Source organism: Parapedobacter flavus, assembly GCF_035818675.1.
GTDB lineage: Bacteria > Bacteroidota > Bacteroidia > Sphingobacteriales > Sphingobacteriaceae > Parapedobacter > Parapedobacter flavus.
The window spans coordinates 1-100,180 of the sequence record NZ_JAYKZZ010000025.1; the positions used below are offsets into that span (position 1 = coordinate 1).

Here is a 100,180-nt window from a genome sequence, read left to right on the forward strand (position 1 = left end):
CTTCGCTCCTTTTCACTGGCAAACGCGCTTGCTCGCAAGGACGATTAATCGTTCATATTTTTAAAAGCAATTTCCCTGAAGATATTCCACTTTAATTTGCCAAAAAAGAATAAAGTAGTACTTTTATGGATTGGTGAAATAAATTGGCTTTTTTGTATGAAGCAAGCATTCTTGATTGTTTTTGGTTATTTGTTTGTGTCTACGATAGCATTTGCCCAGGATTTTTCGGCGTTCGAAGCCAAGCAGTTCGTCCACCGTGGTGATACCTTGCCTTACCGGGTTTTGTACCCCGAGAACTACGACCCCGAGGGGAGCTATCCGGTGCTTTTCTTCCTGCACGGTGCCGGCGAGCGGGGCAACGACAACGAAAAGCAGCTCACCCATGGGGCGAAATTGTTTTTGGATGATAGCATCCGAAACGCCTTCCCGGCAATTGTGGTCTTCCCGCAATGCCCTAAGGATTCCTATTGGAGCAATGTGGATATCCAATCGCCCACCGAAGGCAGGCGTGAGTTTTATTTCCGGACCAAAGGCAAACCGTCTGTAGCCATGTCGTTATTCATCCGGCTGGCAAAACACATCCGTAAGCATGAGGCAGTAGATAAACAACGCCTCTACATCGGGGGCCTTTCTATGGGGGGCATGGGAACGTTCGAGGCACTGCGCCGCAAGCCCAAGTATTTTGCTGCTGCATTCGCCATTTGTGGTGGCGACAATACGGCCAACGTAAAGAAATATGCCCACGTACCGCTATGGATATTCCACGGCGAACAGGATAAGGTTGTACCGCCCACCCATTCGCACGCTATCGTGACCGAACTGAGGCGATTGGGAGCCAGCCCAAAGTCGACATTTTACCCTATGGCCAACCACAACAGTTGGGACAATGCCTTTGCCGAACCGGAACTACTGCCTTGGTTGTTTAGCCACGTCAATAATAAATAACCCGCTGTAACACTTGGCTGCCTGCACGGTCTAACCTTAAAACACGGTGTGAGATGTCGGTAAAAATGTCCAATCGGGAAAATGTCAAGCTATCGCTGCAATCGATAAGCAGCAATAAGCTACGTACATTCCTCACTGCCCTGATCATAGCAATTGGCATCACCGCGCTGGTGGGCATCCTCACCTCTATCGATGCCATCAAAAACTCGCTCACCGATTCGTTTTCGGCGATGGGCTCCAACTCGTTCAATATCCGCAACCGCGGGCTGAATATACGGATTGGCGGCAGCGGTACCCGCCCTAAGCAGTTCCCGCAAATCACGTATTACGAAGCCAAAGCTTTCAAGGATGAGTTCAGTTACCCTGCCGTGGTATCGTTGAGCACCTACGCGTCGTATGGCGGAACCGTGAAATACAAAAGTGAAAAAACAAACCCCAACATCAATGTACTGGGGGCCGACGAGAATTACCTGCAAACCGCGGGGTATAACCTGTCTTCCGGCCGCAACTTTTCCTTGCGCGAGGTCGAGTATGGCAGCAATGTGGTTATCGTCGGTTCGGAAATTGTAAAGCGGCTCTTCCAAAACGGCGAGGATCCACTCGACAAGATGATCCGCATCGGCAGTTCGCGGTACAAGATCATTGGTATATTGGAAGACAAAGGGTCGAGCGCCGGGTTCGGTGGCGACAAGGCCTGTATCATTCCGCTGGTTAAAGCCCGTGCCGTGATGGCCTTGGGTCGCCCCTCTTATACCATTACGGTGATGGCCGGAAACCCACAGCAAATCGAAATGGCTATCGGCGAGGCAACGGCATTGTTCCGAAACGTCCGCGGGGTAAGGGTAGGCCAGGAAACCAATTTCGAGATTACCAAAAGCGATGCGGTAGCGCAGATGCTTATCGAGAGCCTTACCTACGTTACCATCGGTGCGGTCGTCATCGCCTTGATCACACTGATCGGCGCTTCCATCGGCCTGATGAACATCATGTTGGTGTCTGTTACCGAGCGTACCCGTGAAATCGGTATCCGAAAAGCGATCGGCGCTACGCCGACTGTCATCCGCAAGCAATTCCTTACCGAAGCGGTGGTTATCTGCCTGATGGGCGGATTCGCCGGCATCTTCCTGGGCATACTTATCGGCAATATCCTCGCGGTCGTCATGGGTGCCAGCTTCATTATTCCCTGGAACTGGATGATCCTTGGCGTTGCCGTGTGTGTAGGCGTGGGGATGATTTCGGGGTACTATCCAGCTTCCAAGGCATCTCGGCTCGACCCGGTCGAAGCGCTACGGTACGAGTAGTCGTAAACTTGTGAGGTTGTGAGACTGTGAACTTGTGAGGCCTAAGCCATATACGTTTTCAAAAACTGAGCAGTATAGGTGTCGGCGTTGGCCACCATCTGCTCGGGGGTACCCTCAAAGATCAATTCGCCGCCCTTATCACCTCCCTCAGGACCGATATCGATAATCCAATCGGCACTTTTTATCATATCCATGTTATGCTCAATGACGAGGATACTGTTGCCCTGCGCAATCAGTGCATCGAACGATTTCAGCAGTTTTTTAATGTCGTGGAAATGCAGTCCGGTCGTGGGCTCGTCAAAAATGAACAACGTGCTCTTATTGGTGTTTCCTTTGATGAGGAACGAAGCCAGCTTGATGCGCTGGGCTTCGCCACCAGACAAGGTGCTCGATGATTGGCCCAACTTGACGTACCCCAGTCCCACGTCAGCCAGTGGCTGCAGCTTAGCCATGATCTTCGGCTGGTCGGCAAAAACGGCCAGCGCTTCTTCCACGCTGAGGTCGAGGATATCCGACACGTTCCTTTCCTTCCACGTCACGTCCAATACATGCTGCTTAAACCGCTTTCCACCGCAGGCCTCGCATGGCAGCACGATATCGGCCATAAATTGCATCTCGATCTTCACCTCACCCTCGCCTTGGCACACGTCGCACCGCCCCCCTTCTATATTGAATGAAAACGCGGCAGGCTTCAACCCAGCGGCCTTGGCGGTCGATTGTGCGCTGTAGAGCGCCCGGATCTCGTCCCACGCTTTGACATAGGTTACCGGATTTGAGCGCGATGAACGCCCAATCGGGTTCTGGTCGACCAATTCAACCTGCTCAATCCGCTGGATGTCGCCATCTATTCCATCGTAAAGTCCGGTTTGCTCGCCAGAATAGTTGCCCAGCGCCTTCTGCAATGCCGGATACAGAATCCGCTTCACGAGTGACGTTTTGCCCGACCCGGATACGCCTGTAACTACCGTAAACACGTTGAGTGGAACGCGCACGTCGATACCTTTGAGGTTATTCTCCCGGGCTCCTTTAATGAGAATCGCGTCGTGCCATTTACGTCGGCTAGCTGGCAGCGAAATCTGCTCCTTACCACTTAGGTACCTTCCCGTGAGGCTGGCCTCATCGTGCAGAATATCGTTGTAGGTGCCTGCAAATACGAGCTCTCCGCCATTGACCCCAGCTTCGGGCCCGATGTCGATCAGGTGGTCGGCCGCTTGCATCATTTCTTGCTCATGCTCCACCACCAGCACGGTGTTGCCCACGTTGCGCAGCGATTTCAACACGCCGATGAGTCGTTGGGTATCGCGGGGGTGCAGGCCGATGCTGGGCTCGTCCAGTACGTAGATAGATCCTACCAACGAGCTGCCGAGCGAAGTGGCCAGGTTGATCCGCTGTGATTCGCCCCCCGAGAGCGTGTTTGACAGCCGGTTCAACGTCAGGTAACTCAGGCCAACGTCGGTGAGGAATTGCAAGCGATTATTGATCTCTGTCAGCAGCCGTGTAGCGATTTTCGCTTCATTCTCCGTTAGTTCGAGTTGTTGGAAGAACGCGAGGGCAACATCCAAGGGCATCAGTACGACGTCCGAGATGGACTTTCCGTTTACCTTCACATACGTTGCATCTTGGCGAAGGCGGGTGCCGTGGCATTCGGGACAGTTGGTTTTTCCCCGATACCGGGAAAGCATCACGCGGTACTGGATTTTATAGGTCTGCTCTTCGAGCTCGATAAAAAACTGATTCAACCCCTGGAAATGGCTGTTCCCGGTCCACAACAATTCCTTCTGTGCAGCCGTAAGGTCGGCATAAGCGCGGTGTATCGGAAAATCAAACTTCGTGGAGTTGCGGATAAGCCGCTGTAACCACTCGCCCATTTTTTCACCACGCCACGGAGCAATAGCCCCGTCGTATACCGACCGGCTTTTATCGGGCACCACCAAATCCGGATCGATACCGATAACCCGGCCATAACCTTCGCACCGCTTGCAAGCGCCATACGGGTTATTGAAACTGAAAAAATTGGGAATAGGTTCCTCAAACGCGATGCCGTCCAACGCAAAACGGTCCGAAAAGGTATGCACCGTCCCGTTCTCTTCGATGTAGCAGTCGCCCTTCCCTTCGAAAAATGCCGTCTGCACCGAGTCCGCTATCCGGTTTGCGGTGTCTTCTTCGCCGTCTACCGTGACGCGGTCGATGACAATGAGCAAATCGCCCGCTTTGGCTACCTTATTTTCAATGGTCGCATCTTCGAGCAGCGACTCGATCTTCTGCAGCGCTCCTTTGTAGAAAACGCGGACAAACCCTTTCTGCAATAGGATGGCCAGCTCTTCCTTCAGCTTGCGGTTATTGGTGGGATGTAAGGGCGCACTGATGGTTGCCGTACGGTCTGCATGCAGCGCGGTTACGAAGTTGGTCACCGAAGTTACCGTATCTTTCTTCACCTCTTCACCCGATACGGGCGAATAGGTCCTTCCGATACGGGCATAGAGCAGTTTCAGGTAATCGTATATTTCCGTCGACGTGCCCACCGTTGAGCGGGGGTTGCTGGTGATGACGCGCTGCTCTATAGCGATGGCCGGCGCGATGCCTTTGATGTAATCGACATCCGGCTTGCTCATCCGCCCCATAAATTGCCGGGCATACGAAGAAAGGCTCTCTACGTAACGGCGCTGGCCTTCGGCATAAAGGGTATCAAAAGCCAATGACGATTTCCCCGAGCCGGACATACCCGTAATAACCACCAGTTTGTTTTTTGGAATAGCCACGTCTACGTCCTTGAGGTTGTGTACACGTGCGCCTTTAATGATAATGTGGGTTTTGGGATCGAGCGTCGCTATATTCATATGCATAAATCTCCCCGTGATGATGGTGTGGGGCACACAAAAGTACGGATAATTTTTTTAGTATCAAGGCCTCAAAGGTGCATTTCAACGTCCGATTCTTTCACCCGGCCTGTAGCGTTCCCACGGATTGGTACGTTTTATGTTTGAGATAATTCCACCGGATTATGAAAGGACACACGCTATTGATCTCGGCTTGTTTAATTGCGCTGTACATCGGCTGCCAAAAGGAGCCGTTGACCTCACTTGTAGGGACTCACTGGCAGTTTATCCATTATGTCGATGCCGATGACCAGACGCTACATGCCTATCCCCGCGAATTAGAAAGTTATCAACTTATTTTCGATACAGACACTTCCCTTTCTCTTCCCAATGGCTGTAATTACCTTGAAGGGACCTACGGCATAAGAGAAGCCGGCGAGCTGTTCATCAGTTCTTTATGGCCGGGCACCAGCCTTGGCTGCGGGGATTTTGCCAATTGGGAATCGCGTATTGTCCGTGTATTGCAGCAGTCCGCGAGCTATGAAGCGAGCGCACAGACATTGGTCATCTCAAACGCCCAGGGGGAGCTGTATTTCAAACGAATCAAAAAATAAACAACGATATGAAACCGACTCATCTGATTTCCCTGCTGGCACTAGGTATACTCCTTTTCGCCCGATGTGAAAAAGCAGAAACGCCCGACCTATTAACCCAGCGCTGGGTAGACTCATTTGAAGAAGCTTCCGACGGTTACACCATTTTCAGACCAAGCCATTATAAAGATTTTCCGCTAAGCCGATTCCGCCAGACTTTCGAATTGCGCGACGACCGCGCCTGCTCCTACCTGGTATTGGCTCCGAATGATGCGCATTATGTCAATGAAGGAGTTTGGGAATACAATGGCGAGACCAATACCGTAAAAATCCGGCATGGTAAAACCATTATTTATAACTTCCAGATCATTAAATTGGCCCATGATCTCTTAAAAGTGAAAATGTTATGAACCCAAGATTTCGTTATATGCTCGTGGGGGCACTTTGTGCCATTATGTTCCAGACGTGCAAGAAAGCCCAGCCATCCGAAGAAATTGTAACCACCTACCAATGCGCCGTTAATTCTGTAGCCGGCCACCAAGACGACGCACTGGGCAAGTGGAAGCTTCTCAGCCATTGGACCGTGTTTTATAATCCCCATACGACCGATTATTCATGCGATGATATCATCTATGAATTTAAACGGGAAGGCGGGCTGACTGTTACCAGTACAGTTGACGAACCTTATGGCTATGCCGCTGGGGACTATCCTTTCGAGCTCAAAGCAAACGTCGCTCCGGAAGACGACAATATGTATTACACCTTACAGATCGGGGAGCATTCACCATGGCCAGCGACAATCGGGACTCGCGAAATGATACTCAGCCAAGCCTACCTCGATGGCCCTGTGTTGCATTTCGTGCGGATAGAATAGACAGACTGCGCAGCCTTACTGCTCCAATACTTCCCAAACCGGTTGCCCGATATTACCGTTCGGCTCCTCAATATGGAGCAAAGCGGCAATCGTCGATGCAATATCAGTCGAATGCGTTTCGCGGTTGGTCGTTCCGTGCTCGATGCCCCAGCCCATCATCACAAAGGGGATGTGGGCATCATAAGAAGCCCAAGTGCCGTGGGTGGTACCTCGCGAACGCGGCGATCCCGTATACCATTGTGGTTCCAGGATAATCTGGATACATCCACTGCGCTTGGGGTTGTAACCGTTGACGATACGTTCCCGGATACGTTCGGGAATACTGGATGCGCCGGCCTTTTCCATATCCGTTACGAATGCCACGCCATCCACGGTACGTAAGAACTTGACGGCCCGCTCTTTGATATCGTCCTCATCTAAATCATTGGCCTGTATGGTTTCGTAGTTGAGGTGTACTTGGTAGTTCATCAGGCTACGCACGATCTTCTCTTGTCCAAACTCCGCTTCAAGCACCTCGTTTAGGCCTGTCAATGCATTACGGTCATCGAAGTAACCGGCATTACCACGCTTGTCCATAAAAAACAGCGGGTTGTGGGAAGCGCCGTGGTCTGCGGTAAGAAACAGCGTGTACTCGCCCTTACCAACCTGCTTATCGAGGTAGTCGAAAAACGCCTCCAGTTCTTTATCGAGCCGCAAGTACGTGTCTTCGATTTCGATTGCGTTCACCGAAAATTTATGTCCCACGTAATCGGTCGACGAGAGGCTCACGCACAAGAAATCGGTAACGCCTTCGGAGTTATGTCCCAAGTCCTCGTGATTGATGGCCGCCTTCGCCAAATCTAAGGTAAGTGAGTTGCCGAAAGGCGTGGTGCTTATCAGCCCGAGGCCGTTATCCTTAACCAGTGCGCCTAGCTTCTTGGGGAATACCGGTGCCTCCTCCCCGCGGAAGGTGCCTTCATAGTGGTTGTCATCCGCAATGCTCTGCACATACGTATCGATGGGATAAAGCGTATTCCAGTCTTGCTGCAAATACTTTTCGGCAAGCTTTTTTTCGTTGAACTGCTGTACCCACTCCGGTAACTCCTTCATATAAAACGTGCTCGAAATCCAATTGCCCGAGCCGCCTTCAAACCAGTAGGCCGCGTCTGCAAAATGGCCTGCGGGCAGGATACCGCCACGGTCCTTGATGGCAATGCCAATGACTTTCGAACGGAAGTTAGTCGCCAGTTTGAGCTGGTCGGTGATGGTGGAGGAGAGCAGGTTCCGGGGCGACTGTTTACCCGCGCCTTTATCGGTACCTACACCGCTCACGTCATCGTCCTGTGTGCAGTACATCCGTTGCCCCGTCTGCTGGATGATGAAATCGTTCCCCGCAATGCCATGTATGGCGGGAACACTCCCCGTATATACGGTGCTATGGCCAATGGCTGTATAAGTGGGTACGTAAGGGATATAGGTGTTCTCGCAGGAAAAGCCTTCGCCCAGCAAACGCTTGAACCCGCCTTCGCCATAGCGTTCATAAAAACGGTACAGGTAATCCCAGCGCATCTGGTCAACCATCACGCCCACGACCAACTTGGGCCGTTCACCGGGTTTCTGTGCTTGGACATGCCCCATGAAAAGGCCAATGACAACCACAGCTAAAAATAACTTCTTTAATTTCATGTTGTTCTTGTTATGAATGGACCCGCGATTTGACGGGTATTGCGCGGCTAATTTAGTAATTCCTGATACCAAATCACAGGCGAATCGTAACAAGGTTGTTGCACGCAGCTCATCAAATGCGAAGAATCACCCCCCAGTTGGCATAGTCGGCCTGTACGCCGTGCAGATTGAGTGTGGATTGTATGCCGATGTTCGGCGTAAAATAATATCGGATACCGGTTACCCAATACCATTTGACGTTGTGGTAATTCCGATAATGCAGGTACTTACCGTACATGGCGTTGACAACGATCCGGCCCATGGTGAAATCGGCTCCCGCCGCTACGCCCCACCGGATGGGGTCGAGCGACGACCCATAATATTGGAAGGTCTCATCAAACCGGTCGGGATCAAATACGGTGTGGTAATAGACCACGTGCGATCCTGCCTTGAGGCTGATGGCCCGGTTGACGTAAAAGTTGTACCCGGCATACGCGCCCGAGCGGAAAAACTTCCCCTGCCGGTCGCGGTACCTGCCGCGAACACCGGCCCCGAACCAGACCTCGGCACTATTCCCTTCGATGTGGGGGTAGTTTTCGGGTTCATCTGCCTTAGCATCTGCATGGCCCACCGCCGTTTTTATTCCGATTGTCCCCGTGAGGGTGTTCCAACCCCCATTCGGCACCACCACACCACCGTTGGAATAATGTTGGATATGCCCGCCCGCCACAAGGCTGGTACTCGAGCTAACGGGTACTTCCAGGCTCAGTTCGCCGGTAATCATCAGGTTGACGTGGCTACCGATAGTCGACGTGGCCGGCTGCGTAAAAATATTTTCCGTAATGTAGGCCAGGCCCACACCGGGTGTAGCCAACAGCCTGGCCTTGCCTAATTTCAAAAGCTGCAAGTCGACCTCTGCCAACGCCCCGAACGCCTGCCCCCCCGAATAGGCTACCCCATCTACGGTTTCTTTCATGTTATTTAGGCTGTGCCACGTAACGCCAAACGACACGTTCTTGGCGTTGAGCACGCGTACCCATTCTTTGCCGGTATGTGCCACATTCTTGTCGTAGCTGATATGCAGGCCATATAGGTAGTTCTCTTTCCGGTTGGGGTTATCCGAATTGACGTCCACCCCATATTGTGCCTTTACGGAAACGGCGTGCTTTGATCGGTCCAGCTGGGCGGTGGTGGTACGGGGTTGCATCAGGGCAAGCGAGAGCAACCCGAGCAGGATGGTTGATTGGGACCTTAATACGGTAAAACGGTAAATCATTGGAAAAAATCAGTTTGCAAGCGCTAACAAATCAAATGTAGGCGCAAACTTAACCATTTACGGCCAATATTTCTAGCCTGCTAAGCTATCGGTTTTTCGGCTTACGGCCATTTTTCGCACGGCAGCTGCTATGGCGGGGGCATCATACCCACATTGGGCCCACAATTCCCGCTGTTCGCCATGCTCGATGACCTGATCTGGCATACCCAAGCGCACCATGTTGGCTTGGTAACCGTGATCGGCCATGAACTCCAGCACCGCACTGCCCATACCACCTTGCACACATCCATCCTCCACGGTAATGACTTTTTTGAATTTTCCGAAGACCTCGTGCAGCAGCGCTTCATCCAGCGGCTTCACGAACCGCAGGTCGTAATGGGCAGGGAATATCCCTTCTTCGTTGAGCACCATGCGGGCGTTTACCACCTCATTGCCGATGTGCCCAATGCTCAACAGGGCAACCTCTTCGCCATCGCACAGTTTGCGGCCTTCGCCCACATTGATCGATTGAAACGCCCGGCGCCAATCGGGCATAACGCCCTGGCCCCGCGGATACCGGATGACAAACGGGCCCGCGCCTTCCTGCTGTGCGGTGTACATGAGGTTACGCAGCTCCTCCTCGTTCATTGGGGCCGAAACGGTAAGGTTGGGAATGCAGCGCATGTAGGCCAAATCATAGGCGCCATGGTGCGTGGGGCCGTCGGCACCGGCTATGCCTGCCCGGTCGAGACAGAATACCACGTGCAGGTTCTGGATGGCCACATCGTGTATTACCTGGTCATAAGCCCGCTGCATGAAGCTCGAGTAGATGTTGCAAAAGGGAACCATCCCCTGGGTGGCCAGGCCGGCGGAAAACGTGACCGCATGCTGTTCGGCAATACCAACATCAAACGCGCGGTTGGGCATGGCTTTCATCATGATGTTCATGGACGAACCCGACGGCATAGCCGGTGTAACCCCCATAATCCGGTCATTTTTACCAGCCAACTCCACCAGGGTGTGTCCGAACACCTCCTGGTATTTCGGGGCCACCGGCTTGTCGCTTTTGGATTTCTTGATTTCACCGGTGATTTTGTCAAACAGGCCCGGTGCATGCCAGGTGGTCTGGTCTTTTTCGGCCAGCGCATACCCTTTTCCTTTCACGGTTACGCAATGCAGCAGTTTGGGACCAGGAATACCTTTCAGGTCATCAATTGTATTGACCAACCGCTTTACATCGTGCCCGTCTACCGGACCGAAGTAGCGGAAGTTGAGCGACTCGAACAGGTTACTGTTTTTGAGCAGCGTTCCTTTGATGCTCTTTTCTATTTTCTTGGCCACGCCCAGCGCGTCCGGCCCAAGCTCCGAGATTTTGGTGAGTACGTGAACGATATCGTCCCTAAACCGGTTCCAGGGCCGTGAGGTGGTAATGCTGGTCAGGTACTCCTTCAATGCCCCCACATTCGGATCGATCGACATGCAGTTGTCATTGAGGATCACCAACAGGTTCGATTTTTCGATGCCCGCGTGGTTAAGCGCTTCAAACGCCATTCCTGCGGTCATCGCCCCGTCGCCGATCACGGCCACGTGCTGACGATCAGTCTCTCCTTTGTAGTTTGATGCCACAGCCATCCCCAACGCGGCGGAAATAGATGTGGATGAGTGGCCCACGCCGAACGCATCGTATTCGCTCTCGCCTCGTTTTGGAAAGCCACTGATGCCCCCCAATACGCGGTTCGTATGGAAATCGTCGCGCCTGCCCGTGAGGATTTTATGGCCATACGCTTGATGCCCCACATCCCATACCAATTGGTCATAAGGTGTGTTGAGCACGTAATGCAGGGCCACGGTCAATTCCACGACACCTAAGCTGGCAGCAAAATGCCCGCCATGTGCCGACACCGTGTCAATGATGTACTGGCGCAGCTCGCCACACAGCGCTACCAACTCAGTTTGACTCAGTTGCTTTACGTCCGCGGGTGTGTTTATTTTCTTCAGCAGTTCTCCGGCGTCAATATCCATAGTGTCCGGTTTGGAAAATCGATACAAAGTAACTAATAATTATTGATATGGGGTGCCTGAATTTCGTACACGCCATATACCTACCATTTCGTAAAAGGTGAACAACAGTACAGCCGGATTGTTTAGTAGCCTATGCGCGGCAAATATGGCTGCGAAATGTTACCTTTGGATGGTATGCAGGCCAATGGATATGAAATAAAGCTACCGCAGTTTGAGGGACCCTTTGACTTATTGCTGTTTTTCATCGAACGCGACGAATTGAATATCCACGATATTCCCATTGCGAAGATTACCACCGACTTCCTCGATTACCTGCTGCGTGCACAGGCCCTCAATATGGAACTGGCGAGCGAGTTTATCTTCGTAGCGGCTACCTTGATGCGCATCAAGGCCAAAATGCTGTTGCCCAGACCAGAGCTCGATGAAGCGGGCAACGAGATCGATCCGAAGCAGGACCTCGTACGGAGGCTGATCCTATATAAGCAGTTCAAAGAGGTCTCCGAACAATTGCGGCCCTTGGAAGAGGGACGGCTCCAACAAGCTAAGCGAGGGAACATCATCGCCGATTTACACATCGCAGGCGATCATGCCGACCAGGGCGAGGAGCTCACCACGTTTGATCTCTATAAACTCCTGATGGTTTATGAGCGGGCGATGGATCGCTACACGTCATGCAGTAACGAGGTTCGCCATACCGTGGTGAAATATCCGTATACCATCGAACAACAGAAAGAAGCCATCGCGTCATTGATAGCCATCAATGAAAAGCTGGATTTCAACGCCGTCGTAAAACACTCGGAAAATAAGGTGCAGTTTGTCTACAATTTCTTAGCCATACTGGAAATGCTGCAACAGCAGCTGCTCGAACTGCAAAGCGGATTGGGTTACAACAACTTTTGGGTTACGGCGAGGAAAGACAGCCCGGGTATTTCCAATTAACCGGTATCAGCGTAATTTGTCGGAAATATACAATGCGGAGCCGTCCGGCCCGGTTAATTTTGTCTATTATTTTTTTGAAACCAAAATGTATAAACGATGAAACCTTTACGAATCATACTGACGCTGCTGGCCTTCTCCGTAGCGGCCACCTTTACCGCCTGTGAAAAGGAAGGCCCCACCGGGCCACAGGGTGAACAAGGAACCGCCGGTCCGCAGGGCGAACGGGGCGAACAAGGCGCACAAGGAGATCGGGGCCCGAAAGGTGATAAGGGAGACCAGGGCGACGCCGGCCCTGCTGGACCGAGGGGAGCAACGGGGGCCCAGGGGCCGCGGGGAGCGACAGGCGCCCAAGGACCGAGAGGAGCAACCGGGCCGGCCGGGCCCCAAGGCCCTCCCGGCACCGCCAATGTGATGTATTCGGATTGGATTAATCCCGACTGGAATCGGGCAAATACCCCCGACCGGAAACTGCATCATTTTAATATTCCCGAGCTCACCCCCGATTTCCTCAACAACGGCGGAATAGCTCTTGTTTACATTCGTATTGAAATTGCCATCAACTCGCCTGAGGTTTCATTGATTCCCCGCCAGACAACGATCCTTAATGCCAATGTCTATTCCGCTATCCTTCCGAGGTTACGAAGCATCTCCATTATGATGACAAAAGGGGATGCGCTCACCATTCCACCGGCATTAAATGATGCCGAGTTCAAATATGTGCTTATTCCTGGTGGCGTTGATATCTCTGCCGTAACACAGCTCGGTATTAATACCGATGACTATCTCCGCGCGAAAGAGATGCTGCAGTAAGTTCTGCCATATACTCCTTCCGGGAAATCATGGTGGCCCCAAGGGAGGCGAGGTGGTCGGTATGTACTTGGCAGTCGATTAACCGATACACCCCTTGTTGACAGAGGGAAGCCAACGCTACCTTTGAGGCGTTGGCTTCTCTGCTGAACATGCTTTCGCCGCAAAACACAGTTCCCACCGCAACGCCGTAAAGGCCGCCGACCAGCTTGCCCGACAACCAAACCTCCACGGAATGCGCATGGGCCAGGCCGTGCAGCGTGATATACGCTTGCTGCATATCTTGGGTTATCCACGTGCCATCTTGCCCTTGGCGCGGCTGGGCCGCACAGGCGGCTATCACGTCGGCAAACGCCTGGTCATACGTCACATCGAAGCGCCCCGACCGGAGTACCTGCCGCATGCTTTTACTGATTTTCAGTGCTTGGGGAAAAAGTACGAAGCGCTCATGCGGCGAATACCAAAGCATGGGCGTATCGTCGCTGTACCAAGGGAAGATACCCTGGTGGTAAGCCGCCATAAGCCGTTCGGACCGCAGGTCTCCACCAACGGCTAAGAGCCCATCCGGCTCGGCCAGTGCCGGGTCGGGAAACAAAAGGGTGTGCGGATCCAGCTGGAAAATCATTCCGGCTGGCGGGGCTCCTTACTGATTTCGTCGAACAGCTTATCCATGTGCTCCACGTACTCGTTCGTGTCGTCGAGGAAAAACTCCAGTTCCGGAACGATGCGGGCCTGGTTCTTGATACGCGTCCCCAGTTTATAACGGATCTCATTGGCGTGCGACCGGATACTGGCCAGATCTTCCTTCGCGGTTTTGGTGTTGAGAAAGCTTAGGTAAACCCGAGCAATGGCCAGATCGGGCGTCATCCGTACGCGGGTGATGGTAATGAAAGCGCCCGGTGCCCATGCACCGCCCTCCCGTTGGAAGAGTGCCCCCAAATCCTGCTGGATTACCCCTGCAAAACGCTGTTGTCTTTTACTTTCCGTATTCATGAGATGGTGCTTAAATTTTCTAACGCGGCTCCCATACCCCACATGGTGCACGCAATGTCATCAGCAAAGTTAACGATTTTTTGCTTTCCGCAATCAGTGGGTCGCATTGGGTTCCAGCAGTTCGTCGATACGGACAAACTGATAACCCTTGCTTTTCAAAACACGAACCAATCGCGGCAGCTCCTGGTAAAATTTTTCTTGTCGTCGCGGATCGGTACCGATATGGCTCAGCAGGATAAACCCATTCAGTCCGTTTTCATCCTTTTGTTCGTAGGCTAGTATCGATTTCATGACAGCCTGATTATCAACGTACCGCTTTCCCATCTCCGGATAGGTGTAATCTGCCGTGGAGCGGGTACCCGGCGTGAAGTTGACGAGCTGCAACCCCATGTTGCGTGTCCACGCGGCTATGATGTCATTATACCACTCATAGGGGGGCAGAAAATAACGGGCTTGTTTTTTGTCGATACCAAACGCGGCCATCGCATCGTACGAATCGTTCAGGTCGCTTTCAAACTCCTGCCGGGTAACGAGCAGGCTATCGCGGTTGGTCCAGTCGCAATACAACAGGTGGCTATCGGAGTGGGAGCCGAGGTAATTACCTAGCTCCCGGAGTTCCATGATATGGGCTTTAAAAGCTGTATTCCGATAAAAACTCCCCGTCAGGAAAAAGGAGGCATGCAGTTTTTCGGTTTTCAATGTGTGGATGACGGACGACAAGCCATCACCGAACTCATGGCCGGTAAATACCAGCGCGATCTTCTTCGTCGACTGGTCGCCACGGACAATAGCGCCGAGAAAATCCACATGCGACTCATCCACTTGGGCGCGGACAACGGACAGGAGACCGAAAAATATCAGAGCAAGCCGTTTCATCCGTTGCCAGGTATACGTTCGTCTTCCACGGTCGGAGGCGTTACACCCAACTTTACCGCCAACTGCTGCAAATCGGCCCATACCGCCTCAACCAAAGGAATCCCATTGGCCTCGTTCGTGCGTGTAGCTTCATATTCCGGTTCTCCGGGGATGATCACCGGCTGTTGCTCATCCACCCTTTTGGCCCCTTTGAACCGGGTGATCCACTGATCCATATTCGCTTTGAAATCGGCAACGGGGCGGAAACCATCCACCCGCATGGCTCCTACGAAATGGCCGATCCCTTGCCCCGGCTGGTCGGCCACGGGTTGCAAATAAGCTACGAAAGGTGGCACCCATGGGCCATAGTTAGCCCCGGAGAGTACCCCGGAAAGGATGTCCACCGTTGCCGACAGGCCAAACCCTTTGTGGCTGCCGTGTGAACGGTCGCTCCCCAATGGCAGGAGGGCGCCGCCGTTTTTCACCGCGGTGGCATCGGTGGTTGTGCGGCCATCTGCGCTGACCGCCCACCCTTCGGGAATGGGCTTCCCGGCGCGGCCAGCAACTTCCAGTTTTCCATTGGCGGCTGCCGATGTGGCCATATCGACCACCACCGGTGGGTACTTTCCGGCAGGGAAGGCATAGCATATCGGGTTTGTTCCCAACAAGCGCTCCGTTGAAAAGGTGGGTGCCACCAACGGACTGGCGTTGGTTACCGCGTATCCGATCATATCCTGCGCTGCGGCTTTCAGGGCATGGTAACCGGCGATACCGAAATGGTTCGAGTTGCGGATGGCCACCCATCCAGACCCGTACTGCCGCGCTTTTTCAATGGCTATTTCCATGGCGTAGGGCGCAACAACAAGCCCCAAGCCGCCATCGCCATCCACGGTTGCGGTTGTGGGGGTCTCATGTACCAACCGCGGCGTGGGGGCGGTGTTCAAACGCCCATTTTCCCACAGGCGCACGTAGCCACTCAAACGGGCTACGCCGTGGGAGTCTACGCCGCGGAGATCGGCCGTTACCAACACATCGGTAGCTAAAGCTGCATCTGCATCCGGGCAACCAATAGACTTAAAGACGCTGTATGTAAACGCGCGTAACTGTTCTTCGGATATCGTCATTCTGTTCTAAAGTATGTCATCCTCACTGTGTACTGCTGCGTGCCCGCTGCATCGGGTTCGGTCCCGAGGATGTACCACGGGCTGGACCATCGCCTTGTTTGAACAGCTCGAAACGGGTGGGTGTATGCCGGCGTGGCCACGCGTTATTGTCTTCGTCGATGTCGGCGGTTTCACGCAAGGGGTCTACCACTACCGATGTTACTTCCTTAGTCTTTGCGAACACTTTCGTCACCTCGTTTTCATCCTTCCGCCAGATATAGGCAGGAATACGCTCCAGCTCCGTCGTCCCATCGGCGTAGGTCCACTGCAGGATAATCGGCATCACTAACCCACCCTTATTGCTGAACGCAAGCTGATAAAAATGGTATTTGCCGTCATAAAGCTCCTTTTCTTCTGGCGAGAGCGACTGATAGTACTGTTCAAAGGCCTTTTTATCTGCATCGGAGACGCCAAAGCGGTCCCATTTGTTGTAAAAATCCTGCAGCGAAGTGTCGGCTTCCACCGCGAAATCCACGCCGGCATCGATATTCCGTTGGCGACCAACCGTGTTTAACTCGCTTTCATAAGCATCCCTTGCCACTTCTTGTGCATCGGCGAGATTACCTATAGGCTGGAAATGCTGCACGTCGTCCAATGAGATATCAACAGGGTCAATACCGAAGAACCATCCACGCCAAAACCAGTCGAGATCTACCGCCGACGCATCTTCCATGGTGCGGAAGAAATCGGCAGGCGTTGGATGCTTGAAGGCCCAACGGCGCGAATACTCCTTGAATGCATAGTCAAATAACTCCCTGCCCATCACCGTTTCGCGCAGGATATTGAGCGCCGTTGCGGGTTTAGCGTAAGCATTGGGCCCGAATTGCACAATATTTTCCGAGTTGGTCATGATCGGTTCCAACTCGTCTGTTGGCAGCTTCATGTAATCGACAATTTTATGGGCGGGGCCGCGCCGCGACGGGAAGTCCTTATCCCACTCCTGCTCGGCGAGAAACTGGCAGAAGGTGTTGAGCCCCTCGTCCATCCAGGTCCACTGCCGCTCGTCTGAATTGACAATCATGGGGAAGAAGTTATGCCCAACTTCGTGGATGATCACACCAATCATCCCATACTTGGTGGCTTCGGAATAGGTGCCATCCTTGTCCGCCCGCCCATAGTTGAAACAGATCATGGGATACTCCATGCCGTTTGCTGCTTCTACCGAGATAGCCACGGGATATGGATAAGGAATGGTATGTTTGGAATATACCTTAAGGGTGTGTGCCACCACCTTGGTAGAGTAGGGGTTGTAAAGCGGGTACGCCTCTGGGCCGTAGTAGGACATGGCCATGGGCGTATGGCCTTCGATGCCGGTCTTTACCCGCATGGCATCCCACACCAAGCGTCGGGAAGAAACAAACGCGAAGTCACGTACATCCTGCGCTTCATAGACCCATGTTTTCTTGGCCGTTGACTTACCTTGCATCGCCTGCTTAGCCTCATCGAGCGTTACGACCTCTATCGGTTCGTCTGCCTGCTGCGCTTGCTTCCATCGCTCAAGCTGGCCCTTGGAGAGCACAGTGCCGTAGTTCTGGCATTCGCCCGTAGCGCCCACGATATGGTCGGCGGGCACGGTAATGTTTACTTTGAAGTCGCCGAATACCTGTGCAAACTCGCCCCGGCCGGTAAATTGCTTGTTCTGCCACCCCTCGAAGTCGGAATACACTGCCATACGGGGGTACCATTGCGTAATGGTGTATAGATAATTGTCATCCCCGGCAAAATATTCGTAGCCGCCGCGCCCCCCTTCGGCCATCCGGTCGCTGATGTTGTATTCCCAGTCGATCTGCAGCTCGAATGTGGATCCGGGCTTCAACGGACTAGGGAGCTCCACCCGCATCATCGTATAATTGATGGTATAGGAGAGCGCTTTGCCCGAGCCATCGGCGACCTTTTGTATGGTAACGCCGAGGTCATTGTCGCTATTGATAAGCTGTCGCAGCTGTCGGGTGGTTACCTGGTCGCCGAGGGAGCTCTCATCAAACCGCTTACTCTCGGCATCGGCTTTATGCTCGTTTTCATCCAGCTGCAGCCATAGGTAGCTGAGCGGGTCGGGCGAATTGTTCGTGTAGGTGATGGTTTCCGATCCGATTACCCGTTGGTTCTCGTCGTCAACCTCCACATCGATGACATAGTCGGCTTTCTGCTGCCAGTACTGATGCCCGGGCGCGCCCGAAGCAGTGCGGTAAACATTCGGGTCGCTCAACAGGGTACCCAGTTGCTCAAACTTATTCCCATGGTTGGAATTGGCGTTATGCAGCTGTTGGCCGTTCACGCCCAATGCGAGGAGGCCTGCCCCCAGAATAATGATAAATGCTTTGTAATTAAATGACATACAATCTAATCTATGAGTTAAAGTCGCTCCAGCGCCATCACGAACGCAATGCCAAATACGGCTGCCGACAGGAAAAAGGTCCAGTCGCGCCGCGTTACGGCGAATATACCGGTAGCAACAAACGATACCAGCAGCACAAAAAATACGATAATCAGTTGGCCAAGTTCGAGCCCCAGGTTGAACGCAAAAAGCGGCGATGCAATGCTGCTCTCTTTGCCCAGCAACGACCGCAAGTAATTGGAAAACCCAAGTCCGTGGATAAGGCCGAAAAACAACGCGTAACCATACGTCAGCCAGTCCGTCTGCGTTCGCCGCCGCCGCCGTTTCGCCACGTTGCTAAATGCGGTAATTACAATGGTTACAGGAATGAGGAACTCAATGAGCACCGTGTCAACGCGGATGAGGTTAAAAACGCTTAGCGCTAAAGTAAGTGAATGTCCTAGCGTGAATGCGGTAACCAGCATAATGACTTTACGCCAGTCCTTGATGAAGTAGGTACAACAGAGTGCGATGATAAAAAGAATGTGGTCGTACCCCGAAAGGTCCAGGATATGCTGCAAACCCAACGCAAAATAAATCCCAAAATCCTGCATGATCGTTGTTTTGTCCTTATATTTCCCCTATAAACCCATTTTTCATACCCAAAACTATTTTATTGCGTATAAACGAGAATTTAGCTAAGTTCGTAGCAATATTACGTTTATTGCTGCGAAAACACAATCAATAGCCATAAAAATAAACGGTTAGCAGCCCCCAATAGTATCAAGTGCACGATGTTAAACAGCGTCCTCAATGTCCTTCTAATGCTCTTGCACCCGTTTTACGTGAGCGTCACCACGGTAGATTATAACGAACAGGCGCACCGGGTGGAAATAGGTTGTCGGATTTTTTATGACGACCTCGAAACCGCCCTTAAAAATGGGCGCGAACTCAAAATTGACCTCACCAACCCCACCGATAAATCGGCAACGGACAGCCTACTTGCCACCTATTTCGACAATCACGTGCAGCTTTCCGTGAACGGCAGCCCCGTATCGGTTCGCTACGTAGGCTATGAAATCGACGAGGATGTTGCGTGGTGCTTCCTCGAGGCCGTAAACATCGACCGTGTGAAACAGTTACGTATAGAGAACCGCATCCTGTTCGACCACTTTCCTAAACAGAGTAACATCTTGCACGCCACTGCCTACGGCAAACGGCAAAGCACAAAGCTGGATAACCCCGAGCGGACGACTCTCTTTGAGTGGTGAGCAATCACCCTTCATTAGCTTCCCAGTCGCCAAAATCGCCGTCAAAGAGACTCCCTAGCATGTCAGCAAACGCGATTCCACCATCGAGATAATCCTTATTGAGCTGCGAATACTCGGCCAACCCGTGAAGCACGAACTCCATGAGCAACACTTTTTGGCTCTCCGCAAGCTTAGGGTGTAGTTTTTTAACCAGCGCATACAAGCCGGGAACCGTTGTCATCGCCTTTTTATACTGGCTATCAGATAGGTTGTCCGTTAGCTCCAACCGGTTGCCAGCTGTAAACCAGTCGATGATGGGTGCATAGGGGTTTTCGGCTTTCCCCTTTTTAACTTTCTCGGGATGGGGGAAATAGGGTGTGAACAGTGTCTTTATGGCCCCCCCAATCAACCGGTGCGCCACGTGCACAGGCCCTTCCAGTTCGCCTTCATATACCAATTCGATCTTGCCTGTAATCGCCGGGACCACACCAACAAAGTCCGATATGCGGGCTACCGTGGCCGGTTGGCCCGAAACCAGCATCCGCCGTTCGGCGGCACTCACCAGGTTTTCGTACGCTGAAATGGTCAGCCGAGCCGAAACGCCCGATTTCTGGTCGATGTACTCACTTTCACGCGCTTCAAACGCCACTTGCTCCACCAAGTCCTTCAATAGCCCATCGACCTCAACGGCCGACTGCTGCTCCGGGGTAATACGGGCCTCCTGGAAGGTGATTTTGCGTGATATGTCAATGCTTTTCGGGTAGTGGGTCAGTATCTGACTTTCGATACGGTCTTTGAGCGGCGTAACGATAGCCCCCCGATTGGTGTAGTCTTCGGGATTGGCCGTAAACACGAACTGGATATCGAGTGGCAACCGCAGTTTGAACCCCCGTATCTGGATGTCTTTCTCCTGTAGCATATTGAAAAGAGCCACCTGTATGCGCGCCTGAAGGTCGGGGAGTTCATTGATAACGAAAATACCGCGGTGGGCCCGGGGGATCAGTCCGAAATGGATGACCCGCTCATCGTTATAGGTGAGTTTCAGCGTCGCCGCTTTAATAGGATCAACATCACCTACCAAATCGGCCACGGTTACATCGGGCGTTGCTAGCTTCTCCGTGTACCGATCGGTCCGGTGAAGCCACGCAATAGGTGTTTCGTCACCTTTCGTCTGGATTTCGTTGCGGGCGTACCACGAAATGGGGTTTAGGGGGTCGTCCAAAAGTTCACTCCCGGCCACATACGGCACATACTCGTCGAGTAGGGACACCATCAGTCTGGCTATCCGTGTTTTTGCTTGTCCGCGCAATCCGAGCAGAAGGATGTTGTGGCGGGATAAAATGGCGGTCTGCAATTCGGGAATAACCGTTTCGTCGTACCCGACAATACCCTCGAGTCCGGCATCGCGATCATGCAACCGCTTAATGAGATTGGCGCGCAGTTCGTCTTTTACACTGCGGTGTTTGTAGCCCGATTTTTTAAGTTCGCCTAATGTGTTGATGTTATTCATTTACGCTTATTGTTTGCTCTTTGCTTTGTGCTCTTTGCTTTATATTTCATCCCCCGAACTTGCCTGTTCTGCTGGTCCCGCAAATACAGCCTAGGGTACGAAGTACCCAGTCCTACTATACACTACCACCGTTTTGCGGGGCCAGCAAACACGGCCTAGGTGTGTAGTACCCAGTCACACCATAAACTACCTCCGTTTTGCTGGTCCCGCAAACACGGCCTAGGGTGCTTGGCACCCAGTCGTGGTGCGGGACCAGCAAAACCCTCACCTCACCGTCCGCCTTCTATTCCGTACATAATCCTCAAAAATATACTCCCCCAGCCCCTGAAGGGAGCTGTAAAACGCCTTCCCACCATTCGTTTCGGTAAACTGGCGGACGAATTGCTGCAGGTAAGGGTCGCGTGCGATCATGAACGTCGTGATGGGGATATTGAGGCGCTTACACTGCGCCGCCATGTTCAGCGTTTTGTTTACCACCTTACGATCCAGACCTACGCTGTTTTTATAGTAGCGGCCGTTCTCTTTTAGACAGGTCGGCTTGCCATCCGTAACCATAAAAATCTGCTTGTTGTGCGTTTTCCGCCGACGCAGCAAATCCGTTGCCAGCTCCAATCCGGCCAATGTGTTGGTATGGTAGGGCCCTACTTTTAAATAGGGAAGGTCTTTGATACGGATAGGCCATGCATCGTTGCCGAACACCACGATATCCAAGGTGTCTTTCGGGTAGCGCGTGCGGATCAGCTCTGCCAGGGCCATGGCCACCTTCTTCGCCGGCGTGATGCGGTCCTCGCCGTAAAGGATCATGCTGTGTGATATATCGATCATCAGCACGGTAGACGTCAACGTTTTGTAGTCGCGCTCCTCCACTTCGAGATCGCGTTCGGTGAGCATGAAATTGCCAAGACCATGGTTTACCTGAGCATTATGGATAGAGGTGGTCATGTCAATCTGGTCGAGGCTGTCGCCATATTGATATTCCCGGCGATCGGCATTCTTCTCTTCGCCTAGGCCCGATAGGTTGCTATTGTGATTGCCCCGACCGCTTTTGCGCAGCTTGCCGAAAATCTCTTCCAACGCCGATTGGCGGATAGCCTGCTCGCCCTTGGCGGTAATCCGTACCTCCCCACTACCCGGGTCGTCACTGAGGTAACCCTTGTCTTTGAGTTCCTCGACAAAATCGCCGATGCCATAATCATCGGCCGTGAGCCGGTATTGTTTGTCGAGCTCATTGAGCCACGCCAAGGCTTCCGCGGCATCACCCGCCGTATATTGCAGCAGCTGCATGAAAAGTTTCAATAGCTCATCGAACCCGCCTTTAGGCAATGTGCTGGTTATGTATTTCGAAAAATGATAGCCGCGCATGGGTGTATAACTCCTTTCTGTCGATTCATCAAGCTGTTCCGGTTTGGAACAACTCGTCTAAGGTAATTGTTTTTCGGCGTCTGGTCGAGCCGCCCGCTGCTTTTTTACATTGCGCTTATGCAATTGCAGCCGGGACTGAAACAAAAGTATAGCAATCGATATATCCTTGCTATCTTTGTTTCAAATTTTAAGCTTGTTAACGGTTAAGTTGACAGGGTCGTGATGCCACCGGCGTCATTGAACAGATGGAAAGACAACGATCAAATGAAAGATATGACTAGAGTGGTTATTACAGGAATGGGTGCCGTTACCCCGCTGGGAAACGATATAAAGACCTTTTGGCAACATGCTGTCGAGGGGGCGAGTGGCGCAGGGGCAATCACCCGGTTTGACGCCAGTCAATTCCGCACCCAGATTGCCTGTGAGGTGAAAGGGTTTGCTCCCCAAAAGTACCTCGATAGGAACGAGATAAAACGCAGCGACCTTTTTACCCAATATGGCCTATATGCGGCATCGGAAGCGATCGAAGATGCCGGCTTGGATCTATCCACTATGGATCCGTTCGACGTTGGCGTCATCTGGGGCGTGGGCCAGGGGGGCATGGAAACGTTCGAGCACGAGGTCACCCAATACGTGGAAGGCGAATACGTGCCGCGCTTCAGTCCGTTTTTTGTTCCGCGCCTCATCGTCAATATGGCATCGGGTATGATTTCTATGAAGTATGGGTTACAGGGGATCAATTACACCACCGTTTCGGCCTGTGCTACGGCCAATACCGCTATTATGGACGCCTTCAACTACATCCGGATGGGCAAGGCCAAAGCGTTTATAACGGGGGGGTCCGAGGCACCCATTACACCGGCCTCCATAGGGGGCTTTTCGGCGATGAAAGCGATGTCTGCCCGTAACGACGACCCACAGCATGCCAGTCGGCCGTTTGATACCGACCGGGATGGGTTTGTGATGGGTGAGGGCGCTGGAGCATTGCTGCTGGAAGAATACGAGCACGCCAAAAAGCGTGGTGCCCACATCTATGCCGAGGTGGTGGGTGCTGCGATGACCGCCGACGCTTATCACCTTACCGCGCCGCACCCCGAAGGGCGCGGAGCTTCCAAAGCGATGGAATTAGCGCTGGGTGAAGCGGGAATCAATGCGGCCGACGTAGACTACCTCAACCCGCACGCCACCTCGACGCCCGTGGGCGACATCAGTGAGCTGAATGCGGTGAGCAAAGCGTTCAAGCACACCGAAAACCTCAGCATCAGCGCAACGAAATCCATGACGGGCCATCTGTTAGGGGCTGCCGGGGCCATCGAAGCCATCTTGGCCGTTAAGGCCATCAATCACCAGGTAATACCACCAACGATCAACACGGTTCATTTGGACGACGCCATCCCAAAAGACATTCATATCGTCACCGGGGATGCATTGGAGCGGAAGGTAAACGTGGCAATGAGCAATGCTTTCGGCTTCGGTGGTCACAACGCCACCATCTTGTTCCGCGGAGTCTAGTCTCCGTCATCCAACAGGTGCCCGCCAATCTGCTTGCTTGCGCGGGCGCCTAGCTTCTTGAGTTTTTCCACTTTACGGATAACATTGCCGGGGCCCGTTCCGAGTTTCTTCGTGGCCTCTTCATGGGCTCGCACGGCGCGGTTGAGCTGTTCGCCCATTTTATCCATGTCTTGCAGAAAGCCGACGAACTTATCATACAGTGCCCCTGCCTCCTTGGCAATTTCAAGTACATTGCGCGTTTGCCGCTCCTGTTTCCACATGCTGGCGATCGTACGTAGCGTAGCCAACAACGTAGACGGACTTACAATGACCACCTTGCGGTCCCAAGCATCGCTGAAAAGGTCGGCTTTATAGGTGATAGACATGCTGAATGCCGATTCGATAGGCATGAACAGCAACACGAAATCGGGTGAATTGATTTGGTAGAGGTCGTGGTAATTCTTGGCCGATAAACTTTTCACATGGTTTTCTACCGACTGTATATGCTGCTTGGCCGCGAGTTCGCGCTCCTCATCCGTGTCGGCATTTACCCAGCGCTCGTAAGCCAGCAAGGAGACTTTGGAATCGACCACGAGGTGCTTCTCGTCCGGCAAGTCGATGATGGCGTCGGGTTGGAGGCGCTTCCCTTCTTCATCCGTAATCGAGGCCTGCAAGCGGTATTCATTATCCTTCACCAGTCCCGAGCGTTCAAGTACCCGCTCCAGGATGACCTCGCCCCAGTTGCCCTGTTTCTTGCTGTCTCCACGCAATGCGCGGGTCAGGCTGTTGGCCTCATCCTTGATGCGTAGGCTCTGCTCCATCAACTGCTGCACCACCCCTTTCAGCGAGTTCCGCTCGGCAGCTTCATTCTGATAGGTCTTGTCAACTTTTTCTTCAAACGTCTTTATTTTATCTTTCAGCGGCCCCAATATCTGGTCGAGCGACTTGCTGTTGGTTTCGGTGAATTTTTGGGTCTTGTCATCCAGGATCTTGTTGGCGATAACCTGGAATTCCGTATTGAACTGCTTTTTGATGATTTCGATCTCTTCCTTCTGCGCTTCAAGCCGCTCCTGCTGCGACTGGTAATAGGCGCGACCGCTTTCCAGGGACTTATCAGCCTTCGCTAGCTGCTCGCGCGTTTGCTGCAGTTCATCGCGCAGGCGCTGCTGCTCCTCTTTAAACAGCGTTGCTACGCGATCGTTCTCTGCGATGAGACTTTCGGCGTGCTGCTGCGCGCGGGCCAGGTCAATGGTCAGCACTTCTTTTTCCGTACGTAATTGGGCCACTTCTTGCGCGTTGGTTCCTGACTGCGGCCGCTTTACGAACAGAAGAACAGCAATAATAAGAATAATGAGGGCGATGAGCCCGATAGCAACGACGTATATTTCCATGATTAGACAAACTTAGATAAATTATTGGAGCGCTTCACCACCTTTTCCTCGGCTAGACCAACAATTGGGTTACCAATCGTAAAAACACGTATTAACAACCAAAAAGTGACCGCTATTAAACTGCTTATCGCAACGATGATATGCCTGATGTTTTCGGGGTGTTCGTTTCTATCCGAGCTTTTTATCCAAAACCGTTCTAACGAAAGCCTATCCATTACGATTACATATAAGGTTCCAGCAGCCGAATTTGCCGCAAAGGCAAGTCAAATGGATTACGTGCCGCGAATCTGCAATCCGAAACAATACCGAAAGGACGACCGGAGAACGTCAATTAAGATCACACATCGTTCCGACTCGTCGGTGAGTTTCTTCATTCCACCGCAGTCGACAGCAAGGATAGAAAGTGCCAGCAATCGTGACTTTATGAAGCATATCCGTCAGATTTCATATGACGAAAGCCATTTTTCGGCAGAAAGCTTCCTTGCAGCCTCTAAAAAACGCCAGTTTAGTTACACCCATCGAGTTAATTAACGCACAATGGACTTGTTTTAAGGTCATTACTGTCACCAACGCCCCCCGGCACCGCCACCGCCACTACTGCCGCCGCCCCAGCTGCCACCACTAGAGCTGCTGCTTCGGCTACCGGAGCTGCTGGAGCTCGATCGGCCACTGCCGGACGATGAGCCGACCGGTTTTGTGCGATTAAGGACCGTTTTGCCGTAGGATACGCTGTGCTTGCAATGACTGCACTCCTGTAGCCACTCGCCTTCGCCCTCATTAATTACCGTTGGCCGCTTCAGCACCTTTAAGAACCTATTGGAAAAGGTGCGATATCCACACGAAGGGCACGGCCCATATTTGGCGTAGCTCTTACCCTGAAAAGCAACAGGGTGGATACCTCCGGGGGCATCACGCGTCCAGATTTCATAGAAGAATGCACCGATGCTTTCCTCCTTACGCTGACCCTTATCCAGGTATCGGGACACGTCTTTCTGTTTGTCCCGGCCCACGCGTTGCCAGCCATCACCAGGCGGCGGTACCATCCGCAGCTTATCGGCCTTACGCCGTTTCGTTCCGAGATACAGCAATACCCAGGTAAGCGGCGTAACCAGCATCGGCAAAAACATCCGCTTGTTGAACGCTGCAGACTCCGCAAGCCGGTTGGCCGCATCCTTAAAGGTCTTGCGGATGAGCGACAAACCATTGAAATACAGAATGGTAATAGCCAGACCGAAAAACACGGCAACATATAACGGTAGAAAGGACCAACGATACAACCAGGATGGTGGCATGCCCAGAAAAGCGATGGCGAAGACGGAAAAAAACGCAGTGAGAAACAGTATAAGCCCGCTAAAAAGCAGGTAGATCCACGTCGATGTACTTTTCGACTTACGCCCACTGCGTGTGGGAATACGGTTAAAAGCCCGGGAAGCGGTTCTCCATAACAAGTAATAGAGTGCAAAAACGACCACAAGGGAAATAAGCAATACCTGATTCTTGTAAAAGAACGAATCTTTTCGGGCGAGACTCCTGCGAAGATCGCCTGCGGCATCGGGGTTGAGCACCGCGGTCTTCACGGCATCCATGGCCGCCAGCACGCCACCGTCATAATCACCCTCGCGGAATCGAGGTACCAGCAGCGACTCACCGATCCGCTTCAGCAGTGCATCCGGCAACACGGCCTCCATGCCGTAGCCCGTAATGAAGCGGTAAGCCCTTTTCTGCGGAGAAACGAACAGCAGCAGCCCATTATTGGCAGGCGCCTTGCCGATACCCCACAGATTGAACAAGTCCAGCGCAAACTGGAAATCGTCCTCACCCACAAAATCATCCACCACCACCACAGCCAATTCGGCCGAGGTTTTAGCCTCCACCAAGCGCGCCAGCCTATTCAATGAGTCTACCACACCGGCGCTGAGAATCCGATCGGGATTACTCACGTAATAATCCTGTCCCCGATCTTTTGGTGAGGGGATTGTGCCTATTTGGTGTTGGGCGGTTGCCAGACTGATTATGCCAAGCAGCAACCCACATCCGATGGTGCAAATCGTCCGTAACAAATGGTTTGATGTATCCCTCATGGGTTCCAAATATAATGATCTTGCCTAATGTTTTGCCAATTTGCACAACCAGCCAACTTTACCTATGTTTGCGCAAAATTTTTAAAATGGCAACAACGAACAGAACATTCACCATGATTAAGCCCGACGCCGTACGCAACGGCCACACAGGCGCTATAATCAACGACATCATAGCAGACGGCTTCAAGCTGGTGGCCATGAAATATACCCAACTAAGCAAAGAAACTGCTGGTGCGTTTTATGCCGTGCATAAAGAGCGGCCATTTTACGGCGAATTGGTTGAATTCATGACTTCCGGTCCCATTGTAGCGGCTATCCTCGAAAAGGAAAATGCCGTAGAAGGGTTCCGCTCCCTAATTGGCGCTACTGACCCCAGCAAGGCTGAGGCGGGAACCATCCGCAACAAATACGCGAAATCCATCGACGCGAACGCTATCCACGGTTCAGACTCCGACGAAAACGCGGAAATAGAAGGTAATTTCTTCTTCTCGCAGTTCGAGCGGTTCTAAGACTTTCTTTCCTGGTGGGCCTTTCTTTATAGGCTTGCCAGGCTTCTCCGGGCCAAATAGAAGTCCTCTTTTTCGGTCATCCGCGCTTTATCGCCTTTCTTCTTATCCCCGTACCCACAGAGGTGCAGGATACCGTGGATGATGACGCGATGCAGCTCATCCCGCTCGGCAACTCCGAATTTCAACGCGTTTTCCACTACACGGTCAATGCTGATGAATATATCCCCCGTAATGGTATCTTCAAGCTCGCTATTATCAAACGTCACAATATCGGTATAGGTATCGTGCTGGAGGTATTGTTTATTGATTTCTAAGAGATAAGCATCGCTGCAGAGCACCACACTGATTTCACCAACCTTGAAGCCTTCGTTGGCGATAGTTTCCTTCATCCAGCGTTTTAGGGGTAATTTCTGCTTGACTCGATACGCCGTATCTTCGGTGAAAAAATGGATGTAGCCCATGTGCCTGTTTTGATTCGCCAAAGGTAGCAACTTTATCGCTGAAAGTCGCGCTGCTCGAGGTACGACTGCAGGATAAGTACCGCCGCCACGCGGTCCACCAGCGACTTATCCTGCCGCTTTTTCTTCGCCATGCCACTTTGGGAAATGGTTGCCGATGCCAGCTTTGAGGTGAACCGTTCGTCGACCGTTTCGACCGGGATACCGGGAAACGTGCGCCGCAACGAGCGGACAAACCCCCGCACGTGCTGGGCCGACTCGGATTCGGAACCATTGAGCTGGCGGGGCTCACCGACTACAAAAACGCTTACCGCTTCGTGGTTGAGGTAGGTTTTCACGTATTCCAACACATCCTTGGCGTGTACCGTATCCAGTGCCGTGGCAATGAGTTGCAATGGGTCGGTCACCGCCATGCCGACCCGCTTCGTACCGTAATCGAAAGCCATAATGCGCATCCCACAAAGGTACGCTATTTCGCCTTGGGAACCGCGCAGCCGCGACTTTTATCTTAAGTGGGGGCAGCGGTGTATCCGCTAGCTATCAGTAAATAAATATGAAATAGATGAGGGCCATGATAACGATGGCCACCATAACAGCAACCCAAATGATGTTGCTGGCGGGGCGATCATTGGGTTCATTGATGGCCTCCGGCGACGGTGCCGGGTTTTCCTCATGTGCCGCATAGTTCTCTTCTGCTTCCGGCTTGCCATCCTTGTCCGTTCGGTGATTGTGCGTTTCCATAACGTAAACCTTTGATTCCGGTAATATAACAACCCACCGAAACGATTGTTTGGCTGATACGTCTTCGCGCGCCGTTTCTACCGCGCAAATCACAATCTCATTTGTCGAATGCCAAATCTTTTCCTTATCATTGCACATCATAATATTCGGACATGAGATTCATTGTATCTACTTCCATTTTATTAAAACAACTACAAGCCATCAGCGGAGCCTCAAGCAGTAGTACCGTACTCCCGATATTGGAAAATTTCCTTTTTGAAATCAAGGATAATGTGCTGACCATTTCGGCTACCGACCTGCAAACCAGCATGGTTACGTCCCTGCCTATTGAGGCGAAGGAAGAGGGGCGCGTGGCTATGCCCTCCAAAATACTGATTGAGACGCTCAAGACGCTTCCCGACCAGCCCGTGGCTTTTTCGGTAGATACCACCACCCTGGCCATCGAGATCAGTGCCGGCGATGGTAAGTACAAGCTCAGCGGTGAAAATGCAGAAGATTTTCCGAAGATTCCCGTCGTCGACAATGCCTCATCGGTAACCATAACGGCTTCCGTATTGGCGGAGGCCATCAACAAAACGATATTTGCCGTCAGCAACGACGAATTACGTCCGGCCATGTCGGGCGTACTGGTGCAGCTGGCCGAGCAATCCGCTACATTTGTCGCCACAGACGCGCATAAGTTGGTGCGCTACCGGCGAAAGGATATCCGTACCGAAAACCCCACGTCGTTGATTCTGCCGAAAAAGGCCCTGTCACTGCTGAAATCATCGTTGCCCATCGAAGATACCGCCGTCGCAGTAGAATACAACAGCACCAACGCATTTTTCAAGTTTGGTCATATCCACTTGATTTGCCGGTTAATCGATGAGCGCTATCCCGATTACGAAGCGGTTATACCACAGGTTAACCCCAATAAGTTAACGCTTGATCGGCACACGTTCCTCAACTCATTGCGTAGGGTAGTCATCTTTGCCAATAAGACCACGCACCAGGTACGGCTGAAGATTTCGGGCAGTGAGCTCCATATCTCTGCGGAAGATCTCGACTTTTCCAATGAAGCACACGAACGCCTCAGCTGTCAGTTTGAGGGCGAAGACATGGAAATCGGCTTCAACGCGAAGTTCCTCGTGGAAATGCTGACCAACCTCGACAGCGAGGAGGTTGTCATCGAAATGAGCACGTCAAACCGAGCGGGGCTATTGATTCCGGCCGTATCGGAAGAAGACGAGGACATCCTAATGCTGGTTATGCCCGTCATGTTGAATAATATGGGTTAACGGCTTTGGAGCTTATCTACTCATTGATCGATTTCGTTCTTCACATCGACCAACACTTGGTCGAAATCGTCAACGAGTACCAAACATGGACTTACCTCATCCTGTTTCTCATTATTTTTATTGAAACCGGCATTGTAGTGATGCCCTTCCTTCCGGGCGACTCTTTGTTGTTTGCGGCAGGAATGCTTGCCGCCCAGCCCAATGAGCTCAATGTTGGGATCATTATCCTCCTCTTGTTAGTGGCGGCGATTACGGGCGACTCCCTTAATTATTCCATCGGGAAACGTTTCGGGATGCAGGTAACCAAATTTAAGCTTTTTGGCAAGCAGGTTATCAAACAGGAGCAGATTGAAAAAACACACTCTTTTTATGCCAAATATGGCAGTAAAACCATCGTAATTGCCCGCTTCGTACCGATTGTTAGAACATTAGCGCCTTTTGTGGGTGGAATCGGGCGGATGAATTATGGCACTTTTTTAACCTACAATGTGGTAGGGGCCATTTTATGGGTGGTGGGTATTACCTTAGCTGGCTATTTTTTGGGCAACATTCCCATCATTAGAGATAACTTCTCAAGCGTGGTGCTGCTCATCATCGTCATCTCCATCCTGCCCATTGTTTTCGAGCTGATAAAAGGGAAATTCAAAAAGCAGACGTAAACGCCGGCGTGCACCGGATTATCAATAATTTACCTAAGTTTGCACATGATTAAATCCATGACTGGTTACGGCATCGGAACCAAAGACAATCAAAAGGTAAAGTATACCGTCGAAATCAAATCGCTGAACTCAAAGTTCCTGGAGCTTAACCTGCGGCTTCCCAAGGCGTTCTCAGACAAAGAGCTCACGCTACGTGGCGAGTGCTCCCGACTCATTGAACGGGGCAAGGTGAACCTTACCGTAAGTGTGGAATACATCGACCAGACGGCCGGGGCCGCAACCATCAATGCCCCCCTGCTCAAGAACTACTACAGGCAGCTTGAAGCCATCGCACTCGACCTCAACACCGAAAAAGAGAACCTCTTTGAACTGGCACTCAATATGCCCGAGGTGATCAGCCATAATGAAGAACAGGCCGATGAGGCGGAGGCTGCGCTCCTCCTGAGCGCATTTCAAGATGCAGTAGCGCAACTCAACCGCTTCAGGGCCGACGAAGGTGCTGTGCTGAAAGAGGACCTGGCAGCACGCGCAAAGGGTATCGGGCGCCTGCTCACCGAAGTAGAGGCGGTGGAAACAGACCGCATCCCCCTTATCCGGGAACGGATAGGCCAGTACCTCGATGAAGCTGTAGGCAAAGAGCACGTAGATATGAACCGCTTCGAACAGGAGCTTATCTTTTACATCGACAAATTAGACATCACCGAAGAGAAGGTGCGCCTCCGTAGCCACTGCAACTATTTCCTTAAAGCACTCGAAGGTGCCGATGCAAATGGCAAGAAATTGGGCTTCATCTCCCAAGAAATGGGCCGCGAAATCAATACCTTGGGGTCCAAGGCAAACCACGCGGGCATCCAACAGGTGGTGGTACGGATGAAAGAAGAGCTCGAAAAAATCAAGGAACAATTGCTAAACGTACTCTGACGCACATGCAAGGTAAACTCATCATCTTTTCTGCACCTTCCGGCGCCGGTAAAACCACCATCGTGAAGCGCCTGCTGGCGGACCACCCCGACAAGATCTCTTTTTCCATTTCCGCCAGCACGCGGCAGCCGCGCACCGGCGAGGTAAACGGCAAAGACTATTATTTCATCTCCAAAGAAGACTTTCTGCATCGGATTGCCAAAAAAGAGTTCATCGAGTTCGAAGAGGTTTACTCGGGCACCTTTTATGGCACGCTACGTGCAGAGGTAGATCGGATATGGGCCATGGGAAAGCATGTCATCTTTGACATCGACGTAGAAGGCGGCCTCCACCTAAAGCGCAAATTCGATGACCGGGCACTGGCGGTATTTGTGCAGCCCCCGTCGTTAGATGTGCTGGCACAGCGCCTCCGCGGGCGCGGCACAGATAGCGAGGAAAAGCTCCGTGAGCGCGTCGTAAAAGCAGAAAAGGAATTGGGCTATGCTGACCGGTTCGATGTCATCCTACAAAACGACGACTTGGAGAAGGCATGCGCGGAGGCCGAACGGTTATTGTTGGGTTTCCTCAACGAAAGATAAAACAAGAAAACATGCAGCACATCGGGTTGTTTTTCGGATCGTTCAACCCCATCCACACGGGCCACCTCATCATTGCCAATTACATGGCAAATTATACGGAGCTCGACGAGGTGTGGCTGATTGTGACCCCTCACAACCCGCTTAAGAAGAAAGGTTCATTAATTAACCAGTATGACCGTCTGGAGATGGTAAACCTCGCCATCGAAAAGGCCGAAAACATCCGAAGTAGCACCATCGAGTTTTCCCTTCCACAACCGTCGTACACGATAGACACACTTACGCACCTGCGCGAAAAATATCCCGAAAAGACCTTCGTTCTCATCATGGGGTCGGACAACCTGGTTTCCTTCCATAAATGGAAAAACCACGAAATCATCCTGCGTCACCACCGCATCCTCGTGTACCCGCGGCCAGATTATCCGGCTCCGGCCGAACTGGCCGAACACCCTGCGGTCACGATCACGGATACACCCCTGATGGCGTTTTCATCCACCTTCATCCGTAATGCGGTGAAGACAGGCAGGAACATCCGCTATTTCGTTCCCGACAGCGTCGAAGCGTTCATCGAGAACAAGGGGTTGTATAAGTAGCTACCTGCCCATCCAGCCACCATCCACGGTCAGCACGGTTCCATGCACGTAATTAGCGGCTTCTGAGGCGAGGAATATGGCGGGCCCCTTGAAATCGTCGGGTTCACCCCAACGACCGGCGGGAATACGTTCCAAAATGGAGCGGCTTCGGTCCGGGTCATTGCGCAGCGCTTCTGTATTGTCTGTGGAAATGTAACCCGGAGCAATCGCATTTACATTGACTCCTTTGGCCGCCCACTCGTTGGCGAACGCCTTGGTGAGCTGGCCTACGGCGCCCTTTGAAGCCGCATAGCCGGGCACATTGATGCCACCCTGGAAAGTAAGGAGCGACGCCGTGAAAACAATCTTTCCACTTCCTCGCGCCACCATCTCTTTACCAATCTCCCGGGTTAGAATAAACTGGGCGTTCTGGTTGATTTCGATGACTTGATCCCAATAATCGTCCGGATGCTCGGCTGCAGGCTTGCGCAGTATCGTTCCGGCATTGTTGAACAGAATGTCAATGCGAGGGTGATCGGCTTTCACCTGTTCAATAAATGCATAGAGTGATGTTCGACTACCGAAGTCGGCCTGGTACGCATAGAAACGGCGTCCGGTAGCTTCAACAGCCTTAGATACGCCGCTTCCTTGCAGCTCCAGCGACGCCGACACGCCGATGATGTCCGCCCCGGCAGTAGCCAACCCTTCGGCTATCGCCTTGCCGATACCACGCTTGCAGCCCGTTACTAAGGCTACTTTTCCACTCAGATCGAATTTATCTCTTGTCATGTTTAAAAATTATAATCGAATAAAATGATCATTTGATCTCCACCTGCAACGGCGATGCTTCTTTGTTCTTTGTTGCCTGTAGGTACCCGAACCAGTCGCTAGCCGACATAAATTTACCGGCCCTGTCCCAGGCACCGCCATTGTAATACACAATGGGTTCGCCATCACGGACGGTAAGTACCGACAGGTACTGCTTGGGCTGCTCGATGAACTGTTCGAATTGACCGTCTGCCAGGACCACGCCCACACCGGTAGTGCCATGCTTATCGTCCGTTGGCTCCCAATAACCAAACAACCCGCTATCGGGTTCGTTAAGCAGCGTGCCTTCCTCGGCCCGGCGGGATACGCCAATCGCTACGGGAAGTGTGCCATCGCCATCGATTGTAAAGGTTACTTCAACCCGGTTCAACTGGGAGCCCACATCCAAGGTATAGCGTTTGGTGACAGACACCGTTTCCTCGCCCACTTGCCAAGGGTCATAATCCAGCTGGAACGTGGTGCGCAACGGGCCGTTGTCCAATACCTCATGCCCACGATAGTGTTTCGAATAAACGACCTCGTCTCCCACATATGGGGCAAGATCGCCCGCGCCCAATGTCATACCCACCGAATAGTAGTCCATGCCCTCCCCGTGGTCCGTATGGTAGTCGCCATTGGCATACCATTTATCCACCACCAAATCGGTGGTACGTTTCGACCACAGGTCTATACCATGTGCATCGTCGGGTCGGCCCTCTAATGCTTTTCCATACATCCGGAAGGCAACGACATCGTTCTCCCAGGCAAAGTCGTCATACCGTTCGGGCACGTACCTCGCGAATGTCTTCGCTGCTACCGGCTCGGGGGCGGATTTCTCGACCGCCAGCGTGACATCGCCCGAGGCCGGCACCGACACGTAAAGCAATACATTTTGTGGAGCGGAAGCGCCTTCGGTTTCCAGTTGGTAGGGTATTTCCGTGCCATTCGTCACATCTACCACCTTGAATATACTATCGGGCCCAAAAGCGGCCACAAACTCCCCGTAGGGAACAGCGACAAGCTCATGCCGCTCCATGTTCAGCGGGTTTGTCACCACGATAGATTTGGACGGTTCACCGCCCCCGCAAGCCATTGCCGCAACGGCAAATGGCAACAAACTATAAATTGCTAACTTGCTCTTCATCGCCTTTTTGTTAGTTATTTGAGATCTGCAATGGCACACCCGTCCATATCGCCATAGTCCATGTTTTCGCCTGCCATGCCCCAAATAAAGGTGTAATTGCTGGTGGCTGCTCCTGCATGTACCGACCATGGTGGTGAAATGACCGCTTGTTCATCCTGCATCCAGATATGACGGGTCTCCTGTGGTTGACCCATGAAATGACTTACCGACTGCCCCTCAGGTACTTCAAAATAAAAATAAACTTCCATGCGTCGGTCGTGCGTATGCGCCGGCATGGTATTCCATACGCTGCCTTTTTTCAGCTCGGTCATGCCCATCTGTAACTGGCAGGTATCGACTACGCCAGCCACGAGCAGCTTATTGATAACGCGATGGTTGGCGGTTTCCAAGCTGCCAAGTTCTACGACTTCTGCTTCTGCCTTGGTTACCTTTTTTGTAGGGTAGGCATGGTGTGCCGGAGCTGAATTAAGGTAAAACTTAGCTGGGTTGGCGGCATCATCGCTCGAAAAGATAACCGCTTTGCTGTTCTTACCCACATACAGCGCCTCCTTGAAATCCAGTGTATAGACAGTACCATCGACGGTCACCTGCCCGCTGCCCCCTACATTAATGATGCCCAACTCGCGCCGCTCGAGAAAATAAGGTGCTTTCAAGGCGTCGATGGTTTCCAACTCAAGGGGCTTGTTTACCGGCTTGGCACCTCCGGCAATATAGCGGTCGTAATGGGTATATACCAATTGGATTTCATCATCGGCAAATACCGTTTCAATCAAGAAGTTTTCTCGTAGGCCCGTAGTGTCCAAGCCTTTTGTTTCCGTAGGTCCCAATGCATAGCGGGACTCATAATGTACGCTCATGTCGTTTTTTGTTGATTTTATATTTTGTTTTAGTATAAGCTACCAAATGCCCGGCAACGCGACTAAGGTAAGGACATTTTACAAATGATGCAAACGTTTACACGATTGTGACTGAACCTTCGGGACGGTTGCTGTTGGTTCACCAACGGCTCGTCAATCAAGCAGTTGCTGCGGGGTATTCGTAGGCCCGTGTTTACAAATGAAACTTGATTCCCTGCGCCAGCGGCAACGTATCCGAATAATTAATCGTGTTGGTTTGCCGCCGCATATACGCTTTCCAAGCATCCGACCCCGATTCGCGGCCACCGCCCGTTTCCTTTTCACCACCGAATGCCCCGCCGATTTCCGCACCTGAGGTGCCAATGTTGACGTTCGCGATTCCGCAATCCGACCCGCCCACGGCAAGGAACTGCTCAGCCTCACGCAGGTTGAGCGTCATGATGGCCGACGAAAGGCCTTGGGGCACGTCGTTCTGTATGCGTATGGCATCATCAAGCGTAGCGTATTTCATGATGTATAGTATGGGCGCAAAGGTTTCCCTTTGCACGATGGCCATATCCGGCGAAACTTCTGCAATGCAGGGCTTTACATAGCAGCCCGATTCGTATCCATCGCCGGTAAGCACGCCGCCTTCAACGATAAAGCGGCCGCCCTCACGTTTACATTGGGCAATCGCCGCCTCGTAGTTTTTCACGGCGCCGCGGTCGATCAAAGGCCCTACGTGGTGATGTTCATCCAGTGGGTCGCCGATACGCAGCTGCGCATAGGCCTTGGCCAATCGCGCCTTAAACACGTCGTATACCGCCTCATGGATGATCAGCCGGCGCGTGCTGGTGCAGCGCTGCCCCGCCGTACCCACGGCGCCAAACACAGCCGCGGGTAGAGCGACATCCAGGTCGGCGTGCTCGGTAATGATCATGGCATTGTTGCCGCCCAGCTCCAAAATGCTTTTGCCCAGCCGTGATGCCACGGTGGCGGCAACCGCTTTGCCCATCCGGGTGGAACCCGTAGCCGAAACCAACGCAATCCGGCTGTCGCCGGCCAGCCGCTCGCCGAGCTCCCTACCGCCCTGCACTAAACATGAAACCCCATCGGGCATGCTATTCCGGGCCAACACCGCCGCGATGATGGCCTGGCAGGCCGCCCCTGTAATCGGGGTTTTCTCCGACGGCTTCCACACGCAAACATTGCCGCAAACCCAGGCTATCGCTGCATTCCAGCTCCACACAGCCACCGGGAAATTGAAGGCCGAAATAATACCCACCACACCCAATGGATGCCACTGCTCATACATCCGGTGGCTCGGCCGCTCCGACTGCATGGTGAGGCCGTAAAGTTGCCTGCTCAACCCGGTGGCAAAATCACATATATCAATCATCTCCTGTACTTCGCCAAACCCTTCCTGGAGGCTCTTGCCCATTTCATACGATACCAGCATACCAAGGTCCTGTTTGTGTTTACGCAATTCTTCCCCCAACTGCCTAACCATTTCGCCGCGTTGGGGTGCCGGTATCCGTCGCCAATCGGCAAATGCCGACGTCGCTCGGTCTACAACTCCATCGAATGCCTCGGCGGTGGTTTGCGCAACCGTTGCGATGTGCTGGCCGTCGACCGGCGAGACGCTGTCCATCAGGACTTCATTCGTCGTCCCGCCCCTCGCCCCTGTGCTCCAAGCTGGATTTTCCTTTTTTACTCCCAACCGGTCGAGTATCTTCGAAATATCAATTGCTTCATTCATGGTAATCTTGGTCTTGCTTGGTGATATGCTAATACCCAAAGGTACACTTTTCGATTAGTATTGCGTATCTTTGCAACGTTATTTGGAACCCACGGGTGGAAAATGAGTAAAAGAACGCACTGAGGTAGGGTTGACGCGGCTTGGTTTGTTGACAACGGAGCATGTCGTAAACGATTGATTTTCTACAGGTTTTACATGCTTCGAGTAAATTGTTGAAAACTTGTGTTGACAATATCATCCAACAAGCCCTATTTTGTTATCATCAAAACGCGACAGTAGTGAGGTGCGCTAAGTGTTAGTTCTTAAACAAGGAGTATAGATGGAAGACGATTTCGAATACGGGCCCGCCGAAGACCCGAGGCTTTCGGTGGAGCGCTACGAAGAAATGATTCGCAATAAGGATCAATACTTTTTTGATACGCAGGCTTTTGAGGGGATCATTGACTACTATATGGAGAAGAATGACCCGATCAAAGCACTACAGGTTGTTGATTATGCGGTTAGCCAGCATCCGTTTGCGGCCATGTTTTACCTCAAACAAGCGCAGTTGTTTGCGGTGACGAACCAGTTTTCGCTCGCCCTCGATGCATTGGACAAGGCAGAAACCCTGGAACCGTCGGAAGGAGACATTTACCTGATCAAAGGCGGTATACTGGGCAGCTTAGAGCGTTACGACGAAGCGTTTCGGAGCCTCAATAAGGCATTGAAGCTGGCCGAGAACCCCGATGACATCTATTTGCAGATCGCGCTTTTACACCAAAGCAAAGGCGATTACGATAGCGCCGTCCATTTCCTGAAACGCTGCCTGGAGCAGAATATGGAGAACCAGGATGCCCTGTATGAGCTGGCTTTTTGCTACGACGTGCTGGATCGCCAGGAAGAGAGTATCGGGTTTTATAAACAGTACATCGATAACGACCCCTATTCATACGCGGGGTGGTATAACCTCGGCAATGCCTACCACAAACTAAGCCGATACCCCGAGGCCATCGATGCCTACGATTACGCTATACTCATCAAAGACAACTTTGCTTCGGCCTATTTTAACAAAGGGAATGCATTGGTAAACCTCGACAAGTACAGCGAGGCCATCGACGTCTACAAACAGACCTTCGAATACGAGCCCCCGGGCGCGGAAACCTATTGCGCCATCGGCGAATGTTACGAGAAGCTGGAACAGATGGATGACGCGCGCTCATATTATAAGAAAGCGGTTAAAATCGATGTGGCGCTGGCCGACGCGTGGTTCGGAATCGGCGTAACGTTAGACTATGAAGAACGGTATTTCGAGTCGCTGCACTTCTACAAGAAAGCGCTTGACCTGGAGCAAGACAACCCCGACTACTGGTTTGCCATTGCCGATGCACGATACAAACTCAAGCAATTCGACGAAGCGGAGGCTGCCTATGAAAAGGTGGTGGAGCTAAACCCCATCGATTTGGAAGCGTGGCTTGACTATTCGTCTATCCTTTACGAGCGCGACAAGTTGGAGCGGGCGATAGAAACCATTGCCGAGGCCATCAAGAACAATCCAGATGGCGCCGAACTGTACTACCGCATGGTGGCCTATCTCATTGCCGCGGGTAGGTATAACGAAGCATTGAACTACCTCGAGCTGGGGCTGGGCGCAGACCCGAAAAAACACGCCGTCCTGTTTGAGTACCTGCCACAACTTCGCGACAACAAAGCCATCGCCGAGGTGGTCAAGAAATACATGCCCTAACCCATAATTTATGGTAGATGGCCGTCGGCACGCGCACCCTTTGTATAGGCAGATTTCAGATTTTTTTCAGATTTTTTCTGCTTTTTTGCCTATAATATCTCATTTTCGCCGTTAAACAACTCGCATATAGATGAACTTTCAGCTTAATAATGTTCCTTCACGAACGCAAAAGCCCCGAAATAACGGGTTAACGATGGTTATGGACAAGGGGCTAAGCGTACGCCAGGCCGAAGACCTCATGGCCGTGGGCGCTGCGTATATCGATTTTGTGAAACTGGGGTGGACCACCGCCTATATCATCCCACAACTGGAGGAAAAGCTGGCCGTTTATCGCGACGCAGGCGTACATCCGTATTTCGGCGGAACCCTGTTCGAGGCGTTTGTCGCCCGCAATCAGTTCGACGAGTTCCTCCGCGTGGTGGACAAATACCAGCTGGAGTATGCCGAGGTCTCCGACGGGTCCATCACACTGCCCCACGAGGAAAAATGTGAATACATCGCTAAAGTGGCGCAACACACCATCGTGATCTCGGAGGTCGGGTCGAAAGACAACACCAAAATCATGGCTCCCTACAAATGGATTTCGCTGATGCGGGCCGAACTGGAGGCCGGCACATGGCGGCTGATCGCTGAGTCGCGCGAAAGTGGTAACGTAGGCCTCTACCGCGAGTCGGGCGAAGTGAGACAGGGGCTTGTCGACGAGATACTCAATGAGATCCCCAACGAGAAAATCATTTGGGAGGCCCCTTTAAAAGCACAACAGGTGTATTTCATTAATCTGGTGGGGCCCAACGTCAACCTCGGCAACATCAATACCAACGAAATCATCGCCTTGGAGACCACCCGGATGGGACTCCGTGGTGATACGTTCCATAATTTTATTTAGCGATGAAGAAGTTCGGGCTGATCGGCTTTCCCCTGGCGCATTCCTTTTCCAAGAAATACTACGATGCGAAAATCGAGCGCGAGCACATCCCCGATGTAGGCTACGAACTGTACCCGATCCCGGCCATTACGGATTTCCCTGGGCTGATCGAAAAGGACCCGCTGCTGATGGGGATCAACGTAACCATTCCCTATAAAATTGTGGTAATGGATTACCTCGACAAGCTGTCGCCCGAGGCCGAAGCCATCGCTGCGGTCAATTGTATCCGCATCGAGCGACAAAACGGCGGTAAGCCCGTGCTCTCCGGCTACAACACCGATGTCTATGGCTTTGCCGAATCGTTGCGACCCCTGCTTAAGCCCCACCATGATGCCGCGCTCGTGCTTGGCAACGGAGGAGCAGCCAAAGCCGTCTGCTATGCGCTCGGCCAGCTCGGAATCGCCCATACGGTCGTCTCTCGGTCGCCGCAACAAGGACAGCTTGCGTATGCGCAGCTGGATGCTACCGTCATCGGTATTCACTCCCTCATCATCAACACCACCCCGTTGGGTACGTTCCCCCATGTGGCAGACTGCCCCGACATTCCCTATCACCTGCTAGACGACCGGCACCTGCTTTACGACCTCGTTTACAATCCGCCGGAAACAGCGTTTCTGAAACAGGGGAAATTACGTGTGGCGGCGATTAAGAACGGACTTGAAATGCTCGAACGCCAAGCCGAGCGAAACTGGGAAATATGGAACGCCGGCGGATAAAGACGTCTTCTGGGCTATGGGTTGCCTCTTTCCTTCTCCTCACCTTCTGCGCGTGGGGGTGCCAGCAGCATTATTCGCCCAAGCCACGGGGGTATTTCCGTATCGAGCTCCCCGAGAAAGCTTATACACTTTTTTCCCCTGCCGACTGCCCCTACACCTTCAACATACCCGTATACGCAAAAATGGAACCCGACCGGTCGGCCGGTGCGCAGCCCTGCTGGGTGGATGTTCACTTTCCCCAGTTCAACGCCCGCATCCACCTGAGTTACATGGCTGTTTCCAGTCCGGAAAACTTCAATCAACTGGTGGAAGATGCCCGTACATTCGCCTTCAACCATACCGTTAAAGCCACAGCCATCGACCAGCAGCGCATCCGCCGCCCCGAAGCCGGCGTATATGGGCTCAAGTATGAAATCAGCGGCAATACCGCCTCCAACATCCAATTTTTCGTTACCGACAGCACGCGCCACTACCTTCGGGGGGCGTTGTATTTCCACGAGAAGCCGCGGCTAGACTCCATACAGCCGGTATTGGAATTCCTTAAAGCCGATATCGATACGTTGATTGGCTCCCTGCGGTGGAAATAAAACTCAAAAGCCCTACATTTGCCTTTATGATCCGCATTAAATCGTTCGTTTGCAATCCTTATCAGGAAAATACGTATGTGTTATCCGATGACACCGGGGCCGCGGCCATCGTCGATCCCGGCATGTATGGCCCGCAGGAAGAAAAAAAGCTAAGCGATTTCATCAGCGCCGAAGGGCTGAAGCCGGAATTGTTACTCAATACGCATTGCCACATTGACCATGTACTGGGCAACCGGTACGTATACGATACATATGGTCTCCTGCCACAGTTCCATGAGGGCGAGTTGCCCTTACTCGTAGAGGTACAGAACTATGCCCCCCAAATGGGCATACGCTACGACGTATCGCCCATAGCCGAAACATTTCTCCCGGCCATCGGCACCGTCACGTTCGGGGGGCAGGAGCTGGCGCTTATCTTTGCTCCCGGCCATTCGCCCGCACACCTCTGCTTTTACAGCAAAGCTGAGGGGTTCCTTATCGGGGGCGATGTCCTTTTCCGGAACAGCATCGGCCGTACCGATCTTCCGGGAGGCAACCACCAACAGTTGTTGGATAGCATCGCCCAGCAGCTCTACGTGCTGCCGGAAGATACGGTAGTGTACCCGGGCCACGGACCGGAGACCACTATCGGGCATGAAAAGAAAACCAACCCGTTCATCAGGGGGTAGCTTATGAATACCGCACTGTATTTCGCCAAGCGTTACCTCTTCTCCAAAAAAACGGTCAATGCCGTCAATATCATTTCCGGTATCAGCGTGGTGGGCGTGTTGGTTAGCAGTGCATCGCTCATCATCATCCTGTCGTTTTACAACGGACTGGAAAAGCTGGTCCTTTCTATGTTCGGCGCATTTGCGCCCGAACTCCGTATCGAGCCCGCCACGGGCAAGGGCTTCGTGGCGGATTCGGTCCTCAGGGGGCTATTGAAAAGCCGGACAGATGTACACAGCTACCGCGATGTGCTCCAGGAGCGTGTATTGCTGCGGTATGGGGATGCCCAATACATCGCCACCATCAAAGGGGTGTCCACCGATAGTACGATGCCACAACACCTGGATACGCTGTTGCAGCGCGGACACTTTGCACTGCACCACAGCGGCGAGGACTACGCCGTGATGGGCGCGCGCGTGCAGGGCATGTTGGGTGTATCGCTGGACGACGAGTCGCGCCTGATTGAAGTTTTTTCACCGCGTAAAGGCGGTACGCCGGGGGGTCTCAATCCAACGGATGACTTCACCATGCGGACCATCCGGCCCAGCGGCGTATTGCAATACCAACCCGAGTTTGACGACCTGCTGATTGTACCCCTTGCATTTGCGCGGGAGGTGGTGGGTGAGTATTCGCGTGTGTCGGCTATCGAGCTCAACCTCGTGCCCGGCAGCGATATCACCAAAGTGCAACGGGAGCTTTCCGCCGCGCTAGGCGATAATTATGTCATCAAAGACCGTGAGCAGCAAAACCCCACACTATACAAAATCGTGCGCACCGAAAAATGGGCCGTTTTCGTCATCATTGCATTTACGGGCATCATCGCGCTCTTCAATATCGTGGGCTCGCTGACCATGCTGGTCATCGACAAAAAGAAAGACATCTCCGTACTGATGGGCTTGGGGGCGAACAATGGCCTCATCCGCCGTATTTTCTTTTACGAGGGATTGCTCATCTCCCTCATCGGCTGCGTGGCCGGGTTGGTACTGGGCCTGCTTTTTTGCCTTTCACAACAGGCTTTCGGCTGGGTACGGTTCGGCGAAGGGGAAAACCTGATTACTGAAGTTTATCCGGTGGATATCCGGTATAGCGATTTCCTGCTGGTTTTCCTTACGGTATTTGTTATATCTGCGCTTATTTCGTTGGTGTCGTCGCGCCTCAGCGTGAAGCAGACCGTGCGGTTGTCTTGATGTGGGCGTGCTTTTTCGGCGACGGGCGACTAGACTACGTTTACCACAACTTTCGGAATATACCTGAGGTCGCTATCCACGGCCGCCGGATTAAAGGAAGGAAACGATGAGCAGCATATCACCATTTTGATTTAGGGCTTCCGCCGGTAGGGCCAATTTTTTCAATAACAACTTAATCTAGGCTCGCTTGGTGATTTAGACGTTGTGCTTCAGATACCCATGTATCGCTAAAGTAATAAACGGAAGTGCCAAAACAAACCCACAAATGACTTTGTCCACTTTAGTCGGAATGAAGGAATACCGTTCACTGCGTCCGTCGGTTTTAGATGCTTTGGCTAATGTAAAAATGATATAATGAAGAATAAACCAGCATAGTGCATAACTAGGAATACCTGCCAGCAACAGTATCTTCCCTCTTTTAGCCAGCGGATCACCCTTCATTATATATTCGTTTAAAATACCCATAATCCCCGATAAATCGAGAAACGAAAAAAACAAAAAACAAAATGAGACAGATAACACCATCCTCGATGATATCCATGGAGAGAAATTGTTTTCATTCTTCGATATCATTGAAAAAAGCACGTAATAACACTTATAGATCAGTGAAACCATTAAGATAGTTGTTTACTGCTACACCACCAAGTCCAGCTTGCGCTAAATTCTGCCAATTACCTTCATCAAAGTATTCCCGGCCATTCATAAGCAATCTTCAGCAGTAATGCCTAATTCCGCATTTATATATTCGTTATTTCGGTTGCTGGCGAAACCGTTTGATGTCATCAATTCTTTTACTTTGTCAATTTCAGTACTAGCTGTTGCCGGGATAAAAACTCAACCGCCGGCGATTGATTGCGTAGGTATTCGATAATGAAGGATGTATCAGTTAGTATCATTCCTTGCGCCATGCCTTCTGACGTAAGCTCTTGGTGTAAGTTTCTGTCTCCGTCACCGCTGCGAAGGGGGTAGCGTCTTGGATTGCATCATCGCTGTCGACCTCAAAGTTTATCACATAGCCATCGTCCTCCGCATTTAATCGCTTAAAAGACAATGCATCCTGCGTATCGGGCAAAACAAGCGCAAGTAATTCATTTACATAATCCTGCGTATTTTTCCCGAAGCGCTGTGCACGTTCGGTAATCCGTTCTTGCAATCTTTTATCTTTTATTTTGACGGTCAACATAATAACCTTCTTTTTATATTTTCAAATATAGCCAAAATCGGTTAGCAACACCACTCTTTGGTTATACATCACATTTCCAATCCGTGCTGATGGGCGAACGACGGTCTCGAAATCTAAGCGTTAATTTTTCGGTTTTGGGGAGGGGGCTTGGCCCTTGACCGCTTCAATAACATCCGGCTTTCCGACTACTTTGGTCACTGGCTCTATACTGATAATCCTTTTTAACAGGAAAACGTTATAGTGGTCAAACTTCAGGGTATGGGGCGTTATACCTTGTAAAGACGCTGGCTTTTCATTAACTTCAAACTCTTCCCACTCACCCTTAAGTACCCAGAACTTCCCGACATACGCTTTGTTGTACCAAATAGATACATCGTTGGATGCTTTGAGTTTATCCATGTCGATTTGGGGTTCAGATTTGGCCCCCGAAAATATATGGCCTATCGAGTGATAAAACTCATTTTGTGCTCCTTTCGCCAACGAAGAAGAAAGATAAACGTCGTTAAACATATAAATGTACGGGTGATTGCTTACGAGGTCTCTGAAATGTAATGCACTGGTATAGGGCCTCCATTGCGGAGTTTTTTATCATTTGGCAGCATTTGATAGGAAAAAAATCTTCGGCAGACCCCATGCTGAAGCGCTCAATGACCTTCCCTTGTGCATCGATGCTATCGACCGCGGGCGGGCCCGGTACTAGAACGTTCTGACCGCCCACCAAATATACAAGAAGAACCTCTTTCTCTACAATCCCTTTACGCTCATATTGGAACTGGGCATATGCAGGATCAACGCGCAGAGTTAACATAACAACAATAAATAGGCAACAAATTCTGAAAAAAATGCACATGTCTATTCAAGTTATTAAATAAAATCTCACCAGTTTAAGAATCTTTGAGGTAAGAAAACGGCTTTTTATGCGCAGGCCCCAACCGATGGATTACCGATTCCGCTGCCGGCTTTTGTTGCCTTCGGAAATCTGGCGGATAAAGTTTCCCCAAGCGAACGGACTCAAAAGCGGATTGGCCATGCGCTGGTTCACCGCCTTGTTGGTCAGGCCGATGTGGTTTTGCGTAGCGCTGTAGCTTTGTATTTCCTGTGCACTGCGGGGAGTCACCGCCGCCAGTGCCGCCAGCGATTCCGGCGAAAGGTTCTTCTTCGCCACAACAATGTCATCATCTGCTATTTCGAGCGACATGAATGCCATGTTGAACTCGTCGATACTGGCCCACGGATAAGGGGTTACCATGGGCAACTCCTTGAGCTCGGCCGTCATCTTTACCATCGCGGTGTATTTATCTTCAGGCACCTTGGGAATGGTTACACGCGCGGAGAGGTAACCCACGGAGGTGAAAAGGACCGTATCTCCTTCGTGAGCCACAAACGAAAAATAGCCTTGGTGGTTGGCGTTTAATGTCTGGTTCTTGTAAGATAGATTGGTAACCGACACGTAAGGCACAACGACATTGGTGTCGGCATTGTGAATAACCCCACTGAACTGCACAAGCTTCTTTTGCTGGGCAAACGAAGCCCCCACCGTTCCAACGGTAAACAAAACAATTAGTATGTTGCGGAATATCCTCATAGCTATTCAACAAAGCTACGTATTCGTATGTTTGTACCCCGTTAAATAATGTTAAATTGCCAAATCGGGCTATCCACCCATCCGCGGCATGGGCATGGTGGCGTTCGGATCGTCCATGTCGGTAATGTTGATGGCCTCCACGGCGGTAACCTCCGGAACGGCCTTCCTGATGGCTTGCTCCAAACCCGCCTTGAATGTCATGATGCTCATGGCACATGAAGCACAGGATCCCAACAGCTTTATCTTCACCACGTTTTCTGTCGTAATCTCTTCGATGCTCACATTCCCCCCGTCCGTTTCGAGATACGGCCGGATGGATTCCAAAGCCTGTTCTACTCTTTCCCGTATTTCCATAACCTTTGTGATTATTACAAGGTGGTAAAGATACGGATATTTTCCCAATTAATGCATACCACGCTCCATCTGTTAAACTCTGTTAAACTCCTTGGCACCACCACTTTTTCGGATTACCTTGCCCCAAAAATATAATTGACAAGTATTTTAAATTCACTTATCTTTGCAGGATGTTTATAAACAGGCGAATAACGGCATGGATTGCCGGGGTGTTCTTGGTGGTGATGGTTGCCGGGTGTAAGAGCAGATTTGAAAAGCTGCGTGCCAGCAACAACATTGCCCAGAAATATCAGGAGGCGCTGAAATATTACAACAAGAAAAAATACAGTAAAGCCCTCATCCTGTTTGACGATCTCGCGCAGCGGTATCGGGGCCAGGCCGAAGCGGAAGATCTATACTATTACGGGGCTTATTCGAACTATTACCTACGCGACTACACATCGGCACGGTTCTATTTCAAGCAGTTTACAGATACCTACCCGAATAGCGCCCGCGCTGAGGAGTGCCGCTACATGGGCGCTTATTGTTATTACTTGGAGTCGCCCAAGGTGGGGCTCGACCAGGAATATACCTACAGGGCCATCGAAGCACTGCAGCTTTTCATCAACCTCTATCCGGATAGCGAGCGAGCAAAGGAAGCGGCGGGCCTCATAGACGATCTGCGCGACAAACTCGAAACCAAGGCCTTCAAGAATGCCAAACTCTACCTCGATATGGGGTTGGATGGCGACTACCGCGCAGCGGTAATCGCGTTTGAAAATGTACTGATAGAATTTCCGGACACAAAATATGCGGAAGAAATGGAGTTCCTGAGCATCAAGGCGCAGTGCCTGTATGCCGAGCAAAGCCGTATGGCAAGGCGGGAGGAACGTTATGGTGAAGCCCTTGATTTTTACGCCAATTTTGTTGCGGATTATCCGGAGAGCTCATTCCGCAAAGAGGCCGATCAGCTCAAACAAGATGCTGAAAAGGGCATTGAAGAAGCGCAGAAATACGCGGCACAGGTTGCCGCGGCAACCGCCGAAGCGGAACCGGAAGAAGCAATCGAAACAACGAATTAAAAGAATATATTTCAAAAGATATGAGTACTCAAGTTAGCAATACAACCCCCAACACAACGGTTACCCGCGATTTACGGGAACTGGACAAAAAGACGGACAATCTCTACGAGTCCATCGTTATCATTGGGAAACGCGCGAATCAAATCGCGGTAGACGTTAAAGAGGAGCTGAATGGTAAGCTTGCCGAGTTTGCAACCACCAACGACAACCTAGAGGAGGTGTTTGAAAACCGTGAGCAGATTGAGATTTCTAAACATTACGAACGCTTACCCAAACCCTCGTTGGTGGCTATCGACGAATTCCTTAACGACAAGGTTTACTTCAGAAATCCCGATACGGAAAACGAAGCGTAGTGAGCATCCGGGGAAAGAACGTCCTGCTGGGTGTATGCGGTAGTATTGCCGCTTACAAATCGGCACACCTCACCCGCCTGCTGGTCAAAGCCGGTGCTAAGGTGCAGGTGGTGATGACTCCCGACGCAACGAATTTCATCATGCCGCTTACGTTAGCCACCTTATCGGGCAACCCGGTATTGGTAGACTATTTCCATCCCGCCTCCGGCGAGTGGAACAACCACGTGCACCTCGCGCTGGCAGCTGATGCGGTGGTTGTGGCGCCGGCAAGTGCTAATACGTTGGCCAAATTTGCGCAGGGACTGTGCGACAATCTCCTTTGTGCCATATACCTGTCGGCAAAATCACCGGTCTTCGTGGCCCCGGCGATGGACCTCGATATGTGGCAACACGGTAGCACGCGGTCTAATATCGATCGCCTCAAGGCCTTCGGTAACCACATTATCCCCCCCGGAGAAGGGGAGCTGGCCAGCGGCCTAGCCGGAGAAGGGCGCCTTGCCGAGCCCGAAGAAATCCTTGCTTTCCTCGATGCGCATTTTTCCGCGCCGCAGCCATTGGCCGGAAAAAAAGCGCTGGTCACGGCCGGGCCGACCCACGAGGCCATCGACCCCGTACGGTACATCGGCAACCACTCAAGCGGGAAAATGGGATATGCCATTGCCGCCAAGCTGGTGGGTTTGGGTGCCGACGTGACGCTGGTGAGCGGCCCAACGGCATTGCCGGTGCCACATGGGGTAGAAATGGTTCCGGTCACCTCGGCAGCCGACATGCTCAATGCCTGTATCACCCATTTCACCGATGCCGACATTACGGTGATGAGTGCCGCCGTGGCCGATTTCACACCGAAGAATGTGGTTGATCAGAAAATCAAAAAGGGCGGCGAACACCATCTTGCCTTGGAGCTCATCAAAACCACCGACATACTGGCTACGTTGGGTCAACAGAAACGGAAAGGGCAGGTGCTTGTGGGCTTCGCCCTGGAAACAGACGATGGCCGCGCCAGCGCCCAGGAAAAGCTCCGCCGGAAAAACCTCGATTTTATCGTACTCAATTCAACCCGCGATGCGGGCGCCGGTTTTGCCGGCGATAGCAACAAAATCACCGTCATCGGCCAAGACAACACCATCGAAACGTTTGCCCTGAAGCCCAAGACGGAAGTCGCTGCCGACATCTGCGCACGCATCATTGCCTTGGTTAACGCATAAGTTGACTAGACGCCCGCACATCCAGCCGCACTGGAAGCATGATGGTTTCAATTTCCCGATGCTCTTTTCGTTCAATCAAGTCCACAAGCATATCCGCCGCTTGGCTGCCGATTTCGAATGCGGGCTGGTACACAGTAGAGAGGGGCGGCGTAAGCATTCCCGCAAACTCGGTATTGCTGAAGCCAATGAGCGCAAGATCGGTTGGAATACGGTAACCCAACTCGTGCAATGCGCTAAGGCTATGGGTAGAAAGCTGATCGGTTGTGGTAAAGAGGGCCTCGGGCTGATCGTGCATGGCGAAAAACGACCGTATATTGGCGGCTACGCTTGCCTTTAGTGTTTCACGATCCGTCGGCGCACAAAGCCGTACATATTCCGTGCGGTAGTCAATCCCATTCGCAACCAGCGCTTCGCGGTAGCCCGCGCCCCGCTGGTCGGCGAAATAGATATCCGGACCAATATTGAGCATCGCGATACGGCGGTAGCCGTTGTCAATCAAATGCTGGGTGGCCAAGAAGGCTCCCTCACGGTTATCGATGCCTACCTGATGGGTGTTGGGCCGCTCACTGATCCGATCGAAAAACACAACCGGCATACCCGCCGACGCCAATTGATCAATATGCGACATGTCTACCGACTCTGCAGAGGGCGAAATCAACACGCCCTCGACACCTCGGGCCACCAGCTGCTTTAGGCACGCTTGTTCCTGGAGCAAAGACTCCTTACTCTGCATGATGATGATGTCATACCCCGACGCCACACAGGTGCCGTCAATACCATCAAGCATCCGCGAAACGAAGCTGTTGTCTATGGAACACACGACAACCCCTATGGATCCGCTTTTGCCTTCCTTGAGGCTTTTCGCCATCCGGTTCGGAAAGTAATTGTTCGACTGGGCGAAATCGACCACGCGTTTCTTGGTCGCCTCGCTAATTTCATAGCTGTCCCGCAATGCCTTGGATACCGTAGAAACGGATAGACCCAACGTCTTGGCGATATCACGTAATGTTATGTTAGGCATGCTACAAACGTCATGAATCGATAAAGATAAGTATTCCTAGTCTAATCGCACCATGCTGCGAAAACCTTATCTTTGTCGAAGGCTTTCAGTATGAGGTTATGAATAAATACTTGCTTCGGGGAATTATTGGCACCGCTTCAGGGCTCGCTTTTTGTATGCTTGGCTTGTATCTCATGCGTAGCGAATTTTTAGGCTATAAATGGGTATTGGTAATTGGGGTCGTCATTTTCGGCGTCGGTTTTTTAACCATTATATATAGTCTCATTCGGAAAATAGAACGTAGAAGCCTATTGGATGAACGTAAGAAAGACCTAATAGACAATGAGGAGTAAACGGAAACGGAATCCTTTCGCCGATGCGTTTAACGGTATCGTAGCATCCTACCACAGTGAGCGGAATTTACGGATTCATATCGCCTTGGCCCTGGTTGCTATTGTACTGGGTTTATGGCTTGGCCTGAGCGGGACAGAGTGGTGTTGGATTGCGTTGTGTATTACACAGGTCGTTGTTGCCGAGCTGGTCAATACGGCCATCGAAGCGTGGGTCGATACGGTGTCTCCCAATGAGCACCCGCTGGCTAAAAAGGCAAAAGATGCGGCGGCTGGTGCCGTGCTGGTTGCGGCTACCTTTGCCGTTGTGGTGGGTGGAATTATTCTCTTACCGAAGCTCTGGACTTTAGTCGTTGGATAATTATGCTGCACAAGACCCGGGGTATTGTATTGAAATCAACCAATTATTCGGAAAGCAGTGTGGTTACCCAAGTCTTTACCGAGAAGTTCGGTCTGCAATCGTATATGGTCAACGGCGCCCGGAAACCGAAGGCTAAAATCGGCGTTACGATCCTGCAGCCCCTGCATCTACTCGATATGGTCGTATACCATCGCGCAAGCACATCGCTGCAACGTATTTCCGAAGCCCGGCAACGGCCCGCTTTTCAAACCATTCCCTTCGACATGGCTAAAAGTGCCGTCGCGCTGTTTCTGAACGAAGTACTGTATAAATGCCTCCGTCAGCAATCAGCCGACGAACCTTTGTTCAATTACGTGTTCAATGCGGTGTCTTGGCTGGACCATACCAAGAAAATGTCACCCAATTTCCACCTTCTTTTCCTGCTGAAGTTATCGCGCTACCTGGGCTTCCTCCCTGCGCAGCCGAAACCGGGTCAAGTCTTCTTCGATTTGAAAGATGGCGTTTTTTGCAGCCGTCTCCCTGTACATCCGCTGGTACTGGAACAACCCTATACATCGCTGTTTGCGGATCTATTGGCCACTTCATTCGATCGGTTGGACATGCAACGGCTTTCGTTGGCCGACCGTCGATTCCTGCTCGGCAAGATTCTTGAATTCTATCAGTTCCATGTGGATAACTTCGGCGAAATAAAATCACACGACGTGCTGGAGGCCGTACTCAACTAACACGATCCGAAAACAAAAACAGCTTTTAGTTGTTTCGACAATGCATAAATGCATATTTTAACCACCAATTTCCTTACTATGTGGCAAGAACAGAACAACACCCTTTATCGATCGTTTACTTTCAAGGATTTTTCCGAAGCTTTTGCCTTTATGCTTCGGGTAGCCTTATTAGCCGAACAACACAATCACCACCCTACGTGGACCAACACATGGAATAAGGTTGAAATATGGCTTTCCACGCATGACGCCGGTAACGTGGTGACCGAAAAGGACCGGAATCTCGCGCAGGCCATCGATAATGTACGATAATGCAGTCAGGAACGAACCCGATTACCCGCTTTAACCAGGTTTTGCTCTTTATCGTGCTTTTTTTTGGTATTCTCTATTTCGCTAAGCCTTTCCTTATTCCGCTCGCCATCGGTACGATGATGGCGATGTTGTTGGCGCCGCTTTGTCGAAGGCTCGAGCGACTTGACATACCGCGGGGATTGGCGGCCGTGGGGTGTACGCTCTTTGCGCTGGTGCTGCTTTTGGGTATCGGCTACCTGTTGGTCGATCAGATTATTGCACTGGGAAACGACATGCCGCTTATCGGGAAAAAGCTAAACGATATGCTTAACTCGGCGCATGATTTCATATCGGAGCATTTCCAATTGCCCATAGATACCCAAAAAGCATATCTGCAAAACCAGATCGACAGCTTTTCAACCCTTGCCGGCAAATATGTCGGCGATATTTTCCGTTCGATATTATCCTTTATCGTCCACTTGTTAATCATCACAGCTTACACCGTGCTATTGCTTATCTACCGCCGTCGATTCAAAAATTTCGTGCTGGCGCTGGTGGTCCACTATTCCGGGCCCACAAATTTGGAGGAAGCTCGCGGTGTGGTTGATAAGACCACGGACGTGGCCAGCTCGTACTTGACAGGCGTGTGTATCGTCGCCTTGATCTTTTCGGTCATCAATACCATCGGCCTAACCATCATTGGTATTGAAAATGCCCTTTTCTTTGGTGTAATGGTTGCTTTTATCAACATCATACCCTATATCGGCTCGGTAGCGGGTAGCGCCATTGTAGTACTTTATACCCTGATTACGCGCGACTCACTGATTACACCGGCCATTGTAGCCCTATTCTTCATCGTGCTGCAGCAAATAGACAGTTACATCCTTACGCCCAAAATCACCGGAAGCAAGATTCAGTTGAATGCACTGGCTACCATTATGTCCATGTTGCTCGGCAGCTTGGTGTGGGGTGTTGCAGGCATGATCCTATTCGTGCCGTTCCTGGGAGCCGCCAAAGTGGTGTTTGACCATGTCAACTCCCTAAAGCCCTACGGAATCCTGATTGGTAACCGAGAGGCGCACAGCACAAAAAAAAGCCGTCCCGCTTGAAGCGGGACGGCCAAATACAATAAATATAGTGATTGGAAATCCTTAGATTACCTTAACATTTACCGCATTTAGTCCTTTTCTACCTTGTTCAACATCGTAAGAAACATTGTCGTTTTCACGAATTTTGTCGATCAGGCCTGACGAGTGAACGAAGATTTCACTTTCACCCGAGTTAGGAACGATAAAACCAAAACCCTTGGTTTCATTGAAGAATTTTACTACTCCTTCTGCCATTGTATTGAAAAATTAAAAATAATAAAAGCCAAAGGTATATATATTTATTTGTAAGTCAGCCAAAAATAATTACCTTTTAGTAGACGCAAATTCCCAACCTCCCGGTTATAAATCTTTTTTTCCTTATCTTAGCACTTATCGTCCTTTTCATTGTTGTTACCAAAAAGACGGAATATTTTATAAACTAAACGACATGGCTTATCAAACTGCATCGCTGAAAAAACTAGCTGAAGAAAACAGCGGAATAACAAAACTTCCTTTCTCCATCCGTATACTGCTTGAAAATGTATTGCGCAACCACGATAATTTCGCGGTTACCGATGAGCATTTAGACACCCTGATCAACTGGGATCCTTCAGGTACCGATAAGGATATTCCTTTTAAACCCGCACGGGTATTGATGCAGGATTTCACGGGTGTACCCGCCGTCGTGGATATCGCTTCCATCCGTGCAGAAGTGATTCGGAAGGGGGGCGATGGCAGTAAAATCAAACCGGCCATTCCAGTAGACTTGGTCATTGACCACTCCGTACAAGTGGATTATTTCGGCACGAACTATTCGTACCAAAGCAACGTGGAGCTCGAGTATGAGCGCAATGCCGAACGGTACCAATTGCTCAAGTGGGGCCAGCAGGCGCTCACCGACTTCACCGTAGTGCCTCCGGGCATGGGGATATGCCACCAGGTGAACCTCGAGTACCTTGCCAAAGGTGTGATTGTCCGCGATGGGTGGGCTTTTCCCGATACGTTGGTAGGAACGGACTCGCATACCCCGATGGTCAACGGTATTGGCGTAATCGCTTGGGGGGTAGGCGGTATCGAGGCCGAAGCAGCCATGCTCGGTCAACCCATTTATTTCACGTGCCCCCAGGTGGTCGGACTGAAGTTGACGGGGAAAATACCCGCTGGATGCACCGCCACGGATATGGTGCTGACCATTACCAAGTTGCTGCGCGACTATGGTGTTGTTGGAAAATTCGTTGAAGTTTTCGGAGACGCACTCGACCACCTCAGCGTTACCGACCGAGCCACCATTTCGAACATGTCTCCCGAGTTTGGTTGTACCGTAACTTACTTCCCGATTGACGACCAGACTTTGGAATACATGCGTCGAACCAACCGGTCGGAAGAACAAATCAATCTCGTGGAAAACTATTCCAAAGAAAACCTGCTGTGGCGCACGGGTAACGAAGAAATTCAGTATTCACATGTGCTTGAACTCGACCTGGGCACCCTTCAACCTACGGTTTCGGGCCCGAAACGGCCGCAGGACAAAATATTGGTCAAAGATCTGAATACCAAATTTTCACATCTACTGGAGGAGGAATACCAACGCAATTACCTCCCCATTAAAAACCGGCAGGAACACGCTTGGCTATCGGAAGGTGGATCGGGCAGTGAATTCACTTATGAAAACCGCCACAAACCGGAAGAAATCAAAGTCGAAACCGAAGATATCCGGTCCGTCCGGATAAAAATAAAAAACAAGGAATACGTACTTAGTGACGGCAGTATCGCTATTGCTGCTATTACCAGTTGCACGAATACATCCAACCCGGCGGTGATGGTGGGGGCAGGGCTCGTGGCGCGGAAAGCCGTGGCCCGTGGTCTACGCACAAAAACGTGGGTTAAAACCAGCTTGGCCCCGGGTTCAAAAGTGGTAACCAAATACCTGCAACGGGCTAATCTCCTGGAAGATCTGGAAGCACTACGCTTCCATACCGTTGGTTATGGATGCACGTCGTGTATCGGAAACAGCGGACCATTGCCACCGCACATTGCAGAGGCGGTGGATAAAGGCGATCTCGTGGTTGCGTCTGTGCTATCGGGAAACCGGAATTTCGAAGCCCGCGTACACCCGCAGGTAAAGATGAACTTCCTCATGTCGCCTATGCTCGTTGTGGCTTATGCCCTGGTTGGCCGCGTAGACATCGACCTCATCAATGAACCCTTGGATTACGACCCGAACGGCAATCCGGTTTACCTGCGTGATATCTGGCCCACGCAACAAGAGATTATGGATACGATAAACAGCTCCATGCGCGTGGAAGATTTCAAAGCAGTCTACGATGTGATATTCGATGGGGGGGACGATTGGAAACAACTGCTCGCGCCAGAAGGACAGAATTTCGGATGGAATAACGAGTCCACCTATATACAGGAAGTTCCGTTTTTCAAAGATATCAGCGATGAGCCACAGCCTACACAGGATATCAAAGACGCTCGGGTGCTGCTTGCTCTTGGCGACTCCGTTACAACCGATCACATATCACCCGCAGGGTCGTTTAACTCGGATTCCGCTGCCGGCCGTTACCTCGTGTCAAAAGGGGTGGATCCCCGGGGTTTCAATTCCTATGGCTCCCGCCGGGGCAACCATGAAGTCATGATGCGGGGTACCTTTGCAAACGTCCGTATACGGAATAAAATCACCACAAAAGAAGGCGGATATACCACTTACTTCCCCACCGGTGAAACCCTATCGGTATATGATGCGGCAATGAAATACATAGAATCAGACACACCGCTGGTTGTACTTGCGGGAAAGGAGTATGGCAGTGGCTCGTCTAGGGACTGGGCAGCTAAGGGTGCAAGCCTGCTTGGCATCAAAGCCGTCATTGCAGAAAGTTTCGAACGTATCCACCGCAGTAACCTTGTTGGGATGGGCGTATTGCCTTTGGAATACCCCGAAGGGGAAAATGCGGAAACATTGGGCCTGGATGGCACGGAAATATTTTCCATCACCGGTGTTTCGAGCGAGTTGAAACCACATAAACTGATGCAAGTTACGGCTAAGAAAGCCGATGGTCAAGTGGTTACATTCCAGGCACGTGTCCGGTTTGACTCGGCCATCGAGGTGGAATACTATCGCCACGGCGGAATATTGCAGTACGTGCTTCGGGGGTTCTTGAAACAATAACAGGATCCAGCTAAGCTACCGCAATTAACCAAAGGCATTCCAACCCTGCGCTTTGATGGGATGTACTTTGCCTGATTTTGAAATCAGTTCATGGCCTGATGCCTTTTCCGTAATATGGCCAATGATACTGATTTCAGATTGGCTGGACAACTTATCGTAGTGAGATTGGCTCACCGTAAAGAGCAGCTCGTAATCCTCACCACCATTCAGTGCGCAAATGGTCGGATCGAGCGCGAATTCGCGAGCAGTATCGTAAGTCATCTGATCGATAGGAATTTTATCCTCATACAACCGGCATCCTTTTTCCGACGCGTTGCAAATATGCAGGATTTCGGAAGCCAACCCATCCGAGACATCAATCATTGCCGTAGGCTTGATAGCCAACGACGCCAACAGCTGGATGATATCTCTACGAGCCTCCGGTTTGAGCTGCCGCTCCACGATATAATCTTTCCCTTCCAGATCGGGTACGATAGACGGGTTCTCGAGAAAAATCCGCTTTTCGCGTTCCAATAGCTGTAAACCCACGTACGCACCACCCAGGTCGCCCGAAACACAAATCAAGTCGCCTTCTTGGGCCCCGTTCCGGTAAACGATATCTTCCGCTTTTGCATGGCCGATACTGGTTACGCTGATCACCAATCCTTGGGCAGATGTTGATGTATCCCCACCAACCATATCCACCTGGTAATTCTTGCACGCCAATAATGCGCCAGCGTACAACTCCTCGATCGCTTCGAGCGAGAACTTACTGGAGAGGCCAATAGAAAAGGTTACCTGAGTGGCCGTTCCATTCATCGCATAGATGTCGCTGAGATTGACTTGTATAGCCTTATAACCCAAGTGCTTGAACGGTACATACCGTAAATCAAAGTGGATGCCCTCCAACAATAAATCGGTAGATACCAAGGTCTTATCCGTTGAAAAATCCAAAACGGCAGCATCGTCACCGATACCTTTCGTTGTGGTCTTCTCCAAGCATTCAACACTTTTCGTAAGGTGTGCGATCAAACCAAACTCGCCCAGCTGACCGATATTCGTGTGCTCTTTATTATCAAACATACTAAAGTCCTAATTTTGCAGAAATTTCCAACATCCGCTCGATCGGTCGCCGGGCCCGCTCAATTACGTCGGCAGGCAATACGATTTCCGGTTGCTCAAATTTCATGCAGTTGTATAATTTCTCGAGTGTATTGAGCTTCATGTACGGGCAATCGTTGCAGGCACAGGTATTATCAGGGGGCGCGGGAATGAACGTTTTGTGCGGGCTCGCCTTCTGCATCTGATGGATAATTCCGCTCTCGGTAGCCACAATGAACGTACTTGCTTGCTGCTCTCTTGTATATTTCAATAAACCCGATGTAGAACCGATATAATCAGCGGCGTCCAGGATGTGTTTCTCACACTCCGGGTGTGCAATAAATTTCGCCTCAGGATACGCGGCCCGCAATTCGTCGATACGTTCCTGAGAGAAAATTTCGTGTACCATGCAAGCACCATTCCAAAGCACGAGATCACGACCTGTTTTCCGCTGTACATAGTCGCCCAAGTTCTTATCCGGCCCGAAAATAATCTTTTGATCAATCGGCAAGCTGTCCACAATCTGGACGGCATTACTAGACGTGCAGACGATATCACTCAATGCCTTTAATTCGGCTGTGCAGTTCACATACGTAATGGCAATATGGTCAGGATATTGTTCCTTGAATTTTGCAAAAAGGTGGGGTGGGCAGCTATCCGACAACGAGCATCCGGCTTTCAGGTCCGGAAGCAATACCTTTTTTTCCGGCGACAGGATTTTGGCGGTTTCGGCCATAAAATGAACACCAGCAAAGACGATCACATCGGCCTCGGTCTTGGCCGCCTGCTGCGATAGTCCCAAACTGTCGCCAATATAGTCGGCTATATCTTGTATCTCAGACTCCTGATAATAATGGGCAAGAAGAATAGCGTTTTTCTCTTTCTTAAGCCGGTTGATTTCTTCAACCAAATCCAAAGTAGGGTCGATCGGTTCATCGATATACCCTTTGTTGTCTAATTCAGCTAGATATCCGTTCATGACCATACAAAGGTAGCTAAACAAATTGATTTGATTTTCAGTTTCCCACAGCTTCAATAAGTAATAAGTATTTTAAATAAAGTATTTATTATTGTTTGTTAGGGTGTTGGTTTTGTGAGGAAAGTACCAGCTATTTATTTTGTTTTTTGACTATTGTTTATTTCTTAACATGTTCTTAACAGAGAATTATCGTGTTAGTATTGAATTACAATCACTTTAATTTTTTAGGCAACTTCGTATCCACATGTTTTTGTATAGTAATTATTCGGTAGGATTTGTTAATATTGTGGTGTATTTCTAACGATTTCCGGTGTTGGTTTGTGCAGAAAATAGAGTAAGTCGGGAAAAGATGGATTTATCATTTTTATTCAACGAGTAATCGACACGTTATTCACAGGGTTACAGACATAGAACCAAATAGTCAGTTTAGCCGTTTTTGTTTATGCATCAGGTTGATTTTTTAGTTATCGGGTCAGGGATAGCCGGATTGAGTTTTGCCCTAAAGGCAGCGTCACATGGTAAGGTAATGATCATTACCAAATCAAATGAGGACGAATCGAATACGAAATATGCTCAAGGCGGTGTTGCCGTTGTTGTGGATAAGTCCGATTCATTTGAGAAACATATCGCTGATACACTGATAGCTGGAGATGGGTTATGCGATGAAAAGGTTGTGGAAAACGTGGTTAGGGAAGGACCGAAACGGATTCAGGAGATTATAGATTATGGAACCCACTTTGATAAAAAGACTAACGGTGTATACGATTTGGCCCGAGAAGGCGGACATTCCGAACACCGGGTACTCCATTATAAAGACATCACCGGTTTCGAGATCGAACGGGTGTTGCTGGAGAAGGTCCACGAAAACCCGAATATAGAACTACTAACCCATTATTTTGCCGTAGATTTGATTACCCAGCACCATTTAGGGAACTTTGTGGATAGAAGTACGCCCGATGTGACCTGCTACGGTGTGTACGTATTGAATACAGTGGACCATCAAGTAGAACGGATTTTGAGTAAAGTTACTGTGATGGCTTCGGGTGGGGCCGGGCATATTTATTCGAGTACCACGAACCCGGTGATTGCAACCGGCGATGGTATCGCGATGGTATACCGGGCAAAGGGAAAGGTAAGGAATATGGAATTTATGCAGTTTCATCCCACGGCCCTTTATAATCCAGGTGAATATCCTGCATTTTTGATTTCGGAAGCGGTGCGCGGATTCGGTGGTGTGCTCCGCCGTAAAAACGGAGATAAGTTCATGCTGGAGTACGACGAAAGGGCGGATTTGGCTCCGCGCGATATCGTTGCACGGGCCATTGATTCGGAGATGAAAAAATCGGGCGACGAGTTTGTCTTACTCGACATTACCCATCAGAATAAGGCGGATATATTAGCCCATTTTCCGAATATTTATGCTAAATGTTTGTCGATCGGAATTGATTTGGCAAGGGATTATATTCCGGTAACGCCGGCCGCACATTATCTTTGTGGGGGCATTATGGTCGATGAACACGGTCGATCTTCCATTCGTAATCTGTATGCGTGCGGAGAATGTTCTTCAACAGGCCTGCATGGTGCTAATCGGTTGGCATCAAATTCGTTGCTTGAGGCGACCGTATTTGCACACCGTATTTATAGGGATGCATTGACCTCAATGGATCGTTTGGTTTTGCCTACACAAATACCGGATTGGGACGACTCGAATACAGAACTCTCCAACGAGGATATTTTGGTAACCCATAATTTGCGCGAAACGCAGAAGGTGATGAGTGACTATGTCGGCATTGTACGTTCGGATTTCCGGCTGGAACGGGCTATGCGGAGATTGGGCCTGCTATATGATGAAACAGAGAGTTTCTACAAGAATACACGGTTATCGGTAAAACTATGTGAACTTCGGAATGTTATCCAGGTTGCGTATCTGGTTATTAAATCGGCGACGAACCGGAAGGAAAGCCGCGGTTTGCATTATACCACGGATTATCCGCAACGTGCCGATCAGTTGGTCGACACCATTTTTTAGACATATACTACTTGGATTATGCCATTGATTCTTCCCGTGGAAGGGACGTACCCTATTATTGAATCGGATTGTTTCATCGCCGAGAATGCTACGGTGGTTGGCGACGTCGTGTTGGGAAAGCAGTGTTCGGTTTGGTTCAATGCGGTTATCAGGGGTGATGTGAACGCTATTCGGATCGGTACCCATACCAATATCCAAGATGGTGCGGTGATCCACTGTACCTATCGGACAGCACCTACAACCATTGGTAGTTTCGTGAATATTGGGCATAATGCATTGGTACATGGTTGCGAATTAAGGGATAGGATATTGATAGGGATGGGTGCGATTGTAATGGATCATGTGGTCGTGGAAGATTATGTAATCATTGCGGCAGGGGCAGTGGTATTGGAGGGAACCCGCTGTGAAAGCGGGTATCTATATGCGGGGGTTCCTGCCCGTAAGGTGAAACCGATTACGGAAGCCCAACGTGAAATGCTGGATAAGCTTCCCGATCGATACGTGATGTATTCCGGCTGGTTTTCGTAGCGGCTACTCGGGTATCGTGATGATTTCTTCTTGTTCCCAGTTGGTCCTGATGATAAACGTTTTACCCAGATACCAAACCCGTTCGGGTTGTCTGGTTTCGTAAACATCGCCTGTATCCCATTTACCGTTGTTATTTTCGTCGTACACCACCCTGATGGTGTATTTACCGCCGGGAAATTGACGGAATGGGATGTCTGTAGATCCCTTTATGGGGACGCTTCGATGGATGAAGTCCATTTTTTCATTGATAAGCTGGATAAGGTATTGATGGGTGGTATCCGGCACGTTAATTTTCAACACGATATCACCGAAGTCTTCGGTTTCATCCATGGTGAATGTTTTGGTGACGGACTTATTTTGATCAGAGAAATAGCCGACGAAAGCCCCCTCTTCCAAGGTGAGGATATAGTCGCGCTTTGGGCGCCAACTATACCGTAAGAGGTAACGGCGTTGAGCTGCAGTATCTTTAACCAACTGATAGTTGGTTACCGGAACGGAATCCACGAGAAGCGTAATTTTACTACGATCGATCGATTGGACAGGCGAACCGGTGGTGAGCTGGACGTGTTGGATGCGATTAACTTTACTTCCAGAAAGATTGTCTGTGATGATGAAATCGCGGTCGTATTTTTCGTTACGCCCACGACGCATCGTAACGGTATCTATCACCTCGCCACGGTTGCTAAAGCTTACTTTCAGTGAATCAAAGGTGAGATCGCTGACCCATAATGTTGCGGAATCCTTATTGACTGTGTACTCAACCTGTTTATCAGCATCGAGGTTTGATGGATGGATAACCTGTATCGCCGCATCCTCGAGCGGTTTGTTGAAAGCAAACGTAATTCTCCCATTGGGTTCGATTTTCCGATCGAGCAAACGGAAATCGCGCGGTATGCCTTTCGAAACTTCTAAAAGGATCCCCGAAGTGTCTTTGTTGAGCACGATGGAGTCATTGAGGAAACCGATGAGTTCACCTGGAGCATTGTATACCCGATCGTTGTTTTCCTCACGTAATGCATATATGCGATAATTGTCTTCGCGTAAATTCTGTAGCCTGAACGTGCCAGCGGTATCCGTAAGTGTGAAGATATTGGCTTTACGCTTACCGAAAATAGAGTCTTGGCGGGTGGGTATAAGTAAGACTGCGATTTCTTTCTCGGGTAATTTGGTAAATGCATTGATCACTTTTCCAGAAATGGCCAGGGAATCGATGATGTCGCCAGTGGAAAACACATAGCTGTAGTTGAGTAACGGATTGCCTTCGTTGAAATCGCCGATGGCTTTCCCGAAGTTGATCGTATAGGTGGTGTTCTCTTCTAGAGAGTCCGGAAGTGTAATCTCTATATTTTTACGCCTCACCCGGGGATTGATAGGTTGTTCAAGGTCCGGCGATACGCTGATTTCTTTGAATGGGTTGGCAAGCTTGATGAACTCATCGAATTGGATGACAATTTTTTCAGCATCGAAGTTCCGCGTGAGGTTTGGCGGTGTTTCTTCCAGTATCGTGGGGGGAATGGAATCTTTGGGCCCTCCTTGAGGTTGCTGGATGCTTGCACATTGCCAAGCTAGGGAAATAATGACCAAAAAGAAGGGAAGGACAACCCATTTTCCGATAGACCCTGTTTTTAGGCGATTTAAGCGATTTTTATTTTCCGATGTGTCTGTCATTGCAAAAACCGAGAAAGTCTCTTGTGGGTGATTTATGGGGTTCGATTAAAATATGATATAAACAACTGTTAATCAATGAATTAGTTTAAATGAACCATTAAAACGGAAATATCTGACGGCGAAACGCCTGAAATCCGCGATGCTTGGCCCAGCGTCCGTGGTTTTACCTTAATAAGTTTTTCGCGGGCTTCTTTTGATAAGGATATTAAGTTCGAATAGTCGAAATTGGGATTGATTTCCTGATCTTCCATTCGCTTCATTTTATTTACAATTTCTGTTTCCTTGTTGAAATAGCTTTCGTATTTCACTTGGATTTCCGCCTGCTCTATAATTTCGCTGTTGCGGTTCGCCAGCAGCGCTGCGAGTTTGGGGTCCGCTTGCGCTACGTGACCGATATGCACGTGGGGGCGACTAAGAATGTTAAACAAGCGGGTTTTCTGTGTAATCGGACTGGAGTCCAATTTCGATAGGATCGGATTCATTCCCTCGGCTCCGACGGAATTTTTCCGGAGGTAATCAACGATTTGCGCTGCGGACGAAATCTTATTTCTGACCTTTTCCAGACGATCATCGCCAATCATTCCGAGTTCATGTGCTAGGGATGTTAGCCGCACATCTGCATTGTCTTGGCGCAGAAGAAGACGGTGTTCAGCGCGCGAAGTGAACATGCGGTAAGGCTCATCGGTGCCTTTGGTTACCAAATCGTCAATCAAGACACCTATATAGGATTCCGACCGTCTCAAAATGAGTTCGTGTCCGTCGTGGATCCGTTGATGGGCGTTGATTCCGGCGATGAGGCCTTGGCTAGCGGCTTCCTCATACCCTGTAGTACCGTTTATCTGACCTGCAAAAAATAGGTGTTTTACGAGGTGCGTTTCCAAGGTAAGATCCAGCTGTAAAGGAGGAAAAAAGTCATACTCGATGGCATATCCAGGGCGGAACATTTTAGCGTTTTCGAAGCCTGGTATGAGTTGGAGCGCCTGTTGCTGGATGTTTTCGGGAAGGGAAGTGGAAAAACCGTTCACATAAATTTCGACGGTTTTCCAACCTTCTGGCTCCACAAAGATTTGGTGGCGGTCTCGCTCGGCAAAGCGATTGATTTTATCTTCGATGGAAGGGCAATACCGGGGGCCTAGGCCTTGAATCCGTCCGGTAAACATAGGTGATTTTTCAAAGCCTTCCTTCAATTTTTCGTGTACGGCTTCGTTGGTATAGGTAATCCAGCAGCAGCGTTGTTCCGTTGGAAGTTCGACATCGGTGAATGAAAAACGACCCCGTTGCTCGTCGCCCCACTGTTCTTCCATTTTAGTATAGTCGAGACTCCGGCCGTCTACACGGGGCGGTGTACCGGTTTTCATCCGGCCGGATTCGAAACCTAGGTCGACAAGCTGCTCGGTAAGTCCGGTGGCGGCCTTTTCTGCGGTCCTTCCTCCGCCAAACTTTTTTTCGCCGATGTGGATGGTCCCGTTCAGGAAGGTCCCGTTCGTGAGGATGACTGCGTCGGCATCGATACCAATCCCGAGTGAAGTGACAACGCCCGTGGCCCTTCCGTTGGTTACCTGTATCGCCTTTACGGTATCCTGCCAGATATCGATATTGGGCAGGGCTTCCAGTTGTAGGCGCCACTCTTCGGCAAACCGCATACGGTCGTTTTGGGCTCGCGGACTCCACATTGCCGGGCCTTTCGACTGATTAAGCATCCGAAACTGAATGGTGGTTTTATCGGCGATAATGCCGGAATAACCACCCATGGCATCGATTTCCCGCACGATTTGGCCTTTTGCTACGCCGCCCATGGCCGGATTACAGCTCATCTGCCCAATAGTGGCCATATTCATGGTAATCAACAAAACCGAAGAACCCATGTTAGCGGCCGCGGCTGCTGCTTCGCAACCGGCGTGGCCCCCTCCTACTACAATAACGTTATATTTATTAAACATCCGTTTTAAATTCTGTTCCACGTGGAACATTGCGTCTTTTTATGATGTTCCACGTGGAACATGTTATATATATTCACCTAACGCGAGCCAGCGTTCGGTTTTACTGTCGAGTTGTTGGGTCAGTTCATCAATCGCCGCTGCAACGAGCGCGATAGACTGATAATCCGTTTCTTTTCCTAGTTTTTCCGCTTGCTCTGCAATCTGTCTCTCAAGATCAGGAATCTCATTATCTAATGCCTCATACTCCTGTTTTTCGGCGAATGTCAATTTCGCTTTTTTTTCTGGTTTGGAAGGCTTGTTCACTACTTCCGAACGACTGGCTTTCGGTACGGCTTGTTCGGCCTCTTTCTGTTCCGCTTTGAAAGCGGCGTAGTTTCCGTTATAGCGGGTTATCTTACCCGCGCCATCAAATATGAATAGTTGATCCGTAAGCCGGTCCAGCAGGTAACGGTCGTGCGATACCAGCAAAAGAATGCCGGGATAGTTGGCAAGGAAATCTTCCAGTACGTTAAGGGTGTCGATATCGAGGTCGTTCGCCGGTTCGTCCAATATCAGCACATTTGGATTTTGCATCAGCACCCGCATCAGGAGCAATCGCTTGCGCTCCCCCCCACTGAGCTTGCTCACCAGTCCGAACTGCTTTTCTGGCGGGAATAGGAACAACGTAAGCAGCTGCGTTGCCGTCAGTGTGTCGCCATTCGCCATGGTAATGTATTCCGCCACGTTTTTGACCACATCGATGACTCGATCGCCGGGTTCGACCGTCAGGCCGGTTTGGCGGTAGTATCCGATCACAACGGTATCACCAACGGCTATGGCACCCGAGTCGGGAACGATAACGCCAATGACCAGGTTGAGGAATGTACTTTTGCCGGTTCCATTGCGGCCCGCTAAACCGATGCGGTCGCCCTTTTTGAATACATAGGAAAAATCGCGGATAATCGTTTTTCCGTCGTATACCTTGGTCACTTCTTCGAGTTCCACTATTTTTCCACCCAAGCGGCTGACTTTCACACTGAGCTGAACGGAGCCTTGGGCGCCGGCCGTTTGCGTTTTTTCTTTCAGCTCGTGGAATGCGTCTATACGGGCTTTTGATTTCGTACCCCGTGCCTGTGGTTGACGCCGCATCCATTCCAGTTCACGGCGGAGCAGGTTGCGGTTCTTTACCAGTGACATTTCATCGGCTGCGATCCGCTCGGCCCGCTTCTCGAGGTAGTAGCTGTAGTTGCCGGTGTACCGTTGGAGTGAACCGCCTTCCAGCTCGTATATCGACGTGCACACACTATCGAGAAAGTAACGGTCGTGCGTAACGAGCAGAACCGTTTTCTGGCCGGTTACCAACCATTTCTCGAGCCACTCTATGGTTTCAATATCGAGGTGGTTGGTCGGCTCATCGAGGATATATACATCGGGCTCGTCGATGAGCAGTTTCGCCAGGGCCAAACGCTTGCGCTGCCCTCCGGAGAGCGTTCCGATGGGTTGGGAAAGGTCGGTCAATTGGAAACGCGACAAGATACCTTTGATGGTGTGTTCGTATTCCCATGCATTGGCCGCTGTGAGCTGGTCGCTCAGTTTGGCGACCCTATCCGCATCGGCAAGGGGGTCTGAAACCAGTTCTTCATACCGGCGGATGAGTTGCTGCTGTTGATGGTCCGCACTATAAATGAAATCCGATATGGTTGTAAACCGCTCGAAGTCTGGGTTTTGTGGTAGATGACCAACCCGAATGCCCTTTTCCTGCACGACCAGTCCCTCGGAGGGGTCCAGTGAGCCAGAAAGGATGCCGAGCAAGGTAGATTTACCAGCGCCGTTGGCGCCGACCAATGCCGTTCGCTCACCCCGCTGAAGGGCGAAATGGAGATCTTTAAATAGCCACTTGTCGTGGTATGAATGGCCTAACCGCTCGGTCGACAAAATGCTCATATCCGTTTTTTAATATCAGTCCAATAATACGTATGGACGCCCCGTTCCCCTGTTGTAGCCACCCGGCACATGGCTTTCGATACCCACGTCGCTGGAATCGCCCGGTATTTAGACAATGAGCTGACTAACAATGGGTTAATAATTTTAAATATGGTGCCGCCCAATGATTCCATAACCCTTTCTTCCTGTCGGTTACCCGTTAATAGCGAGGGGCGGAACACATGTGTTTGCTCGAAACCCATGCCAATGATGTCCCGTTCGGTTTCTCCCTTCATCCGAAGGTAGAAATTCGCGGAATCCGGATTGGCTCCCACTGCCGAAACCAGTAAAAATGCGGATGCGCCGTTTTGCTTCGTATACCGTGCTGCGTCTACGGGATAGTCATGGTCGATCCGGTAATATTCGTCGAGGTCGGGTGTTTTCTTCCTCGTTGTCCCCACGCAACAGAAGACATGGTCACCGACGAGCATCTCTTGGATGTCGGGCAGCGACCGGTGATCGGCAAGCAACTGGGTCAATTTGGCGTGCCTGATGCCGGTGTCGCGGCGCACAACAGCGGTAACCGCCGCATAAGCCGGACTGTCCAACAGCTCGCGCAGGAGGTGTCCACCGATTAATCCGGTGGCGCCGAACAGAATAGCTGATTGCTGAGTCGCCATAATTCCGGTGCAAAAATACGGAAATATATCGGTTCTGTCGCGGGTTGCTGTTGGTGCGCCCCTCCGGCCGCCAGCCCAAGGAAGCCACCCCGGCACAAAGTAGCTGAGCCGGGCTGAAGGAGTCTCTGTAAATAAACAATGGCAAAACGTATATAAAGTAATAATATTAAATGACATTTATCGTCTTTTAGTCGTCTCCTGTTCGTCTCTTGATCGTCTTTTACACGGTCAATACATCAACCTGCGTATACAAAATGATTGATAACCTGAATTTTGAAACACTGTTAATATAATTTTTTTCATAAATTTATTTGGAGGACGTCTTGGAAGTTTCTACCTTGCTTGTTAATAACGAATTAATAAACCGATGGGAACGATCAAGAAAGGCATCACCGGCCCCTTCCGGGGGAAGGCTGGCGGTGTAATCGGCAGCAGCTGGCGGAAAATAAACTACATCAAGGGCCTTCCACGAAAGAAGGATCGGAAGCCGACGCCTGGCCAAGCGGAAGTCCGACTTAAATTTGCCCTGCTTAACCATTTTCTAGATCTTCTTTCTGAGCTCCTGGAATCGAGTTTCGGACCTCTAACCGCTAGGGCAACTGGTCGGAACGCCGCATTCAGCTACAATTATGACCACGCATTCATCAGCGACGAACAAGGCGTACAGCTGAACTATCCGGAGCTGCGGTTCAGTCACGGCTACCTGGTTACGGCCGGAGATGAGCGCGCTTGGATACAGGGCGACCAACTTTATGCCTCTTGGCATCGGGGCACCTACGGTATGGGTGGCGAGCCGGACGATAGGGCGATCGTTTTGGTTTTCGATGTGGAAACCCGAACATTCGTCCCGGTGACGGCAGCAACGAGGCAGGATGGAATAGCACAGACCCTCGACCGAGGGACAACGCCCAAGCGCTCCACCATGCACGTATGGCTTTTCTTCATCGATAAATCCGGTAAGCGGGCATCGAAAACGGTATACATCCCCATTGCGGACACTACGGAGGAATAACCGATAAAGCATGGAATTTTTCTACGACCGAAGTAAGCCCAAGAAGAAGGCGCAATCCGACGGACGCCTGGCCGTCCAGCAGCGCATGCGGCTGGCCATGGCCTTCCTTCATCCGCTCCGCCCTCTTATTGCGGAGAGCTGGGTGAGTCAGGGCAAGGGCAATAAAAGCAAGGCATTCGGACAGGCGCTGAAGGCGCTGATGCAAAGTGCGGTCCTTGGGCATTACCCCAACCAGCATGTTTCGGCCGACCGTGTACTGATCAGTACGGGTATGCTTCCGGCCGTGAATGTGGATGACGTGGTAGCCGACGGCCATAAGCTGGAAGTTTTCTTCTCCGATGAAGCCACCCCGTTGGCCAGCGGCGCAGACGAGGCGGTACTGGTGGCCTACAGCCCTGAGGCCGGCGTTGCCGGCCGGAATACGGACACATACCTGCGGGAAACCGGGCACATAGCGGTTTTGCTGCCCCCCCAACTGCGGACACAACCGTTTCACGCTTATTTATTCATGCACAATGCCAAAAAAAAGCAATTCAGCAGAAGTATATATCTGGGCTACCTCGGGGCTAGTTTAGCCGATGCGGAACAATCAGATCAAATTTAGGGATATCCACTTCGAAGGTGGTGCCGTCAAGTTCCCGCAACATCTGGTAAGTGCCGCCCATGGTACCCATATCGCTCTTGAGGTTGCAACCGGAAACATATTCATGCCTTTCGCCCGGCTCAATGATGGGCTGCTGGCCGACCACCCCCTCGCCTTCTACCTCGCGACGGGTGCCGTTTGAATCGAAGATATACCAATGCCGGCGCAAAAGCTGCACGCTGTAATCGCCCAGGTTTTCAATAGTAATCCGGTACGCAAACATGAAGTGTTCGTTTTCCGGGTTGGAGTACTCTGGCTGGTACACCGTTTCAACCGAAACCTTTACGCCGTCAGTGATTTGTGTGGCCATGTGTTCAGCAGAATTTTGGGCAAATTAATAAATGTGTTTGAATAAATGAAACAATAGCCATATTATCCGGGGTTGGTTCATATTATTTAAGTACCTTTTTGCTACGTTTGTACATGCATTACGGAACGCTGTACCTTATACCGGTGCCTTTGGCAGACGATGCGGTCTCGGCCTCATTCACGCCCTATCTTAGTGAAACAATCAACGCAATTGACGAGTATATTGTTGAAAACGGAAAGACGGCAAGAAGGTTCCTTAAACAGGCGGGCCTTCGGACCCCGCAAGACAAACTCATTCTGCACGATTATGGTAAACATGCACGGGGAAAAGTAGACTTGACGCCTTTTTTCGCTGGCTTGCTTGCAGGCAAGGATGTGGGGCTGATGAGTGAGGCCGGCTGCCCGGGCGTAGCAGACCCCGGCGCGGACATCGTGGCTGAAGCCCATCGACGGGGGATTAAGGTGACGCCACTGGTGGGTCCCAGTTCAATTATATTGGCGTTGATGGCATCAGGGTTTAGCGGCCAAAGTTTTACGTTCCATGGATACCTTCCCATAGATAAAGGGGATCGCGCCAGGGGAATCGGCCTATTGGAACTAACGGCTATGAGGGATAAGCAAACGCAACTGTTCATCGAAACCCCTTTCCGCAACAACCAGCTGCTGGCCGAGCTACTGCGCGTATGCAAACCACAGACCCGCCTCTGTGTAGCCGTTAACCTCACGGCCGCCGATGAGCAAATTATCAGCCAGCCAATACGCAAATGGCGCGAAGAGAACCACGATTTCCATAAAAGGCCGGCTATTTTTCTGCTTTTCTAACCGTGGAGGCCGTAAGACATACCGACGTCTTGATTATTGGGGCCGGGCCTTCGGGGTTGATGATGGCCGCCCAGCTGCTCCGCTACGGTATACAACCGACCATAATTGATGCGAAATCGGGCCCGGATCGGGAAACGAAAGCGACACTGGTGCACGCCCGGTCAATGGAGCTTTTCAGGCAGCTGGGGCTATCCGATCATCTGCTTGCCAAGGGGCTGTCTCTTTATGCCGTGCAGTTGTTCGGCCGCAAGGCCGAAATCGGCACACTGGATTTTTCACAGCTGCTTGCTACAGACACCGTATTTCCGTTTATCGAGCGGGTTGGGCAGGATAGTATGGAGCGGCTTCTGCTTAATAGGTTAACAGAAAGAGCTTGCCCCGTAGCGTGGGAAACCCGCCTGGATTCACTTAGGCTGGACGACGGCGGAGCTACAGTTACGTTGGTGCACGGCGGTGAACGCCAGGCTTGGCGGTGTGCCTGGCTAATCGGGGCGGATGGTCAGCACAGCTCGGTGCGGGAACAACTTAATATACCGCTCGAAGGCGACGGCCGGGTACGGAACTTTTTTGCGGCTGATGTCGAAACCGACCAAGCGGACGCCCGGAAAATCAAACTTATTTTGTACGATAACGGACCGTTGGCGGTCGTTCCCTCCGGGGTTGCCGACCGCTACCGTATCATTGGCCAGCTGCCCGGGGCACACAACTCACCGCAAGGCAGCACCCTCCGCTATACGGATATAAAAAAGGAAGTGCGTGCTGCATTGGGGGTTGATTTACCGGGGGCGCAGTATTTGCGGATCACGCCATTCAGTTATCGGAAAATGGTTGCAGAGCAAGTGCGCCGCCAGCGGTGCTTCCTGCTCGGCGATGCGGCCCACGGGGTTTTGCCCACCGTAAGCAGAGGTATGAACGAAGGGCTATACGATGCCGCAAACCTGGCCTGGAAGCTGGCTGGTGTGGTGAACGGCCGGATGGCACCAAATGTGCTCGACACGTACCAGCAGGAACGAATGCCTGCGATAAAGGCGGACGGTGGTATTTTTGAGTTGGGAGAAAAGGGCTGGATATGGCGGGGCCTGTTGGACCGGGTAGGCTTGTTGAGACGGATAAGCCGCATCGACACCGACCCAGCTGGTCTGCGGCGGGCATTCGATCGGCTGTCGGGCCTTGACGTGGACTATCGCCGATCGCCGCTTTCCGTACACCATGCTTCGGGGGGACAAATTCAGGCAGGCGACCGCCTTCCATGCCTATCGGTATATGACGAGAAGTCGAAAACACATACCGATTTGCATCGTTGGTGTGAAAAACCGGGTTTCGTTTTGCTGGTGCTGGGCACGATTAGCCATCACCACCTGAACATCATCGGGCAGTGGATGCGGCAGAAATACCCGCGCGAGATGCACCTTTATTACCTCCCCTATTCGGACCGAAACCAGCAGGTGTTTCAGGCGTTCGAGGTGAAAACTTCAAACACTAAAATTGTACTTATCCGACCGGATATGTATATTGCCTACATCAATGACATGCTCAATGTTTCTCTTATCGATACGTACATGGAAGAAATTCTTGGATGGGCGGGTTTTGGCCATTTGCCGGAAAAACATTAACTATGTATCACGATGATGCTAGCATGGATTAGGTTAACGGGTGTACTAAACGAGGGATGGATAAACATGATATAACGTGGACGGAAAGAGCTTTTGCCGACCTTTCGTTGGATGAGCTTTACCAAATCCTGCAATTGCGGCAAGCGGTATTCATCTTGGAGCAGGCATGCGTTTACAGCGACTTGGACGACAAAGACCAGCTTTCACATCATCTTATGGCGTGGGATGGTGGTATTTTGGCGGCTTATACGCGGCTTATCCCCTATGGTATTTCTTATCCCGATGCGATGAGCATAGGGCGTGTGGTGACCGCCGCTGGTTTCCGGGGCAAGGGGCTTGGCGCGGAATTGATGCGGCGGAGCATCGATGCGCTGTACGACCACCACGGGAATAAAACCATAAAGATAAGTGCGCAGCACCATCTTCGTGCTTTTTATAATCGGTTGGGCTTCGAGCAGACAAGCGAGCCCTACATGGATGCCGGTATATTGCACATCGAAATGACCCTTTTACCGTAATCGTGTCATCCTGTTTCAACAAGTCGCGCAATCATTGGGTTTTGTAAGGGAATCGCTGTAATTTAGCACCGATGAAACCCGCCATGACAGCGCCTCGGGAGAAAGGCGATGTAAATGCGGGTTCCATGAGGCCGTTGAAAGCAACTGTTTGCGAATGAACATCGATTACGAAAACCTTTCGCCCGAAATGATACAGCTGGTTATCGCCGTATTCCTGGTCAGGCTGATCATATGGGCGTTTTATGCCAACACCGTACGTAAAACATTGATTTGTATTTCTCCGGAAAACCGATTGATGACCCCCAAACAAGCGTGGCTCCTGGTGATACCCTTCTTCAACATATACTGGAATTTCTCCGTAGCATCCCGGCTGGCCGATTCGCTGACCAACGAGTTTTACGACCGCAAAATAGCGGAAGAAGAGAACCCGGGCCGGATAGCGGGCATGTGGTACGCATGGCTGTTTTTGCTGTCCAGCATCCCCTTACCCGCATTCATCCTGGTGACCATCGGCATATTGAGTATCATCTATTTCATCGGTTATTGGGTGAAGGTGAACAATTTCAGGAACCTCTTGATCGCGCATGGAAAATACAACGAAAAACAGCAGACCAGCGATGAAATTACGTGAACTGACCGACCATCTGGAATCCTTGGCACCCTTGGCGTACCAAGAGGCTTACGATAATGCGGGGCTACTGGTCGGTAGTGCCGATAAAGAAGTAAGCCAAGCGCTCCTATCGCTAGATTGCACGGAGGCTGTAGTGGATGAAGCGATTACGTTGGGCTGTGACGTGATCATCTCCCATCACCCCATTGTTTTCAAGGGACTCAAACGATTCAACGGGAACACGTATGTGGAACGGGTAATCATGAAAGCCATCAAACACGACATCGCGCTATACGCCATTCATACCAACCTGGATAATGTGATGGGTGGTGTGAACAGTAAAATCGCGGAGCGTCTCGGGCTTCACGATACGCGGATACTTAGTCCGAAGGGCGATTTACTCCGAAAATTGGTGGTGTTTGTGCCCACGGGCCACGTGGAGCGTGTGCGATCGGCTCTGTTTGCCGCAGGTGCTGGGAGCATCGGCCGTTACGACGCATGCAGTTTCAACACACCGGGCTACGGGACTTTCCGGGCGGGTGAAGGGGCCAACCCGTTTGTTGGTCAGCCGGGAGAAAACCACCAAGAGGAAGAAATGCGGATTGAAGTGGTTTTTCCGGCCACCAAAGAACGCGCGGTCTTACTTGGGCTTTTCGAGACGCACCCCTACGAGGAAGTGGCATACGACATATATAGGCTGGAAAACGACTACCAACAGGTGGGAAGCGGATTGGTGGGCCGACTGAAACAACCCATGGAGGAAAGCGATTTTCTCGGGTTGCTAAAAGCACAGCTAGGCACTAAGGTAATCCGACACACCACCCTACTGGGCAAACTTGTGACTGATGTGGCTGTTTGTGGAGGGGCCGGGGGCTTCCTCCTCGGGCAGGCAATCCGTTCTGGTGCCGATGTGTTCGTTACAGCAGACTACAAATACCATGAGTTTTTTGATGCCGAGGGAAAAATCGTAATCGCGGATGTGGGACATTTTGAAAGCGAACAGTTTACGCAACAACTATTGTTGGAAATTATTCAGAAAAAATTTCCTACCTTTGCAGTCCGTTTGACGGGAATGGACACGAACCCAATAAATTATTATAGTTAAATGGAACAGACTATAGAACAAAAACTAAGGGCGCTTTGGCAGCTACAGACCATCCATACTAAGGTCGACAAAATCCGGCAGGTGCGGGGCGAATTGCCAATGGAGGTAAGTGATCTGGAAGACGATATCGCTGGGCTGGAGACCCGTATAGAGAAAAACCGGAGTGAGCTAGATGAATTGGAAGACGCTATCGTCAATCGCCGGAACATGATTCAAGATGCCCAAGCGGCAATAAAGAAATATGAAGGGCAGCTCAATGAGGTGAAAAACAATCGTGAATACGATGCGATTACCAAGGAGATAGAAATCCAAGGCCTAGACATCCAGGTGAGCGAGAAGAAAATCCGCGAATTTGAATTTGAAATAAAAAACAAGACGGAAGTTTACGATGGTACACAGGAAACGCTGGAAGCGGCGAAGAGAGACCTGGAGATAAAGAAAGGTGAGTTGGACACCATTACTGGGGAAACCCAGAAAGAAGAAGACGAGCTGGTTAAACAGGCCGACGAAGCGGAAACGGATATTGAGGAGCGACTGCTGCGGGTTTACCGCCGACTGAGAACCTCCTACAAGAACGGGCTGGCGGTTGTTTCGATAGACCGCGACAGCTGCTCGGGATGCCATAACAAGATACCGCCGCAAAAACAATTGGAAATCCGCCAGCGTAAAAAAATCATTGTTTGCGAACACTGCGGTCGCGTACTGGTTGACGAAGCTTTGGCAGAAGAAACGGCGCCTTCATCGGTCGCTTAACGTAAAGCGAGTTTAATGAAATAGGAGACGCCCGGCAAAATCATGCCGGGCGTTTTTTGTCGAATATTTTTAGTATTTTTTGACTGTAAACCATTATCTTTAGCGGCAGGTGGGCTGCCGGCGAGCTTGCATGTCGATGCAAGTTTCGCTAAGTTTGCTTACCACATGATTATTGACACGGTAAATGACTAAACAAACGGCGCCCGATCTGGGCGAGCAAAACGAAATACAAGTCTTTGGTGCGCGGGTACACAATCTTAGGGATATCGATGTAAGTTTTCCAAGGAATGAGCTGGTGGTTGTGACGGGCCTGAGTGGTAGCGGAAAATCCTCACTCGCCTTCGATACCATCTATGCGGAGGGGCAGCGGCGGTATATGGAAACGTTCAGCGCCTATAGCCGCCAGTTTTTGGGGGGCATGGAACGCCCCGATGTAGATAAGATCTCGGGGCTTAGCCCCGTCATATCGATTGAGCAGAAAACCACCAGTAAAAACCCGCGGTCTACCGTGGGAACCATCACCGAGGTGTACGATTTCATGCGGCTGCTTTATGCACGGGCCGGGGAAGCATTCTCTTATGTAACCGGCAAGCAGATGGAGCGGATGTCGGAAGACCAAGTGGTGGATCGTATTATCGCGCAGTTTGAGGGGCAGGCGATCAATGTGCTGGCGCCGGTGGTAAAGGGACGTAAAGGCCACTACCGCGAGCTTTTTGAGCAGATCCGTAAACAAGGATATGTGAAAGTGCGGGTAGACGGCGAGCTATTGGACTTGGTGCCCAAAATGCAGGCAGACCGCTACAAGATCCACGATATCGAAGTGGTCATCGATCGGCTGATGGTGTCGGAAAAGGATCGTAAACGCCTGTACACGTCGGTGATGCAGGCCATGAAAACGGCCAAAGGCATCATCAAGGTTAGCGACGCGTCCAACAACGACTATTTTTACAGCCGGTACCTGATGGATGCCGAATCGGGCATATCTTATGATGAGCCGCAACCCAATACGTTTTCGTTCAATTCGCCTTATGGTGCGTGCGAACGATGTTCCGGACTGGGTTATATCTATGAAATAGACCGTGATGCCGTGGTGCCCGACCCGAAGCTGAGCATCATGAAGGGCGGGCTGGCCCCGCTGGGCGAATACCGCGACACGTGGAACTTCCAGGTGCTGAAGGCGGTTGCGAAGAAATATGATTTTTCGCTATCGACCCCTATTGAAAAGCTCACCGGCGCCCAGCTCGATATCCTTATGGGCGGCGCGGAAGAGGAGGTTGTCGTTCCGGTTTCCTACAGTAGTTGGAACAAGAAAGATTACAAAATCCGGTTTGAGGGGCTGTTTAAGATGCTTGAGGAACAAGGCGACCGGCAAGGGCAAAACGGACTGCAATTGGAAGACTTCCGTGCGCAGCGGGTATGCCCGACCTGCCACGGCGCACGCCTGAAGAAGGAGTCGCTCCATTTCAGGATAGCCGGGAAGAACATCCATGAGTTGGCATCCATGGATATCAACACGCTAGCCGCTTGGTTTGGTGATGTTGAACACCAGCTGAATGATCGGCAGCAGGTCATCGCTAAAGAAATACTGAAAGAGATCCGATCACGGTTAGGGTTCCTTCTGGATGTAGGGCTCAACTACCTGACGCTCGATCGTACGGCCAAGACGCTTTCGGGTGGGGAGGCACAGCGTATCCGACTGGCCACGCAGATCGGCTCACAGCTTGTCAACGTGTTGTATATTCTTGACGAACCGAGCATTGGGCTGCATCAGCGTGATAACGAGCGGCTGATCCGTGCGCTTAAAAACCTCCGGGATATTGGTAACTCGGTATTGGTGGTGGAGCACGACAAGGACATGATCCGAAATGCTGACCATGTGATTGACATGGGGCCTGCGGCGGGAGCACATGGCGGCCTTGTGGTAGCCCAGGGGGCACCTGAAGATATCTTAACGGCAGACACACTCACGGCAGCCTATCTTAGTGGCGCGAAAGAAATACCTGTGCCGGCGACACGGCGTGCTGGAAACGGCCATCTGCTACGGTTGCGCGGAGCGACGGGTAATAACCTCCGGAACGTGACCGCCGAATTTCCGTTGGGCAAACTGATCTTGGTAACGGGGGTTTCGGGCAGCGGAAAATCGAGCCTTGTTACCGAAACGTTATACCCTATCCTCAACCATCACTTTTTCCGGGCCAAAAAGCACCCACTACCCTATCGGAAAATTGAGGGGCTCGAATATATCGACAAGGTGATCGAAATCAACCAAAGCCCCATCGGGCGGACGCCGCGCTCCAACCCGTCTACCTATACCGGCGTGTTTTCGGATATCCGTTCACTGTTTGTCCAACTGCCCGAATCCAAAATCCGCGGGTACAAGCCGGGGCGGTTTTCCTTTAACGTAAAAGGGGGGCGATGTGAAACGTGCCAAGGGGCCGGGATGAAGGTGATAGAAATGAATTTCCTGCCCGACGTGCAGGTGCCCTGCGAGACCTGCAACGGCAAGCGGTACAACCGCGAAACGCTGGAAGTACGCTACCGGGGCAAGTCGATCAGCGATGTGCTCGACATGCGTATTGATGAAGCCGTCATCTTTTTTGAAAATATTCCCGCCATCTACCGTAAGATCAAGACACTGCGGGATGTGGGGCTGGGTTACCTGACTTTGGGCCAATCGTCGGTGACCTTATCAGGTGGTGAAGCACAGCGGGTGAAGTTGGCCACCGAGCTATCGAAGAAAGACACGGGCAAGACGTTTTATATCCTGGATGAGCCGACAACGGGCCTGCATTTTGAGGACGTAAGTGTTTTGCTGGATGTGCTTAACCGATTGGTGGACCGTGGGAACACGGTGCTGGTTATTGAGCACAACCTCGACGTGATCAAAGTGGCCGATTGGGTGGTCGACCTGGGACCGGAGGGTGGGGCCGGCGGCGGCGAAATCCTATTCAGCGGTACGCCGGAAGACTTAATTAAGAGCAAAAGGAGCCAGACTGCCCGATTTCTGGCGGCAGAAATGCAAGGTGTAGGTACCTTTTCGTAACTTTGCCGCTTATGTCAGATATTATCCAATTGTTGCCGGATGCGGTGGCCAACCAGATTGCCGCAGGTGAAGTGGTGCAGCGTCCGGCTTCGGCAGTGAAGGAACTGATAGAAAATGCGATTGATGCTGGTGCCGACAAGATAAAGCTGATTGTAAAAGACGGTGGAAAATCACTTATACAGCTCATCGATAACGGTTGCGGTATGAGCGTGACCGATGCCAGGTTGTCTTTCGAGCGCCACGCCACCTCGAAAATCCGTAAGGCGGACGACCTGTTCGCTATCCGGACCATGGGCTTCCGGGGGGAGGCACTTGCTTCCATCGCGGCGATAGCCCACGTGGAGCTTAAAACGCGTCGGGTGGAAGATGAATTGGGGACGCGTATTGAGATTACCGGATCGGAGGTGGTGCGCCAGGAACCCGAGGCGCTGCCCGCGGGAACAAACATCAGCATAAAGAACTTATTTTACAACATTCCAGCCCGACGCAACTTCTTGAAAAGCAATGCGGTGGAGATGCGGCACGTCGTTGAGGAATTCCAACGCACGGCACTGGCATATCCTCAAATTAACTTCACGCTCCATGGCGATGGTCAAGAGCTGTTCCAACTACCGGCAGAAAGCCTGAAGCAGCGCGTTGTGCATGTATTCGGAAACAATTATAACCAACGGTTGGTGCCGGTGGAGGAAGAAACAACCATCATCAATCTCAAGGGCTTCATCGGTAAGCCCGAATACGCGAAAAAGACCCGCGGCGAGCAGTATTTTTTTGTAAATAACCGCTTTGTAAAAGACCCATACCTTAACCACGCGGTGGTGAAGGCTTATTCAGGAATCCTGCCCGCGGATAGTTTTCCGTTGTATGTGTTGTTTATCGAGATCGATCCGGCGAAGATTGATATCAATGTGCATCCCACGAAGACGGAGATCAAGTATGAAGATGAGCGGGCAATCTACGCCATACTCCAGTCGGCCGTGAAGCGATCGCTAGGACGCTACAACATCACGCCTACACTTGATTTCAATCAAGAAACGGGGTTCAGCCAAATGATCAGTCCCAAGCCGCTGGAGGAAATCACACCGCCTTCGATTACTTTTAACCCCGACTACAACCCTTTTGACAGCGGCAAGTCGGGAGAGGGACGGCGACCATCCCCTATTCCCGACCAGTGGGAAACCCTTTACCAGATTACGGAGAAGCAGACACACACCCAGCTGCCGTTGCACGGAGCGGAACATGGCCACGCGGTTGAACCGACAAGTCCACCCCGGAAGCAGCCTTTCCAGTTGCACAACCGCTATATCATGTCGCAGATCCATTCGGGTTTTATCCTGATCGATCAACAGGCGGCGCACGAGCGCATCCTGTTTGAGCAGTTCCGGCTGCAACACGAAAACCGGCAGGGGGCCAGCCAACAAAGCCTTTTTCCACAGACGGTGGCGTTCAGCGGCTCGGATTACCAGTTGATCATCGACTTATTGCCGGATATCCGCGCGTTGGGGTTCCAGATCCGGGAGTTTGGGAAAAACACCTTCGTGGTTGAAGGAATCCCGGCGGATTTAACTACGGGGCTGGACGAGCGGGAGGTGCTGGACCGCCTGCTGGAAGACTATAAGCATAGCCAAAGCCAACTGAAGATTTCGAAACGCGAGCAATTGGCACGAAGCCTCGCACGCCATGCGGCCATAAGACCAGGGATGGAGCTGACAGCGGAAGATATGGCCGACCTGATCGACCGGTTGTTTGCGTGTGAAATGCCAAATGTATCGCTGAATGGAAAACCGATAATCCTTACTTTTACCCTGCAAGAGCTGATGGAAAGGTTTGAGCGCTAAAACACAGACGAGATATTATGTTTAACAATACCGCATCCCCATTTTCCGGCATGCCGCCGGTAGTTAAGAACCTACTTATTATCAATGTCATCTGTTTCATTGGTGGGTCGTTGATCTTCCCCCGGGCAAACGACCTGTTTGGTGTTTATTATCCGGATTCGCCAGGCTTTCACATCTGGCAGGTCATCACATACATGTTTATGCATGGCGGCATTACGCATATTTTTTTCAATATGTTTGCCCTGTTCATGTTCGGCCCGATACTGGAGCAGGTATTTGGTTCGAAGCGCTTCCTGAACTTCTACTTGATTACCGGACTGGGAGCGTTGGTTTTGCAGTTTGCGGTGCAAGCCATGGAGTTGCACATGATTGTCGACTCGTTTTCGGCAAAGGCATTTCTGTCGGAAATAGACGTAGCAAACCGGAGCGCCCGTGTATTGAGTAGCCTTCCGCTCGAATCACGACAGACGCTATTATCCATATACACAACACCTATGGTCGGCGCCTCCGGCGCCATATATGGCTTGCTAATAGCCTTCGGCTACCTGTTCCCCAATACGCCGCTGATGCTTATCTTTTTGCCCGTGCCCATTAAAGCCAAATACTTCATTCCGGTGATGATCCTTATTGAGCTGTTTCTTGGCGTGTCGCGCACGGGCTCTTCCGTTGCTCATTTTGCGCATATCGGCGGGGCGTTGTTCGGCTTCATACTCATAAAACTCTGGGGAATAAGACGCCCAAATTATTGGTAAGCGCAGTTATTGGCGAAGCATATTCAGAAAAATTTTTCATATATTAGCCCGTGTTATCAATTGAATATACAGGGTGCACGCGATGAGAACATCATGGGTCGGTGGTTTATGGCACAAGGTTTTCCGTTCAGGGAGCCCGCTGTTCCTGTTTATTGGCATAAATGTCTTGGTGTTTGTTGCCCTTGGCCTCCTCTCACTGATTTCGGCGCTTGGTTTCACGAGCGTGTCATTGTCCGGCTACGTAATGCCATGGATTCAGTTGCCGGCATCGGTTTACGCTTGGTTATACAAGCCGTGGACCCTAGCCACTTACATGTTTACCCAGCAGGGGTTATTCCATATTCTATTCAACATGCTTTGGCTGTTTTGGCTGGGCATCATTTTCCTCGACTTTCTTAAGAAAAGACAATTTACTTTTGTTTACCTGGCCGGGGGCTTAGTGGGTGGAGTGCTTTATTTGCTGGCCTACAACCTCATTCCCGTATTCAGGGCGGAAGCATTCCGGACCGTGATGATCGGGTCTTCGGCCAGCGTGAGCGCCATTGTGTTTGCTACCGCAACCCTATTGCCGGATTATACCATCCGTTTGCTCTTTTTCGGTAATGTGAAGCTGAAGTATCTGGCTTTGGCGTTTATTGTCATCGATGTGCTGGCGATCGCTGGGCTCAACGCCGGGGGGAGTATTGCCCATATCGGCGGGGCGCTGTTTGGCTTTGTCTATATTAAGCGATTGCAGAATGGGCAGGACTGGAGCCGTATCTTGGGGCGGCAAGAACGTAAGCGGAGAACGCTTCGCGTGGTGCGGAATGAGCACCCGGTCAATGAGGAGCCCTTGGTTCCGAACCAAGAGGTCATCGACCGCATTTTAGACAAAATTTCCCAGTCGGGCTATGACAGCCTTACCAAAGCGGAGAAAGAGGCCTTGTTTAAAGCGAGTAAACAAGGGCAAAACGAATATTAACTGATGACAAGGAAGCGCGGGCGTACGAGACGGCTGGGTTTTTTCAGTAAAGCCGTGCTATTGGCAAATATTTTTGCGGCAGCGGCATTACTGTTCAGTTATTTGGCCCCTATCATCAATCCGCAGACGTTTTGGCCCATTGCTTTTTTTGGCATCGCATACCTACCGCTGTTGGTTATCAATAGCCTGTTTATGGTCTATTGGGCAGTGCGGCGTATACGGTTTGCAGGTATTTCCCTGCTTGCCATTCTGTTGGGGTGGAATACCCTCCAAAAGCATTACGGGTTTAATGCCAAGGTGCCCGAAGGCGTGGTGGCCGCACCCGATACCGCCCATATCCGGGTGCTGACCTACAACGTGCATTTTTTTAGGGCCTTTGAACAAGCGGACACGAAATTAACCATTCGTGAGCAGGCTATGCAGTTGATGGACAATGTGTCGCCTGACGTGATATGCATCCAAGAATACTACACCCGCCAGAAGGGTAAATACAACATGACAGCGGAATTTGAGCGCGAGATCAGGATGCCTTATCATTATGTTTCCCCTACGGCAGAGAACGATTATGAGGCTTACGGAATGGCGATATTTTCGCGTTATCCAATCGTTGGGTCGGGCGTCCTTCCGGAACATGAGTACGGGGTGAATCGGATCATTTATACAGATATCGATAAAGACGGGCGTGTTTTCCGGGTTTACAATGTGCACCTGCGTTCATTCGGTTTTCAAAAGGAAGATTATGATTTTATCAACAACCCGTCGAAAACCATTGAGAAAGATGCGGCGTCTACGAAGCGCATCGGTGCTCGGCTGAAGCACGCCTTTCGGGCCCGGAGTGCACAGGCTGTTGCACTTCGTGAGCACAGCCAAGCGTGCAGCCTACCTTACCTTATTGCAGGCGATTTCAATGACACCCCCCTATCGTATGCCGTGAACGAAGTATCGTCGGGGATGCGAAATGCGTTTCGCGAGAAAGGGCGAGGTTGGGGGGTTACCTATAATGGGGATTTCCCGAATTTCCAGATTGATTATATACTGGCAAGCGAAGCGTTTGAGGTACACCATTATAAGATCGTTAAGGCAAAGCTTTCTGACCATTACCCCGTGTGGGCAGATCTCCAGCTTGACTGACGGCAGGAGGATCAGGTCGTTGGAACGGGTTGGTTGCCGCGCCGGCCTTGGAATAGCAGGGCAAAAAGCACGACACCCATACAACCCACCAGGTTGAGCCAAAGAAAGGCCATTACATCGAACCACCAAAACGAGACGACCATGATTTCGGTGAGGATTGCTGCGGTAAGCACCGCACGTCCACCAGCCCTCTTCACGTAGAAGGCCACAATGAATATACCGAGAATCGTGCCATAGAACAAGGAGCCCAAGATGTTTACCGCTTCCAGTAAATTGCCCAATTTACTCGCATATAATGCGATGAGAACGCAAAAAATCCCCCAAACGAATGTAAATATGCGAGACGCGGAGAGGTACCCCCGCTCGGTGCCTTCCTTCCTTACGAAGCGCTTGTAGATATCGATGACCGTGGTGGAGGCCAGTGAGTTGATGGCGCTGGCGGTTGCGCCCATGGAAGCCATGAATACGATGGCGACAAGCAAACCAATCAGCCCCCGAGGAAAGTTTTCGGTGACGAACGTTAAGAAAATATAGTTGTTATCGTTGGTATCGGCCTGCGCATCATTTTCCTGCATTAGCGCCACCAAGTCGCCACGGATTTCCTTTGCGCGCACATCGGCCTGTCCTAGCTGGTCACGCACATCGGCAATCACCGCTTCGTCTTCGCGATCCAGCGCTGCGGTAAGCCGGTGTATCTGCTCTTGTTTCTCTTCGAACACCTGTTTATGTTCGGCCTTCAGCGCTTCAACCTGAGCGGCATAATCGCTCTGCTCTATTTTGTGAAGCTCGTACTTGTTGAAGAATATGGGGGGGCTATTGTATTGGTAGAAAGCAAATACCAGTATGCCGATGAGCAAAATCGAAAACTGCATCGGCACCTTTAGCAGGCCATTCATGAGCAGACCGATGCGACTGTCGCGAATGGATGACCCCGTCAGGTAGCGGCCAACCTGGCTTTGGTCGGTGCCGAAATAAGACAACTGCAGGAAGAAGCCACCAATGAGCCCGCTCCATAACGTATAGGGGTTATTCCAGTCGAACGAGAGGTCGATGGCATTGGCTTTGCCCGATTTGCCTGCGATATGCAGCGCCTTCATCAAACCGATATGATCGGGGAGCATATAAATCACGAGGACCCCTGCGGTAACCAATCCACCGAAAATGATGGTCATTTGAAGGAGTTGCGTATACGATACGGCTTTTGTCCCGCCATAGACCGTATACAGTACCACCAGCGCGCCGATAAATAACGTGGTGTATACCACGTTGATCTGCAAGATGCTGGAGAGGATAATGGCTGGCGCATAAATGGTAATGCCCGTAGATAAGCCGCGCTGGATAAGAAACAAGAATGCGGTGAACGCACGGGTTCTGACATCGAACCGTTTCTCGAGGAACTCATAGGCTGTAAATACCCGCAACCGATGGAACATCGGTACGAACGAAATGCTCAAAACAATCATCGCTAGGGGTAGGCCAAAATAGAACTGGACAAAGCTCATGCCCGATGAGTAAGCGAGCCCCGGAGCCGAAAGGAATGTGATGGCGCTGGCCTGCGTAGCCATTACGGAGAGCGCGACGTGGTACCAGGGCAATGATTTGTTACCCAGCAGATACCCGTCGATATTGCGTATACCCTTGCTTTTGTACACGCCGTACGCGACGATGAGCAGCAGGGTACAGCATAGCACAATCCAGTCTGCCGTACTCATCCAAAGTAGTTGGTGAAGAAGTAAAACAGCAGAATCAGCACGAGCAACCAGCCGATAACGACCCAATAGAATCGTTTCCAGTTGCGCAGGAAGGGAGGTAATCCCTTATCGGTCATGCTCACGGCCGTTGAGCAGGGCACCGACGAAGACGCCAGCGAACACCAACCCGACTACGGCACCGATCACGGCACCGAGGAAGCCTTCTTGAGCGAGCACGCCGGTCAAACCGCCAAATACCGCACCAAGCAGATAAAAATATGAGTTGATGTTTTTTGCAGTGGGTTGTTCTTCGATGTGTTTCTCCATATCCATGTCTGTTTAATCAATGGGTTTTGCCAACAAATTTACAAATAATCTGTATGCTCCCGGCACCCCGGCGGGCAATTGCCTGAAAAAAGCAAGCGATGTATAAACAAAGTTACCTTCGCCATACCGGGCGACGAGCAGTGAGCCGTCGCTTGGCGACTCCCCAGGATCGGCGATACGTAAAGGGCGATCATATTGTTTTGCCGATTCGTCTACGAAATAGAGGCCGCGCTCCTGTACCCATCCGTAAAAATCGGCCTGTGTTATCTTGTTCGGATAATTCAACACCCTACTTTCGGGAAGTTGCACCGTTATCGGGGCTGTTTCGTCGGTTACCCTGGTCCGGCTGAGCTCGAATGGATACGGGCCGATGCCGTCGACCTGTAGGCCGCGGCTTACATTGTATTGTACCACCAGTGTGCCACCCGCTTTTACATATTCCATCAGTCGCGGCTGCATGTATCGTATCCGCGGGTCCACATTATATAGGCGGATCCCGGCGACGATGGCATCATATGGCGATAGGTCGCCCGACAACACATCCTGCTCGTTCAAGAGGGTCACCTGTAGGCCGATCTCGCGTAATGCCTCTGGGATTAGGTCGCCGGCACCCGGCAAATAGCCGATGTGTTTTGCCGACAGGCCCGTTTCCACCTTGCTGAGGCGGGCCTTTGCGGGAGGGAACCATGTGATTTTCGGGATGTGTTCGTAGTTTATGGACTGGAGGGCGTGTGCCGTTTCCGTGCCGTTCGGATATTCCAGTACGATGCGAAGCGAGTCGGTGAGCGAGACGTTTTCTGCGGGATATAAGGTAATGTGAGAAACCGTTTCGGCCGCTTTGGTTGAGAAATGCAGGGGTATTTCACTTGGCTCCGCCCTCCAACCCGAAGGCAATTGCAATCGGGCTACAGCGGAGACTTCGCCTTGGGTGTGGCCGGTAAATCGCACCTCAATCGTCTTCGGTTGTGTGCCGTTGAATACCAATGCACGTTGGCCGATATTGGCCGTGATGCGGGGCGTAACGACAAGCGGCTCGTACACCTCTCCGCGTACGGGGTGGGTATACTTGTAAACGATCGGCCGCTCGAAAGTCAACGACTTCCCATTGATGGCCAGCGTGATTGGGGTTTTGGGACCATCGCTGTTGAGTGGCCGCCCGACATCCTCTTGGTTGGCCACAGTGAAGCGACCCAATCCATGGGCCTGCCGCAGCCAGTAGGGCTGTGTGATCCGGCTGGCGGTAAAGGCGGCCGTTTGCTCATATGGCTCGTTGAACGGCAATGGATGGTTACCAACGATTACGTTAACATTTGGTCTACGGACGATATAGGCCGTGTTGATCGTGGCCTGCTCACCAACGGCAAGCTGGGAAACGGGGGCGTAGCTTTCAAACCATATGCCGCCACAAGCCAGGATAAGATCTTTGATTTCGGCTACCTTCAGGTCTTTCCAGTGGTTGTTTCCCACTTCGGAAACCAGAGCCAGTAGGTCGAGCAAGTCATCGATGGATTTTTCGGGGTGCTCCATGTCAAACTGTTCATCGATTTGGGCGACCAATCGGCCAATGCGCTCGGCCCCGCTGATGCGTTTCCATGAGGTTTCGACACCCTCGAAAAGACCGTTCTTCGGCGCATCACCTGCTAAGACTTCAAAACGTTCCACGATATTTCCCCGCTGGCGCGCCGCCCCGAACCCTTGGCTTTTGTGGTTGGATCGGCTTTCAGCAGCAATTTCGCCGTACGATTCGCCGAGGAGCGGATTATAATCGCCGATATTGACAAGAAGGTGGCTTGATGACGGCGGAGACCCCTGGAAGAAGCTCGACGTATTCCAAAGGAGCCGTTTTGCCTGCCAAGGCGTTACGGCGGATAGTTGTTCGGGGAAGCGGTTCGGGTCGGCCGCAGCTTCAAACGCTTCGATAGCCAATAGCGCCGATGCCTGGTGATGGCCGTGCCCGGCCCGTTGATCGGGCGGGAATCGCGTGATGATGACATCCGGCTTGAATTTCCGGATTACCCATACTGCATCGGCGAGTATGCTTTCCCGGGTCCAAATGTCGAAAGTCTCTTCAGGAGTTTTCGAAAAGCCGAAGTCGATTGCCGAAGAAAAGAACTGTTCGCCCCCGTCTACGTTGCGCGCGGCAAGCAGTTCGTTTGTACGGACGAGGCCAAGCTCCTCAGCCTGTTCTGTGCCGATAAGATTCTGGCCGCCGTCGCCCCGTGTTAATGAAAGATAGCCTGTCCGGAAATGTTTCTCTTTGGCCAGCCACGCGATAAGGCGGGTGTTTTCGTCGTCGGGGTGGGCGGCGAAGTAGAGTACTGAGCCTAGTGTGTTCAGTTTTTTTATGGCCTGTTTGATTTTGCCGGGGTGCTGCGGTTGCACCGTTTGGGCGAAGGGGGACACGGCAATGAAAAGAAATAGCGACACAAAGGATACGACTCGTTTCATGTTCATGGCTTAAAGATAATGGTTATATGTTTACAAAAACAAAAGCCGCCGCAGGATAGTGCGACGGCTTTTGCATTAACAATTAAAATCATTCGATCTTAAAGCGAGCCAAACGGGAACGCTTTAAGAAGTTAACCTTTAACACGGGTAAAGATACAACAAAGAAAAGAACAGCCGTGACGGCGGGCGGCACAAGTTTTCCACGGCCCCTCGGTTTTCCACAATCAATTCGTGGCTAACACACGTTTTAGCCTTTGTCAATCGATCCCAGAACGCGCTTCATAAAGGTATTAAGCGCTTCTTTACGATCGGTTCCAGATTTAACGAGTTTATCCACTTCGATGGCGCCGTACATATTGGAGATCAATTCACCGATAACATCCAGTTCTTCGTCTTTCAATGAAGGGACTTCCGCTAGGGCCTCCAGTGTCTCGATGGCTTCCAGCACGTAGTCTTGGTCGTTCTGTTCGATAAACTCGGTGAGGTGTTTAATTATGGGTAACTTCATTGAACAGATCGATTAAAGGGTCGAATTTATTAGTTTGCACCTGATTGACCAGTTTGCCGCCTTTGAATGCGGCGAAAGTTGGCAGGTTGCTTACATCCGCCAGCTGCCTGGACTGGGGGAACCGCTCGGCATCTGCGATGACAAATGGGATCTGGCCGTTTTCTGAAGCTAACTTCTTGAACTTCGGTTTCATGATCTTGCAGTTGCCGCACCAGGTGGCCGAATACTGTACCAAAACGACGTCGTTATCTTTTACGATGTCGGCCAGGTTATCTTTTTCTAATTCTTGTAACATGTTTTCATTAACGTTTAAACCAATAAATGGTTTAGGTCATATATTAGAAAGGCCAGTGAGCAATCCATTCCGGTCGTCCACGGGCCTTTGTAAGTTGGGTAGCGACGACGAATATTAGTTCATCGCCGGCTGGGTAGACAGGTATGCCGCTACACCATCTCGGGTAGCATTCATGGCCTCTTTACCTTCTTCCCAGTTTGCGGGGCATACTTCGCCGAATTTCTGTACGTGCGCGTAGGCATCGATTAAACGGATGTATTCTTTTACGTTTCGGCCTAACGGCATGTCGTTTACACTTTCGTGGAACACTTTTCCCTCCTCGTCGATAAGGTAGGTGGCACGGAAGGTGACATTTGAGCCTTCAAAAACGAAACCGAATTCTTCGCTTTCCTTTTCTTCGCCTTCCAGGATACCCAGTATGCGGGAAAGGTTGCGGTTGGTGTCGGCAAGGATGGGATAGGTTACCCCCTCGATACCGCCATTGTCTTTCGCGGTGTTTAACCAAGCGAAGTGTACCTCGTTGGTGTCGCACGAGGCACCGACAACCATGGTGTTCCGTTTTTCAAATTCGGGTAGCGCCTCCTGAAATGCGTGTAATTCCGTGGGGCATACGAAAGTGAAGTCTTTTGGGTACCAAAATAACAACACCTTTTTTTCCTTCTTCGCGGCCTCTTCAAAAATATTGATAAACAAATTATCGCCGAGGTAATCGATGGCGTCAACGGTAATGTTTGGGAACTTTTTTCCAGTAAAACTCATAGTAATATCCTTTTATTTTTGTCGCTGCAAAGGTAAGGTTTATTGTTATGGATAAGTATCGTTTTTATCGATGTGCGATATATATCATCTATGGGGATAGGCTTTTGGTTTTGGGATTACATTTCCGTGTCTTTTTCGATTTATCTGCACAAAATCGTATGTTTGCCTGCGGAAAGTTGGCCTCGTAGTTCAACGGATAGAATAGAAGTTTCCTAAACTTTAGATACAGGTTCGATTCCTGTCGAGGCTACTAAAAAAGCATCAGTCACGTACGATTGGTGCTTTTTTTGTGTGATAGGGCTAGAAATAGGGTGAATCTATCGTTCGCGGGCAGGTAATTTCAGATCGATTTTATTTTCGAATGGATCTTCTTCGCGGATATCATAATCCGCCTGCTTAAAGGTATCTATGATCTGGTCGGCAATTCTTCCCCTGTTGATATTTCGGAAGGCTCCTGCCAGTCGCCCTGCCAGTGTAGTATGACCATTTTCAAGTAGTATGGGCAGGAGTTCGGATGCATCCCTTATTAATGACAACGCAGTACGGGCATCTATAGCATTTCTCGCGTAGATGGTTGCGGCGCTGTAAATGAGAGCGGACTGCAGATTGTACATTCGTATCCCATTATCGGTCACGACGAGCTAATTCGCTGGCGGTAGTTCTCCCCGTAGATTGAAAAGAGATGTGTTATGCGGCAATGCAGTTGGATGGTTATTTCCGTGGGGAGAACGAATAAGTAACTGCTGCGGTACAGATTGATTGCCCGCATTGAGCAATAAGGACTGGTCGGCTGAGAGGCACCAGTCGTCCCCATATCTATGATTTAGGAATACCGCAATAAAATCCCAATACGAACTATACCAGGCTGTGGTTTCACCATCCTTCGCTTCCGGATCGGTAGCGATATACCAACCTTTGGCGACTTCCCTGATAAATCCATTCTTGGTCAGGATTTCACGGTATTTACGATTAGGAATGTCATCCGTATGGATGCCTATTGTCCCTTTTTCTTGCAATTGCTGTAGAAACTTTAGGGCTTCTACAAATCTTTCTCGCGGTGTTGCCATATCGTTATTCGTTTATCAAACACTGATGTGCTTTTATTATCAAACGTTGATGTGGTAAATTTAGTAAATATTGTTGTTATGTTTTTATTAAATTGTGATGTGTTAGTTTTATTAAGCCGTGTTCAATATTATAATCGCAGGTATTATGTTGGAATAGACTTTGCGAAAAATTAGCTAAAACAAAAAAGAACTGCAGGGTACTGAAGGCGTTGTTGTTATAAAAAGTAATTTAAGTAAAAGGGAATTGAGGAAAAGGATAAAAGAAGATCGTAGAAAGCGTAAAATAAAATGATGATGCATTTCGGATATGTGCCATTATCGGCCCTTCTCCCGTTTGATGGAAACCTCATAAAACTTCATTTCGCGCCCGTAAACATCAGGAAACGCTTCCATCGTCACGGTAAGCTTATCTTCGATATATTGGCCAGCGGCATATGACGGGAGCCAATAAGACACGCCGTCCAGCGCTTCGCGCAACAAATCGGCATAAGACTTTGTATCAAACGATGATTTCATTTTAATGCCCCTAGGTTCGCCGGTCGACTTCACCGTTACCGTGAATTCGATCTTTATAGGTCCGGCCAGGCGGGGGACAACACGGTCGATGACCTCTCCTTTAAACCAGTCGGACAAATACTCAGCGAGAAATCCGGTAAATCCCGTGTGGTCGTCGATGGTACAAGTCTTTGCTATCATTGAGTCGGCACGGATGGAAAAATCTGCTGGGAGAAGACCGTATCGGGGAGTGTCGAAAAATTCTACATCGGTATAAGATTCATACCCACTTAAAAAGCGGCCTTTATTATAATATTCGTAACCGGCGCTTCGCTCTTTACCATCGGCAAAAATGTATTTGATGGTCCAGTTACCATGAGGGGTGCCGTTTATCACCTTCCCTTTCCGGGCATAGCGTATATAGCCGAATTCGTTATAGCCGTCGGCAGCAACCGAAAATTCGTATCGCCCATTACCATCAATCACACGCTGCTCGCCGCGACGGTCCCAAAAGTTGAGGATACGTATGCCTTCGCTGGTGTAGGTTACTTCGAGCAGGGGTTTGCCATCGGGATAGTAGAAATTGAGCGCCCCCAGCGGAACGCCGTGGATATAGGAAACCTGCCATTTCAACTGGCCGTTGGGGTGATACGCTTTGAAATCGCCTTGCTTCCTTCCATCAACATAACTTCCTTCCAAGATGAGCCGGCCTTGGTTGTCAAAATCGGAAAACGCACCCGTGAATACTTGCCGCTGGAAATCATATGGACCAACGCGTTCAATGGATTTGAACTCACAGTCCCTATCAACCAAGTAATAATGGTCATTATAAAAAAAGCGTACGATGTCGCCGGATTCGCGTTCGTAAAATGTCGGGTTGTTTTCAGTCGTATCGGCGGCGGCACCAAGCACCACCGATGGTGCAAAGATGACAAACGCTATGACCAGCCAACGATTCATTGCCTTTTTAATGCGCTTCGAGCCAGTTGCTGCCTTCGCCCAGTTCGACAACGATAGGCACAGATATGGCCAACGCATTTTTCATGTGCTTCTCGGCAAGGTCCTTAAATATAGGCAGCTCGTCCTTTGGCACATCAAATACCAACTCATCATGCACTTGCATGGTCATTTTGCCGCGCAACCCCTGTTGCCGTATGGCTTCATGGATAGTGATCATGGCTACTTTTATCATATCTGCGGCCGACCCTTGGATGGGAGCATTGATGGCGTTGCGTTCGGCAAACCCCCGCACGGTTTGGTTGGCCGAGTTGATGTCGCGCAGGTACCTACGCCGCTTCAACAGGGTTTCCACATAGCCGTGCTCCTTAGCAAAATTGATGGTATCGTTCATATACCGTTTGATGCCAGGATACTGGGCGAAATACTGCTCAATGATCTGTGCCGCCTCTGTGCGGGGAATCCCGAGGTTCTGAGCGAGCCCAAAAGCAGACTGGCCGTAAATGATACCGAAGTTCACCGCCTTGGCGTTTCTGCGCTGGGTCGACGTCACCTCGTCTAGCGGCACACCATACACTCTGGCCGCAGTTGCCCGGTGCACATCCAGTCCCTTTTCAAACGCTTCCAGCATTCCCTTATCTCCGCTCATGTGTGCCACCAACCGCAGCTCGATCTGGGAGTAATCGGCAGACAGAATCACGTGGTTTTCATCGGTCGGAATGAACGCTTTCCGCACTTCGCGGCCGCGTTCGGTGCGGATGGGGATATTTTGTAGGTTCGGGTTGGTGGAGCTCAACCGTCCCGTGGCCGCTACCGCTTGGTTGTAGGAGGTGTGCACCCGCCCCGTCAACGGATTGATCATAGCGGGTAGGGCATCCACATAGGTGGATTTCAGTTTCTGCAACTGCCTGAACTCGAGGATGTCCTTCACAATATCGCTCTTTGACGCTAGGGCTAGTAAAATGTCCTCACCGGTTTTGTATTGCCCTGTCTTCGTTTTCTTGGCCTTGGGGTCGAGCGCTAGTTTTTCGAAAAGCACCTCGCCTAATTGTTTCGGCGACGCAATGTTGAAACGAACCCCGGCTTTGTCGTAGACTATTTTTTCCAATAGTACGGTGTCGGTCGCCAGTGATTCGGACAATTGTTTGAGTACGGGTACATCCACCTTGACCCCGTAGCGCTCTATATCGGCCAATACATGGACCAGCGGAAACTCGACTTCCTGGGCGAGACCAACCACTTCTGCCTGTTCTAGCAAGGGTTCAAAGACGGTCTTGAGTTGGAGGGTGATGTCGGCGTCTTCTGCCGCATATTCGGTAATGGCGGCTAGGTCAACATCCTGCATATTCCCCTGCTTTTTGCCCTTTGGGCCAATCAGCTCGGTAATGGGGATAGGCGTATAGCCGAGGTAGTTTTCGGCGAGCATATCCATGCCGTGACGCGTATCGGGGTCGATGAGGTAATGGGCCAGCATGGTGTCGAATAGCGGTCCATTGACCACGATGCCATAGCGGGCCAGCAGAAGAATGTCATATTTGATATTCTGCCCGACTTTTTCAATGGATTCGTCTTCTAAGAGGGGCTTGAAGCAGTCCAGTACCTGGAGACAGCCCTCTTTGTCGCGCGGTGCCGGCACGTACCAGGCTTTACCCGGTTCGATAGCGAAGGAGAGGCCGACGAGATCAGCGGTATTCGCATCGGTACCTGTGGTTTCTGTATCGAAGCAAAAGCTACGCTGTTTGGACAATAACACGGCCAGCTCTTGCTGGCTGGCTGGCGTGTCGGCCAACACATAGGTATGGGTTGTGTTGTGGACATTCTTTCCTGCAACGGGCGGCACATAAACTTCGCCGGTATCGGTGTGGGGCGCTGCCGTATTGCCGAACAGATCCATTTGTGCACCCGAAACCGCCTGTGCGCCTGAAAGGCTAAAATCCTCGCCAAAAACACGCTTACCCAACGTGCGGAACTCTAACTCGGCAAAAAGCGGTTCCAATATGTCTTTATCCGGTTGGCCTAATAAGAGGCCTTCTTCATCCAGTACAACGGGCACATCCAATTGGATGGTGGCCAATTTTTTTGAAATCAACCCCTGCTCAGCAAATGTTTCGAGGTTTTCCCGCTGTTTACCCTTAAGTTGGTTCGTATTGGCCAGGATCGCTTCCATGGAGCCAAACTGTTTGATCAGGCTCTTTGCCGTTTTTTCGCCGATACCCGGAATGCCCGGAATGTTATCGACGGAGTCGCCCCACAGGCCGAGGATATCGATAACCTGTTTCACGTCGGAAACTTCCCACTTCTCCAGGATTTCCTTTACACCGAGCGTCTCTGCCCCATTGCCTAAACGGGCGGGCTTATAAATAAAAATATTTTCTGTCACTAATTGGCCAAAGTCCTTATCGGGTGTCATGCAATATACCGTGTATCCTTTGGCTTCCGCTTGTTTAGCCAGCGTGCCGATGATGTCATCGGCCTCATACCCATCCAGCGTGATGAGCGGGATATTGAACCCTTCGATTAGTCGATAAACATAAGGGATGGCGGCGGCTAGGTCTTCGGGGATCGCTTGCCGGTTGGCCTTGTACGATTCGAATTCGATATGGCGGTTGGTTGGCGCCATGGTATCGAATGCCACGGCGATATGCGAGGGCTGCTGTGTTCTGAGCAACTCCAACAACGTATTGGCAAACCCGAATATCGCAGAAGTATTGAATCCGGTTGAGGTAATCCTGGGGTTCTTACTGAGCGCAAAATAAGCCCTGTAAATCAAGGCCATCCCATCTAAAAGAAACAACTTCTTCACGTATCGAGTGTATTGGTGTGGAGACAAATATAGGGATATTGTGGCGTTTTTTTCCGACTTTTGCCAATATGGTAAGAAGCGCTTCGGCATATAATATCGTATTCGGATGAGGGCCTTGGTCACCAAATCGACTGGTAGTTGGTATGAAGTGCTTGCGGATGATGGCAAAACATACGATTGCCGGATTAAAGGGAAGTTCCGCACGAAAGACATCAAGACAACAAATCCCGTCGCGGTGGGTGATTGGGTCGATATCATGGTCGAAACGGATACCGTTCCGCATACCGCCATTATCGTGCAGCTGTACGAACGAAGGAACTATATTATCCGTAAATCGATAAACTTGTCCAAGCAGGCGCAAATCATTGCAGCGAACCTTGATCAGGCTTTCCTCGTGGTCACACTCGCGTCGCCATTTACCTCGTTGGGTTTCATTGATCGCTTCTTGGTTACGGCCGAGGCTTACGACATTCCTGCCGGTCTTATTTTCAACAAACTGGATTTGTTTTCGGATGCAGGATTGGGTGTTTTGAAAGACTATACGGCAATTTATGAACCGTTGGGCTACCCTTGCTACGAAGTTTCGGCGCTGCAGGGAACGAATGTCGAGACGGTCCGCGCCATGCTCCACCAGCGGACAACATTGGTGATAGGCCATTCGGGCGTAGGGAAATCCACGCTTATCAATGCCATCCATCCGGCGGCGAAAATGAAAACTGCGGCGATATCCGATTGGTCTGACAAGGGGCGGCACACCACCACGTTTGCCGAAATGATCCTGCTTTCCAAGGGTGGACGGTTGATTGACACGCCGGGCATCCGCGAACTTGGTATCATCGACATCGAACCGCAGGAACTGGGTCATTTTTTTCCAGAAATGCGGGAACGTATGAATGATTGCCGGTTTAATGATTGTCGCCACATCAACGAGCCCGGGTGCACCGTATTGGAGGCACTCGAAAGCGGAGCCATCGCGGCGAGCCGATACGATAGCTATCTTAGCATATACCATGGCAACGACACACGTATATAAAGCAATAAACATATCCAATGTACCACCTGATCGAAGAAACAACAGCGTTCATTAAACATCGGATTGCCGATTTTGGCCCCGAGTTCGGGATCATCCTAGGCACTGGGCTGGGCGGTTTGGCCGAAGAGGTTGAGACTACGCATCAACTGATGTATGCTAATATCCCCAATTTTCCGATATCCACGGTAGAATTCCATACAGGCAAGCTGATCTTCGGCGTGCTCAACGGGCGACGGATCGTGGCCATGCAGGGCCGCCTCCATTATTACGAGGGTTATAACATGCAGCAGATCACGTTCCCGGTACGGGTCTTGAAATCACTTGGCATCCAAAAACTTCTTGTGTCGAATGCATCCGGGTCGCTCAACCCCGCCATCCGTAAGGGTGACCTAGCGTTGATAGACGACCATATTAACTTGTTGCCGGACAATCCGTTGCGTGGTGCCAATGACACGCGTTTCGGCCCGCGTTTCCCCGACATGAGTCGACCCTACGATCCGGGCATGATTAGCGATGCGCTGGAAATTGCGCACAGGCAAGAGATAACGACCCACCGCGCGGTGTACGTGTCTACTCCCGGCCCAAACCTAGAAACCAGGGCCGAATACCGCTACATGCGGCTCATTGGCGGCGATATTGTAGGCATGAGTACCGTACCCGAAGTCATTGTAGCCAACCACTTGGGATTGCCCGTGTTCGCCCTTTCGGTTGTCACCGACGAAGGTTTCCATGAAAACCTGCAGCCCGTTTCGCTCACCGAAATCGTGGAAGTGGCCACTACAGCCGAGCCAAAAATGACATTAATATTGAAAGAATTAATAGCTTTGCAACGATGAATGTCCCGTTGCGCATTTTACTGATCTCCCTGTGTTGCTTTTCGTTCCTGCCGGGGCTGTTCGCACAAGTGGAGGAAGGTTTCAGTAGTGCGCTGGACTCTGCAAGGGCGGCGGAAGACAATAAGGAGGATACCGTAATTTATACGGCAAGGTATGTGCGCTATACCACCCTAGCCATGATGAAACAGGGTACGTTTACCTATCAAATCGATACCCTACACAAGAACTTCCAGTATTACAGTCCACAAAACCAGCCGAAAAGCCCCACCATCCATTTAGGTAGTTACGGACTGGCCACACGGGATATGCTGTTTGAACCCAATAAGACCATTGGGTTCCAGACCGGATTTCACGCGCTGGAACGTTACCTCTACCAACCCGACTCGATAAAGTATTACCGTGCGCAGGCGCCGTTTTCGGAGTTGTATAACGTAGGGTTTTTCTTTGATGATCAGATTATCCGGGCCAAGGTGACCCAAAACATCAACCCACGGCTGAATATCGGGGGTGAATTCCACGCTGCCCGGGCCGATGGCTATTACATCAACCAACGGTATAATGACTTGAAGTCGGCCGTATTTGCCTGGTATGAATCGGAGAATCACCGTTACAACCTGCTTACCAATGCGGTATTCAACCAGTTGACGTCGACCGAAAACGGGTCGATCGTCAATGACACCCTGTTTCGCGACCCCGACCGGGGTCCCAGCGACGCCGAATCCACACGTTTGCGGGGCACGCGGGACGAGCGGCCCAGGCATACTTGGCGCGATAACAGTGCCTTTCTTAGACAAAGCTTGTTCATCGGACGCTTAGATACCATTAATGCCAACGTGCCGGAACAACAGATCCTTCCTACTAACCGCTTGTCGCATAGCGTTCAGTTCCGCTCGCGGAATTTCCAATTCTATAAGAACGAGGAAGATGTCAACAATGCCTTTCCTTTCGGCGAGAGCATCCTGTCCGCCGACACGACCCAGCTTACAACCGTCACTAACGACTTTGGCTATAGCTTTTACCTCCGCGGCAAATCAGTAGCCTTTATCAAAAACGAAGTGAAGCTGGATCTGGGATATCGACACGACATGCATTGGTATAGCGATCGGGGATTGAATGCTTTTCTGCAAAACAGCACACTTCGGGCCGGGGTGGGTTATCGTTTCAGCGACCGGATTACGATAACGGGCGACTTGAACCAGATCGTTCAGGGGGCGAATTTCGGGGATTATCTTTATGATGCTAAGGCGGATGTTTTGTTGAGCAATACGGTCGGGCGCATCGTGCTAGGTGCTTATACGCAAAATAAATCGCCTGAACAAACGTTCCAGCGGGTCAACTACACCTACCATCAATGGGATAATGATTTCGCGAAGACCAAAACGACCAACTTCTCGTTTACTTATGAAAACGCCCGGTTTGGCTTTTCGGGAAAAGTGGAGTATTTTTTAATCAACAATTACCTTTATTACAGGGAACTGGACAACCCCGGCAATAACCCACGACAATTCCGAATCATTGAGCCCGCACAACTGAGCAACAGCATCAACCTGCTAAAAGTGTCGGTAGGACAGAACTTTAGGCTGGGCCGTTTTCATCTCGATAATTACGCCGTGTATCAGAAATCAGATTACGGTGCCGTCCTTGCTGTGCCCGAGCTATACACGTGGCACAGTTTTTACTATAACGGGTTGCTCTATAAAATTGTGGATTTCAATCTCGGCTTCGATGTTCGTTTCAATACACCTTTTCGAACACCGTCTTACGCTATCAACATTGGGCAGTTTTATAACGACAACGCTGGTATTGAGTTCTCAACCTACCCCATTGTAGATGTGTGGGCCACGGCGACACTCAAGCGCGCCAACTTGTTTATAAGCTATAACTTCGCTAACCAAATGGTATGGCCTTCGGGCTACTATACCGTACGCCGGTATCCGATGCAGAATGCGAACCTCCGGGTCGGTATTGCTTGGAAGTTCTATGACTAGCTGGCGTTTGCCTGGCTTCTGGGGCTCTGCCCTATTGTATGGCTAATTTCTCTTACCTTTGCCCTCCATGGATGCAATGAATTGGAAGCAATTGCTCTCAGCTAAGCGCTGGGGTTATGAGTCACGGCACATCGCTGATCAGCATGATGCGCGCTCGGAGTTTCAACGCGACTATGACCGGCTGATTTTCTCCTCTCCTTTCCGCAGGTTGCAGAACAAGACACAGGTTTTTCCATTGCCCGGCAGTGTCTTTGTGCACAACAGGCTTACGCATAGCCTGGAGGTTGCCAGTGTTGGCCGGTCGCTGGGTCGTATTTTCTACAATGAGACGAGAAAATCTTTTCCGACAATAGATGCCGATGTACCTTATCTTCAAGAAGTGGGCAATATTGTTTCCGCAGCTTGCTTATCACATGACCTTGGAAATCCAGCATTCGGGCATTCTGGTGAAGCGGCCATTTCCAGTTATTTTACTGACGGTAGCGGGCAAACTTTCAAAAACCGGGTTTCTCCTGAAGAATGGGCAGACCTCACTCACTTCGAAGGTAATGCAAACGCATTACGGATACTCACACACGCATTTTCCGGCAAGGATGAACATGGTTTTGCACTGACATATAGTACACTTGGCGCAATCGTCAAGTACCCTTGTGCCGCTATCGATGGTCATGATAAGTTTGTCCATCATCGCAAAAAGTATGGTTTTTTCCAATCGGAACAACCTGCTTTCAAGAAAATTGCCGAGGAGCTTGGGCTGTTTTCCGAGAACGGGCAGCAAATAGGCTACAAACGCCACCCATTGGTTTACCTGGTAGAAGCTGCCGATGACATATGTTACAACATCATCGATTTGGAAGACGCACATCGCCTAGGTATCTTATCTTATGAAGAAGTAGCAAACCTGCTGTTGCCTATTTGCGGCGACAATCAGCTAAGGGGGCGGCTGGAGGGGCTGGGCGATTCGGATAGCCGGATCAGCCTGTTGCGGGCCAAAGCGATAAACACGTTGATAGTGGCCTGTGCCAATGCCTTCGTACAACATCAGGAAGCCATACTGCGTGGCCAGTTTGACCGGCCGTTAATGGATGCACTGGCTGGTGATTTAGTGGCCGGCATGGGTGCAATAGCACGAGTTTCTGTTGAAAAGATCTACAATGCCCAATCCGTTGTGCAAATTGAGGTGGCTGGTTACAAGGTTATGAATGGCTTGCTGGAAGAATTTATTCCGGCCTATCTGAGTAAAAAAAAGACCAAGTACGACAGCAAGCTCCTGGCACTGATGCCAAAACAGTTTCATACCAACCAAGAGACTACTTACGCGAGGGTGCGTTCGGTGCTCGATTTTGTTTCGGGGATGACCGACCTGTATGCGGTGGAACTTTACAGGAAGATTAAAGGTATTTCTTTTCCTTCATTGGATTGAAATGCGGGCGTGATCATATAAATAGTTTTTAGAAATGGACACCGATGTGTTATATAACCCCTTCGAGGATTTCCGCTTTGACAACGAGACCTGTTTTTTGAGCGGACAGCCGCTACAGTCGGCCGAGGAGCAGATACCGGTTTTTCCGGATTGGCTGATGCGTAAGTTTGATATTGAAGACAAGCCGTTCAAGCTGCTCGACGGAAGCCACTGTACATATAAGCAATTGCAGCTACCCTGTACAGCGGCTGTGGCCGATCGTTTTTCGGATTTGGACGAACGTGTTGAAAACGCGTTTGAAAAGGGGTATGAGGAGGTAATGGAACTGGACCGTATTACCTTATTCCAATGGGTAGCCCGTATTGTTTATGGCGTCGTATTCAACGAAATCCAAGTCGGCGTACACCAACAGTTGCTTAGCGGCGAGGCGATGAACTTTTCTCAAGTGCTTGTACATAAGTTCAAAAACCTACACCTCATGCTGCAGTCGTTAATCAAACCTGTTCAATTTGACGGGACACCCTTTACTATGGTAGTTGTCCAAGTTGACAACCCTGCTGATACCTTCAACTATCGTGATGAAATCAATACGTTGGTGTATTCACTGCGGATGAATGATTTTGGTCTGATTGCCTGCCTTCAAGATAACGGAGCGAATGGGGCTTATCACGAAGCGTTTGTGGTACCGTTGACGGGGCGTCGGCTGCACCCCATCCAGTTTGAAGAACTATGTGCTCGCTTTTTCTATTCGGCGTACTTGTTCAATCGGCTGCCAACTTATACGGTGATGCCCACCGCTGAGCAGATTTATATTGAACCGATGCCGCTGATGGATATGAGCATGAAGCCCATATTCGATCCGTGGCAGGTAAAAACCTATGGGCAGGTTCTTGAGAACTTCTGGAAGCCCTGGGGATATACCCTATTTGAAATCATCAAGGACCCCGAGAACCCCATGTCTTTCCTGTCCGATGAGCACGGGAAACCCATAGATGCAGCGGAAATTGCCTTGGCCAACGGTTGAAATCACGGGGCATGGCATACTAAATCTGTGCAGGAGAAAAAACCTTATTGCCAAATACTGTTGTTGGCCAACGCTTTACACATATGATTCAATGTTTTTCGTGGCCACTCCTTGTATTAACAAAAAAGGTTGCTACCTTTGCATCCCGCTTCGGAGGAGGCGGTTGTTCGTTGAGGGT

General features: G+C 50.9%; 96 protein-coding genes and 1 tRNA gene. 51 read left to right on the top strand and 46 right to left on the bottom strand.

Annotation, left to right across the window (positions count from 1 at the left end):
• Positions 1 to 156 precede the first annotated feature (156 nt).
• Together U9S71_RS17745 and U9S71_RS17750 are read left to right on the top strand one after the other, a co-directional pair.
• Entirely contained in the window at positions 157 to 945 is a 789-nt protein-coding gene (locus U9S71_RS17745; RefSeq protein ID WP_326329037.1) for a carboxylesterase family protein, read from the top strand.
• 53 nt (positions 946 to 998) lie between these two features.
• On the top strand, positions 999 to 2,246 hold the full coding sequence (locus U9S71_RS17750; RefSeq protein ID WP_326329038.1) for an ABC transporter permease: 1,248 nt from the start codon (positions 999 to 1,001) through the stop codon (positions 2,244 to 2,246).
• Positions 2,247 to 2,287: 41 nt separating this feature from the next.
• Here the strand turns inward: U9S71_RS17750 and uvrA (U9S71_RS17755) are convergent, their stop codons facing one another.
• Entirely contained in the window at positions 2,288 to 5,089 is a 2,802-nt protein-coding gene (uvrA, locus tag U9S71_RS17755; RefSeq protein WP_436410337.1) for an excinuclease ABC subunit UvrA, read from the bottom strand.
• Between the two features lie 158 nt (positions 5,090 to 5,247).
• Between uvrA (U9S71_RS17755) and U9S71_RS17760 the strand changes: the two genes are divergently transcribed.
• From U9S71_RS17760 to U9S71_RS17770, 3 genes are read left to right on the top strand one after another with little or no spacing between them, the layout of a single operon-like run.
• Entirely contained in the window at positions 5,248 to 5,676 is a 429-nt protein-coding gene (locus U9S71_RS17760; RefSeq protein ID WP_326329040.1) for an META domain-containing protein, read from the top strand.
• Between the two features lie 8 nt (positions 5,677 to 5,684).
• Complete coding sequence (locus U9S71_RS17765; protein ID WP_326329041.1) at positions 5,685 to 6,065, top strand: hypothetical protein; 381 nt, start codon at positions 5,685 to 5,687, stop codon at positions 6,063 to 6,065.
• Entirely contained in the window at positions 6,062 to 6,529 is a 468-nt protein-coding gene (locus U9S71_RS17770; protein ID WP_326329042.1) for a hypothetical protein, read from the top strand. Before U9S71_RS17765 ends, U9S71_RS17770 begins: the two co-directional genes overlap by 4 nt.
• A gap of 15 nt (positions 6,530 to 6,544) precedes the next feature.
• On the opposite strand, the gene pafA is transcribed toward U9S71_RS17770, so the two are convergent.
• From pafA to dxs, 3 genes are all read right to left on the bottom strand, one after another.
• Positions 6,545 to 8,194: an alkaline phosphatase PafA gene (pafA, locus tag U9S71_RS17775; RefSeq protein ID WP_326329043.1), complete on the bottom strand. Its 1,650-nt coding sequence runs from the start codon at positions 8,192 to 8,194 to the stop codon at positions 6,545 to 6,547.
• A gap of 112 nt (positions 8,195 to 8,306) precedes the next feature.
• Entirely contained in the window at positions 8,307 to 9,449 is a 1,143-nt protein-coding gene (locus U9S71_RS17780) for an acyloxyacyl hydrolase (protein WP_326329044.1), read from the bottom strand.
• Positions 9,450 to 9,521: 72 nt separating this feature from the next.
• The gene (dxs, locus tag U9S71_RS17785) at positions 9,522 to 11,450 is read right to left on the bottom strand and encodes a 1-deoxy-D-xylulose-5-phosphate synthase (RefSeq protein WP_326329045.1); all 1,929 of its coding nucleotides are present in this window, start codon (positions 11,448 to 11,450) and stop codon (positions 9,522 to 9,524) included.
• Positions 11,451 to 11,606: 156 nt separating this feature from the next.
• Here dxs and U9S71_RS17790 point away from each other — a divergent pair, with 156 nt between their 5' ends.
• Together U9S71_RS17790 and U9S71_RS17795 are read left to right on the top strand one after the other, a co-directional pair.
• Entirely contained in the window at positions 11,607 to 12,389 is a 783-nt protein-coding gene (locus U9S71_RS17790) for a segregation and condensation protein A (protein ID WP_436410338.1), read from the top strand.
• 96 nt (positions 12,390 to 12,485) lie between these two features.
• On the top strand, positions 12,486 to 13,199 hold the full coding sequence (locus U9S71_RS17795) for a hypothetical protein (RefSeq protein ID WP_326329046.1): 714 nt from the start codon (positions 12,486 to 12,488) through the stop codon (positions 13,197 to 13,199).
• On the opposite strand, the gene aat is transcribed toward U9S71_RS17795, so the two are convergent.
• The 6 genes from aat to U9S71_RS17825 all read right to left on the bottom strand — a co-directional run bounded on the left by aat (position 13,156) and on the right by U9S71_RS17825 (position 19,138).
• Complete coding sequence (aat, locus tag U9S71_RS17800) at positions 13,156 to 13,821, bottom strand: leucyl/phenylalanyl-tRNA--protein transferase (RefSeq protein ID WP_326329047.1); 666 nt, start codon at positions 13,819 to 13,821, stop codon at positions 13,156 to 13,158. The two genes, U9S71_RS17795 and aat, sit on opposite strands and share 44 nt — an antisense overlap.
• Entirely contained in the window at positions 13,818 to 14,189 is a 372-nt protein-coding gene (gene rbfA, locus U9S71_RS17805) for a 30S ribosome-binding factor RbfA (RefSeq protein WP_326329049.1), read from the bottom strand. Before rbfA ends, aat begins: the two co-directional genes overlap by 4 nt.
• Before the next feature lie 93 nt (positions 14,190 to 14,282).
• Entirely contained in the window at positions 14,283 to 15,065 is a 783-nt protein-coding gene (locus tag U9S71_RS17810) for a polysaccharide deacetylase family protein (protein ID WP_326329050.1), read from the bottom strand.
• The gene (locus U9S71_RS17815; protein WP_326329051.1) at positions 15,062 to 16,168 is read right to left on the bottom strand and encodes an Ldh family oxidoreductase; all 1,107 of its coding nucleotides are present in this window, start codon (positions 16,166 to 16,168) and stop codon (positions 15,062 to 15,064) included. The genes U9S71_RS17810 and U9S71_RS17815 overlap by 4 nt, the downstream gene beginning before the upstream one ends.
• 22 nt (positions 16,169 to 16,190) lie before the next feature.
• Positions 16,191 to 18,542, bottom strand: coding sequence for a M1 family metallopeptidase (locus U9S71_RS17820; protein WP_326329052.1), 2,352 nt, complete (start codon positions 18,540 to 18,542; stop codon positions 16,191 to 16,193).
• A 17-nt stretch (positions 18,543 to 18,559) separates the two neighbouring features.
• Positions 18,560 to 19,138 (bottom strand): HupE/UreJ family protein, encoded by a 579-nt coding sequence (locus U9S71_RS17825; RefSeq protein WP_495532342.1) that lies wholly within the window; start codon positions 19,136 to 19,138, stop codon positions 18,560 to 18,562.
• Positions 19,139 to 19,315: 177 nt separating this feature from the next.
• On the opposite strand from U9S71_RS17825, the gene U9S71_RS17830 reads away from it, so the two are divergent.
• Positions 19,316 to 19,792 (top strand): DUF6702 family protein, encoded by a 477-nt coding sequence (locus U9S71_RS17830; RefSeq protein WP_326329054.1) that lies wholly within the window; start codon positions 19,316 to 19,318, stop codon positions 19,790 to 19,792.
• Positions 19,793 to 19,796: 4 nt separating this feature from the next.
• Here the strand turns inward: U9S71_RS17830 and U9S71_RS17835 are convergent, their stop codons facing one another.
• Positions 19,797 to 21,281, bottom strand: coding sequence for a sigma 54-interacting transcriptional regulator (locus U9S71_RS17835; protein WP_326329055.1), 1,485 nt, complete (start codon positions 21,279 to 21,281; stop codon positions 19,797 to 19,799).
• A gap of 264 nt (positions 21,282 to 21,545) precedes the next feature.
• A complete protein-coding gene (locus U9S71_RS17840; RefSeq protein WP_326329056.1) occupies positions 21,546 to 22,643 on the bottom strand; it encodes a vWA domain-containing protein in 1,098 nt (365 codons plus the stop codon).
• Positions 22,644 to 22,916: 273 nt separating this feature from the next.
• On the opposite strand from U9S71_RS17840, the gene fabF reads away from it, so the two are divergent.
• Complete coding sequence (gene fabF / locus U9S71_RS17845) at positions 22,917 to 24,155, top strand: beta-ketoacyl-ACP synthase II (protein ID WP_326329141.1); 1,239 nt, start codon at positions 22,917 to 22,919, stop codon at positions 24,153 to 24,155.
• On the opposite strand, the gene U9S71_RS17850 is transcribed toward fabF, so the two are convergent.
• Positions 24,152 to 25,525 carry a DNA recombination protein RmuC gene (locus U9S71_RS17850; RefSeq protein ID WP_326329058.1) on the bottom strand — a complete coding sequence of 458 codons (1,374 nt, stop codon included), beginning with the start codon at positions 25,523 to 25,525 and terminating at the stop codon, positions 24,152 to 24,154. The two genes, fabF and U9S71_RS17850, sit on opposite strands and share 4 nt — an antisense overlap.
• A gap of 24 nt (positions 25,526 to 25,549) precedes the next feature.
• Here U9S71_RS17850 and U9S71_RS17855 point away from each other — a divergent pair, with 24 nt between their 5' ends.
• Positions 25,550 to 26,056, top strand: coding sequence for a hypothetical protein (locus tag U9S71_RS17855; RefSeq protein ID WP_326329059.1), 507 nt, complete (start codon positions 25,550 to 25,552; stop codon positions 26,054 to 26,056).
• A 32-nt stretch (positions 26,057 to 26,088) separates the two neighbouring features.
• Here U9S71_RS17855 and U9S71_RS17860 read toward each other — a convergent pair whose 3' ends face one another.
• Complete coding sequence (locus U9S71_RS17860) at positions 26,089 to 27,606, bottom strand: TPM domain-containing protein (RefSeq protein WP_326329060.1); 1,518 nt, start codon at positions 27,604 to 27,606, stop codon at positions 26,089 to 26,091.
• Between the two features lie 86 nt (positions 27,607 to 27,692).
• Between U9S71_RS17860 and U9S71_RS17865 the strand changes: the two genes are divergently transcribed.
• A complete protein-coding gene (locus tag U9S71_RS17865; protein ID WP_326329061.1) occupies positions 27,693 to 28,115 on the top strand; it encodes a nucleoside-diphosphate kinase in 423 nt (140 codons plus the stop codon).
• A 26-nt stretch (positions 28,116 to 28,141) separates the two neighbouring features.
• Here U9S71_RS17865 and ybeY read toward each other — a convergent pair whose 3' ends face one another.
• The 3 genes from ybeY to U9S71_RS17880 all read right to left on the bottom strand — a co-directional run bounded on the left by ybeY (position 28,142) and on the right by U9S71_RS17880 (position 29,314).
• On the bottom strand, positions 28,142 to 28,576 hold the full coding sequence (gene ybeY, locus U9S71_RS17870) for an rRNA maturation RNase YbeY (protein ID WP_326329062.1): 435 nt from the start codon (positions 28,574 to 28,576) through the stop codon (positions 28,142 to 28,144).
• A gap of 32 nt (positions 28,577 to 28,608) precedes the next feature.
• On the bottom strand, positions 28,609 to 29,028 hold the full coding sequence (ruvX, locus tag U9S71_RS17875; RefSeq protein WP_326329064.1) for a Holliday junction resolvase RuvX: 420 nt from the start codon (positions 29,026 to 29,028) through the stop codon (positions 28,609 to 28,611).
• 85 nt (positions 29,029 to 29,113) lie between these two features.
• Positions 29,114 to 29,314 carry a hypothetical protein gene (locus tag U9S71_RS17880; RefSeq protein ID WP_326329066.1) on the bottom strand — a complete coding sequence of 67 codons (201 nt, stop codon included), beginning with the start codon at positions 29,312 to 29,314 and terminating at the stop codon, positions 29,114 to 29,116.
• Between the two features lie 152 nt (positions 29,315 to 29,466).
• Between U9S71_RS17880 and dnaN the strand changes: the two genes are divergently transcribed.
• The 5 genes from dnaN to nadD are packed head-to-tail and all read left to right on the top strand — an operon-like array spanning position 29,467 to position 33,339.
• The gene (gene dnaN, locus U9S71_RS17885; RefSeq protein ID WP_326329068.1) at positions 29,467 to 30,591 is read left to right on the top strand and encodes a DNA polymerase III subunit beta; all 1,125 of its coding nucleotides are present in this window, start codon (positions 29,467 to 29,469) and stop codon (positions 30,589 to 30,591) included.
• A gap of 5 nt (positions 30,592 to 30,596) precedes the next feature.
• The gene (locus U9S71_RS17890) at positions 30,597 to 31,250 is read left to right on the top strand and encodes a DedA family protein (protein WP_326329070.1); all 654 of its coding nucleotides are present in this window, start codon (positions 30,597 to 30,599) and stop codon (positions 31,248 to 31,250) included.
• A gap of 45 nt (positions 31,251 to 31,295) precedes the next feature.
• The gene (locus U9S71_RS17895) at positions 31,296 to 32,171 is read left to right on the top strand and encodes a YicC/YloC family endoribonuclease (RefSeq protein ID WP_326329072.1); all 876 of its coding nucleotides are present in this window, start codon (positions 31,296 to 31,298) and stop codon (positions 32,169 to 32,171) included.
• Between the two features lie 5 nt (positions 32,172 to 32,176).
• Entirely contained in the window at positions 32,177 to 32,749 is a 573-nt protein-coding gene (gmk, locus tag U9S71_RS17900) for a guanylate kinase (RefSeq protein WP_326329073.1), read from the top strand.
• 11 nt (positions 32,750 to 32,760) lie between these two features.
• Positions 32,761 to 33,339, top strand: coding sequence for a nicotinate (nicotinamide) nucleotide adenylyltransferase (nadD, locus tag U9S71_RS17905; RefSeq protein ID WP_326329074.1), 579 nt, complete (start codon positions 32,761 to 32,763; stop codon positions 33,337 to 33,339).
• Here the strand turns inward: nadD and U9S71_RS17910 are convergent, their stop codons facing one another.
• From U9S71_RS17910 to amaB, 4 genes are all read right to left on the bottom strand, one after another.
• Positions 33,340 to 34,107, bottom strand: a complete 768-nt coding sequence (locus U9S71_RS17910) for an SDR family NAD(P)-dependent oxidoreductase (protein ID WP_326329075.1) — start codon at positions 34,105 to 34,107, stop codon at positions 33,340 to 33,342.
• 28 nt (positions 34,108 to 34,135) lie between these two features.
• Entirely contained in the window at positions 34,136 to 35,269 is a 1,134-nt protein-coding gene (locus tag U9S71_RS17915) for a BT3233 family polysaccharide utilization protein (protein WP_326329076.1), read from the bottom strand.
• A gap of 14 nt (positions 35,270 to 35,283) precedes the next feature.
• A complete protein-coding gene (kduI, locus tag U9S71_RS17920; RefSeq protein WP_326329077.1) occupies positions 35,284 to 36,126 on the bottom strand; it encodes a 5-dehydro-4-deoxy-D-glucuronate isomerase in 843 nt (280 codons plus the stop codon).
• A 193-nt stretch (positions 36,127 to 36,319) separates the two neighbouring features.
• Entirely contained in the window at positions 36,320 to 37,864 is a 1,545-nt protein-coding gene (amaB, locus tag U9S71_RS17925; protein WP_326329079.1) for an L-piperidine-6-carboxylate dehydrogenase, read from the bottom strand.
• 319 nt (positions 37,865 to 38,183) lie between these two features.
• On the opposite strand from amaB, the gene U9S71_RS17930 reads away from it, so the two are divergent.
• From U9S71_RS17930 to U9S71_RS17955, 6 genes are all read left to right on the top strand, one after another.
• Positions 38,184 to 39,587 (top strand): tetratricopeptide repeat protein, encoded by a 1,404-nt coding sequence (locus U9S71_RS17930; RefSeq protein ID WP_326329080.1) that lies wholly within the window; start codon positions 38,184 to 38,186, stop codon positions 39,585 to 39,587.
• A gap of 130 nt (positions 39,588 to 39,717) precedes the next feature.
• Positions 39,718 to 40,473, top strand: coding sequence for a phosphosulfolactate synthase (locus tag U9S71_RS17935; protein WP_326329081.1), 756 nt, complete (start codon positions 39,718 to 39,720; stop codon positions 40,471 to 40,473).
• A gap of 2 nt (positions 40,474 to 40,475) precedes the next feature.
• On the top strand, positions 40,476 to 41,228 hold the full coding sequence (locus U9S71_RS17940; protein WP_326329082.1) for a shikimate dehydrogenase family protein: 753 nt from the start codon (positions 40,476 to 40,478) through the stop codon (positions 41,226 to 41,228).
• Entirely contained in the window at positions 41,210 to 41,815 is a 606-nt protein-coding gene (gene gldD, locus U9S71_RS17945; RefSeq protein ID WP_326329083.1) for a gliding motility lipoprotein GldD, read from the top strand. The genes U9S71_RS17940 and gldD overlap by 19 nt, the downstream gene beginning before the upstream one ends.
• Before the next feature lie 26 nt (positions 41,816 to 41,841).
• Entirely contained in the window at positions 41,842 to 42,483 is a 642-nt protein-coding gene (locus U9S71_RS17950) for an MBL fold metallo-hydrolase (protein ID WP_326329084.1), read from the top strand.
• A gap of 3 nt (positions 42,484 to 42,486) precedes the next feature.
• Complete coding sequence (locus U9S71_RS17955; RefSeq protein WP_326329085.1) at positions 42,487 to 43,710, top strand: FtsX-like permease family protein; 1,224 nt, start codon at positions 42,487 to 42,489, stop codon at positions 43,708 to 43,710.
• 195 nt (positions 43,711 to 43,905) lie between these two features.
• Here the strand turns inward: U9S71_RS17955 and U9S71_RS17960 are convergent, their stop codons facing one another.
• The 6 genes from U9S71_RS17960 to U9S71_RS17980 all read right to left on the bottom strand — a co-directional run bounded on the left by U9S71_RS17960 (position 43,906) and on the right by U9S71_RS17980 (position 46,832).
• Positions 43,906 to 44,151 (bottom strand): hypothetical protein, encoded by a 246-nt coding sequence (locus U9S71_RS17960; RefSeq protein ID WP_326329087.1) that lies wholly within the window; start codon positions 44,149 to 44,151, stop codon positions 43,906 to 43,908.
• 258 nt (positions 44,152 to 44,409) lie between these two features.
• Positions 44,410 to 44,538 (bottom strand): putative polyvalent protein kinase domain-containing protein, encoded by a 129-nt coding sequence (locus tag U9S71_RS21100; protein ID WP_436410339.1) that lies wholly within the window; start codon positions 44,536 to 44,538, stop codon positions 44,410 to 44,412.
• Between the two features lie 64 nt (positions 44,539 to 44,602).
• Entirely contained in the window at positions 44,603 to 44,893 is a 291-nt protein-coding gene (locus U9S71_RS17965) for a hypothetical protein (protein ID WP_326329088.1), read from the bottom strand.
• A 120-nt stretch (positions 44,894 to 45,013) separates the two neighbouring features.
• Positions 45,014 to 45,403 (bottom strand): hypothetical protein, encoded by a 390-nt coding sequence (locus U9S71_RS17970; RefSeq protein WP_326329089.1) that lies wholly within the window; start codon positions 45,401 to 45,403, stop codon positions 45,014 to 45,016.
• A 430-nt stretch (positions 45,404 to 45,833) separates the two neighbouring features.
• Positions 45,834 to 46,478, bottom strand: coding sequence for a hypothetical protein (locus U9S71_RS17975; protein ID WP_326329090.1), 645 nt, complete (start codon positions 46,476 to 46,478; stop codon positions 45,834 to 45,836).
• A 69-nt stretch (positions 46,479 to 46,547) separates the two neighbouring features.
• The gene (locus tag U9S71_RS17980) at positions 46,548 to 46,832 is read right to left on the bottom strand and encodes a NifU family protein (protein ID WP_326329092.1); all 285 of its coding nucleotides are present in this window, start codon (positions 46,830 to 46,832) and stop codon (positions 46,548 to 46,550) included.
• A gap of 170 nt (positions 46,833 to 47,002) precedes the next feature.
• Here U9S71_RS17980 and U9S71_RS17985 point away from each other — a divergent pair, with 170 nt between their 5' ends.
• From U9S71_RS17985 to coaBC, 3 genes are read left to right on the top strand one after another with little or no spacing between them, the layout of a single operon-like run.
• A complete protein-coding gene (locus tag U9S71_RS17985; RefSeq protein WP_326329093.1) occupies positions 47,003 to 47,893 on the top strand; it encodes an outer membrane protein assembly factor BamD in 891 nt (296 codons plus the stop codon).
• A 20-nt stretch (positions 47,894 to 47,913) separates the two neighbouring features.
• Positions 47,914 to 48,246, top strand: coding sequence for a DNA-directed RNA polymerase subunit omega (locus U9S71_RS17990; RefSeq protein WP_326329094.1), 333 nt, complete (start codon positions 47,914 to 47,916; stop codon positions 48,244 to 48,246).
• Entirely contained in the window at positions 48,246 to 49,451 is a 1,206-nt protein-coding gene (coaBC, locus tag U9S71_RS17995) for a bifunctional phosphopantothenoylcysteine decarboxylase/phosphopantothenate--cysteine ligase CoaBC (protein ID WP_326329095.1), read from the top strand. The genes U9S71_RS17990 and coaBC overlap by 1 nt, the downstream gene beginning before the upstream one ends.
• On the opposite strand, the gene U9S71_RS18000 is transcribed toward coaBC, so the two are convergent.
• The gene (locus U9S71_RS18000) at positions 49,441 to 50,472 is read right to left on the bottom strand and encodes a LacI family DNA-binding transcriptional regulator (RefSeq protein WP_326329096.1); all 1,032 of its coding nucleotides are present in this window, start codon (positions 50,470 to 50,472) and stop codon (positions 49,441 to 49,443) included. The two genes, coaBC and U9S71_RS18000, sit on opposite strands and share 11 nt — an antisense overlap.
• A 321-nt stretch (positions 50,473 to 50,793) precedes the next feature.
• On the opposite strand from U9S71_RS18000, the gene U9S71_RS18005 reads away from it, so the two are divergent.
• The 4 genes from U9S71_RS18005 (at position 50,794) to U9S71_RS18020 (ending at position 53,284) form a co-directional block, all read left to right on the top strand.
• Entirely contained in the window at positions 50,794 to 51,162 is a 369-nt protein-coding gene (locus U9S71_RS18005) for a diacylglycerol kinase family protein (protein ID WP_326329097.1), read from the top strand.
• A gap of 2 nt (positions 51,163 to 51,164) precedes the next feature.
• Positions 51,165 to 51,887: a DNA repair protein RecO gene (gene recO, locus U9S71_RS18010; RefSeq protein WP_326329098.1), complete on the top strand. Its 723-nt coding sequence runs from the start codon at positions 51,165 to 51,167 to the stop codon at positions 51,885 to 51,887.
• Between the two features lie 78 nt (positions 51,888 to 51,965).
• On the top strand, positions 51,966 to 52,196 hold the full coding sequence (locus U9S71_RS18015) for a 4a-hydroxytetrahydrobiopterin dehydratase (protein ID WP_326329099.1): 231 nt from the start codon (positions 51,966 to 51,968) through the stop codon (positions 52,194 to 52,196).
• The gene (locus tag U9S71_RS18020; protein WP_326329100.1) at positions 52,196 to 53,284 is read left to right on the top strand and encodes an AI-2E family transporter; all 1,089 of its coding nucleotides are present in this window, start codon (positions 52,196 to 52,198) and stop codon (positions 53,282 to 53,284) included. The genes U9S71_RS18015 and U9S71_RS18020 overlap by 1 nt, the downstream gene beginning before the upstream one ends.
• Positions 53,285 to 53,326: 42 nt before the next feature.
• Here the strand turns inward: U9S71_RS18020 and U9S71_RS18025 are convergent, their stop codons facing one another.
• Complete coding sequence (locus tag U9S71_RS18025) at positions 53,327 to 53,518, bottom strand: cold-shock protein (RefSeq protein ID WP_090626780.1); 192 nt, start codon at positions 53,516 to 53,518, stop codon at positions 53,327 to 53,329.
• A 193-nt stretch (positions 53,519 to 53,711) separates the two neighbouring features.
• Between U9S71_RS18025 and acnA the strand changes: the two genes are divergently transcribed.
• Entirely contained in the window at positions 53,712 to 56,435 is a 2,724-nt protein-coding gene (gene acnA / locus U9S71_RS18030) for an aconitate hydratase AcnA (protein ID WP_326329101.1), read from the top strand.
• A 24-nt stretch (positions 56,436 to 56,459) separates the two neighbouring features.
• On the opposite strand, the gene thiL is transcribed toward acnA, so the two are convergent.
• Positions 56,460 to 57,497: a thiamine-phosphate kinase gene (thiL, locus tag U9S71_RS18035; RefSeq protein WP_326329102.1), complete on the bottom strand. Its 1,038-nt coding sequence runs from the start codon at positions 57,495 to 57,497 to the stop codon at positions 56,460 to 56,462.
• A 1-nt stretch (position 57,498) separates the two neighbouring features.
• Positions 57,499 to 58,494 carry a quinolinate synthase NadA gene (gene nadA, locus U9S71_RS18040; protein ID WP_326329103.1) on the bottom strand — a complete coding sequence of 332 codons (996 nt, stop codon included), beginning with the start codon at positions 58,492 to 58,494 and terminating at the stop codon, positions 57,499 to 57,501.
• A gap of 442 nt (positions 58,495 to 58,936) precedes the next feature.
• On the opposite strand from nadA, the gene nadB reads away from it, so the two are divergent.
• Positions 58,937 to 60,523, top strand: coding sequence for an L-aspartate oxidase (nadB, locus tag U9S71_RS18045; RefSeq protein WP_326329104.1), 1,587 nt, complete (start codon positions 58,937 to 58,939; stop codon positions 60,521 to 60,523).
• A gap of 18 nt (positions 60,524 to 60,541) precedes the next feature.
• Positions 60,542 to 61,051 (top strand): gamma carbonic anhydrase family protein, encoded by a 510-nt coding sequence (locus U9S71_RS18050; protein ID WP_326329105.1) that lies wholly within the window; start codon positions 60,542 to 60,544, stop codon positions 61,049 to 61,051.
• A gap of 3 nt (positions 61,052 to 61,054) precedes the next feature.
• On the opposite strand, the gene U9S71_RS18055 is transcribed toward U9S71_RS18050, so the two are convergent.
• The 4 genes from U9S71_RS18055 to U9S71_RS18070 form a co-directional block, all read right to left on the bottom strand.
• Positions 61,055 to 62,719 (bottom strand): Ig-like domain-containing protein, encoded by a 1,665-nt coding sequence (locus U9S71_RS18055; protein ID WP_326329106.1) that lies wholly within the window; start codon positions 62,717 to 62,719, stop codon positions 61,055 to 61,057.
• 80 nt (positions 62,720 to 62,799) lie between these two features.
• On the bottom strand, positions 62,800 to 64,659 hold the full coding sequence (gene mnmG / locus U9S71_RS18060) for a tRNA uridine-5-carboxymethylaminomethyl(34) synthesis enzyme MnmG (protein ID WP_326329107.1): 1,860 nt from the start codon (positions 64,657 to 64,659) through the stop codon (positions 62,800 to 62,802).
• A gap of 63 nt (positions 64,660 to 64,722) precedes the next feature.
• A complete protein-coding gene (locus tag U9S71_RS18065) occupies positions 64,723 to 66,582 on the bottom strand; it encodes an ABC-F family ATP-binding cassette domain-containing protein (RefSeq protein WP_326329108.1) in 1,860 nt (619 codons plus the stop codon).
• On the bottom strand, positions 66,579 to 67,241 hold the full coding sequence (locus U9S71_RS18070) for an oxidoreductase (protein ID WP_326329109.1): 663 nt from the start codon (positions 67,239 to 67,241) through the stop codon (positions 66,579 to 66,581). Before U9S71_RS18070 ends, U9S71_RS18065 begins: the two co-directional genes overlap by 4 nt.
• A gap of 367 nt (positions 67,242 to 67,608) precedes the next feature.
• On the opposite strand from U9S71_RS18070, the gene U9S71_RS18075 reads away from it, so the two are divergent.
• A complete protein-coding gene (locus U9S71_RS18075; protein WP_326329110.1) occupies positions 67,609 to 68,253 on the top strand; it encodes a DUF6266 family protein in 645 nt (214 codons plus the stop codon).
• Positions 68,254 to 68,263: 10 nt separating this feature from the next.
• On the top strand, positions 68,264 to 68,857 hold the full coding sequence (locus tag U9S71_RS18080) for a DUF6266 family protein (RefSeq protein ID WP_326329111.1): 594 nt from the start codon (positions 68,264 to 68,266) through the stop codon (positions 68,855 to 68,857).
• Here the strand turns inward: U9S71_RS18080 and apaG are convergent.
• Complete coding sequence (gene apaG / locus U9S71_RS18085) at positions 68,820 to 69,206, bottom strand: Co2+/Mg2+ efflux facilitator ApaG/CorD (RefSeq protein ID WP_326329112.1); 387 nt, start codon at positions 69,204 to 69,206, stop codon at positions 68,820 to 68,822. The two genes, U9S71_RS18080 and apaG, sit on opposite strands and share 38 nt — an antisense overlap.
• Positions 69,207 to 69,319: 113 nt before the next feature.
• Here apaG and U9S71_RS18090 point away from each other — a divergent pair, with 113 nt between their 5' ends.
• From U9S71_RS18090 to U9S71_RS18140, 11 genes are all read left to right on the top strand, one after another.
• Positions 69,320 to 70,027 (top strand): SAM-dependent methyltransferase, encoded by a 708-nt coding sequence (locus U9S71_RS18090; RefSeq protein WP_326329113.1) that lies wholly within the window; start codon positions 69,320 to 69,322, stop codon positions 70,025 to 70,027.
• 2 nt (positions 70,028 to 70,029) lie between these two features.
• Positions 70,030 to 71,640 (top strand): FAD-dependent monooxygenase, encoded by a 1,611-nt coding sequence (locus U9S71_RS18095; protein WP_326329114.1) that lies wholly within the window; start codon positions 70,030 to 70,032, stop codon positions 71,638 to 71,640.
• Between the two features lie 56 nt (positions 71,641 to 71,696).
• Positions 71,697 to 72,158 carry a GNAT family N-acetyltransferase gene (locus U9S71_RS18100; RefSeq protein WP_326329115.1) on the top strand — a complete coding sequence of 154 codons (462 nt, stop codon included), beginning with the start codon at positions 71,697 to 71,699 and terminating at the stop codon, positions 72,156 to 72,158.
• Between the two features lie 154 nt (positions 72,159 to 72,312).
• The gene (locus tag U9S71_RS18105; RefSeq protein WP_326329116.1) at positions 72,313 to 72,789 is read left to right on the top strand and encodes a hypothetical protein; all 477 of its coding nucleotides are present in this window, start codon (positions 72,313 to 72,315) and stop codon (positions 72,787 to 72,789) included.
• Positions 72,776 to 73,873 carry a Nif3-like dinuclear metal center hexameric protein gene (locus tag U9S71_RS18110; protein ID WP_326329117.1) on the top strand — a complete coding sequence of 366 codons (1,098 nt, stop codon included), beginning with the start codon at positions 72,776 to 72,778 and terminating at the stop codon, positions 73,871 to 73,873. The genes U9S71_RS18105 and U9S71_RS18110 overlap by 14 nt, the downstream gene beginning before the upstream one ends.
• Positions 73,874 to 74,626: a zinc ribbon domain-containing protein gene (locus U9S71_RS18115; RefSeq protein WP_326329118.1), complete on the top strand. Its 753-nt coding sequence runs from the start codon at positions 73,874 to 73,876 to the stop codon at positions 74,624 to 74,626.
• Between the two features lie 184 nt (positions 74,627 to 74,810).
• Positions 74,811 to 77,669 (top strand): excinuclease ABC subunit UvrA, encoded by a 2,859-nt coding sequence (gene uvrA / locus U9S71_RS18120; protein WP_326329119.1) that lies wholly within the window; start codon positions 74,811 to 74,813, stop codon positions 77,667 to 77,669.
• Between the two features lie 11 nt (positions 77,670 to 77,680).
• Positions 77,681 to 79,504, top strand: a complete 1,824-nt coding sequence (mutL, locus tag U9S71_RS18125; protein WP_326329120.1) for a DNA mismatch repair endonuclease MutL — start codon at positions 77,681 to 77,683, stop codon at positions 79,502 to 79,504.
• Positions 79,505 to 79,521: 17 nt separating this feature from the next.
• A complete protein-coding gene (locus U9S71_RS18130) occupies positions 79,522 to 80,256 on the top strand; it encodes a rhomboid family intramembrane serine protease (protein WP_326329121.1) in 735 nt (244 codons plus the stop codon).
• 82 nt (positions 80,257 to 80,338) lie between these two features.
• Positions 80,339 to 81,217 carry a rhomboid family intramembrane serine protease gene (locus U9S71_RS18135; protein WP_326329122.1) on the top strand — a complete coding sequence of 293 codons (879 nt, stop codon included), beginning with the start codon at positions 80,339 to 80,341 and terminating at the stop codon, positions 81,215 to 81,217.
• 3 nt (positions 81,218 to 81,220) lie between these two features.
• Positions 81,221 to 82,348, top strand: a complete 1,128-nt coding sequence (locus U9S71_RS18140) for an endonuclease/exonuclease/phosphatase family protein (protein ID WP_326329123.1) — start codon at positions 81,221 to 81,223, stop codon at positions 82,346 to 82,348.
• 11 nt (positions 82,349 to 82,359) lie between these two features.
• On the opposite strand, the gene U9S71_RS18145 is transcribed toward U9S71_RS18140, so the two are convergent.
• From U9S71_RS18145 to U9S71_RS18170, 6 genes are all read right to left on the bottom strand, one after another.
• Complete coding sequence (locus U9S71_RS18145) at positions 82,360 to 84,060, bottom strand: sodium:solute symporter family protein (RefSeq protein WP_326329124.1); 1,701 nt, start codon at positions 84,058 to 84,060, stop codon at positions 82,360 to 82,362.
• Positions 84,061 to 84,165: 105 nt separating this feature from the next.
• Positions 84,166 to 84,366, bottom strand: coding sequence for a hypothetical protein (locus tag U9S71_RS18150; RefSeq protein WP_326329125.1), 201 nt, complete (start codon positions 84,364 to 84,366; stop codon positions 84,166 to 84,168).
• Positions 84,367 to 84,378: 12 nt separating this feature from the next.
• Entirely contained in the window at positions 84,379 to 86,820 is a 2,442-nt protein-coding gene (locus U9S71_RS18155) for a PIG-L family deacetylase (protein WP_326329126.1), read from the bottom strand.
• A gap of 241 nt (positions 86,821 to 87,061) precedes the next feature.
• On the bottom strand, positions 87,062 to 87,322 hold the full coding sequence (locus tag U9S71_RS18160) for a DUF6952 family protein (RefSeq protein WP_326329127.1): 261 nt from the start codon (positions 87,320 to 87,322) through the stop codon (positions 87,062 to 87,064).
• Entirely contained in the window at positions 87,303 to 87,617 is a 315-nt protein-coding gene (locus U9S71_RS18165; RefSeq protein ID WP_326329128.1) for a thioredoxin family protein, read from the bottom strand. The genes U9S71_RS18160 and U9S71_RS18165 overlap by 20 nt, the downstream gene beginning before the upstream one ends.
• A 114-nt stretch (positions 87,618 to 87,731) precedes the next feature.
• Positions 87,732 to 88,376, bottom strand: coding sequence for a peroxiredoxin (locus U9S71_RS18170; protein ID WP_326329129.1), 645 nt, complete (start codon positions 88,374 to 88,376; stop codon positions 87,732 to 87,734).
• Between the two features lie 178 nt (positions 88,377 to 88,554).
• On the opposite strand from U9S71_RS18170, the gene U9S71_RS18175 reads away from it, so the two are divergent.
• A tRNA-Arg gene (locus tag U9S71_RS18175) sits at positions 88,555 to 88,626 on the top strand.
• Positions 88,627 to 88,693: 67 nt separating this feature from the next.
• On the opposite strand, the gene U9S71_RS18180 is transcribed toward U9S71_RS18175, so the two are convergent.
• The 4 genes from U9S71_RS18180 to polA form a co-directional block, all read right to left on the bottom strand.
• A complete protein-coding gene (locus U9S71_RS18180; RefSeq protein WP_326329130.1) occupies positions 88,694 to 88,990 on the bottom strand; it encodes a hypothetical protein in 297 nt (98 codons plus the stop codon).
• 27 nt (positions 88,991 to 89,017) lie between these two features.
• Positions 89,018 to 89,443 carry a hypothetical protein gene (locus tag U9S71_RS18185; protein ID WP_326329132.1) on the bottom strand — a complete coding sequence of 142 codons (426 nt, stop codon included), beginning with the start codon at positions 89,441 to 89,443 and terminating at the stop codon, positions 89,018 to 89,020.
• Positions 89,444 to 89,758: 315 nt separating this feature from the next.
• Positions 89,759 to 90,898, bottom strand: a complete 1,140-nt coding sequence (locus U9S71_RS18190) for a toxin-antitoxin system YwqK family antitoxin (RefSeq protein ID WP_326329133.1) — start codon at positions 90,896 to 90,898, stop codon at positions 89,759 to 89,761.
• Between the two features lie 7 nt (positions 90,899 to 90,905).
• Positions 90,906 to 93,698: a DNA polymerase I gene (polA, locus tag U9S71_RS18195; RefSeq protein ID WP_326329135.1), complete on the bottom strand. Its 2,793-nt coding sequence runs from the start codon at positions 93,696 to 93,698 to the stop codon at positions 90,906 to 90,908.
• Between the two features lie 106 nt (positions 93,699 to 93,804).
• Here polA and rsgA point away from each other — a divergent pair, with 106 nt between their 5' ends.
• The 5 genes from rsgA (at position 93,805) to U9S71_RS18220 (ending at position 100,002) form a co-directional block, all read left to right on the top strand.
• Entirely contained in the window at positions 93,805 to 94,731 is a 927-nt protein-coding gene (gene rsgA, locus U9S71_RS18200; RefSeq protein WP_326329136.1) for a ribosome small subunit-dependent GTPase A, read from the top strand.
• Positions 94,732 to 94,748: 17 nt separating this feature from the next.
• Positions 94,749 to 95,567, top strand: coding sequence for a purine-nucleoside phosphorylase (locus tag U9S71_RS18205; RefSeq protein WP_326329137.1), 819 nt, complete (start codon positions 94,749 to 94,751; stop codon positions 95,565 to 95,567).
• Entirely contained in the window at positions 95,564 to 97,555 is a 1,992-nt protein-coding gene (locus U9S71_RS18210; protein ID WP_326329138.1) for a putative porin, read from the top strand. Before U9S71_RS18205 ends, U9S71_RS18210 begins: the two co-directional genes overlap by 4 nt.
• A gap of 76 nt (positions 97,556 to 97,631) precedes the next feature.
• Positions 97,632 to 98,978, top strand: coding sequence for a deoxyguanosinetriphosphate triphosphohydrolase (locus U9S71_RS18215; RefSeq protein WP_326329142.1), 1,347 nt, complete (start codon positions 97,632 to 97,634; stop codon positions 98,976 to 98,978).
• Between the two features lie 34 nt (positions 98,979 to 99,012).
• Positions 99,013 to 100,002, top strand: a complete 990-nt coding sequence (locus U9S71_RS18220; protein ID WP_326329139.1) for a hypothetical protein — start codon at positions 99,013 to 99,015, stop codon at positions 100,000 to 100,002.
• Positions 100,003 to 100,180 lie beyond the last annotated feature (178 nt).

Coding starts and splice junctions, on each gene's coding strand:
- U9S71_RS17745 (WP_326329037.1), top strand. CDS start 157: ATGAAGCAAGCATTCTTGATTGTTTTTGGTTATTTGTTTGTGTCTACG.
- U9S71_RS17750 (WP_326329038.1), top strand. CDS start 999: ATGTCGGTAAAAATGTCCAATCGGGAAAATGTCAAGCTATCGCTGCAA.
- uvrA (WP_436410337.1), bottom strand. CDS start 5,089: ATGCATATGAATATAGCGACGCTCGATCCCAAAACCCACATTATCATT.
- U9S71_RS17760 (WP_326329040.1), top strand. CDS start 5,248: ATGAAAGGACACACGCTATTGATCTCGGCTTGTTTAATTGCGCTGTAC.
- U9S71_RS17765 (WP_326329041.1), top strand. CDS start 5,685: ATGAAACCGACTCATCTGATTTCCCTGCTGGCACTAGGTATACTCCTT.
- U9S71_RS17770 (WP_326329042.1), top strand. CDS start 6,062: ATGAACCCAAGATTTCGTTATATGCTCGTGGGGGCACTTTGTGCCATT.
- pafA (WP_326329043.1), bottom strand. CDS start 8,194: ATGAAATTAAAGAAGTTATTTTTAGCTGTGGTTGTCATTGGCCTTTTC.
- U9S71_RS17780 (WP_326329044.1), bottom strand. CDS start 9,449: ATGATTTACCGTTTTACCGTATTAAGGTCCCAATCAACCATCCTGCTC.
- dxs (WP_326329045.1), bottom strand. CDS start 11,450: ATGGATATTGACGCCGGAGAACTGCTGAAGAAAATAAACACACCCGCG.
- U9S71_RS17790 (WP_436410338.1), top strand. CDS start 11,607: ATGTTACCTTTGGATGGTATGCAGGCCAATGGATATGAAATAAAGCTA.
- U9S71_RS17795 (WP_326329046.1), top strand. CDS start 12,486: ATGAAACCTTTACGAATCATACTGACGCTGCTGGCCTTCTCCGTAGCG.
- aat (WP_326329047.1), bottom strand. CDS start 13,821: ATGATTTTCCAGCTGGATCCGCACACCCTTTTGTTTCCCGACCCGGCA.
- rbfA (WP_326329049.1), bottom strand. CDS start 14,189: ATGAATACGGAAAGTAAAAGACAACAGCGTTTTGCAGGGGTAATCCAG.
- U9S71_RS17810 (WP_326329050.1), bottom strand. CDS start 15,065: ATGAAACGGCTTGCTCTGATATTTTTCGGTCTCCTGTCCGTTGTCCGC.
- U9S71_RS17815 (WP_326329051.1), bottom strand. CDS start 16,168: ATGACGATATCCGAAGAACAGTTACGCGCGTTTACATACAGCGTCTTT.
- U9S71_RS17820 (WP_326329052.1), bottom strand. CDS start 18,542: ATGTCATTTAATTACAAAGCATTTATCATTATTCTGGGGGCAGGCCTC.
- U9S71_RS17830 (WP_326329054.1), top strand. CDS start 19,316: ATGTTAAACAGCGTCCTCAATGTCCTTCTAATGCTCTTGCACCCGTTT.
- U9S71_RS17835 (WP_326329055.1), bottom strand. CDS start 21,281: ATGAATAACATCAACACATTAGGCGAACTTAAAAAATCGGGCTACAAA.
- U9S71_RS17840 (WP_326329056.1), bottom strand. CDS start 22,643: ATGCGCGGCTATCATTTTTCGAAATACATAACCAGCACATTGCCTAAA.
- fabF (WP_326329141.1), top strand. CDS start 22,917: ATGACTAGAGTGGTTATTACAGGAATGGGTGCCGTTACCCCGCTGGGA.
- U9S71_RS17850 (WP_326329058.1), bottom strand. CDS start 25,525: ATGGAAATATACGTCGTTGCTATCGGGCTCATCGCCCTCATTATTCTT.
- U9S71_RS17860 (WP_326329060.1), bottom strand. CDS start 27,606: ATGAGGGATACATCAAACCATTTGTTACGGACGATTTGCACCATCGGA.
- U9S71_RS17865 (WP_326329061.1), top strand. CDS start 27,693: ATGGCAACAACGAACAGAACATTCACCATGATTAAGCCCGACGCCGTA.
- ybeY (WP_326329062.1), bottom strand. CDS start 28,576: ATGGGCTACATCCATTTTTTCACCGAAGATACGGCGTATCGAGTCAAG.
- ruvX (WP_326329064.1), bottom strand. CDS start 29,028: ATGCGCATTATGGCTTTCGATTACGGTACGAAGCGGGTCGGCATGGCG.
- U9S71_RS17880 (WP_326329066.1), bottom strand. CDS start 29,314: ATGGAAACGCACAATCACCGAACGGACAAGGATGGCAAGCCGGAAGCA.
- dnaN (WP_326329068.1), top strand. CDS start 29,467: ATGAGATTCATTGTATCTACTTCCATTTTATTAAAACAACTACAAGCC.
- U9S71_RS17895 (WP_326329072.1), top strand. CDS start 31,296: ATGATTAAATCCATGACTGGTTACGGCATCGGAACCAAAGACAATCAA.
- gmk (WP_326329073.1), top strand. CDS start 32,177: ATGCAAGGTAAACTCATCATCTTTTCTGCACCTTCCGGCGCCGGTAAA.
- nadD (WP_326329074.1), top strand. CDS start 32,761: ATGCAGCACATCGGGTTGTTTTTCGGATCGTTCAACCCCATCCACACG.
- U9S71_RS17910 (WP_326329075.1), bottom strand. CDS start 34,107: ATGACAAGAGATAAATTCGATCTGAGTGGAAAAGTAGCCTTAGTAACG.
- U9S71_RS17915 (WP_326329076.1), bottom strand. CDS start 35,269: ATGAAGAGCAAGTTAGCAATTTATAGTTTGTTGCCATTTGCCGTTGCG.
- kduI (WP_326329077.1), bottom strand. CDS start 36,126: ATGAGCGTACATTATGAGTCCCGCTATGCATTGGGACCTACGGAAACA.
- amaB (WP_326329079.1), bottom strand. CDS start 37,864: ATGAATGAAGCAATTGATATTTCGAAGATACTCGACCGGTTGGGAGTA.
- U9S71_RS17930 (WP_326329080.1), top strand. CDS start 38,184: ATGGAAGACGATTTCGAATACGGGCCCGCCGAAGACCCGAGGCTTTCG.
- U9S71_RS17935 (WP_326329081.1), top strand. CDS start 39,718: ATGAACTTTCAGCTTAATAATGTTCCTTCACGAACGCAAAAGCCCCGA.
- U9S71_RS17940 (WP_326329082.1), top strand. CDS start 40,476: ATGAAGAAGTTCGGGCTGATCGGCTTTCCCCTGGCGCATTCCTTTTCC.
- gldD (WP_326329083.1), top strand. CDS start 41,210: ATGGAACGCCGGCGGATAAAGACGTCTTCTGGGCTATGGGTTGCCTCT.
- U9S71_RS17950 (WP_326329084.1), top strand. CDS start 41,842: ATGATCCGCATTAAATCGTTCGTTTGCAATCCTTATCAGGAAAATACG.
- U9S71_RS17955 (WP_326329085.1), top strand. CDS start 42,487: ATGAATACCGCACTGTATTTCGCCAAGCGTTACCTCTTCTCCAAAAAA.
- U9S71_RS17960 (WP_326329087.1), bottom strand. CDS start 44,151: ATGAAGGGTGATCCGCTGGCTAAAAGAGGGAAGATACTGTTGCTGGCA.
- U9S71_RS17965 (WP_326329088.1), bottom strand. CDS start 44,893: ATGTTGACCGTCAAAATAAAAGATAAAAGATTGCAAGAACGGATTACC.
- U9S71_RS17970 (WP_326329089.1), bottom strand. CDS start 45,403: ATGTTTAACGACGTTTATCTTTCTTCTTCGTTGGCGAAAGGAGCACAA.
- U9S71_RS17975 (WP_326329090.1), bottom strand. CDS start 46,478: ATGAGGATATTCCGCAACATACTAATTGTTTTGTTTACCGTTGGAACG.
- U9S71_RS17980 (WP_326329092.1), bottom strand. CDS start 46,832: ATGGAAATACGGGAAAGAGTAGAACAGGCTTTGGAATCCATCCGGCCG.
- U9S71_RS17985 (WP_326329093.1), top strand. CDS start 47,003: ATGTTTATAAACAGGCGAATAACGGCATGGATTGCCGGGGTGTTCTTG.
- U9S71_RS17990 (WP_326329094.1), top strand. CDS start 47,914: ATGAGTACTCAAGTTAGCAATACAACCCCCAACACAACGGTTACCCGC.
- U9S71_RS18000 (WP_326329096.1), bottom strand. CDS start 50,472: ATGCCTAACATAACATTACGTGATATCGCCAAGACGTTGGGTCTATCC.
- U9S71_RS18005 (WP_326329097.1), top strand. CDS start 50,794: ATGAGGAGTAAACGGAAACGGAATCCTTTCGCCGATGCGTTTAACGGT.
- recO (WP_326329098.1), top strand. CDS start 51,165: ATGCTGCACAAGACCCGGGGTATTGTATTGAAATCAACCAATTATTCG.
- U9S71_RS18015 (WP_326329099.1), top strand. CDS start 51,966: ATGTGGCAAGAACAGAACAACACCCTTTATCGATCGTTTACTTTCAAG.
- U9S71_RS18020 (WP_326329100.1), top strand. CDS start 52,196: ATGCAGTCAGGAACGAACCCGATTACCCGCTTTAACCAGGTTTTGCTC.
- U9S71_RS18025 (WP_090626780.1), bottom strand. CDS start 53,518: ATGGCAGAAGGAGTAGTAAAATTCTTCAATGAAACCAAGGGTTTTGGT.
- acnA (WP_326329101.1), top strand. CDS start 53,712: ATGGCTTATCAAACTGCATCGCTGAAAAAACTAGCTGAAGAAAACAGC.
- thiL (WP_326329102.1), bottom strand. CDS start 57,497: ATGTTTGATAATAAAGAGCACACGAATATCGGTCAGCTGGGCGAGTTT.
- nadA (WP_326329103.1), bottom strand. CDS start 58,494: ATGAACGGATATCTAGCTGAATTAGACAACAAAGGGTATATCGATGAA.
- nadB (WP_326329104.1), top strand. CDS start 58,937: ATGCATCAGGTTGATTTTTTAGTTATCGGGTCAGGGATAGCCGGATTG.
- U9S71_RS18050 (WP_326329105.1), top strand. CDS start 60,542: ATGCCATTGATTCTTCCCGTGGAAGGGACGTACCCTATTATTGAATCG.
- U9S71_RS18055 (WP_326329106.1), bottom strand. CDS start 62,719: ATGACAGACACATCGGAAAATAAAAATCGCTTAAATCGCCTAAAAACA.
- mnmG (WP_326329107.1), bottom strand. CDS start 64,659: ATGTTTAATAAATATAACGTTATTGTAGTAGGAGGGGGCCACGCCGGT.
- U9S71_RS18065 (WP_326329108.1), bottom strand. CDS start 66,582: ATGAGCATTTTGTCGACCGAGCGGTTAGGCCATTCATACCACGACAAG.
- U9S71_RS18070 (WP_326329109.1), bottom strand. CDS start 67,241: ATGGCGACTCAGCAATCAGCTATTCTGTTCGGCGCCACCGGATTAATC.
- U9S71_RS18075 (WP_326329110.1), top strand. CDS start 67,609: ATGGGAACGATCAAGAAAGGCATCACCGGCCCCTTCCGGGGGAAGGCT.
- U9S71_RS18080 (WP_326329111.1), top strand. CDS start 68,264: ATGGAATTTTTCTACGACCGAAGTAAGCCCAAGAAGAAGGCGCAATCC.
- apaG (WP_326329112.1), bottom strand. CDS start 69,206: ATGGCCACACAAATCACTGACGGCGTAAAGGTTTCGGTTGAAACGGTG.
- U9S71_RS18090 (WP_326329113.1), top strand. CDS start 69,320: ATGCATTACGGAACGCTGTACCTTATACCGGTGCCTTTGGCAGACGAT.
- U9S71_RS18100 (WP_326329115.1), top strand. CDS start 71,697: ATGGATAAACATGATATAACGTGGACGGAAAGAGCTTTTGCCGACCTT.
- U9S71_RS18105 (WP_326329116.1), top strand. CDS start 72,313: ATGAACATCGATTACGAAAACCTTTCGCCCGAAATGATACAGCTGGTT.
- U9S71_RS18110 (WP_326329117.1), top strand. CDS start 72,776: ATGAAATTACGTGAACTGACCGACCATCTGGAATCCTTGGCACCCTTG.
- U9S71_RS18115 (WP_326329118.1), top strand. CDS start 73,874: ATGGAACAGACTATAGAACAAAAACTAAGGGCGCTTTGGCAGCTACAG.
- uvrA (WP_326329119.1), top strand. CDS start 74,811: ATGACTAAACAAACGGCGCCCGATCTGGGCGAGCAAAACGAAATACAA.
- mutL (WP_326329120.1), top strand. CDS start 77,681: ATGTCAGATATTATCCAATTGTTGCCGGATGCGGTGGCCAACCAGATT.
- U9S71_RS18130 (WP_326329121.1), top strand. CDS start 79,522: ATGTTTAACAATACCGCATCCCCATTTTCCGGCATGCCGCCGGTAGTT.
- U9S71_RS18135 (WP_326329122.1), top strand. CDS start 80,339: ATGAGAACATCATGGGTCGGTGGTTTATGGCACAAGGTTTTCCGTTCA.
- U9S71_RS18140 (WP_326329123.1), top strand. CDS start 81,221: ATGACAAGGAAGCGCGGGCGTACGAGACGGCTGGGTTTTTTCAGTAAA.
- U9S71_RS18145 (WP_326329124.1), bottom strand. CDS start 84,060: ATGAGTACGGCAGACTGGATTGTGCTATGCTGTACCCTGCTGCTCATC.
- U9S71_RS18150 (WP_326329125.1), bottom strand. CDS start 84,366: ATGGAGAAACACATCGAAGAACAACCCACTGCAAAAAACATCAACTCA.
- U9S71_RS18155 (WP_326329126.1), bottom strand. CDS start 86,820: ATGAACATGAAACGAGTCGTATCCTTTGTGTCGCTATTTCTTTTCATT.
- U9S71_RS18160 (WP_326329127.1), bottom strand. CDS start 87,322: ATGAAGTTACCCATAATTAAACACCTCACCGAGTTTATCGAACAGAAC.
- U9S71_RS18165 (WP_326329128.1), bottom strand. CDS start 87,617: ATGTTACAAGAATTAGAAAAAGATAACCTGGCCGACATCGTAAAAGAT.
- U9S71_RS18170 (WP_326329129.1), bottom strand. CDS start 88,376: ATGAGTTTTACTGGAAAAAAGTTCCCAAACATTACCGTTGACGCCATC.
- U9S71_RS18180 (WP_326329130.1), bottom strand. CDS start 88,990: ATGTACAATCTGCAGTCCGCTCTCATTTACAGCGCCGCAACCATCTAC.
- U9S71_RS18185 (WP_326329132.1), bottom strand. CDS start 89,443: ATGGCAACACCGCGAGAAAGATTTGTAGAAGCCCTAAAGTTTCTACAG.
- U9S71_RS18190 (WP_326329133.1), bottom strand. CDS start 90,898: ATGAATCGTTGGCTGGTCATAGCGTTTGTCATCTTTGCACCATCGGTG.
- rsgA (WP_326329136.1), top strand. CDS start 93,805: ATGAGGGCCTTGGTCACCAAATCGACTGGTAGTTGGTATGAAGTGCTT.
- U9S71_RS18205 (WP_326329137.1), top strand. CDS start 94,749: ATGTACCACCTGATCGAAGAAACAACAGCGTTCATTAAACATCGGATT.
- U9S71_RS18210 (WP_326329138.1), top strand. CDS start 95,564: ATGAATGTCCCGTTGCGCATTTTACTGATCTCCCTGTGTTGCTTTTCG.
- U9S71_RS18215 (WP_326329142.1), top strand. CDS start 97,632: ATGAATTGGAAGCAATTGCTCTCAGCTAAGCGCTGGGGTTATGAGTCA.
- U9S71_RS18220 (WP_326329139.1), top strand. CDS start 99,013: ATGGACACCGATGTGTTATATAACCCCTTCGAGGATTTCCGCTTTGAC.